The organism is Kiritimatiellales bacterium (genome assembly GCA_041656295.1).
Taxonomy (GTDB): Bacteria; Verrucomicrobiota; Kiritimatiellia; order Kiritimatiellales; family Tichowtungiaceae; genus Tichowtungia.
In genome coordinates this window covers 56,331-164,253 of record JBBADV010000006.1, presented here as the reverse complement: position 1 = coordinate 164,253, position 107,923 = coordinate 56,331, and the positions used below count along the sequence as shown (strand labels likewise).

At 51.4% G+C, this 107,923-nt stretch carries 94 protein-coding genes and 1 tRNA gene (1 of these 95 running past the window's edge); 42 read left to right on the top strand and 53 right to left on the bottom strand.

Annotation, left to right across the window (positions count from 1 at the left end; all coding sequences use genetic code 11):
• The 7 genes from WC959_05985 to WC959_05955 all read left to right on the top strand — a co-directional run.
• A partial coding sequence (locus WC959_05985) for a PEP-CTERM sorting domain-containing protein (GenBank protein ID MFA5688678.1) occupies positions 1-183 on the top strand: 183 nt, incomplete at its 5' end.
• Positions 184-288: 105 nt separating this feature from the next.
• Positions 289-2,154: a sulfatase gene (locus tag WC959_05980; protein ID MFA5688677.1), complete on the top strand. Its 1,866-nt coding sequence runs from the start codon at positions 289-291 to the stop codon at positions 2,152-2,154.
• Positions 2,155-2,171: 17 nt separating this feature from the next.
• Positions 2,172-4,979 carry an FAD-dependent oxidoreductase gene (locus WC959_05975; protein ID MFA5688676.1) on the top strand — a complete coding sequence of 936 codons (2,808 nt, stop codon included), beginning with the start codon at positions 2,172-2,174 and terminating at the stop codon, positions 4,977-4,979.
• On the top strand, positions 4,976-6,739 hold the full coding sequence (locus tag WC959_05970; protein ID MFA5688675.1) for a hypothetical protein: 1,764 nt from the start codon (positions 4,976-4,978) through the stop codon (positions 6,737-6,739). The genes WC959_05975 and WC959_05970 overlap by 4 nt, the downstream gene beginning before the upstream one ends.
• 66 nt (positions 6,740-6,805) lie before the next feature.
• Positions 6,806-8,266 carry an MFS transporter gene (locus WC959_05965; protein MFA5688674.1) on the top strand — a complete coding sequence of 487 codons (1,461 nt, stop codon included), beginning with the start codon at positions 6,806-6,808 and terminating at the stop codon, positions 8,264-8,266.
• Between the two features lie 125 nt (positions 8,267-8,391).
• Positions 8,392-10,260 carry a DUF3604 domain-containing protein gene (locus tag WC959_05960; GenBank protein MFA5688673.1) on the top strand — a complete coding sequence of 623 codons (1,869 nt, stop codon included), beginning with the start codon at positions 8,392-8,394 and terminating at the stop codon, positions 10,258-10,260.
• 50 nt (positions 10,261-10,310) lie between these two features.
• Positions 10,311-12,527, top strand: a complete 2,217-nt coding sequence (locus WC959_05955) for a hypothetical protein (GenBank protein ID MFA5688672.1) — start codon at positions 10,311-10,313, stop codon at positions 12,525-12,527.
• A gap of 142 nt (positions 12,528-12,669) precedes the next feature.
• Here WC959_05955 and WC959_05950 read toward each other — a convergent pair whose 3' ends face one another.
• A complete protein-coding gene (locus WC959_05950; protein MFA5688671.1) occupies positions 12,670-13,695 on the bottom strand; it encodes a LacI family DNA-binding transcriptional regulator in 1,026 nt (341 codons plus the stop codon).
• 542 nt (positions 13,696-14,237) lie between these two features.
• Between WC959_05950 and WC959_05945 the strand changes: the two genes are divergently transcribed.
• The 4 genes from WC959_05945 to WC959_05930 all read left to right on the top strand — a co-directional run bounded on the left by WC959_05945 (position 14,238) and on the right by WC959_05930 (position 17,600).
• A complete protein-coding gene (locus WC959_05945) occupies positions 14,238-15,722 on the top strand; it encodes a sulfatase-like hydrolase/transferase (protein MFA5688670.1) in 1,485 nt (494 codons plus the stop codon).
• 351 nt (positions 15,723-16,073) lie between these two features.
• Complete coding sequence (locus WC959_05940; GenBank protein MFA5688669.1) at positions 16,074-16,256, top strand: hypothetical protein; 183 nt, start codon at positions 16,074-16,076, stop codon at positions 16,254-16,256.
• 147 nt (positions 16,257-16,403) lie between these two features.
• The gene (locus tag WC959_05935; protein ID MFA5688668.1) at positions 16,404-16,916 is read left to right on the top strand and encodes a shikimate kinase; all 513 of its coding nucleotides are present in this window, start codon (positions 16,404-16,406) and stop codon (positions 16,914-16,916) included.
• 48 nt (positions 16,917-16,964) lie between these two features.
• A complete protein-coding gene (locus WC959_05930) occupies positions 16,965-17,600 on the top strand; it encodes a tetratricopeptide repeat protein (GenBank protein ID MFA5688667.1) in 636 nt (211 codons plus the stop codon).
• Between the two features lie 8 nt (positions 17,601-17,608).
• On the opposite strand, the gene WC959_05925 is transcribed toward WC959_05930, so the two are convergent.
• From WC959_05925 to WC959_05885, 9 genes are all read right to left on the bottom strand, one after another.
• The gene (locus tag WC959_05925) at positions 17,609-18,853 is read right to left on the bottom strand and encodes an FGGY family carbohydrate kinase (protein MFA5688666.1); all 1,245 of its coding nucleotides are present in this window, start codon (positions 18,851-18,853) and stop codon (positions 17,609-17,611) included.
• Positions 18,850-20,163 carry a neutral/alkaline non-lysosomal ceramidase N-terminal domain-containing protein gene (locus tag WC959_05920; GenBank protein ID MFA5688665.1) on the bottom strand — a complete coding sequence of 438 codons (1,314 nt, stop codon included), beginning with the start codon at positions 20,161-20,163 and terminating at the stop codon, positions 18,850-18,852. The genes WC959_05925 and WC959_05920 overlap by 4 nt, the downstream gene beginning before the upstream one ends.
• Position 20,164: 1 nt before the next feature.
• Entirely contained in the window at positions 20,165-21,112 is a 948-nt protein-coding gene (locus WC959_05915) for a hypothetical protein (GenBank protein MFA5688664.1), read from the bottom strand.
• Positions 21,109-22,134, bottom strand: coding sequence for an amidohydrolase family protein (locus WC959_05910; GenBank protein ID MFA5688663.1), 1,026 nt, complete (start codon positions 22,132-22,134; stop codon positions 21,109-21,111). The genes WC959_05915 and WC959_05910 overlap by 4 nt, the downstream gene beginning before the upstream one ends.
• Positions 22,135-22,194: 60 nt before the next feature.
• Complete coding sequence (locus WC959_05905; GenBank protein MFA5688662.1) at positions 22,195-22,695, bottom strand: secondary thiamine-phosphate synthase enzyme YjbQ; 501 nt, start codon at positions 22,693-22,695, stop codon at positions 22,195-22,197.
• A 12-nt stretch (positions 22,696-22,707) separates the two neighbouring features.
• Positions 22,708-23,418 (bottom strand): triose-phosphate isomerase, encoded by a 711-nt coding sequence (locus WC959_05900; protein ID MFA5688661.1) that lies wholly within the window; start codon positions 23,416-23,418, stop codon positions 22,708-22,710.
• A gap of 16 nt (positions 23,419-23,434) precedes the next feature.
• Positions 23,435-24,028: an SIS domain-containing protein gene (locus WC959_05895; protein MFA5688660.1), complete on the bottom strand. Its 594-nt coding sequence runs from the start codon at positions 24,026-24,028 to the stop codon at positions 23,435-23,437.
• A gap of 18 nt (positions 24,029-24,046) precedes the next feature.
• Positions 24,047-24,799: a DeoR/GlpR family DNA-binding transcription regulator gene (locus tag WC959_05890; GenBank protein ID MFA5688659.1), complete on the bottom strand. Its 753-nt coding sequence runs from the start codon at positions 24,797-24,799 to the stop codon at positions 24,047-24,049.
• Positions 24,800-24,974: 175 nt separating this feature from the next.
• Positions 24,975-25,050, bottom strand: a tRNA-Gly gene (locus WC959_05885).
• 198 nt (positions 25,051-25,248) lie between these two features.
• Here WC959_05885 and WC959_05880 point away from each other — a divergent pair.
• Entirely contained in the window at positions 25,249-26,580 is a 1,332-nt protein-coding gene (locus tag WC959_05880; protein MFA5688658.1) for a hypothetical protein, read from the top strand.
• Between the two features lie 45 nt (positions 26,581-26,625).
• Entirely contained in the window at positions 26,626-27,648 is a 1,023-nt protein-coding gene (locus WC959_05875) for a hypothetical protein (GenBank protein MFA5688657.1), read from the top strand.
• An 88-nt stretch (positions 27,649-27,736) separates the two neighbouring features.
• On the opposite strand, the gene WC959_05870 is transcribed toward WC959_05875, so the two are convergent.
• The 7 genes from WC959_05870 to WC959_05840 form a co-directional block, all read right to left on the bottom strand.
• Positions 27,737-27,967, bottom strand: coding sequence for an exodeoxyribonuclease VII small subunit (locus WC959_05870; GenBank protein ID MFA5688656.1), 231 nt, complete (start codon positions 27,965-27,967; stop codon positions 27,737-27,739).
• Between the two features lie 2 nt (positions 27,968-27,969).
• A complete protein-coding gene (gene xseA, locus WC959_05865) occupies positions 27,970-29,235 on the bottom strand; it encodes an exodeoxyribonuclease VII large subunit (GenBank protein ID MFA5688655.1) in 1,266 nt (421 codons plus the stop codon).
• 46 nt (positions 29,236-29,281) lie between these two features.
• Positions 29,282-30,052, bottom strand: a complete 771-nt coding sequence (locus tag WC959_05860) for a TIGR00282 family metallophosphoesterase (GenBank protein MFA5688654.1) — start codon at positions 30,050-30,052, stop codon at positions 29,282-29,284.
• 145 nt (positions 30,053-30,197) lie between these two features.
• The gene (locus WC959_05855; protein MFA5688653.1) at positions 30,198-31,439 is read right to left on the bottom strand and encodes a hemolysin family protein; all 1,242 of its coding nucleotides are present in this window, start codon (positions 31,437-31,439) and stop codon (positions 30,198-30,200) included.
• Between the two features lie 119 nt (positions 31,440-31,558).
• The gene (ybeY, locus tag WC959_05850) at positions 31,559-32,023 is read right to left on the bottom strand and encodes an rRNA maturation RNase YbeY (protein ID MFA5688652.1); all 465 of its coding nucleotides are present in this window, start codon (positions 32,021-32,023) and stop codon (positions 31,559-31,561) included.
• A complete protein-coding gene (locus WC959_05845; GenBank protein MFA5688651.1) occupies positions 31,950-34,262 on the bottom strand; it encodes an HDIG domain-containing metalloprotein in 2,313 nt (770 codons plus the stop codon). Before WC959_05845 ends, ybeY begins: the two co-directional genes overlap by 74 nt.
• A 20-nt stretch (positions 34,263-34,282) precedes the next feature.
• Positions 34,283-35,224 (bottom strand): PhoH family protein, encoded by a 942-nt coding sequence (locus tag WC959_05840; GenBank protein ID MFA5688650.1) that lies wholly within the window; start codon positions 35,222-35,224, stop codon positions 34,283-34,285.
• Positions 35,225-35,425: 201 nt separating this feature from the next.
• On the opposite strand from WC959_05840, the gene WC959_05835 reads away from it, so the two are divergent.
• Positions 35,426-35,623: a hypothetical protein gene (locus WC959_05835; protein MFA5688649.1), complete on the top strand. Its 198-nt coding sequence runs from the start codon at positions 35,426-35,428 to the stop codon at positions 35,621-35,623.
• Between the two features lie 310 nt (positions 35,624-35,933).
• Here WC959_05835 and gatA read toward each other — a convergent pair whose 3' ends face one another.
• The 11 genes from gatA to WC959_05780 all read right to left on the bottom strand — a co-directional run bounded on the left by gatA (position 35,934) and on the right by WC959_05780 (position 51,567).
• Positions 35,934-37,388: an Asp-tRNA(Asn)/Glu-tRNA(Gln) amidotransferase subunit GatA gene (gene gatA / locus WC959_05830; protein ID MFA5688648.1), complete on the bottom strand. Its 1,455-nt coding sequence runs from the start codon at positions 37,386-37,388 to the stop codon at positions 35,934-35,936.
• 107 nt (positions 37,389-37,495) lie between these two features.
• Positions 37,496-37,792 carry an Asp-tRNA(Asn)/Glu-tRNA(Gln) amidotransferase subunit GatC gene (gene gatC, locus WC959_05825; GenBank protein ID MFA5688647.1) on the bottom strand — a complete coding sequence of 99 codons (297 nt, stop codon included), beginning with the start codon at positions 37,790-37,792 and terminating at the stop codon, positions 37,496-37,498.
• A 362-nt stretch (positions 37,793-38,154) separates the two neighbouring features.
• On the bottom strand, positions 38,155-41,088 hold the full coding sequence (locus WC959_05820; GenBank protein ID MFA5688646.1) for a glycosyl hydrolase: 2,934 nt from the start codon (positions 41,086-41,088) through the stop codon (positions 38,155-38,157).
• On the bottom strand, positions 41,075-41,866 hold the full coding sequence (locus tag WC959_05815) for a hypothetical protein (protein ID MFA5688645.1): 792 nt from the start codon (positions 41,864-41,866) through the stop codon (positions 41,075-41,077). Before WC959_05815 ends, WC959_05820 begins: the two co-directional genes overlap by 14 nt.
• Positions 41,867-42,021: 155 nt before the next feature.
• Entirely contained in the window at positions 42,022-43,092 is a 1,071-nt protein-coding gene (locus WC959_05810; GenBank protein MFA5688644.1) for a uroporphyrinogen decarboxylase family protein, read from the bottom strand.
• On the bottom strand, positions 43,089-43,910 hold the full coding sequence (locus tag WC959_05805) for a hypothetical protein (protein MFA5688643.1): 822 nt from the start codon (positions 43,908-43,910) through the stop codon (positions 43,089-43,091). Before WC959_05805 ends, WC959_05810 begins: the two co-directional genes overlap by 4 nt.
• A gap of 37 nt (positions 43,911-43,947) precedes the next feature.
• Positions 43,948-45,921: a sulfatase gene (locus WC959_05800; GenBank protein MFA5688642.1), complete on the bottom strand. Its 1,974-nt coding sequence runs from the start codon at positions 45,919-45,921 to the stop codon at positions 43,948-43,950.
• Positions 45,922-46,047: 126 nt separating this feature from the next.
• Positions 46,048-48,030, bottom strand: a complete 1,983-nt coding sequence (locus WC959_05795) for a sulfatase-like hydrolase/transferase (protein ID MFA5688641.1) — start codon at positions 48,028-48,030, stop codon at positions 46,048-46,050.
• 2 nt (positions 48,031-48,032) lie between these two features.
• Entirely contained in the window at positions 48,033-48,740 is a 708-nt protein-coding gene (locus tag WC959_05790; protein MFA5688640.1) for a hypothetical protein, read from the bottom strand.
• Positions 48,741-48,817: 77 nt separating this feature from the next.
• The gene (locus tag WC959_05785) at positions 48,818-49,555 is read right to left on the bottom strand and encodes a hypothetical protein (GenBank protein MFA5688639.1); all 738 of its coding nucleotides are present in this window, start codon (positions 49,553-49,555) and stop codon (positions 48,818-48,820) included.
• Between the two features lie 59 nt (positions 49,556-49,614).
• Entirely contained in the window at positions 49,615-51,567 is a 1,953-nt protein-coding gene (locus tag WC959_05780; GenBank protein ID MFA5688638.1) for a PEP-CTERM sorting domain-containing protein, read from the bottom strand.
• Between the two features lie 213 nt (positions 51,568-51,780).
• Here WC959_05780 and WC959_05775 point away from each other — a divergent pair, with 213 nt between their 5' ends.
• Positions 51,781-53,667, top strand: coding sequence for a sulfatase-like hydrolase/transferase (locus WC959_05775; GenBank protein ID MFA5688637.1), 1,887 nt, complete (start codon positions 51,781-51,783; stop codon positions 53,665-53,667).
• Positions 53,668-53,790: 123 nt separating this feature from the next.
• Here WC959_05775 and WC959_05770 read toward each other — a convergent pair whose 3' ends face one another.
• Genes WC959_05770 through WC959_05730 form a run of 9 tightly spaced genes read right to left on the bottom strand, consistent with a single transcriptional unit; the run spans position 53,791 to position 68,922 of the window.
• The gene (locus tag WC959_05770) at positions 53,791-55,641 is read right to left on the bottom strand and encodes a sulfatase (GenBank protein ID MFA5688636.1); all 1,851 of its coding nucleotides are present in this window, start codon (positions 55,639-55,641) and stop codon (positions 53,791-53,793) included.
• A gap of 30 nt (positions 55,642-55,671) precedes the next feature.
• Positions 55,672-57,231, bottom strand: a complete 1,560-nt coding sequence (locus tag WC959_05765) for a sulfatase (GenBank protein MFA5688635.1) — start codon at positions 57,229-57,231, stop codon at positions 55,672-55,674.
• Between the two features lie 40 nt (positions 57,232-57,271).
• The gene (locus WC959_05760; GenBank protein ID MFA5688634.1) at positions 57,272-59,176 is read right to left on the bottom strand and encodes a sulfatase-like hydrolase/transferase; all 1,905 of its coding nucleotides are present in this window, start codon (positions 59,174-59,176) and stop codon (positions 57,272-57,274) included.
• Entirely contained in the window at positions 59,173-61,347 is a 2,175-nt protein-coding gene (locus WC959_05755) for a glycosyl hydrolase family 65 protein (protein ID MFA5688633.1), read from the bottom strand. The genes WC959_05760 and WC959_05755 overlap by 4 nt, the downstream gene beginning before the upstream one ends.
• A complete protein-coding gene (locus WC959_05750) occupies positions 61,344-62,309 on the bottom strand; it encodes a uroporphyrinogen decarboxylase family protein (GenBank protein MFA5688632.1) in 966 nt (321 codons plus the stop codon). The genes WC959_05755 and WC959_05750 overlap by 4 nt, the downstream gene beginning before the upstream one ends.
• Positions 62,309-63,772, bottom strand: coding sequence for a sulfatase-like hydrolase/transferase (locus WC959_05745; protein ID MFA5688631.1), 1,464 nt, complete (start codon positions 63,770-63,772; stop codon positions 62,309-62,311). The genes WC959_05750 and WC959_05745 overlap by 1 nt, the downstream gene beginning before the upstream one ends.
• 23 nt (positions 63,773-63,795) lie before the next feature.
• A complete protein-coding gene (locus tag WC959_05740; GenBank protein MFA5688630.1) occupies positions 63,796-65,316 on the bottom strand; it encodes a sulfatase in 1,521 nt (506 codons plus the stop codon).
• Entirely contained in the window at positions 65,282-66,721 is a 1,440-nt protein-coding gene (locus WC959_05735) for an MFS transporter (GenBank protein MFA5688629.1), read from the bottom strand. Before WC959_05735 ends, WC959_05740 begins: the two co-directional genes overlap by 35 nt.
• Positions 66,718-68,922, bottom strand: a complete 2,205-nt coding sequence (locus tag WC959_05730; GenBank protein MFA5688628.1) for a family 78 glycoside hydrolase catalytic domain — start codon at positions 68,920-68,922, stop codon at positions 66,718-66,720. Before WC959_05730 ends, WC959_05735 begins: the two co-directional genes overlap by 4 nt.
• A gap of 149 nt (positions 68,923-69,071) precedes the next feature.
• On the opposite strand from WC959_05730, the gene WC959_05725 reads away from it, so the two are divergent.
• From WC959_05725 to trmB, 3 genes are all read left to right on the top strand, one after another.
• Positions 69,072-70,157, top strand: coding sequence for a LacI family DNA-binding transcriptional regulator (locus WC959_05725; GenBank protein ID MFA5688627.1), 1,086 nt, complete (start codon positions 69,072-69,074; stop codon positions 70,155-70,157).
• A 52-nt stretch (positions 70,158-70,209) separates the two neighbouring features.
• Entirely contained in the window at positions 70,210-71,280 is a 1,071-nt protein-coding gene (locus tag WC959_05720) for a M42 family metallopeptidase (protein ID MFA5688626.1), read from the top strand.
• A 127-nt stretch (positions 71,281-71,407) separates the two neighbouring features.
• Complete coding sequence (gene trmB, locus WC959_05715; protein ID MFA5688625.1) at positions 71,408-72,007, top strand: tRNA (guanosine(46)-N7)-methyltransferase TrmB; 600 nt, start codon at positions 71,408-71,410, stop codon at positions 72,005-72,007.
• 281 nt (positions 72,008-72,288) lie between these two features.
• Here the strand turns inward: trmB and WC959_05710 are convergent, their stop codons facing one another.
• The gene (locus WC959_05710) at positions 72,289-72,960 is read right to left on the bottom strand and encodes an HAD family phosphatase (protein ID MFA5688624.1); all 672 of its coding nucleotides are present in this window, start codon (positions 72,958-72,960) and stop codon (positions 72,289-72,291) included.
• A 108-nt stretch (positions 72,961-73,068) separates the two neighbouring features.
• Here WC959_05710 and WC959_05705 point away from each other — a divergent pair, with 108 nt between their 5' ends.
• On the top strand, positions 73,069-73,530 hold the full coding sequence (locus tag WC959_05705) for a transposase (protein MFA5688623.1): 462 nt from the start codon (positions 73,069-73,071) through the stop codon (positions 73,528-73,530).
• 54 nt (positions 73,531-73,584) lie between these two features.
• On the opposite strand, the gene WC959_05700 is transcribed toward WC959_05705, so the two are convergent.
• The 4 genes from WC959_05700 to WC959_05685 all read right to left on the bottom strand — a co-directional run bounded on the left by WC959_05700 (position 73,585) and on the right by WC959_05685 (position 77,563).
• A complete protein-coding gene (locus WC959_05700; GenBank protein ID MFA5688622.1) occupies positions 73,585-75,300 on the bottom strand; it encodes a Na/Pi symporter in 1,716 nt (571 codons plus the stop codon).
• A 7-nt stretch (positions 75,301-75,307) separates the two neighbouring features.
• On the bottom strand, positions 75,308-75,490 hold the full coding sequence (locus tag WC959_05695) for a hypothetical protein (protein ID MFA5688621.1): 183 nt from the start codon (positions 75,488-75,490) through the stop codon (positions 75,308-75,310).
• Positions 75,491-75,664: 174 nt separating this feature from the next.
• Positions 75,665-76,441, bottom strand: coding sequence for an HAD-IIA family hydrolase (locus WC959_05690; GenBank protein MFA5688620.1), 777 nt, complete (start codon positions 76,439-76,441; stop codon positions 75,665-75,667).
• Positions 76,442-76,501: 60 nt separating this feature from the next.
• A complete protein-coding gene (locus WC959_05685) occupies positions 76,502-77,563 on the bottom strand; it encodes an FAD:protein FMN transferase (GenBank protein ID MFA5688619.1) in 1,062 nt (353 codons plus the stop codon).
• 189 nt (positions 77,564-77,752) lie between these two features.
• On the opposite strand from WC959_05685, the gene hrpB reads away from it, so the two are divergent.
• Entirely contained in the window at positions 77,753-80,464 is a 2,712-nt protein-coding gene (hrpB, locus tag WC959_05680) for an ATP-dependent helicase HrpB (GenBank protein ID MFA5688618.1), read from the top strand.
• A 74-nt stretch (positions 80,465-80,538) separates the two neighbouring features.
• On the opposite strand, the gene WC959_05675 is transcribed toward hrpB, so the two are convergent.
• Positions 80,539-81,108: a DNA-3-methyladenine glycosylase I gene (locus WC959_05675; GenBank protein MFA5688617.1), complete on the bottom strand. Its 570-nt coding sequence runs from the start codon at positions 81,106-81,108 to the stop codon at positions 80,539-80,541.
• Positions 81,109-81,132: 24 nt separating this feature from the next.
• Complete coding sequence (locus WC959_05670) at positions 81,133-82,425, bottom strand: hypothetical protein (GenBank protein ID MFA5688616.1); 1,293 nt, start codon at positions 82,423-82,425, stop codon at positions 81,133-81,135.
• Positions 82,426-82,585: 160 nt separating this feature from the next.
• On the opposite strand from WC959_05670, the gene WC959_05665 reads away from it, so the two are divergent.
• Positions 82,586-83,413, top strand: coding sequence for an AraC family transcriptional regulator (locus WC959_05665; protein MFA5688615.1), 828 nt, complete (start codon positions 82,586-82,588; stop codon positions 83,411-83,413).
• 114 nt (positions 83,414-83,527) lie between these two features.
• The gene (locus WC959_05660) at positions 83,528-84,400 is read left to right on the top strand and encodes a radical SAM protein (GenBank protein MFA5688614.1); all 873 of its coding nucleotides are present in this window, start codon (positions 83,528-83,530) and stop codon (positions 84,398-84,400) included.
• 147 nt (positions 84,401-84,547) lie between these two features.
• Here the strand turns inward: WC959_05660 and ruvB are convergent, their stop codons facing one another.
• From ruvB to WC959_05615, 9 genes are all read right to left on the bottom strand, one after another.
• Entirely contained in the window at positions 84,548-85,567 is a 1,020-nt protein-coding gene (ruvB, locus tag WC959_05655; protein MFA5688613.1) for a Holliday junction branch migration DNA helicase RuvB, read from the bottom strand.
• A gap of 32 nt (positions 85,568-85,599) precedes the next feature.
• Positions 85,600-85,962 carry a four helix bundle protein gene (locus WC959_05650; protein ID MFA5688612.1) on the bottom strand — a complete coding sequence of 121 codons (363 nt, stop codon included), beginning with the start codon at positions 85,960-85,962 and terminating at the stop codon, positions 85,600-85,602.
• Positions 85,963-86,000: 38 nt separating this feature from the next.
• Complete coding sequence (ruvA, locus tag WC959_05645) at positions 86,001-86,588, bottom strand: Holliday junction branch migration protein RuvA (protein MFA5688611.1); 588 nt, start codon at positions 86,586-86,588, stop codon at positions 86,001-86,003.
• 149 nt (positions 86,589-86,737) lie between these two features.
• The gene (ahcY, locus tag WC959_05640) at positions 86,738-88,147 is read right to left on the bottom strand and encodes an adenosylhomocysteinase (GenBank protein MFA5688610.1); all 1,410 of its coding nucleotides are present in this window, start codon (positions 88,145-88,147) and stop codon (positions 86,738-86,740) included.
• Positions 88,147-89,100, bottom strand: a complete 954-nt coding sequence (locus WC959_05635) for a metalloregulator ArsR/SmtB family transcription factor (protein MFA5688609.1) — start codon at positions 89,098-89,100, stop codon at positions 88,147-88,149. Before WC959_05635 ends, ahcY begins: the two co-directional genes overlap by 1 nt.
• Positions 89,101-89,253: 153 nt before the next feature.
• Entirely contained in the window at positions 89,254-89,589 is a 336-nt protein-coding gene (locus WC959_05630) for a hypothetical protein (GenBank protein MFA5688608.1), read from the bottom strand.
• Between the two features lie 97 nt (positions 89,590-89,686).
• Entirely contained in the window at positions 89,687-90,943 is a 1,257-nt protein-coding gene (locus tag WC959_05625; GenBank protein ID MFA5688607.1) for a glutamate-5-semialdehyde dehydrogenase, read from the bottom strand.
• Positions 90,944-90,978: 35 nt separating this feature from the next.
• A complete protein-coding gene (proB, locus tag WC959_05620) occupies positions 90,979-91,800 on the bottom strand; it encodes a glutamate 5-kinase (GenBank protein MFA5688606.1) in 822 nt (273 codons plus the stop codon).
• Between the two features lie 567 nt (positions 91,801-92,367).
• Positions 92,368-92,949, bottom strand: a complete 582-nt coding sequence (locus tag WC959_05615) for a hypothetical protein (protein MFA5688605.1) — start codon at positions 92,947-92,949, stop codon at positions 92,368-92,370.
• Positions 92,950-93,018: 69 nt separating this feature from the next.
• On the opposite strand from WC959_05615, the gene WC959_05610 reads away from it, so the two are divergent.
• From WC959_05610 to WC959_05515, 20 genes are all read left to right on the top strand, one after another.
• Positions 93,019-93,222 carry a hypothetical protein gene (locus tag WC959_05610; GenBank protein ID MFA5688604.1) on the top strand — a complete coding sequence of 68 codons (204 nt, stop codon included), beginning with the start codon at positions 93,019-93,021 and terminating at the stop codon, positions 93,220-93,222.
• Positions 93,223-95,229, top strand: coding sequence for a transposase domain-containing protein (locus WC959_05605; protein ID MFA5688603.1), 2,007 nt, complete (start codon positions 93,223-93,225; stop codon positions 95,227-95,229).
• An 8-nt stretch (positions 95,230-95,237) separates the two neighbouring features.
• Positions 95,238-95,423, top strand: a complete 186-nt coding sequence (locus WC959_05600; protein ID MFA5688602.1) for a hypothetical protein — start codon at positions 95,238-95,240, stop codon at positions 95,421-95,423.
• A 48-nt stretch (positions 95,424-95,471) separates the two neighbouring features.
• Positions 95,472-96,404, top strand: a complete 933-nt coding sequence (locus tag WC959_05595; GenBank protein ID MFA5688601.1) for an AAA family ATPase — start codon at positions 95,472-95,474, stop codon at positions 96,402-96,404.
• Between the two features lie 2 nt (positions 96,405-96,406).
• Complete coding sequence (locus WC959_05590) at positions 96,407-96,793, top strand: hypothetical protein (protein ID MFA5688600.1); 387 nt, start codon at positions 96,407-96,409, stop codon at positions 96,791-96,793.
• 2 nt (positions 96,794-96,795) lie between these two features.
• The gene (locus tag WC959_05585) at positions 96,796-97,308 is read left to right on the top strand and encodes a host-nuclease inhibitor Gam family protein (protein ID MFA5688599.1); all 513 of its coding nucleotides are present in this window, start codon (positions 96,796-96,798) and stop codon (positions 97,306-97,308) included.
• 8 nt (positions 97,309-97,316) lie between these two features.
• Entirely contained in the window at positions 97,317-97,799 is a 483-nt protein-coding gene (locus WC959_05580) for a phage protein GemA/Gp16 family protein (protein MFA5688598.1), read from the top strand.
• A complete protein-coding gene (locus WC959_05575) occupies positions 97,792-98,244 on the top strand; it encodes a Mor transcription activator family protein (GenBank protein ID MFA5688597.1) in 453 nt (150 codons plus the stop codon). The genes WC959_05580 and WC959_05575 overlap by 8 nt, the downstream gene beginning before the upstream one ends.
• Entirely contained in the window at positions 98,244-98,630 is a 387-nt protein-coding gene (locus WC959_05570; protein ID MFA5688596.1) for a hypothetical protein, read from the top strand. The genes WC959_05575 and WC959_05570 overlap by 1 nt, the downstream gene beginning before the upstream one ends.
• A 217-nt stretch (positions 98,631-98,847) precedes the next feature.
• Entirely contained in the window at positions 98,848-99,120 is a 273-nt protein-coding gene (locus WC959_05565) for a hypothetical protein (protein MFA5688595.1), read from the top strand.
• Between the two features lie 113 nt (positions 99,121-99,233).
• Positions 99,234-99,743, top strand: coding sequence for a hypothetical protein (locus WC959_05560; GenBank protein ID MFA5688594.1), 510 nt, complete (start codon positions 99,234-99,236; stop codon positions 99,741-99,743).
• Positions 99,744-100,347: 604 nt separating this feature from the next.
• Complete coding sequence (locus WC959_05555) at positions 100,348-100,737, top strand: hypothetical protein (protein MFA5688593.1); 390 nt, start codon at positions 100,348-100,350, stop codon at positions 100,735-100,737.
• Between the two features lie 58 nt (positions 100,738-100,795).
• Positions 100,796-101,239 carry a 3TM-type holin gene (locus WC959_05550; GenBank protein MFA5688592.1) on the top strand — a complete coding sequence of 148 codons (444 nt, stop codon included), beginning with the start codon at positions 100,796-100,798 and terminating at the stop codon, positions 101,237-101,239.
• Complete coding sequence (locus tag WC959_05545) at positions 101,236-101,727, top strand: hypothetical protein (GenBank protein MFA5688591.1); 492 nt, start codon at positions 101,236-101,238, stop codon at positions 101,725-101,727. Before WC959_05550 ends, WC959_05545 begins: the two co-directional genes overlap by 4 nt.
• Positions 101,728-101,741: 14 nt before the next feature.
• Positions 101,742-102,017, top strand: a complete 276-nt coding sequence (locus WC959_05540; protein MFA5688590.1) for a hypothetical protein — start codon at positions 101,742-101,744, stop codon at positions 102,015-102,017.
• Between the two features lie 12 nt (positions 102,018-102,029).
• Positions 102,030-102,545, top strand: a complete 516-nt coding sequence (locus tag WC959_05535) for a phage protein Gp27 family protein (GenBank protein MFA5688589.1) — start codon at positions 102,030-102,032, stop codon at positions 102,543-102,545.
• 12 nt (positions 102,546-102,557) lie between these two features.
• Complete coding sequence (locus WC959_05530; GenBank protein MFA5688588.1) at positions 102,558-103,982, top strand: terminase family protein; 1,425 nt, start codon at positions 102,558-102,560, stop codon at positions 103,980-103,982.
• A gap of 145 nt (positions 103,983-104,127) precedes the next feature.
• Positions 104,128-105,687, top strand: coding sequence for a DUF935 domain-containing protein (locus tag WC959_05525; GenBank protein MFA5688587.1), 1,560 nt, complete (start codon positions 104,128-104,130; stop codon positions 105,685-105,687).
• The gene (locus tag WC959_05520; protein ID MFA5688586.1) at positions 105,687-106,877 is read left to right on the top strand and encodes a phage minor head protein; all 1,191 of its coding nucleotides are present in this window, start codon (positions 105,687-105,689) and stop codon (positions 106,875-106,877) included. The genes WC959_05525 and WC959_05520 overlap by 1 nt, the downstream gene beginning before the upstream one ends.
• A 202-nt stretch (positions 106,878-107,079) precedes the next feature.
• A protein-coding gene (locus tag WC959_05515; protein MFA5688585.1) for a phage protease crosses the window boundary here: on the top strand, positions 107,080-107,923 show its 5' portion. Its footprint extends 137 nt past the window's final position; the window shows 844 of its 981 coding nt (coding positions 1-844); its start codon is at positions 107,080-107,082; its stop codon lies off the right edge, out of view.

Here is a 107,923-nt window from a genome sequence, read left to right as displayed (position 1 = left end):
AAAAAAACAGAAGAGACCGCAAAAATTCACGGATATTTCCGGCCGGGAGCTAATGATGCCGCCAACGTTGAGAGACGTCCGGAGCTGCTCGTTGACATTACGATTATTCCGGAGCCGGCGACACTGCCTCTGGTGATGATTGCAATGTCCATGCTGTTGGTTATACGCCGTATGACTCGTTAACCGGTCAAAAAAAGGCCCTGTGCAGGTGCGCAGGGTCTTTTCCGTTCAACTTTATTACACGAAATTGCAGTTTAAAAAAGAAGCGGATTCCGGGGAGAAAAAGAGATGAAACAGAGAATAGTAATCGGAGCAAGCAGTTTGATAACGGTTGCGGCAGTCGCGCAGACCGACCGGCCGAATGTGATCTTTTTTTTAGTGGATGACATGGGCTGGATGGACAGTTCCCTGTATGGAAGTAAGTTTTATAAAACCCCTGCCATGGAACGGCTGGCAGAATCCTCAGTCCGCTTTATAAACGCCTATTCAGCCAGCCCGCTGTGTTCGCCGAGCCGGGCATCAATTATCAGCGGACAGTATCCGGCCCGCCACGGTATAACCTCGGCGCATGGGCATCAGCCGCATGATCCGGATCTGCCGCTATATCAGGAGCCGAAACCGTCTAACGCCGTACTGCTTCCAAATTCAAAACGTTCGCTGGATCCGGCACAATACACGCTGGCCGAAGCGTTCCGGGATGCCGGGTATCGCACCGGGTTTGTCGGCAAATGGCATTTGGGACTGGAAGAACGGTTCTGGCCGGAACAGCAGGGATTTGAAGTTACGTTTCACGGCGCTCCGGATGCCGGCCCGAAAAGTTATTTTTCGCCCTATCAATTTCAGGCCGGTACAGTGACAGACGGTCCGGACGGAGAATATCTGACGGATCGGGCAACGGATGAAGCACTGGCATATATTCACAACGGAGATCAACGTCCCTTTTTCCTCTGTTTGTGGCACTGGGCAGTGCATGGCCCGTGGGCAGCCAAACGGGAACTGATTCAGTATTATAACCGGAACCCGGATCCTGCCGGCCTGCAGCAAAGTGCGGTGATGGCGGCCATGATTCAAAGTATGGATGAAAGTCTCGGGCGCCTGCTGGATGACCTTGAAAAAACCGGGCTGGATAAAAATACGATTATTATCTTCACCTCAGACAACGGCGGAGTGGTGAAAAAGGGGCCGAACAATGTTCCGGCAACCAGCAATGCGCCGCTGCGCAACGGAAAGGCATCGCTCTTTGAGGGAGGAACCCGTGTGCCGGCGCTGATCCGCTGGCCGGGAGTTGCCGATGTTGAACGGCTGGAGCAGACTGTAATTACCGGTGTGGATTATTATCCGACCCTGTTGGAAATGTGCGGACTTTCTCCGAATCCTGAACAGATATTGGATGGCGTCAGCCTTGTGCCGCTGCTGAAAGGGCAGGCACTGAATCGTGAGGCGATCTTCTGCTACTTCCCGTGGGCATTCGGCAACTGGTCGCCCGCCGGAGCCTGGGTGCGGCAGGGCGATTGGAAACTGATTGATGTGTTTAATCCCGGCGCATCCTTCCCTGATGCATATGAGCTCTATAATTTAAAAGACGACATTGGCGAAACCCGTAATCTGGCGGAACAGTTACCGGAACGTGTGGTGGCCATGAAAGCGCTGCTGCAGCAGCATTATGAAACAACCGGCGCGTTACCGCTGCTGCCAAACCCCGGCTATCTTGTTGCGCCGCCGGAACCGGATACAAAAACGGCGCTTTCACCGGCGGAAGCCTGGATACGGTCGGGGCCGGGCGCAAGTCCGGTCGTCAGGAACGGGGTGTTACATGTGGATTCGCGAGGCATTACAACCACGTATCTGCCCGAAAATCTCAGTGGAAAGATGACGTTGAAAGTACGGGTGAATGTGCCGCGCGGAGCGCCCAACGGAGCTGTATTCTGGAAAGGGCTGTCCCAACCTGTCTTTGATGCTCAGCACCGTGCCGGGTATCGCCTGGAGAAACCTGATCGTATGGATGAGATCGAGGTGGCCTTCCAGGCGGATGAGGCCGTGACGGAGCTGCGGATTGATTTCGGAGATAAAGAGAAGCGGAAAGGTCCTGCCCGGGTGGAGTGGATTAAGCTGTACCGCAGCGACGGCTCTTTGGCCGCAGAATGGTCATTTTAAAACGGAAAATGATGAAAATGATGAGTCGTAGTCTACTTGTTGTTCTGGGTCTGTTGGTCTGTGTGCAGGCTCAAAATCATCGTGTAATCATAGAAAAAGAACCGCGGACGGTTGTTGTGCAGCAGGATGCGTTGACCATATGGATCGAAGCAGAAGATTTTCAGGACTATGGAGGCTGGCTGCTCGACACCCAGTTTATGCACCTGATGGGATCCTCCTATCTGATTGCCGCCGGGGTCGGGACACCGGTTGCCGACGCAACAACAGAATTCCGGGTCACGGAACCCGGCAGCTACCGCCTGTGGGTTCGCTCCCGCAACTGGATTCGCGAGTTTGCTCCCGGAAAATTTGAAGTAATCATCAATGGCCATTCGGCAGGAAAGATTTTCGGTGCCGCGGAATCGGATGAGTGGGGCTGGGAAAGTGCCGGGCCAGTCGAATTGGATACTGGAATGAACCGGCTGGCTGTGAGGGATCTGACCGGATTTTACGGACGGATTGATGCTTTGGTTTTTTCGCGCAATCCGGATTATGTTCCGTCGACAGCGCTTGAAAAACTGAAGACTGAGCGTGCCGGATTCTCCGGAATTTCACTTGATCCGGTGAATCGGGGTGCCTTTGATGTCGTGATCGTCGGCGGGGGCGCCGCCGGAGGTCCTGCCGCGCTTGCATCTGCGCGATCCGGAGCAAAAACTGTACTGATTCATAATCGTCCGGTATTGGGCGGTAATGCCAGTATAGAGCTGGGGGTTCCTGTGCGCGGTGCGTCACAGCACCATGCCTATTCCAGAGAAAGCGGTATCAGTGAAGAGCTTGAGCGCCTGCGGGTTGCCAGAGAATATCCCCAGCTGAGCCGGCCGTTTGCCGAAGCCGCCGCGGCCGAAACGAATCTGACCGTTTTTCTGAATACGCATGTTTATAACGCAATCATGGATGGCTCGCGAATTGCCGGAGTGAAAGCGGTTGATACGCTGACGGGCGAAGAATCGCTTTTTTACGGGCATACATTTGTTGATACGACCGGTGACGGATGGCTCGGCTATTATGCCGGCGCGGACTATCGCGTCGGTCGGGAGGCACGGAGCGAATACGATGAATCACTTGCTCCGGAAACAGCGGATAATATTACGATGAGCGGCTGTCTGATGGGCGATATGAAGCTGGGTTACGGCTATGAGCAACGAGATACGCCGCAGACTTATACCGCGCCGGAATGGGCGCATAAAATGCCGGCTGATTTTGAAACCGGACGGACAATCAAGCATGCTCGCGGACAGTGGTGGCTGGAGTACCCGAACGATATCGACGATATCTGGAATGCGGAACTGGCGCGCGATGAGTTGTTGCGCATAGTTTTCGGATACTGGGACTATATAAAAAATGACTGGAGCAGAAAGAATATCTCACGGAAGCTGGAGCTCACCTACGTACCGATCACAAATGCTAAGCGTGAAACCCGTCGCCTGATGGGGGATTATGTACTGACGCAGCATGATGCCGTGTCTGCCCGCCGGTTTCCCGATACGATTGGACATGCAGGGTGGTCTCTCGATGTACACCATCCCGCCGGTGTTTTTTCAGGCAAAGAAGGTCCTTTTGATTTTGACGTGCTGGTTCCGCAAAACAACATTCCGTTCCGGGCGCTTTATTCCCGGAATATCGACAACCTTCTGTTTGCCGGCCGCTGCATGAGCGTTACGCATGTTGCGCTCGGAACTGTTCGCGTGGAAGGCACCTGTGCCGTAACAGGGCAGGCCGCCGGAACAGCCGCCGCGATGTGTTCGCAAAGAAACATTGTGCCGCGCGATATCTATGAGCGCTGCATCGGCGAATTGCAGCAGAATCTGTTGAAGGCTGATCAATATGTACCGGGTGTTGTCAACCAGGATGCCGGCGATCTGGCGCGCAACGCCGTGCTTTCGGCATCGAGTTTCTCTGTGGAAGATCTAATGGACGAAGCATTTTGCGAAGTGGACATGACCCGCAGCTCGGCGCTCTCTCTCCCATGGTATTTCTTTTATGAAACCGGAACCAATGGCTATATCGGTACGCTCTATGTATACCTGATTTCGACCCTGCCGCGGGATGTGCACCTGCCGCTGACGATTCGCGGCGCCGACAGCAACGAAGATGAAGCGATCGCATCCCGTCCGGCACTGGCAAAGGTCGGGGTCGCCGTGCCGTCCCTGTACAAAGGCTACATCGCATTTCCCATCAATAAACATATCCCGACACCGTACTTTTCGATAGAGTTCGATACGGTCCGGGGGCGCGGGCTGGCTGCACCGTGGGCAGCTCGCGGACATCTTGGTGCGCGGGTTCTCCGGGTACGTGACAAAGAGGAAATCATTACCGGCCGGCCGCGAATCAATGCCTATTGTGAGCCTCCGCTGGTGTATCCGAGAAACTACACTCCGGCGAATGCCATCAACGGAATCAGCCGGATTGTTGATCTGGAATCCAATATGTGGAAGTCGGATCCGGAGCAGCCGTTGCCGCAACATCTTGAACTCAGCTGGGATCGGCCTCAGACCTTTCGTACCGTTCATCTCACATTCGATACGAACCTCGACAGCTGGCGGCGGGCAGATATTTTTGAGCAGGAAGTGGTGAAGGATTATGAAATTCAGGTTTTTTCCGCCGGCGAATGGAAAATGCTGGTTGCGGAACAGGATAATTTCCAGCGGTTCCGGGTGCATCATTTTGAGCCGGTTACAGCAGATAAGCTTCGGGTCGTTGTCAAGGGAACCGGCGGCGATCCGTCTGCACGGATATATGAAATCAGGATTTATAACGATCCGGTAAATATAAAGGAACTTTCGTGAATCAGATAATAGCCATGATTTGTGGAATCGTAATGACAGGCATTATAGGCGGATGTGTAATCGAACGGACGACCCGGGAGACTGTATTGAAGATGACAGCGTTCGGTGCTGTTGGCGATGGAATTTATGATGATTCGCCGGCAGTCCAGCGCGCACTGGCTGCCGTTCGGGAAACGGATGGTCCTGTACGTTTGCTGTTTGATGTGCAGATCTGCTATCTTGGTCCTCAGACCGAACGGGATGCCCAGTTTGACTTGACCGGGCTTGAGAATATCACCATCGACGGACAAGGAGCCACGTTGATTCTGCATCCGCTGAACGGGCTTGTCCGTCTTGCAGATTGTCGCAATGTAACCTTTAAGAATTTTGTTATTCAGCACCGTCCGCTGCCGTTTATGCAGGGTGATATTGAGGCGGTAGAGGATGGGAGTTTTTTGTGGCGCATTCACGATGGATTCCCGCTGCCGAAGCCGGCTGACTGGATGCGGCATCACGGCCACTTTTTTGATAATCCGGCAGCGCACCTGCCGGAACGGACGGAGTGGGAGCAGCGTGAACAGTTTAACGGTCCATGGTTGTGGGGATCCGTATTGAGTGCTGATTCCGCAGCGCTGAAGCCGAACTTTACGAATCATCTTTTTGTTGATGAGGTTACACCGGTTGATGAGAAAAAACGACTATTCCGTGTCATGATTTCAGAAGGCTATCGGGAGTTTCTTTCCGGCCTTATTCCCGGAGAGCGTTTTGTGCTGCCGCGTATGACTCGTACCACAGAGCAGTTTTTCCAGCTGCGTGACAGGGGGTGGATGTTTGAACAGAATGTACAGGTTCGCAATTCGTCCGGTATACTGCTTGAAAACCTCACCTTCTATTCCGCCCGCCCGGGAATGGTGTTTGGTGTACGGCATAATACAGGTGATGTGACGATTCGCGGTTGTACGGTTACCTGGCTTCCGGGCACCGATGCGTTAATGGCTTCATGGCGTGATGGAGTGCATTGCAAAAACAATCGCATCGGTCCGGTAATTGAAAATTGCCGGTTTGAAGGGCTGTTTGATGACAGCGTGAATCTTAGTGCCGATGCGGTAATGGCGGAAGAGATACTTGCTGCCGACCGGTTGCGCCTGACATCCGCCGGGTTTAGCCCCGGCGATGAAATCGGCGTGTTTTCCCCCGATAGCGGAATGTGGCAGACGGGGCTGACCGTAACTGCTGTGACAGATCGGGATGTGACGTTCAGCCGACCGGTTGAGCATGTGATCTGCGGGCACATGATTCCGCATGATGATGTCCGCGCTACCCAGTTTTTCAATCTGAGTTGTGCCAATCGCGGATTTGTGGTGCGCAATAATTTCTTTGGACTGCAACGGCGACATGCAGTGCTGGCTCGCAGCGCAGGGTTGGTTGAAAATAATATTATTCAGGGAGTGTCCGGCCATGCGTTTGAATTCAGTAATACGTCCGGCAGTTTTTATGAAGGACCGTTTCCGCGCGGGGTGCAGGTGCGGGGAAACCGGATTTTTGATACAGCACGAACTCCGGTATTTATTGGGACAAAAGGAGCTGCAGTTCCCGTGACCGGAGATATTCTCCTTGAAGACAACGAAATCATCTGCGCACCCAATGTACCGGTACGGCTCGAATGCGTGGAGTCGGTGAGCTTCCGTAATAATCGGTTCAGTCGCGATGGCGTACAACCGATTCCCCAGCGCGCGGGGGTAAAAGTGGACAGCCGTTCTGTCAATATTACATTTTTTTAATTGGCACGATGCAATATCTTCCTGACAATAACTTTAATATCCGGTTTTAACGTAAGAGGGGGATCAATGGAAAAAAAAACTGAACCTCGTGTTTCTCCGTTCCGCCTGATCGGTTATGCCTTCGGCGAGGGCGCAGTGTCGATTACCATGAACGGTATTTCCAACTTTGCCATGTTGTTTTATACACAGGTACTCGGTTTGACTGCCGCCCATGCGGGGATCGCACTGAGCATTGCCATGCTTTGGGATGCGATAACTGATCCGGTAATGGGGCATATTACCGATAATACCCGTACACGATGGGGGCGTCGGCATCCGTATATTATGTGGGGCGGTGTAATGCTGGCGATATCTTTCTTTTTGCTGTGGACGGTTCCGGCATACTTTACTTCTCCCGCCGGCATTTTTACCTGCATCCTGCTTCTCAACCTGTTGGTGCGCACTGCGGTGACCGTGTTTGTGGTGCCTTATACTGCACTCGGATTTGAAATGTGCCCGGAATATGTGGATCGCTCCCGTCTGCAGGGGGTGCGCTATTTTTTCAATATGCTGATCAACCTGATATTCGGGGCGTGTGCATGGTCCATCTTCTTTAAAGACCAGACCGGCAGTTCCGGCGAACGGATTGATGGAACAACGATCTTGAACAATTATATCTCAATGAGTGTTATGCTGTCTGTTGCCACGCTGGTGTTAATTATTCTCTGCCTGCTGAATACCCGTAGATATGCCGCAGACAGCCGGCAAATGGCCGTACACGGAAAAAACGTAAAAGCGATGTTTCAATCTCTGTCCGATATCTTCAAGGATCGCATGGCATGGTATGTATTCGGTTTTTTCGGTGTGGCACAGCTCGCCATGTTGCTGACGTCTCAGAGTCAAATGTTTACCTATGTACATTACATGCGCTTTTCTTCGATAGAAAAAACCTTTGTCCACGGAGCCGGCATGGTGGCTTTTGCTCTCGGATCGCTCAGTTTAACCCGCCTGGTGGGCCGACTGGATAAAAAGCCGACCGGCTACATTGGAATGATCAGTTGTACGATCGGCGGACTGGGTCTGCTGGCGGTTTTTATCGGTGGAGTGGTGGCACCGGGACAGACGGTGACGATCGCGCTTGTCGAGTTGCCGCTGGCCACACTTATTTTTGGCCTATTCCAGAGTTGTTGGTGGGGCGGATGCGGGATTCTGGTTCCGCTTGCGCTTTCGATGATTGCAGATATTTCTGAAATCAATCAGAAAAAAACCGGTGAACTTAAAGAAGGCAGTTATTCGGCCGTGTTCAGCTTTTTTCTCAAAGCGGCCACTTCGGGCGGACTGCTTATTACAGGGTGGCTGGTTACAGGCGCAGGCATTGTATCCGGTGCCGAAATGCAGACCGCCGCGGCGACACGTAATATGGCAATCATGACGTTTATTTCCGGTCCGATCCTTGTGTTTGTTTCCTATTTGATTCTTCGGAAATACCCGGTTACGCGGGCATTTATGGAGAAAATAAAAACCGGACAATTGGAGAATGCTGTATGACACATGTAAACAGAAGGCTGTTTTTGTTCCAAAGCGGTTTGATGGGTGCCGGGATGTTAGCCGGGTGCCGGTATTCGCAAAAAAACGCAAACAGATCCGAATCGGATCAGAAGAAAGCCGCTGCCATGCAATTTGCGGCAAACGGACATCCGGAAGCATACATCCGGCACACGCTGGGTATGGGTAAAGGATCCTGTTCGATTCGCTGTTCCGTCCCTGAACTGTACCCGTCGCAACAGGTGGACTGGGTGGAAATTACTTACATGGCTTCTGAAGAAGGCATTGTTCCCGGCGGACGGGTTGTGCTGGCTGTTCCTCCCGGTCCGCCGGAGGCCGCAGTGCAGATTGATGCACCGGATCGTCCCGCGTATATGGAGGTACAAGCAACGTCTCCTGTGCGGGTTCAGCTCGCCTATCCCCCGTTTGAGATACAGGAAAACTGTCTGGTCACAAAATCGCGGGTTGAAGTTTTTTTCCCGGAGGGATTATCTGCAAAAGAAACGGTTACGTTCCGCTGGAACGATGTACTGCTGGATGTCTACGCCCGGCGATGGGATGGCGACAGCTGGCGCTTCCACCTGCTGTGCGATCATGACGGCGATGGGTTGAGCGAAGAACTTCCTGAAATTGCCGCGGTTCCAAAAACGTCTGGTCCGGCGGTGTATCTGCTGGCACGCAGTAACTCAATGGCACTACCCGGCGAGCCGGTGCGTATCAACGTGGCGGCCTTCGACCGTTATAATAATCCGGCAACAGGGTATACCGGAGAAGTGAATTTTGAAATAGAACGTGATGCCGGTGCAAATGTACCGGCTCCATATCATTTTTCCGGCGATGATCGCGGTGCGCATGTGTTTGATGTTATCTTTGACAAGCCCGGCGTGTACTGGCTGGTTGTGAAGGACGGGCAGGGACTGCAATGTCGCACCAACCCGATCGAGATTCTGGCTGAAGAGCCGGCGGCACGGCTCTATTGGGGAGACCTGCACGTGCATACTGAGATGTCGGCCGATGCCCGGGTCTGGGCGCACACGACATCGACCTATGCCGGATCATACCGTATCGGCCGCTATCGCTATGGTCTTGATTTTCAGGCAAACGCCGATCATCACGGGTTGCTCCAGGGCAATTATACGCGCGACGAGTGGGAAGCCATGAAACATATTACCAATGCCGCCAATGTGCCGGGGCACTTTGTTACGTTGATCTGTAACGAATACTCTCATCCGCTTGGCGACGCCAATGCTTATTTCCGACAGGACGACATTCCCTATCTGGATCACGAACCCTATTCGCGTTCCGGCGATCCGCAGACGCTTTACGCCCGGCTGCGCCGGTTCGGATGCCCGTTGATTCCCCACCACGTTTCGCAAAACATGCGGCCGTTCCACTGGGAAAATTATGATGCCCGGCTCATGATCGACTGTGAGATTTTTTCGAACCATGGCCGCGCAGAGTTTTTGGGTAACAAGCCCCACTACAGCAAAAAGAAAGTCCCGACCATGGAAGGAACGACCTGGGTGGAGCAACTGCAGAAAGGCTATCAAATGGGTTGTGTGGCATCCAGCGATGATCACTGGGCTCGCCCGGGAACGTGCGGTCTGACGGGCATTTGGAGTCGCAAAGGGCTGACGCGCGACGGTCTGGTGGATGCACTGTTACAACGTGCCTGCTACGCGACAACCGGCGACCGTACGATTCTCTATTTTCATGTGACCCAAGGCGAAAATACTGTCGTTGATCTGCGGGCCTATGCCGGATCAATCATCGAGAAGACGGAAATTATAAAAAACGGGGAAACGGTTGTTGCAGAAGAACCGCAATCACTGATGGTAAAAACACAGTGGATGGATCCGGCCCCTCCCGGAAATGACTGGTACTACGTCCGCCTCACCTTGAGAGAACAGGAGGTATGTGAAGAATATATGCGTAATAAGAAACAGTTTATCTGGAGTTCTCCCGTCTGGATTGGATGCAGCGAGGAAGAACAATAATGGTTCCGATGCCTGAAAGAAGATGTGCTCATCGGGATTCCGGACGTCCAGTGTTTGGGAAACCGGCAATCTGGCTGCTGGTTCTTGCCGCCTTCACCGCAGATGCGAATCAGGGATATCCCAGGTTGATGAGTTTCCGAACTCTGAATTCGCGGGCGCTCGAAGAAGGGTACTATGATCAGATGGGAATGGTGGTAACCGATCTTCATACTTATTTGCGGAAAAACGCCGCGCTTAAATTTAAACGCCGTTTCCCTGACCGGCTGGCGTTGATCCAAATCAATATGGAGCGACTCGGGCTTTGGGGGAGTTGGGAATCAATTCCTCCGCAACGACTTGAGGATCTTGGATGGATGGATCCGTCTATTTTGACTCGTCAGCCGCAGATGGAAATATTACACGACGGTCGTTATCCCCTGCCGGGTTTTCTGGGCTGGTGGGCCTATAATGCCGGTGATGATATTTTGAATGGAATTCCGGCCGGCGAAGCATCGGTTACTGTGAAGGTGACGCACCCTGAACGCTTTCGCCCGAGCGATCACATCCTGACGGTACGTACATTCGGCTCTCCGGTTCATCGCGAAGTGGTGTTCTGCCCGCGGGATGCCGAAGGAAATCTCGACTGGCTTAGTGCAGAGGCCGGAGTGGTGACCGCCCTTGATGAAGCGGAAGGAACCATTACTGTTCGCCGGTGGAAGACATCCGTTCCCTGGAAGGAGCATGCTGCCGGAACGTATGTGGCGCCACATGCAGTTGATGTTTATATTTCCAATGCATTTAAAGTGTTTTCCAGCGATCCGGCGGATGAGGTACTCCAGCCGTGGCTGCCTAATCTGACCCGGCACTGTCCGCGCGATCCGCGCAACGGGCAGACCGCCTGTGAATGGCTGGCTGACTGGTATGCACAGTTTAAGAAAACGCATTATAGTCAGCTTGACGGAATGGTGTTTGATGTTTCTGCGGGGACCTTCTACCCATCCGACCGCGTGTCGGTGAATGCAGACTGCAATCTTGATGGCGATCCGGATGCATTCTTTCTCGATGGCGTCAACTGGTGGCCGCTTGGCATGTATGACTTTTTTTATACACTTCGGCAGAAGTTGAAAAACCTCAACAAGCCGTGCGTGCTGGTGAGCGATTCCAACCATAACGAAGATCAACGTTTCTTCGACTTGCTCAACGGTGCGGAGTATGAGTATTCAATGAATCCGGTCTGGTATATGCCTGAAACTTTTTCCAGCATGCTGGATCGCTTGCTTTTATGGGAAAGCCGATCGGTCAAACCGGCGGTTTCTTTTCTCAGCAATAAATACCCCGATCATATCTATCACGGCGGCAACGCGAAATCACTGACGGGCGTGATGACTCTTTCTCACTGGCGAATGGATCTGGCGGTTGCTTGCATTGCATCAGCCTATGCAGGAAAAGATATTACGCGTACGGCGGGGAGAAATTCGGAACAGTTTATGGCGTATGCCGGTCGCAAAGAGCAGATGGAAAAGTATCGTTATCCTCTCCCGCCGGTTTATGATGAGTACCATGCCGGCGGAGACAACAGGTATAACTGGCTCGGCGCGCCGGACGGGCCTGCTCAACGGGTTGTCAGTCACCTTGGGCCGGAGCTTTTTTCAAAACGTCAGGCGGTTGTGCTGCGCGCCGACTCGACGGCATTATGGCGGACAGAACACGACTCATGGCAACGGTACGAAACAATCGCATTGCCAGGTGTCAAATTCGAAAAAGACGCAGAGTATGCGTTAAGCTTTTCAATCAGCGGTTCCAATCCCTGGAAACATTTGGATAACCGTTATGCAGGTATTCCGAAAAACAGCCGGTTTCGTTTTTGTATGAATGGTGTTACGGATGTTGACTTTGGAAATTTCAAAAGCTTCTATGCGCAGGAGGCACTGGTATTTGAAGAACCGCGCGCATGTGTATTGACTCTGAAAGCACCGGCCGCCGGACGCGGTGAGTTGCAGGTTGATTTATCGGAAAATACCGGTGACGTGACGATTTCAAATTTAACACTTCGCAAAGGTTGTGCAGACGTATTGTTGCGAAAGTTTGAAAATGGATTGGTTATAATGAATGGATCATACGACGATCCAGTGACATTGAAGATATCCCGGCTCTTCCCCGGTGAATCGTATTCAAGAATTCTCGGACGTCAGGTTCCGGAATTCAATGATGGACAACCGGTTGGCGAGGCTCTGACAATTCAGCCGCATGATGGGATTTTTTTAAAGCGAAATCGAAGACAAAAGTGATAATACCATCTGCGTTATGGCGTTTTTGATTTTGTTTGGCGTAAAAATGGCCGGGCGCTCACGCGGGCAAGCATTCTTCCCTGCTCTTTCTCATGGTTAAATGAGTAGACTGGAATACCTGCTCCAAGCGGTGAAGCGCGCTCTAATACGAAGCGCCCGGATCAACCAGTCGGCCATCAAAAAGAAGCTGGGAAATCGCACGGCTAGGTTCATTGATCCTCCGAAAGAGCAGTTCAATGCCAGCGGCGGCTATATCCTCAATAGGCCAGTCAATCGTCGGTAACGGGCAAAGTCCTGCGGGTACATCCAGCGCATCAAAACCGGCCACCACCACATCTCGTGGAACCGATAGCCCGCATGACTGTAAAAATTCAACCAGTTCATACCCGTAGCCGTCGTGCTCGCAGATCCATGCCCGAACCCCCGATGTCACAGCACGCAGAACATCTTCAAAAGGCTGCGCACTTTCCATATATAAATTCACAACAAGCGCAGAATCACAAATCTCTCCCGTTCGGGCCAACGCTTCTATGTATCCGGCAAACCGGGCATAGGCATAAGACTGGACTGGTCTTTTACACAGGAACCCGATTTTTTCATGTCCCTGTTTTTTTAAAAAACCAACCAGCTGTCCAACCGCTGTCCGGTTATTTTGACCCACCATGTCTATAGGTAGTCCGGGATGGTGTATCATCATTTGTACACAGGGCTTCTGCGCAGTTGCCGCCTGTGCGAACGCCGGAGGGAAAAGCCCCGCCAGCATAATTCCTGAGACTGCTCCGCGTCGCAAAGACACCGGGAGATCATGCCGCGATCGGATCTTTTGCGCTTCGGAAACGGAAATATATTCCACATGCAACAGAATATTTTTCAGGCGGGTAGCATCCGTTGCTCCATGGAGAATCCGTAGGGGCATCCGATCGCTGCGCGGAGGAACATCCGGCATACAGAGAAACAGTCCGATCGCCTGATTCTTACGACGGCTGAATGCCTTTCGATTTACAGCCTGTTCTGTAGCGGGAAGACGATACCCAACCTCTCTGGCCATCTCAATAATCCGAGCCGCAGTACGCGATTTTTGCCCGGAAATATTACGTAATACCCGGCTCACAGTTGCGCGCGACACGCCGAGCCGATGGGCAATTTCTGCTTGTGTAGGTTTTTTCATCGCAGCTTTCTAAAAAAATCACAAATCCATAATTTCATAAGACATTATTTAATCAAAATAAAAGGGGAAACACAATCTCTTCAAACACTGAACCGGTTGAAAATGGGCGGATTGTAACGCGAGTACCGGTTAGAGCATATAATACTGTACACAGGCGGTGCTGCACAACGCGGTCGAATGATGTATCGTACCGGTCGGTTTTTTGGCTGGAGCGCGATATGATACTGAGTCAGTCAGATGCTTTATACCGGGATGTCGGTAACGTCCGATGCTGCTGGCACGTGATCCGCAGCTGATGGGAGTTTTATATGAGCGATAAGTGTGAAGCGGATCTCGCCGGCAGAGCCGGCATTTTGTATGAGTCAAAGCCGGTGTCTTGAACCATCTTGTAGTAAATCAAAACGAGGACCAATACTCGTCCGCGAGCGCTGTTAAATTTTTTAACATCTGAAAAACGGCACGATCAGGAAATGATCGAATGACAGAAAATTCACCAACCGGATACTTGCTTTTACGACACATTTTTTTTACAATTTTTTGCAATGTCGACACAACCAAATATTCTAATTCTGTTTCCGGATCAGCTTCGTGCTGACTTTCTGGGTTGTTACGGGGCTGAATTCGCAAAGACTCCGAATATTGACCGGCTCTGCTCTGAAAGTATTCAGTATATCCATGCAGTTTCTCCATCACCCGTTTCTGTACCGGCCCGGGCTTCCATGCTGACTGGATTTAATGCAATAAAAACCGGGGTATTCCATAACGATCATTGGTTGCGTCCAGATCATGCTGCATGTGGCATGCCCACATGGGCAGAACTCCTTCGGGAAAACGGCTATTGTACTGCTTCTATCGGGAAAATGCATTTTTATCCATGGGACATTGCGGAAGGTTTCGACTTCCGCCTCATTGCCGAGGACAAGCGTCATTATGATATTCTAGATGATTATGCAGATTATCTGAATATTCATGGATTTAGAAAATATCATGCAAACAAAAATCCCGGCTACCAGGAACACAAAGGAGCTGCTTGCAGTCGTATTCCGATGGAGCACCAGGTCGACATCTGGACTGCTAACCAAACGGTCAAATTTATCACGCAGCATAATACTAAAAAACCTTTTGCTTGCATGGTCGGTTTTCCCGGCCCTCACTGCCCGTATGATCCACCGGATAAAATTGCTGCATTATTCGATCCCCGCCAGATGCCAGAAAGTATTCCACCCAATGATGTCTCCCGTCACTTCCATAATGATTTTGTGAAAGGCTCCCTTCTCTATTGGAACGGAGTGGATTATACTACATTTACGGAAGAACAGAAAAAACGAGTCAAAGCCTACTATAGCGCATTAATTCACCAGATTGATATCGGTGTCGGATGGATTACAGACTGTTTGCAGAAAACAGGGCAGCTAAACAATACCATCATCATATTCGCCTCGGATCACGGTGAATACGCCGGCGACTTTGATATGGTTGGCAAAGGACATTTTAGCGGGCCAAGTATTCACATTCCATTATTGATACGTGTTCCCGGTCAGTTGCCGCAAACCATAAACACTCCGGTTTCACTGACGGACCTATTCAGTTCCATTTTGCAGCTGGCCGGTGTCGACTGCGAGGAGAACAACGATTCCCGTATTTTGCCCGGACTGCCGAATGCCGGGCAGCCGCGCGATCATCTTTTTGCAGCCTCAGCCTTGGGGTATATGGTACTGACAAGCCAATGGAAATACAGCCGTTATCTTTCCGGACTCAAGGTGCTCTACAACCTGAATGACGATCCTCAAGAACAGCGTAACCGTATCAATGATCCGGCCTGTGCACCTATTATCCAGAAGCTTGATGCGATCTTAACTCGGGAAATCGACGAATCTATCGAGTTCGCCAATCGAGAAAAATGCGTTGAACGCGGCGGCTTATGCGGAGAAGGTCCTTTCGGGAAGCGCGGCTGGCAGCGCACCTATCCAGCGAATTCTAATAAGTTTATCCCGCACCATTTACTCGGCATTGACAGAGACGTGTGACGGATTAAAAAAATACCTGCAGGGCATGTTAATACAAGTGCAAAAATTCTACAATGAACGCAAATGCAATGGAACCAAGAAGCATGATATCCAGTTTGGTACAACCTCCACTTTCAGCTTTTTATTTTTTTTACCGGTGATATTTTTGACGGCTTCGACAATAAATTGGAGCTGGGACTTGGTTTTGACCCTGATAGGGATAACATTTCTTCTGTCTGCCTGTCAGATCAGATCGTGACTAATACAATCTACCCCCGCGGTTCAACGATGAATTTTGCCGACTTTTAGATTGATTCACCGGTGGCGGATGTGTAGGTTACAAACCTCTTTTGAACAATTTGGAGAAGGATTATGAGAATTCGCAGAGCCATGCGCAAAAAACCGCTTCGCCGGCCGATTAAAAAGGCCGGTCCGAAACGTTATCGCGTTATCCAGCAGAAAAAACGGCTGGCGGCCGCCGGAGTTACAGAAGACGCTCTTCGCAAAATGAACAATAAAGATATCCGTGACGCGCTCAAAGCATACGGTGCGTAAGCGCAACCGCAGTTGTCCCTTTCTGATACGCTCCGGTTCGGGACGTTGGTTTCTTACTGTCTATGAATCATACCCATACGCACGAATGGAGTATGAATTTGCACTTTATTCGTGAAGATTCGTCAAATTCGCGGGAAAAATAGTCACATGAAAAAGCGGAATATCATTCTGGTCGGTTTTATGGGCACCGGAAAAACAGCGACCGGAAAAATTCTGGCGGCAAAAACCGGCATGCCGCTGGTTGATATGGATTCCGCAATTGAAAAACAGCAGAATCGCACGATTTCTGAAATTTTTGCCACTGACGGTGAAGCGGCGTTCCGGCAGATGGAGCGCGAACTGGTAAAGGAACTGGCGGCGCGCAACGGTCTGATTATTTCCACCGGCGGCGGAATCGTCTTGAACTCCGATAATATTGTCGACTTTGAGAAAAGCGGACTGACGGTGTGCCTCACCGCATCGGCGAAAACAATTTTCCGCCGCGTTTCAAGTAATACGACCCGTCCGTTACTTTCCGGCGATAAAAAGGTTCAGATTGCAGAGCTGCTGGAAAAGCGGCGCCCATTATACGATGCCATCCGCTATCAAATTGACGCCGACCGGTTAAATGCCGAGGAACGCGCCGATGCGATTCTGCACCTGTACACGCTTGAAAAGTGATGCCGGAGCGGTACACTGCTGGCTTTTAGAACACCCGGAGTAAAAATTATGGAACATGATCCGCAACAGCAGGAACGGCATAAGGAGCTGGAGCAGCACGAAGTTAAAGAGGCGCTCAAATTTTTGAAACGTTACGGAACACTGATCGGCGCCGGCATTACTGCCGCCGCTGTGATTGTGCTCATCACCCACAGCTGTTCAATGCGGAGCGTGGCGCGGCAGCTTCAGGCCGAACAAATGCTTCAAGCTGCACAAACGCCGGAACAGATGGCTGAAGTTGCAGAAAAATATAAATCGCTGCCGATCGGTGAAACCGCCCTGCTCGATCTCGCCAAAACACTGTACAACAACGGTGACTATGCCGGTGCCCGCGCGCGGTATAATAAATTTCTGAACCGCTACAAAAAAAGTGAACAGCATGCGGTGGCGGAACTCGGACTCGTCTATTGTACAGAAGCGGACGGTGATTTCGCAGCAGCGGCCGAAGAGTTCAATGCATTCGCCGTGAAATATGCAAACCATAATCTTTATCCGGTGGCGGTGCTGAGCATTGCGCGCAATTATGAACAGGCCGGTAATATCGATGAAGCGCGCATCGTGCTGGAAGATTTTCTCACCGACAACCCGCGCTCCGTCTGGATCCGTTCCGCAGAAGATGCATTAACGATACTGAATAAAAAATAATCAGCGCATCATTTTACCGCAATCATCCGCGCCGCACCGGCACCGGGATCAGCGGTTTGAACGGTTAAATAACGATTGAGGTTTTGTTCAAGGCGGTTTTTCCAGATCTGATTTTTTGCGCCGCCGCCGGCAATATAAAGTGTGCCGGCGGGTTTCATCCGCTCAACATATCCGGTCATGCGGTTCGTTAGAAATTCAATAATTCCGGCGCAGAACTGTTCTGCCGGAAGTTTACCGGCATATTCAAATATTGTTTTTCCATCGGAATCAAATTCCGGCAGAAACCCGCCGCCGGAAAAGCCTTTTTCCGCCAGTTCAAAAAATCCGGCAAAGCCGGAAAGTTGAAGGCGCTGAACAGCTTGCAAAATAAGATTCCCGCCAAACGGATCGGCGATCATCCGGTAATATCCGCCGTGCGGATAGATGCCGCGAATCATTTTCGCCGCCGGCGCCGAAAGCTCTGCCGTCCATTGATAAACCACCTGCGCCGAACCCAGTGTAATTAACGTTCCGCCGTTGCGTTCAAGCCCGGCGGCATACGCACCGGCGGTTTGATCATTGCCGGCGCAGAACACCGGAATTCCAGCGGGCAGTCCAAGAACGTTATCTGATTCCGTCTTCCCCGCCGGCGCCGGCAGCGGCCCGATCGACGGCACTTGATCTGCTGTGATGTTAAGATAGTCGAGAACGCCGGCGTTCCATGTTTTTTCTTTCAACGACCACAAGCCACTCATTCCGGCAAGGTTTTCATCAAGCACCGGCGTGCCGGTCAGCTGTTCGATGATGAACGACGGCAACGGCAGTACGTTTGCGCTGCCAAACGCCGGATGTTCATTCAACACGGCTTTTAAAAGGCATACCATCTGCGCGCCGCACGGCTCATAGAAACTGGAATGAAATTTATAATCGGCAAAATGCGGATCCGTTTTAACGGCGGCGGAAATTGCGGCACCGCGCTGATCCTGCCAGCTGATGAACGGCGTTAAAAACCTGTTATTCTGCCGCAATGCAAATGTTTGCGCCTGACTGGTAATTGCCACAGCAGAAATTTCTGTCGGGAAATTTTTGCCGGCGCGAAGTGTTTCCTTCACTGCCGAATACGCCGCCGAAATAATTTCAACCGGATCAAGTTCCGTGCGCGCGCCGGTGCAAAGATAATTCAAATAGGCTGATCCACCGGCGCGCCGGTTCAACGCGCTGTCGAACAGCGCCGCTTTAAAACTGGTCGAGCCGAGATCGATGCAAAGAATCATGTTCTGCTTTCCTGAATCAGCCGGAGTGTTTCGGTCAACATGCGCCGGGCGGTTTCCGGGGCAAAGAGTGCATTAGAGGCTTCGTAACCGCCCTCTTCCGCCGCTTCGTCCGTTACAAGATATCCCTGCATCTCGCCGTTGGCCATGCTGATGAGATATGCGTTTTTCTGTGCCGCACCCAGCTTAATTCCATACTCAACAAACACTTCCCCCGACCAGCCGGCAAACCAGAACGGCCCGGTTCGCATCACTTGAACTTCAGCGGGCGCACAGGAGGCACGATATGTCTCAAGTTCACCGCTTGCTTCGAGTTTTGCCAGCGTGAGTGTTTCATGCGCGCCGAACAGATCCACTTCGGCGCCGCGCGCCGCCTGCGGCGTGCCGGTTTGTTTTAACTCTTCATAACGCGCCTGCGCCTGTTCAAGGCGGCGCTGTGCGTCGTCCACAGACGGAAACGAGCGCGGAACAGGAGTGATACTGCTGCCGCATGATGCCAGCAAAACACCGGCAGAATACGATGCGCCGGACAGCGCGCGTTCGACCGCGGCGCCAAGAATACCGCCAATCCGTTCCGCTTCTGCAAATGTGTTGGATTTTGTGACGTGGCGCGGACTCTGGTTGCCGCTCGGGCCGGTGTGATGAATCACCGGACACTCACCGAAAACGGTTTGCAGATGCCGGCGCGCAAAGCCGGGGAAATCCGCCGATGCCAGCAATGAATCTTCGTGAAGCACGGTTGGATGCATATTGCAGACCAGCATGATTCCGAGAAGCGCTGAATCATCACGCCGGCGCACCGCAACCACCGGAACATTGTGCAGCGCCGGTCCGGACGGATCGCGGCGGTTAGTGCCGATGCCGGTTGCATCGGCGGTTACAAACGCCGCTTCGGCATCGGTCGCGGACTGAAACGCATTCACACCGGCGGCAACGATTCCGTCTTCGAGCCGGCAAAGATATTCCGAATCGACGCCGGGAACCGTGTCATCATCGACATTGCTGGCATACGTGACTGTAATCGGCGCGGAGTGCGTATGCGTCGCGCTGATGAGAATATTTTCCGGCGCGACACCTGTTTTTTCAGCAATCCGCCGGCGTGTCACGCGGACGCTGTTCTTCGAAACAAAGATGACGTCGTTCGCGATGTAAAGCTGCTCCGCCCGGCCGTTCGACAGATAGAGCGCCGAGCTGAACAGCGGATCGTTCACGCCGGTGCTGTAGCGTTTCACAAACGGATAGCCGAACAGAAACTGCGAATTGACCGGCGAAATATCCGTCTGCGCGGCACCGGCTTTGAATATATGGTTCATCTTAATATCCTTTATCCCAGTCGACTGTGATCGGCGCTGCAATTTCTTCTGAAACGTAAGCATCCGACGGTTTTAACTGAATGATCGAATCCGGAACCTGCGGCGAAACCGGACCAAACAGGCAAAGGCGCGCCGTTAGTTTCTGCCACGATGTTGTTGTTCCGTGAACGCCGATAGAATACATTCCAAAACGGTGTTTCGCTTCCAGCACTTGTGCCGGCCCGATCGTGGCGGCTTTCGGCGGAATTGCGGCAATATCGCCGGCGGCGCCGAACGAACCGTGCAGCGAATTCTGCGCCAGTGTAAACGGACTGAGCGTTACGATGGACGGACCCATTTTTAAAAACTCTTCTTTATCCTGCGGGACTTCCGGCGCATCAGGATCGACAAACGCAACGTGTCCTGTCCAGCCGGGGCCCATATAACAGACGTCGGCGCCGCCGAGATCGGTTAAGCGTTTTCCGTAATCGGCAAAGGTTTCTTTTGTGATGCCGATCATCTGGTTTTCCGGCGGACGCAGGGCGGGATCGATTTTGGAATAGAAATGTTTTTTCAGCGAGTGCGTAAAGCCCCATTGCCAGCTTTCCGGCGCGATATTGCCGTCCTGATCGGCATATTCATCCATATTAAAGGTGTACAGGTTCCGGCAGTCGATGCGGCAGCGGTTAATCATACCGGCGACTTTTTCATAGAGCGGCCACGGCTGCGGAATAATCATCACCAGTTTTCTGCCCGCTTCGGATGCTTCTTTGATGCGGAAAAACATATCCATCATGAAGGTGAACCAGAGATCAAAACTTTTTACAACGTGCACGGTAAGTGTGCCGTCGGAGCGTTTTACAAAATCTTCACGGCCGATCTCGCGCATTTTTTCAAGCAGCGCTTTATCGCGGAACGGGACGTGCATTGACGGGTCATATTTGAACTCTGCAGTTTCAAATGTCTTCATGATTTATCCTTTCTATTCTCTCCTAACAGCCAACGCTGTGAATTATATATTCCGATCTGCCGCCGCATGGTTTCCGGCAGTTTGTTAAATTCGTTAATTTCGGTATCTGTCGCGCAGCTCAACTGCACGATAATTTCTTCGCCGCTTTCATTAATAAAGCGGCTCATAAAACAATAATAGGGTGAATCGGTACCCCAGATCATTGTCTCCGGATAGGCCTCGGCGATGGTTTTCATGGCGACCGCATGGTTGCTGTAGTCCGCTGAAAATCGTTTTTCCGGCACTGCTACCGCCGGATGATTGTCAATCGCCAGTTGACAATGGATATTGAATGCCGAAAAATCGACAAAGCAGTTGGGCAGTTCCGCCGCTTCATCCAGCGCCCGGCGATCAAACCGGCAGGTATGCGCGAGGCAGAAACGAACATCCGGACGCGCTTTGACTACATCCAGAATTTTATGCACATTCGCCCATGGATCGTCCGGATGCACTGCCGTATGAATCATCACCGGCCAGTTCTGTTCAACCGCAAAATCCAGCAATACGCTGCCGGCACTGAGCAGTTCAGTGATCTGCGCATGCAGGTAGCTGGAGGCGGTTTTCAGTCCAAATACCGGATATTTTTCCGACAGCCGGCGTAAGACAGCAACCTGCTCCTTCTGGGCGCGCGCCGGATCAAAAAACATAAACGGCAGCAGCCGTCCGGCGCACTGCGGATAAGCTTCATAGATTTCACGGCAGAGCAGTTCATTTTCCGGCGCGTACGGAGCATCAAACGCCGCGGCGGCGCGCGTCATGCGTCCTTGCAGAAAATCTGCGAAATCGAACCACCGGCTGTAAAGGAACGGAAACGTTACCGCAACATCCACGCCCCACCGGTCGAGACGCACCAGCAGATCTTCCGCCGATTGCGCATACGGAAAATCACCGCGGTAAAAATTCACCGCATCCATGCCGGTATGCGTATGCACATCAATTAATTTTGCGGTGCTAATGTGCTGAATGATCTGCTGTCTGTTCATCGCCGCATTTCCTGATTTTATGACCGGCGCCGGAAGAGAATTCCGGCGCCGCTGCAAAACTTATTCGCCGATAATCTGGACTTCGCAAACGCGTTTGCGTTCACGAACCTGATCCCAGTCGATGAAATAGATGAACCCGAAATCGCCGAGCGACACTTCACCGTCGTGCAATACGATGGTTTCCGAACGGCCGAAAAAACAGGAGCGCAAATGTGCATCCGTATTCAAACTGCCTTTCGGTTCTTCGTCCGGAAAACTCAATGCAAATTTGATGTGTTCCGGACCGGGGTGATGATACTGCCCCTCGGTGCGGCAGGTCGGAATCATTTTTTCCATGATCTCCATCAAATCAACCTGCAGAAACTCGCGGCCGAAATAGTTGAGGTCATGTGAGCATTCCTGTGTGATCACAGAACAGGTTGTATGATGTGAATACACCACGCAAATGCCGTTTTTAATTCCGGATTCAGCCACAATGGCTTTCACGCCGTCTGTTACATTATGAAAACAGGGCATGTGGTCTTTGGACTGCAATTCAATCGTCTTTCTGAAGACAGCCATAACTATTCCTTTCTATTTATTTTTCTGATTACGCTCATCCCACGCTGTCCGCAGCGCGCAGATCATCTCTTCCACCATCGCCGGCGGATTCGCCGCTTTAATAATTCCGCTGGTACAGCCTGTCGCCATCGCACCGGCGGCAATTACATTATATACATCCTGTCCGGTGGAAATTCCGGCACCTTGCAGAACCATGATGTCCGGATTGACGGCTTGCACTGCATCAATCGTTGCGCGCACATATTCCGGACCACTCGGCGTACCGGTACCGATCAACGACGTCGGCTCAGCCACCATCAGGTTCGGCCCCATCGCCGCAATCGCTTTAATTTCTTCCACTGTGTCGGCGCAAACAATCGTTGCCAGACCGACTTCATCGGCGCGCCGGATTGTTTTTTCAATCTCCTCCAGCGTCAGTTTTTTCTCCGCATGGTTCAGCATTACACCGACTGCACCGGCAGCTTTCACCGCTTCCGGAAGAACGGAGCCGAGCCCGCGTCCAACCGGCAGAGAATCCATGTGCGGGGCATACACATGAATCCGGCGTGTGTTATCGGCAAGCAGTTTGATGTCGGTGTATTGCGGCGTGACGATAATATCGACGTCATACTTTTCCGCGACGCGGTCAATGTCCAAAGCCAGCGCCAGCATTCCTTCACCGTATAAATACGCTTTCGGCCCGATTTCAAAAAACGGTGCTCTGATCTTATAATTCCGGTACATATTTCTCCTTTAAAATTTATTTGTTAAGCATTTCACCGACTGCGCCGCCGGGATGAATTAAGCCGAACTGCTCGCGTGTATATCCGGTTTCGACAATCAACGCACTTAACAGCGCATCAAACAGCGCCACAGTCGCAATAAAGCTTGCTGTCGCCATCACGCTTAACGAATCGCTCTCCCGTTCGATCTGCAATTGCAGCACAATGTCCGCAGCGCGAGCAAGCGGTGAATCCAGATTTTCTGTAACGGCAATCAGCGTGGCGCCTTTTTTATTGCACACATCAATGATCGGCAGCAGTTCAACAGTTTTTCCGCCGCGCGACACCATCACCAGAACATCTTCAGGTTTCAGTCCGCCGAGTCCGCCGTGCACCGCTTCCGCCGGCGGCATAAACATTGCCCCGCGTTCGATGCAGCACAGCGAGTGTGCAAATTTTTTAGCCGCGATACCCGACGATCCGCTGGCGCAGGTCATAATACGCGGACAGCTCGCCAGCGCATCCACCGCCTTTCCGAATGCAGCCTGATCCAGATAATCAATCATTGCATGAACCGCATCCGTTTCAATTTTCAGTGAATTTAACCCGGCATCTAATGACTCTTTTTTCATTTTCGTTTCCTTATAATATTACGGCATCTCCGCCAAAATGAACTGCGTACCGGAATTTTTCAGCGCTTTCCGGTGAGCGGAAGAAATTCCGGCATCGGTAATCAGCGCTTTCGTATCCTGCAGCGACCCATGTGCGATTAACGCCGTCTTTCCAATCTTACTGCTGTTCGCCAAAACATATGTGCGTTCCGCCTGCGCGCGAATCCGGCGGTCAACTTCCGCGACGCGCGGATCGCCGGTGTAAAGTGTCCCGTCAAGCCCGATGCCATCCGCGCCCTGAAATGCAATATCTACCGCGAACATGCTGAGAATTTTTTCGGTGACGATGCCGGTCAGTTCCGGTTTGCCGCGCCGTAACACTCCGCCGAGCAGGACAACTTCGATGCCTTCTGAGAATTGCAACGCCGCCGCAACGGCAAGACTCGGAGTAACCACCGTCAAATCACGGTAATCGCGCAGCAGCATTGCCAGCTCAAGCGTTGTCGTTCCGTTGTCCAGAATCAACCGGTCGCCGGGTGAAATCAGTTTCAGCGCTTCCATTGCAATCGCCTGTTTTTCGGCGCGGTTGTCGGACCGGCGGACAGAAAAATCAAATTCAAACAGCATCCGTTCCGTCGGCAGAGCCCCGCCGTGCGTGCGCTGCACTGTGCCGGATTCTTCCAGCTTGCGCAGATCGCGCCGGATTGTCATTTCGCTGACGCCATAGGCCTGCGCCAACCGTGAAATCGAAACACCCTGCTCTTTCGATAATGCATCTTTAATTGCATTCATCCGCGCAGCTGCAGTATTTGGCTTATCTTTCACTATGTTAATTTTTGTTGTTTATTTTTATAAACTAACAAAATTTAACATTTCGTCAACTGCGTTTTTACGGTTTGGAGCAAATCTTTACAGCAGACATGACAAACTCCTTAAGAAAATCAATATTTTCCAGGAATATGAGAAGTGGAGCGGGTGAACGGATTCGAACCGTCGACAATCACGTTGGCAACGTGATGCTCTACCAACTGAGCTACACCCGCGATAGAAAGTGCGTTAGTATGCGAATTGCGCATTTCATTGCAAGCTGTATTTTTTTTAAAAATCCATTTCTACAATCTGCCCTCTTTTACAATCTATCGTTTTGGTTCGAAAAAAGTTATGGTCTAAATTCAGCTTTATGCCGGAATTTCATCTGCTACGCTCAAACACTATTTCTGAAAATGAAACACATACATCCAGTGTCCGGTCCGTTACCGGGTTATACGCCGGGGCGCGCGGCGAAATTTTATATTCCGCTGGTCATTCAGGCGGCGTCACAAAGCCTGACCTATCCGCTGGTCGCATCCATTGTTTCGCACGGCGCAAACGGTGCGATTGATCTGGCGGCGTTTGCGCAGGGTCAGCAAATGATGTTTCTGCTCGGTGCAATCGGCAGCGGACTGCTGACCACCGGTATGGTTTTCGGTCACGATGCCTCTGGATTCCGCGTGTTTAAACAGTTGAATCTGTATATGTGTCTTACTCTGGTTATTCTGCAGCTGCTGCTGAGCGGAATTCCGGCGGCGGGAAAATTTATCTTTCACGGCATTCTCGGGCTTGACCATCTGATGACGGAAACCGCCCGCAACGTGATGTTCTGGAGCACGCCGGCTCAGATCTGTTTCTTTTTCCGCAATGCCGGATTAGTGCCGCTCTACAATGCGCGCGCCAGCGCACCGGCCAATAATGCGACACTCTGCCGGATCGGTTTAACTGCCTGTCTTTCACCGCTGTTTGTGCACGCCGGCTGGACAGGACCGTTCATGGGCATTGTCGCGATGACCGGTCCGGTGCTGCTTGAACTGCTGCTGACGCTCTGGTTCGCGCGCCCGTATGTAAAACAGCTTGCAGCCTCCGGCGAACCGCACGCCGGATTACGCACCCAGTTTATGTTCACCATGCCGCTTTCATTCGGCGGCATATTGCTGTCATCCGCCGGGATTATGGTTGGCGCGTTCATTGCGCGTGCAGCCGCACCGGCGCAAATGCTGCCGATTCATTATGTTGCGATGGGGATTGTAAATCCGGTTGGACTCGCAGCCCTGCGCATGCAGGCCGTGACGCTGGCATTTCCGCCAAAAATAAAACAGGATTCATCCGTTTTCAAGTTTGCACTGGCATCCGGCGTTGTGCTGGCGCTCTTCCCGCTGGTCGGACAAATCCCATGTGCGGCGCAGTGGTATTTTGGAAAAATTCAAAATCTGCCGGCGGCGGATATTCCGCTGGCATCACAGGCCATGCTGTTGATCTCCATTCTGCCGGTGATTCAGTCGCTGCGCGGCCATGCAGAAGGACTGGCCGCCTGGCGGCGGCGTCCGAATGCCATTCTTGCCGGACAGGCGATCAATCTGGCGGCGCTGGTTTGCACTCTGTTCATCCTGCTTAATTTCGGATTGCCGGGATATTTGATCGGCGTGATTGCTATCCTCGTTGCGACAACGATGACGTTGATCACCATCCGTCTCGGTCTTTTCTGGGCAGAGATGGAAGAAAAGTTCGGGCGCACTCCCGCGCCGCGCGAACAGAATTGATAAATTTAACTTTCAGGCGTTTGGCAGACTCTGTACATTTCGCGCATGCTTTTAAACCGCACCATACGGCTTTTTCTGGACGGCATCGGCCGGCGCGAGGAATATGAGTTTTATCTCAGAAAATTCCAGTCTGCCGGCGGCGGTTTTTTTGCACTGCTTGTGCCGGACACGGAAAGTCTGGAACAGGCCGCTGACGCGGTGGTATTTGATCTGAATTTTCTGCAAACACTCGGGCTGCGTCCGGCGCTCATTTTGTGCGGCACCGATGCCGAAGAAAAATGGGACCGGCTGAAACACGATCCCCTGTTCGAGCGCGTTGCATTTCCGTCGACCGGCAATGATACAACCCGGATTCCGGTATATGTTGAGAGCGGTGTTTCTGCGACGGAAAGTTTACGGCAGAAAATCCCGGCGCTCGGCAAACGCGTGCATTTTATTCGTGCTGCCGGCGGTCTGAGCATGGAATATTATTATCTGCAGAATCCACCGGCAGATCTGCCGGCGAATGATGCCGCATTTGCCGCTGATGCCATAGAACTGCTTAATGCAAAACCGGGCACGCATATTTCGGTGACATCGCCGATGAAGCTGCTGCAGGAAATTTTTACAGTGAAAGGCGCCGGCACTGTTTTCCGGCGCGGCAGTATCATTTGCACCGGTGCGCCGTATGATACCGGAAAAATTATGGCGCTGCTGGAAGAAAGTTTCGGATGCAAACCGAAACCCGGTGTGCTTGAGGCCGTAACAAAAATTTATTTTGAAGAACATTATCGCGGTGCCGCCCTGCTTGAACAGCATCCGCAAGGACTTTATCTTTCAAAATTCGCTGTCGGTCCCGAAGCGCGCGGCGAAGGTTTAGCACATGAATTATGGGACGAAATATGCAAACACCATCCCTCTTTATTCTGGCGGTCACGCCGGAATAATCCGGTCAATCAATGGTACGACCGGAAGGCAGACGGCCGGTGCAATGCCGGCGACTGGATGATTTTCTGGCGCGGCATGCCGACAGAATCTATTCCCGATCTGATTAAATTCTGTACTGCGCGGGTACCGGATTTTATTTGAACATTTGGAGTATAGTGACAAAAACAGCATTCGCTGTATCGCTGTATTACATACAACCTTCGTAACCAATACAGCTCAATGGACGGGTTTATTCTTCCGGTGTGAACGGCTCGGTGGACAACTCGTTATCTTTTTTAACAAGCTTTTCGATTCTCTTTTCAACTTCATTCAGTTTTGCCGAACAGAGAGTGACCAGCGTTGATCCCTCTTCGAAATGTTTAATCATCTGTTCGAGTGAAAGATCACCGCTTTCCATTTCGTCAATAATCGTTTCGAGCCGCCGCAGCGATTTTTCAAAATCAATCGTTTTATCAGCCATGATTACACCTCTTTCTCTTTGACTTCTGAAATAATGATTCCTTTGGCAACACGGGTTTTCAGCACGCTGCCGGTTTTAACTGCTCCTGCATCGCGCACCACAGTACCGTCGACGGTTTGCGTTAAACTGTAACCGCGCTCCAGAACTGCCAGCGGACTGAGTGCACGCAACTGCACTCTAATGCGTTCAAGTTTCAGGCGCTTTTCGATCACAGCGTTTTCAAGGCAATGAAGTATCATTTGCTGCAAACGCGGCAGATGCTGGCGCTGTTCAGTGACGGCGGTTTGCAAACGGTGCGACAGTGACAGCGCCGCTTCGTCGATACGCTGCTGTGTTTGCCGGAGATCATTCCGCAGCGCGTGAATCATATTTTGTTTCTGTGCCGGAATCCGTTCTTTTAAAATCAGTACTTTATTTTGCAGTGCACCGGAAATCCGCGCCGCCGTTTTTTTCAGTTCCGCTTCGAGCTCCGCTTTGACCGGCACAGCCAGTTCAGCGGCGGCGGACGGTGTCGGTGCACGCACGTCAGCAACAAAATCGCTGATGGTAAAATCAATTTCGTGTCCGACCGCTGAGATAACCGGAATCTCCGATACCGCGATGGCGCGCGCTACAATCTCTTCGTTGAATGCCCATAAATCTTCGATACTTCCGCCGCCGCGCCCGACGATAAGAACGTCGATATCTCTGCGCGTGTTTAAATATTCAATCGCACCGGCGATGCTTTTTGCGGCGCCGGCGCCCTGTACGGTGACCGGTGCGAGCAGAATTTGTATGTTGGGAAAACGCCGCGTGAGGACGTTGATGATGTCGCGAACGGCTGCGCCGGTGGGCGAGGTAACGATGCCGATTTTCTGCGGCACCGGCGGCAGCGGTTTTTTGCGAGTCGCAGCAAAAAGCCCCTCTTCTGCAAGTCTGGCTTTGAGTTTTTCAAACTGTTCCTGCAGCGAACCTTTGCCGGCATTTTCCATTTTGCGGACGATCAGCTGATAGCTGCCGCGCGCTTCGTACAAACTCGCTTGCGCCAGCACACGAACTTTTATGCCGTCTGCCGCTGCAAATAAGACTCCGGCGGTATGCTGTTTAAACATGGCGCATGCAACGGCGGCGGCGGAATCTTTGAGCGTGAAATACCAGTGCCCGCTGGAGTGGCGCGTGAGCCGCGATACTTCACCTTCAACCCATACTTCGCCGAGTGCATTTTCGAGCGTGAATCGCGCCGCGCGGTTCAGTTCGGCAACACTGTAAATTTTTCGTTCGGAGTTCACGGATTCCAGCATCAATTATAAAAAAACCCGGTATGAATAATTTCGGCTACATTCTTTCTTTTATTCGCTCGATAGTGCGCGTTTTGCCCGTGTTCATGTCAACGTCGAGGATAATACCTTCGAGTATCGGATCTTTTTTTGATACATCGAATTTTTGCGGCATACCGGTGAGAAAGCGCTGCACGACAGGCTCAACATCGCGACCGATGACGGAATCGTGCGGACCGGTCATACCGGCGTCAGTAATATACGCGGTGCCGTTCGGCAAAATGGTCTCATCGGCAGTTTGCACATGCGTATGGGTGCCAAGCAGCGCGGTCACGCGTCCGTCGAGGTAACGCCCCAGTGCGATTTTTTCAGAGGTGGCTTCAGCGTGAAAATCGATAATAATAGTTTTTGCATTCGCAAGCCGAATCAGCTTGTCGGCGGTGCGGAACGGACAGTCGTTCGGGTCCATGAAGACGCGGCCAATGAGTGCGATCAGGCAGAGCGGACCTTCCGGCGTTTCGAGCACCGTCATTCCGCGTCCGGCGGCGGACGGCGGAAAATTCGCCGGACGGACAATGCGCGATTCGGTTTCGAGCAGCGGAATAATGGTTTTATCATCCCATGCGTGATCGCCGAGCGTGATGGCATCGGCGCCGGAATTTAAAATTGCCTCGGCGATTTCAGCGGACGGTCCGCGTCCGCCGGCGGAATTTTCGGCGTTTGCAATTACAAAATCAACACGGCCGGCAGCGCGCAGTCCGGCGGTGACACGCTGAAAAATCTGCCGGCCGGTGCTGCCGGCCATATCGCCTGTAAAAAGAATCTTCATAGTGTGAGAATACCGGTTTCCGGCGCAAGAATGGAATCAAAGTTTCAGTTTTGTTCCCCCTCTGCGTTTTCCCTCGTTGAATGCCGCACTGCTGCCGGCGGCAAGAATCCGAAGAGACGGCGACTTGATGGTTACTATGCGAATGTCATTCGTTCGGCACAAGTAAGAGCGTATCAATCCGGCGCAATGTGGCGGTTTGAACGGTAATGACAACACCGGGCGCCGTAATTTTTGTCCCGGCAGGCGGTATGATGCCCAGTTCGTTGAGCACGTAGCCGCCGATAGAATCGTATTCATCGCTCTCCGGAATCTCCAGATTCAGTTCCTCATTTAAATCGGCGACAGGATAACTGGCTTTGACAAGAATGGAACCGTCGGAGCGTTTTTGAAGCTCTTTTTCGGCGAGATCATATTCGTCGTGAATTTCACCGATGAGCTCTTCGATAATATCTTCCATGCTGATGATGCCGGCGGTACCGCCGTATTCGTCAACGACGAGTGCCATTTGAAAGTTGCGTTCCTGCATTTCGTGCAGCAGGTCGTTAATCGGCATCGTTTCCGGCACGACGTGCATTTTTTTGGCAATCGTTGAAACCGGTGCTGAAGTTTCACCGCGCGCGAGCGGGCGGAAGAGATCTTTGACGTGGACGATGCCGCTGACGTTATCAATTGTTTCAGCGTACACTGGAAAACGCGAATGACGTGAGCCGATAATTTTATCAACACATTCCTGCACGGTGGCTTCGGCACGCAGACCCTCGATGCTGACGCGCGGCGTCATAATCTCGCGCACAACCGTTTCATTGAGCTCAAATACTCCGCGAATAATATCGCGCTCGTCCTCTTCGAGCTCCTGATCATCCGCCTCATCAACGAGCGACATAATTTCTTCTTCCGGCGACGGCCGGTCGGTTTCTTTCGCCGTCGAAAGCGCATGCTTTAATAACCGGCGTTCGAATGCATAAAAGGGCCAAACCACCGGCGTTAAAATCCGCGCGCAGAATGTGACGAGCGGCAGAAAAAAAAGTGACAGGCGGTCCGCATAACTTTCGGCGAGCACATACGGAATAACGCGAATGAACAGGATATAGAGCAGCGTCAGGCCAACAATCAGCAATGCCCATTCCCAGGAGTGTTCAAACCGCAGTGCTCGCACCGCAAAATAAACCGCCGCAATTTCAAACAGCGTCAGACAGAACAGCAGTGTGATGCGCAGCAGATTCCAGCGTTCCGCCCACCGTTCAAATACGGCCTTCGCATGCGGTTTTTTTTCGACCAGCCGCAGAATTCCGGCGTTACCTGTTTCGCGGAATGCCGAAAAAAGAATAGCCCAGAAACCGGCGATGAGCAGCGCAACAATACTGTACGTTAATTGTGGTGTATTCATTGTTTACCGTGAATGAACACGAATCAGGGAATTTCTTCAATCGCGAATTATCGCGAATAACAAAATCTGCTTAACAGGAAATGCATCAGGGCGGTGCATCTGTTTCCCGGAAATGGAAATCAAGCATCCGGAAACAGCGTTTTAATGTCCGTTTTAATTCCGGCAAGGCGGCGGAGTTCGGTGCGGCGCATGGCGGCGCGGCGCGCCGGCGTGTTATCATCGGCGCCGGAAAGATGGTTGAAACCGTGTGCGATGTAGAGTGCGAGTTCAGCAGATACACCGGAATGTTGCGGACCCTCTTCAACAGCGCGGTCGACGTTGACAATCAGGTCGCCGGTGCAGCCGGCTTCGCCGGGGATCGGATCGTACCGGAAACTGATGACATCAGTGGGACGGTCTTTACCGAAAAATTCACGGTTGGTTTGCGTAATGCCGGCATTGTCGGCAAGTAGCAGCGTAACCTCTTCCCATTCAACCGCCGGCGTGCCGGCGCGCAGATGAACAGCGAGCTCAGCCGTCAGTTTTCTGATGGCCGGCAGGTTGAGCCGGTGTTTCTTCTGCTGGTTCCTTACGGTTATTTTCATCTTTCGGGTAGGCGATGCGCCCGTGGTTCATGTTCGTGAGTGAAAAAATAATCGAGTCTTTAATTTTATACAGTTCGGCGAGTGTCAGCGGGCAATGATCGAGCTGACCGTCGCGCAGGCGCGCATTGAAAATGTCGTTAACGAGTCCGGCGATGCGCACCGGCGACGGTTTGTCGAGCGAACGCGATGCGGCCTCGCAACTGTCGGCCAGCATAAGAATACCCATTTCACGCGTTTGCGGCAGCGGGCCTTCATAACGGAAATCTTCATCGTTCACCCTGCTGCTGCCCTCTTTCTCGCTCTGTATTTTAGCCCGGTGATAAAAGACAGAAACGAGCGCGGTGCCCTGATGCTGTTGAATGCCGTCGATGACGACCTGCGGCAGTTTATATTTTTTTGCCAGCGTGATGCCTTCTTTGACGTGCGAAACGATAACGAGTGTACTCATGGTCGGCGTAAGTTCGTCGTGCGGGTTTTCTGCATACTGAATGTTTTCAGTGAAAAAGCCGGGTTTTACGAGTTTGCCGATGTCGTGATAGTAGGCGCAGACGCGCACGAGCAGTCCATTGGCGCCGATGGCCTCGGCGGCATTCTGCGCTACACTCGCCATCATGAGCGAGTGATGATAAGTCCCCGGCGCCTGAATCGCGAGGCTTTGCAGCAGCGGGTGGCTGAGATCAGACAACTCAAGCAGCGTGATGTCCGTTGTGATTTTAAAAAGTTGTTCAAACACCGGAATTAACAGCATGACCAGCAGCGCCGAAATAATTCCGCTGGCAAGCGCGCTGCCAAGCTGCGGCAGCAGCAGTTTCCACGCGGGATGTATCAGTGCGGCGAGAATGACGGCAAGCGCCGCTTTAACCATCCCCGCCCAGAAGCCGGCACGGAACAGCGTTGCGCGGCGTTTGACGTCCTGCGCAATAAAAACCACCGTGATAGTGACGAGCATGCCGGAAATGAAAACGTAAAAATTGTCGCTCATCAGACTGGCCATCGCATAGCTGCTCCAGAAGCCGGTGATCAGCCCCGGCACGCCGCCGAGCAGTACGGTGGCAAGCAGCGGTGCGAGCGCCAGCGGCATCATAAAATGCACCAGCAGCGCCGGCACCATAAACGGTCCGGTGGAGAGATAGAGCAGCAGTTTCGCGATCAGAATTGGAATCAGCGCAACAACGAACAGCATAAGTGTATGTTTGCGCGAGCTGATTAAATCCGGACGGACAATGCCTGCCATTCCAATGGAGAGAATAATCCCGAGCAGCAGCAGAAATCCGCTGCCGATCATTCGCTGAATCCGTTCCGCCGGAGTTTCAAGCTGACTGAGCCGGCGTTCGTGTGCCGCCAGCCATTTAAGGGTCTGTTCTGTAACTGTATCGCCGGAGCGCACCAGAATGGTTCCGGCATCTACTGTATCAAGCACCGGTTCAACCTGATCACGCGCCACTGCGCGCCGCGCAGCGGTTTCGGCGGAATCGAACACCACATTCGGCACCATCCACGGCATAATGAAACGCCGGACGACCTCTTCATTCTGATTTTCCCGCGACAGTTGTTTCAGAATTGCCGCAGCCGCATGTTTGACGGCGTTCGGCTGAGTAACGAAATCGGACAGATTACAAATGACTTCTGCCTGCGGTTCGCGTATCGTAATCTTTCCGGCGGTCGCCAATCCGGTGAAACGGGTTGTCAGATCGTTTTCAGTAACAATGCCGCTGCGCGAATTATCTTCAACCGCATTTAAAACGATTTCCTGAAAATCGAGATCGTCGTTCGGAAAAATTTTCAACAGATCATCCATTGCAAGCGGGATGGCAAGCAGATCCAGCAGATCATTAATTGATGATTTTAACAGTGTCGACTGCTCCGGGGCCGAGACCGACTGGAACGATTTAAATCGCGGAACTAACTTGGTTAACGCCTGCCGCGCCTGAGTGATGCCGCGATGATCAATCCGGAATACCGGCAGCACATCGTCCGCTGCTGCCCGCCGGTGCAGTTCAGTAGCAGCGATCGTTTCCGCCAGAAAATCCACTGAGGCAATAATTGTTTCCGGTGCGTGCTGTCCGGGCACCAGCGGCTGCGGACGAACCAGCCGGCCGCTGTAAAACAGCGCGGTGAGCCCCAGCCAGACAACTGCCGCGGTGAGAATATTAAACATCGGCATTTTACAGCGCTGACGGCGCACAACGATATCTTTGGCAACGCGATCAACAATTTGTTTAGAAAGTTTACGTTTCATAACATTCCCTTTTGGAGAATTTATTTCCGGCGCCGGTAGGCGCGAATAATTTTCTGCACGAGCGGATGGCGCACCACATCCTTTTCCGTCAGTTCAATGAAGGCGATGCCGTCAATTTTTTGAAGAATGCTGTGTGCATCAATCAGCCCGGATTTCTTTTTTTCCGGCAGATCAATCTGCGTCGGGTCGCCGGTGATTACGGCGCGCGATTCAAAACCGAGTCGCGTCAGCAGCATCAGCATTTGCTGCGGGGTTGTGTTCTGTGCTTCATCCAGGATCACGAATGCGTGGTTCAGCGTGCGGCCGCGCATGTAGGCGAGCGGTGCAACTTCAATGACCCCGCGCTCCATCAGCCGTTGAATTTCTTCCGCCGGCAGCATGTCATGCAACGCGTCATACAGCGGACGCAAATACGGATCCACTTTCTGCTGCAGGTCGCCGGGCAGAAAGCCGAGCGCTTCCCCCGCTTCAATCGCCGGGCGTGTTAAAATAATCCGGCTCACCTCATCATTCAGCAGCGCCGATACTGCCGCTGCCATTGCAAGATACGTTTTCCCGGTGCCGGCAGGACCGAAGCCGAAGGTAACCGGATGATGTGCAATCGCATCAAGATACATCTGCTGACCAACCGTGCGCGGAAATACCGGCGCTTTGCGCGGACTCACCGTAATGCGCATCGCCGCAAATTTTTCCAGTACATCTTCACGGCCCTCTGCAAATGCCGTCAGTGCATAATCAATCACCGGCGCGCTCAGCGGCATACCGCGCGACCGCGCGGCACGCAGTCCCTCAAAAAACTGCGCCGCCGTTTCTGCCCCGTCGCCGGAAATTTTCAACCGGGTATCGCGCGCCGTCAGCGTCACACCGAAACAGCGTTCCGCATTCTCGATCAGATTCGCGGAAAGAGAAGTCAGGTCCGAAGCCTCACAGGCGTTATCGAAATGTAGAGTGATTTCACTCATATATAGTGGTCGGGAATTTACCGCGTTTCGCGCCGGACGGTCAAGGGCGATAAATCGAGCCGTTAAACGGCGAGCTTCGAACCGGGAATCGCAAACACTGCTTCATCATTCGGATTTTTTGTTGGAGATTCCGATAAAACCAGCGCCGCAAATGTGAAAAATTTACTGTTCTGAAAAATTCCAGCGGCTATTATCGCACATATGACAAAAACCGCATTCAGTGAACAGCTTTACGAACAGCTTTTCTGGGATGTTCACCGCGCCGATATTGATCCGGACCGGCATGCGCGTTTTTCGCCTGCCGGTTTAATCTGCCGCGCACAGCATTTCGCGCTTATAAAAACCACACCGGAACACGGGAATTATAATTTTAACAAACCGCAGATATCACGGATATAAACAGATGAATAGTATTGCTGATTTTTATCCGCGTAGATCCTGTTCCTCCTGTCAAAAACTCCTCTAATTCTTCTGCTTAAAATCCGTTTATATCCGTGATATCTGCGGTCAGAATGCAGTCTGTTTTTCGCAATAATCTGCGAAACAAAATATTCCGGAAACAGCATTTGGAACGTCGAAAAATCGTTTTGTTATTTCGATAACGCCGAAACCGATTCTGACCCCCGTGACCTGTGTGGACAAACATGGGAACAAGTAAAACAAATCATCATCACAGACTGCCGGCTTTGAATTGCTTAGCTGTAAAAAATTATTCCGGGCGGCGTTTGTGCCAGTCAGTGGTTTGTTCGTAAGCATGACCGACTTTAAAAATGCTGGCTTCCTTAAACGAGTCGCCGATAATCTGCAGCCCGACCGGCAGGCCGCCGGAAGAAAATCCGCACGGCACACTCATCGCGCAGTTGCCGGAAAGATTCACCGGCACGGTGAGAATGTCGTCGAGATACATCTTTAACGGATCATCAGTTTTTTCACCGAGCTTATATGCCGGCGTCGGTGTGACCGGTGCAAGAATCGCATCGCACTGTGTAAATGCTTTGTTGAAATCGTCGCGAATGAGTGTGCGGACTTTCTGCGCGCGCAGATAATACGCATCATAATAACCGCTTGAAAGAACGTAGGTCCCCAGAATAATCCGGCGCTTCACTTCCGGGCCAAGGCCGGCAGAACGGGTGCGCTCATAAAGCTCCATTGGATCAGCGCCATCGATGCGCATGCCGTAGCGGATTCCGTCAAACCGCGCCAGATTCGCCGAGGCTTCGGCGGTGGCCACGATGTAATAAACCGCAATGGCATATTTTGAATTGGGCAGACTGACATCCACAATTTCAGCACCAAGATCCCGGCAGTGTTCTACCGCAGCGCGCACCGCTTTTTCAACATCAGGATCCATGCCGTCGATAAAATATTCTGCCGGCAGGCCAAGCTTCATTCCTTTCAGACTATGATCGTCGGTTAACCGCTGCGCAAATTCCGGCGCCGGAATTTGAATTGAGGTCGAATCCAGCTCATCCTTGCCCGCCATCGCGTCGAGCAGAATGGCGGCGTCTTTCACTGTTTTGGCAACCGGGCCGACCTGATCGAGCGACGACGCAAAGGCCGTGACACCATAACGCGAAATTATGCCATAAGTCGGCTTCATGCCGATACAGCCGCAAAACGCCGCCGGCTGCCGGATTGATCCGCCGGTATCTGTGCCGAGCGCCGCAATCGCTTCATCAGCGACAACACCGGCCGTTGAACCGCCGGATGAACCGCCGGGAACGCAATCCGGATTCCACGGATTATGTGTTTTTTTAAACACCGAACTTTCAGTGCTCGAACCCATTGCAAACTCGTCCATATTTGTACGACCAAGAAATACCGCACCGGCGACGCGCAGTTTCGCAATCACTGTCGCATCAAACGGCGAAATATAACCTTCAAGCATGTTCGAGGCACAGGTACACGGCTGATCTTTTACATTGATTAAATCTTTAACTGCCAGCGGGATTCCCAGCAGTGCGCCGGTTTTTCCGCCGGCGCGTGCGGCGTCAGCCTCCTCCGCCTGCTGCAGTGCACCGGTGCGGTCGATTGAAATATACGCACCGATTTTTCTATCGCGTGCGTCAATCGCCGCGAGAACATCCTTTACAATATCCACTGAAGTGCATTTGCCCTGTGACTGCAGTTCCGCAAGTTCCAGAATTGTTTTTGTGTTTAACATATTTTTAACCACTGATTTTCACGACGAATAATTTTAGACCGGATAACAGGATTTTCAGTTTCCATCCTCTGTGCCTTTGTGCCTCTGCCTCTTCCATCATGCCGTCCCTAAAACTGTTCATTAATCTTTGGCACAAGAATCTGACCGTTACGCGATGCCGGTGCATTGTTCATTACGGTATCGCGCTCAAGCGACGGACGCGGAACATCGTCGCGCAGCACATTCACCAGCGGCATCGCGTGTGCCGTCGGCTTTACATTCGAAACATCCGGTTCATTCAACTGCTCGACATACTGCAGGACCTGCCCGAGCTGTTCCTGAAACAGTTCCGTTTCTTCCGGCGACAGTTGAATCCGCGCCAGATTCGCCACATAAGACACATCAATTTGATTTGCATCTGCCATAAAACTAAACTCCGCAATGAAACAAATACTATATATCTGTATCTGCTTATAAATCAAACGCGGATTTCTCAACTGAGAATAATAACCGGAGAGATTTTTAACCGCGAATGGACGCGAATGAACGGGCATATTTTCAGACAGGATAAACAGGATTTTTATTTTTGTGCTTTTCTTGTTTTTGCGGCAGACAATAGACAAAAGTTGAACATGATCCGGCTGCAAAACTACAGAATAAAACCGGTGCCGGGCCGCCGGTGAATCAGCAGAATTCCGGCACAAAATGGTTGTATGAGCACACCAGCTTTACAACAGGCGTGTGTGATTTCTCGCCGGGTACCGTACGATCATATAGTTTGTGAAATTTAAATTATTTCCGGCGAACGTAATAATCCCGCAGGAAGAAGAATTGGCACAGGGCTGAAATCGTTGCCTTCTGTAATCCAGTGATCCGGCCCATTATGTTCCCGGTTTTTCACGGCGTCATGTAACGGTCCGAAAGTGTTGCGTCGGGTTAAAATAATTTCAACATCCACCGCGCCGGTGTAATCCGACACATCCGCTTCAAACGGGTCCCAGCCGAGGATCTGTCCGTTGACTTTCGCGCAGGCGCCGGCGATCGCCGGCAGACGCAACCGCCGTGCATTTTCGGGCAGCGGAACGCGGTAAATTACACCGCCGGAATAAAACGGGAAGCCTTGCAGACAGATGTCGCCGGCATTCAGTTTTTCCGGTGCCGGAATAATTCGGCGCACCGCACCGGCAAGTTCTACGCCGAAATTTCCGAGCAGATAAATGGCTTCCAGATTGCTGTTTTCGGTATATTGTGTTTTCAAAGTGATTTCGTTAGTGCCGGTTTTTAAACACGGTGCCGGAATCCGGATGCGGTGAAACGCAATATCAATCCACCGCTGCGCGCCGGCAAAATCAAGCGCTGTACCGTTGATTTCCACAGCGAAGTTTTCCGGCTCTTCTATGACCAGATCAATCCATTCCGGTATTGTTTTAATTTCAAAGGTGAAACGCAGTTCAACCGGACACAACTCTTTGATCGGATGCTGTGCGGTAAACCACGGCTGCAGCATTTCACCGCCGCGCCGCATTACGCCGTAACGGTCGCGCACCTGCTGATCAATTTTCAGCACGTCCATTTCCGGCTGCAGATATTCATTGTTCAACCGGAACTGCGCGGAATCCAGCACGCAAATGTTCGGTTCGGACAGAGCATAGTCAAACGGACCGTTAATCGTAGACGCGGAACCCGCGCCGCGTTCTGCCGGTTCAGAGAAACGCGACGAAGGTGTCGCGTCTACACTGGCAATCCAAAGTTTTTGTCCACCGGCTGGAAAATCAACAGCAAAGGTCTGCCAGCCGTTTTCGTTGACGGTTTCAACGGCGCAGATTGCGCCGGTTTCACAGTTCCATTCAAATACCGGCAGTTCTGTTTTAATGCGCACGGTGGCGTTTTCACGCCGGTGGTCACGATCCACATTCAGCGCCGCAAAAATCAGTCCGGTTTCGGTGCGGCGCAATTGACCGAAAATATCGGCGGCATCAACCGTTGCTGCCGGTGCCGGCACAGCGGACAAAACTGCATTCTTTAAAAATTCAACTTTCTTAAAATCTGGAATGTTTGCTTTGAGGGCATTTACATAGCCCGGTGTGTCGCCGGCGATAATGACGTTTCCGCCGGTTGCTTCAAATTTTTTCAGCAGTTCAACAGTCGTTGAACGGATGGTTTCCATGCCGGAAATTAATACGGTCTTATATTTCGCACTGCCGACATTTAATATGTCGCCGTCAATTGACGCCAGACGCGAGAGCATCTCTTCATCACCGTAATCAAAGTCGACCTGACTTTCCAGCAGCCAGGTAAAAAGCATTTGATAGCTTTGCTCCAGTGTTTTCAGATGATCATCCTGCAGTACAAGGTTTTTTGACCAGCCCGGATAAATCTGCGCCCAAAAACTTTCTACTGGATTTACTATTAGCAAATCGCAAACCGGCTCGCCCTGCGCCATCATGAGGCTGAAACGGGCAAAATAATCTTCCACATGTTTGTATTCTTTATACCACGGTGACTGATGCAGAATGCTCGCCGGAAAATCGCGTTTGGCTTCGCCGCGCATGGTGTACCATGCAAGGTGATGACAGCGCAGATTAATGCCGAGCAGCGCCTGCCAGTCACCGACGGCTTTATGCCCGGCAGACGGCATCTGCCAGCCGGTGCAGCCGTACAGTTCTGAGAGCAGATGCGTTTTGCCGGTCTGCCGCGCGGCGGAGGTCAGCTGCTTAACGATCCAGTAATTACGATTGCCCTCAGTCAGCACATCCACGCCGGGATAATCCATGTGCTCATAATAGCGCATGATCGATCCGCACATTGCCGTTTGCGCTGTAAGATTGTCTTCATGTAAAACGTGTCCGGTTAATATGAGATGATGTTTCCGGCACCACTCCTGACACGGTTTTGCAAAGTTTTCGATAAAAAGCTGCTGAAGCAGTTCAATATAATGCCATTTGACTTGCGAAACACGTTCGCCGTTAACGTGAAAAAACAGCTCCGGCAGTTTTTCCTGCAGATCATAACCGAACCGTTTTTTAAACTCAGTAAACAACTCCGGCGTATACGGCGTTGTGTATTCCCCGTTTTCCACATACATTGAAAAACCGTCCATCACGGCGCCGCGATGCGGTTCGTCGGTGAAAATACCTTTGATGGATTTGCCCAATCGTCCACCGCATTTCTGCGCATATTTTTCATGCGTGCATTTTAAAAAGGCTTCGGTTGCGGCGCGGTTCATCGTATCGACATAGGTAAAGCCGTTATAAAAGCCGCTGTGCCCCTGCTCTATAATTGAAAAACGAATCCGGTTTTTTCCAGCGCCGAGATTGGTACAGATCACGCCGTCCAGATCGCCGGTGGTTTCATAAATAACATTGTCGCGCGATTCCGCCGGGTCAATCTCCAGCAGAATCGCTTTCTGCCGGAATTCCGGATGCTGAGTGACCATGCCGCCGGCGAGGCCTGACGGCCAGCGGTCTTCATCGTACAGCCATGCTTCCAGTCCGGTTTTTTCTGCTTCATCGGCACAGGCATTAATCAGTTCAAACCATTCGTCACCGAGATATTCTGTTTCGAGTCCGGTGCGCGAGTGCATGAAAAATCCGCCGAAGCCCATCTCTTTCATCACATGGATCTGACGCAGCAGTTCGTCTTTTTCCAGTTTGCCGTTCCATGCCCAGAACGGTTTACCGCGCCATTCAATCGATGGATTTTTAAACTCACTCGGATTCATTTTTTATCCTTTCAACTGTTTGGCGAATTTCATTCAACGTACCAATAGTCAAAAACACGTCGTACTCAACCGTCAGGCCCTTTGTCAGCGCAAAATTCCGAAGCGGGCCGACATACGAACAAGCCGGGACATCGGGGCCGAATTCATTGAATTCTGCCCTGAAACGATAACAAGTAAAGTTGGTCGTGCTGGGCACATAAATTCCAATGCCCCAATCCGTGCCGTCGAGATACGCCAGCCAGCTTTCCGGTGCGATTCCGTTTTCATTCGGCCAGCCGGGAACCCGGCGAACAAGGCCGTTTTCCGCCGTATATACGAGATTGGAAAACGTGGCGTCAACAAAGACTGCGGGCATTTCCTGATAGCGCGGTGGTCCCTGATCTTCTCCGGTATAAATCATTGTAAAATGAATCCGCGCAACAGAACCGGAGAGTGTAACCGTCTCTTCCATGACGGTATCCGGACAAAACCCGCCGCCCGGCCAGTTGCGCGGCTTAACTCTGGCATATAACGAGTTTTTTCCGGCTTTAAATTCCAGTACGCGGGAAGGCTTTCCGATGCCGCTTCCGCCCTGTACGGGATTGTATGTCCATGGCATGTTCATAAAAACCGAACCGTCCGGCGCACCGTAGTAGGACTGCTGAATGAAGCGGCCTTCGTCGTAGTGATTAAGCAGATTTCTTCCGGTGCTGCTTTCCGCAAAATAACCGATGCACGCACCGCGTGACCGGTCTACACCAATCCGCACGGTGCCGTTATCCAGATATTTCCAATCCACCGGAAAACAGGCTCCGGCATACAGAATCAATCCGCAGAACGCACAAAATATCCTGAAACGTTTTTTCACAGAAAGCCCTCTTTACATAAACATGTATACCTGCCGGATTCCATCAGGACTTTCATGGAACACTGCGTCAATACGTTCCTGCGATGTCATGATTTATAGACTCCGTATTCGTTGGCGGTTTTATACATCGCCAGCACATTTTCCACCGGCGAATTGTCCTGAATCATATGCGTCGGCGCAAAACAGTAACCGCCGCCGGGCATCATGACATCCAATGTATTCCTGCAGCACTCAATCACGTCTTCAACGGTTCCGCCGGCCAGCACGCCCGCCGTGGAAATACATCCGTGGAATGCCAGCCGGTTACCAAATGTTTTTTTCAAATATTCCGGCGACATATTGACTGCTTCCGGCTGAAGCGTATCAACCGCCGAAATTCCCAGTTCAATAAAATCGTTAAACGCCCAGCTGCTGGATCCGCAACTGTGAATCATGACCGGAATATTAAACGTCGCGGCCAGATCAGCATATTTTTTGTGATGCGGCTTAATCAGTTCCTGATACATCACCGGACTGATAATCGGTGCAATCTGCGTTCCAAGGTCTTCTCCCATCCAAAACAGGTCAATCTGCCCTTTGGCCTTTGAAAACAGCCGTTCATAGACTGTCAGCTGCTGTTCAACATACCGGTCAACTAACGCAAAGTATGCTTCGTCCTGTAACGCAATATCGCAAAGCACCTGTTCCATCCCGCGCAACCGTCCGGTATGATTGATGATGTCCCCAACACCGGCATGTCCGGTAAGCCGGCACAGATTTTTTTCAGCTTCAAACTGATACACAACTGCGTCATAATCGTAAGTGTCCGGATCCGGAAGTTTATGCAGAGACAGCTCCTCTCCTTCTGCATCCTTCAACGGGAAATCGCAAAAGTCCCAGTATCCGCCGCTGCCGTGCTCAACCCAGCGGGTTCTCACGCCCCACTCATCAACATTCAACCCGTCAACCGGCGGATGAACCGCTGGTCCGATATAAAGCGGAAATGAATGAAAAAAATCGATATTCAATGCTTTTCGCAAACCGGTATGATCGTCCGGTGCAAGGTCGAAATGGTTTTTCAACCGCCGGTCAATTCCAGAGTTTGCCATATAATTAACCGGTACCCGATCCGGCGCTGCATGATGCAACGCCGTTAAAACCCGTTCTCTTGAGTTCATTCTTTTTCTGCGATTTCAGTAAACTGCGTCTGAATTTCCTGCAGTGTTCCGATTGTCAGGAAAACATCATATGTAACATTCAATCCGTTTATCAGTGCGAAGGTTCGTACCGGTGCAGCATATGAACAGGATGCCGCGACCGGCGCCGCCGCACCGGCGGAAAACCGGTAACAGGTAAAATCCGGCGTACCGGGCGCATAAATTCCAATGCCCCAATCGGAATGATCCAGCCATGCAAGCCAGCATTCCGGCGCATTTCCACGTTCATTCAGCCAGCCCGGAACACGGCGGGTCAACACTCTGTCTGTGGTATAAACCAGATTTGACAACACCGCATCCGTAAAAACCGCCGGCATTTCCTGGTGCTTAGCCCTAGTCTGTGTTTCACCGGAATAGTTCATTTCAAAACGGATATGTGCAACCGCGCCGGTCAGGGAAATTGTCATTTCCATCATGGTTTCCGGACACAATTCTCCACCGGCCCAGTTGCAGGGAAGCACTTTCGCATAAATTTTCTCGGCTGTTTTTTCAAAAGCAGTTACTTTGGAGTGTTGCCCCTGCCAGTTCCCGCCTTGAATCGGATTGTAGACCCACGGTTTCCCGTTCCAGTCGGAGCCGTCCGGATCGCCGTAATACGATTGCTGAATAAAGCGTCCTTCATCGTAATGATTCAATAAATTCCGGCGGGTAGAACTTTCACCAAAAAATCCGATGCACGCACCGCGCGCTTTATCCACGCCAATCCGCACGGTGCCGTTATCCAGATAAACCCACTCCGCGCCGATTGCAGCACCGGAGAAAAAAACGGACCACATCATACAAATCCAAACGCCGGAGAATTTATTTTTCATTATTTTATTTTTTTAAAACAAACCACTCTTTCAATATTTTTCCGGAACTGTTTTTCAGCCGGATGTTCCGAAGTAACGACTTTCCGGCAGTGCCGGGAGGATCAATTCTTAATGCAGTAAGAACTCCGCCCGACGGAACGTCCCGAATAATCGTAACCCATTTCCCTGCCGATGACACTTTATAATCAATTCCACTGCCTCTTTCAAACGCCCGCCCATTCCATGCGGCGAAAACCTGGAGAGTACCGGAGGCCGCCGGACAGATTTCCATTTCCAGTACAAACGGCCCCGGTATATTCGGAATATCGACCGTTTTAACCCAGGGATCACCGCCGGTTGAATAAACAGCTAAAGCGCCATCTTCCATGGCAAGCTGCAACGTATCGCCGGGACGGGCTTCCCATCCGTTAATGAATGTCTGGACTTTTTCCGGCGGCATAACCGCTGTTCCTGTCCGCACAATTTTTTTGACCAGTTTCAATCCGCCTTTCTGCACACCGATGTCCTGCGGTCGATATTTCGACGGATCAAAGTCCGGGTTCGGTAGAGGGACCACTGCACCGGCGGCGGCAAGATAATCAGTGATCCGCTTATCCAGTTCGTGAACCTTTTCCGGCATCGCCGTCGCAAGGTTGTTTTTTTCGCCGATATCATCCGCGAGATTGAAAAGAAGATAATCGTGCACACCGTTTTTCCCCTGATGGAAGAGCCGGATCAGCTTCCAGTCGCCGGCATGAACGGCCACCGACGGGGGGAGCCAGTCAGGGACGGCAGGAGTGTGCGGGAAAAACGTAAACATCGGACCGCGGTCAAATGCTTCTCCGCGCAGTGCCGGAGAAAAATCGACACCGTCAACAGAATAATTTTTCGGCAAAGAAATCCCGAGCGCATTGAGAATGAACGGATATAAATCCGTGGATTGAATGCGTGCATCACAGCGGCTGCCGGGTGCTGTCACTCCAGGCCAGACCACCACGCACGGCACACGGATACCGCCTTCAAAGATTGTTGCTTTGCCGCCGCGCAGCGGTGCATTGCTTGTCGGTGTTGCAACAAACGGTTTTCTATCTGAATCCGTTTCTTCGATACCGTTATACATATTTCCGCCGTTGTCCGAATAAAAAATTATGATTGTACGATCAGCAATGCCCAGTCGATCCACTTCATCCAGCAACGAGCCGACAGCATCGTCCAGCGAATGTACCATCGCCGCATACGTCGGCGAATTCTGCGGATTATTCCGGTCGATCTTATGCCGGTATTTTTCAATCAGTTCATCTTTGGCATCGAACGGCGCATGCACTGAAAACTGCCAGTAGTTCATATAAAACGGACGGGATGCGACAGAGCGTATCCATGCCACGGCTTCGGCGGCCATGCGGTCTTCAATATGTTCGCCGGCTTTCTTTTCTTTAAACGCCGGAAATTTCCATGGCGCAATAAAACTGCCGGCAGGCCCCGGGCCGGGCCAGTGTGGAATATCGACATCAAACCCGTGCTGCAAAGGACTGTACGGTTCTGCGCCAAGATGCCATTTTCCGAAATGTGCGGTACGATATCCTTTTGCTTTAATTAATTTTCCCAGCGTTGGAAATGCTGTATCAAGCCGTGTAACCGTTACACATTGTCTTGCTTTATCACCGGCCGGCCCTTTCACTGCGACTTCCGGTTCCAACCGGATTTCCGGCAGATGATGATTCGGCGCGGTGGACCCGTTACGCGCCGGTGTCTGTCCAGTCAAAATGCTGGCGCGCGTCGGCGAACAGAGCGGACTGGCGGAATATGCGTGTGTGAACGTCATGCCGCGCGCGGCCAGCCGTTCGATGTTCGGTGTTTCAAAAAAATCCGTGGTTCCATAAAGTGTTGTATCACTCCAGCCGAAGTCATCGGCGAGAATCACGATGATATTCAACGGTTTGCTCTGACTCACAGCAGCCGCCAGCGCCGGAATTGCCGCAAGTGAAATTGATTGTTTCATTCTTCTTCTTTCTGTGTTTACGGATGAACGCCGGAAAGCGGCTGCTCTGCCACCGCTTTCCCTACAAATTCCTGCGGCATCCGGCAGCTTTTGACTCTCCGCTATCGCGATTATTTTTACAGGGGCTCATTGTTCTTTTGCGCCGACCCGGAAAAGGAATCCGGACGGATGACTCTGCGCGCGAATCCAGTCGATTTCAAAATCCGCTTCTTTATTCACCGGATTCAGCCGCAGCCGGGTAACTGTTTTCCCGTCCCACTCAGAATGTCCCTGCAATGGAATCCGTACCGTCTGCCATTCCCCGGAAGAATAAGAAATCGACAACGTCCGGGACTGATGAAAAGTATCGTCACCGGTATGTCCCCAGCGGAATGTTAAAGCGGAACCGGCGGGGGATTTAATACGAACATCCACCGCGAAAAAACGATCTGCGCTGAATCTAACCTGCCGCAGTTCCAGCTTTCCCTGATTGGATTTCATTCTGCCGGAGAGTATGCCGCCGCTCACTTCCGCGTGATCAAGAAAACCGTCATTCACAGGAATCCAGCCTTCAAAATCTCCAGCGGAATCAAACTCGAACCGGACGGACGGTTCCGGCGGTTTTTCATCCGGCGGCGCGTCCGGTGAGAGCAGCGGCGCCGGATAAGCCGCCGGCGCAGCATTTGTATACGGAATCAGAAACCGTTCATCCGGCGGCGTACCGTCCGGCGCGCCGGTTACATACAGATTGTCGCCCTTTTCAATCAGCGGCGAGCGCCCCGCCGGCGGTAACGCATTATACCACGCCATCAGATCTGCTTCCATTTCCTGAAATTTTTCCGGATGCTGATATTTTAAATCGTAAAGCTCCAGCGGATCCTCCGCCAGATTAAAGAGACTTTTGCGTGCGCCGATACGGTGGATTTTCCAGTCGTCTTTGCGCATAGCGATCTCCTGTCCCCAGTCCCAGAACAGCGGTGTGGCGCGCTGGATGGAATCCGCCGCACCGGTCAGATGCGGTAGAATATCTGCGCCGTCAAACTCCGGCGGAATTCCGGTTCCGGCCAGATTGATGACGGTCGCCGCAAAATCGAGTGTACTGACCGGCTCTTCAATCACCTGTCCTGCCGGAATCCGGTTTTTCCAATATGCAAACATTGGAACCTTGATACCGCCTTCCCACAGTGACCCTTTTTCGCCGCGCAGCGGCACATTTTCCGAGCCGGTCCAGCTTTCCAATGTCACAGCACCGCCGACGGCGTTCCAGAATTTCGGCGGTGCGCCGTTGTCTCCGGAGAACAGGATCAACGTGTTTTCCTCCAGACCGAGATCGCGCAGTTTCAGCATTACACCACCGACGGCATCGTCGATTGCATGAACCAGTGCGAGTCCGAACCGGCGAATATCATCCATCTCTGGACTGTAGTTCGGATAATCCAGCACCGGAAAATTTTGGTAATAGGGATCGTCCGCTGAAATACGCGGCCAGTGCGGGCCATACAGTGCGAGATACAGGAAAAACGGCTCGGCATGATTCCGCTGAATAAACGCCTGCGCCGCTTCCCCCTGAACGACTACGCGATTGCGCCCGTCAGTGATCGTTTGCGGCGGATGAACTGTGTTTCCGTTCAGATCAAAATTTGCCTGATATTTTGTGTTTGCACCGTTCCAGTATTCATCAAACCCCCGTTGTGCCGGTTGGTAGGAAACAGCAGGAATCCCTGCTTCAGGCAGCGGATTTAAATGCCATTTCCCGACCATACCGGTGCGGTAACCGAGGGTCTTAAGGCGTTCCGCCAGTGTCGGCACATCCAGCGGGACAGCGCCGGCGCGAGAAATGATTCCATTATCGCGAGTTCCAAAAGTATTCTGAATGCGCCCGGACATCAGCCCCGCTCGCGACGGCACACACTGCGGCGCAGTACAATATCCGTTCCGCATCAGCGCGCCGCCGTTCGCCAGAGAATCCAGTACCGGCGTTCTGACATTCGGATCCACTCCATGCACGCCCAGATCGGTAAAGCCGTGATCATCCGTAAAAATAATAATGATGTTCGGCTGCTCTGCCGCCGACCATGCGATACTCCCGCCGGCGACGGCAACGGGAATTGATTTCAGAAAAAAATTCATTTTTACGGCACCGTAATCATTAAATTATCAAGACAGAATTGCATTGATGTACCGAATGTCTGCATCTGAATAATCCGTTCTTTTGTTCCCGGGAAACGATAGAAAAATGTATCGATACTCTTATTATCGATAAAAAACTCCATCTGGCACAGTCCATTGTCACCGGCGGTTGAAACAAGTTTCAGCGTGTGGCTTTTATTTGCACCATATGCCGGATATTTCGCCTGAAGGTCTGCCGGCTGATATGTCTGAGACGTTTGCGTCCTGTCACCGGAATAAACGGCAATCATTCCATTATTGAACCGGTGAAATCCGAAAACACTGGCATTGCGCTTGGCCTCCGCACTGCTGGTCATGAAAACAGATCCCCAACCGTTTTCTGCAGAAATCCGCTGTGTTTCAACCGACAGTGTAAAATTACCGCTGGAAATCCAGCTGATAAGATTTGTATTCAGCCGGGTCGCCCCGTTTCCAATGATAAGTCTTCCATCATCCGAAAGCTCATGCCCGGGACTTCCGGGAATATAGGTTGCGGTAATCTGTCCTTCACGCTGCCGTTCAGTATAGTTTTGATTCAGATTCTTTGTTGAAGTAAATTTCAGCCCGGACTCAAAGGTATCTTTGAAAATAATTTGTTCTCCGGCAAAGCCTGCAACTGTAAACAGAATGCAGCCTGCCAGCATAAATTTCATTTTATCTGTTTTTTTCATAAGCAGCTTTTCCAGTTGTTTCTGATTCTTCCGTACTGTATTCAGCCGTTCTGCCGAAGCTGATTTCAACATGAAGTTCATTGGTGAATGATATAAAGCCCCAGCGTTCTCAGATCCGGCACGCTCACGGTCAAATCATCGAGATAGAACCTTATCGTTCCGGCGGAAGTGTGCATTTGAATAATCCGTTCTGTAGTTCCCGGAAAACGATAGGAGAATGTACCGATACTCTCAGTATCAATAAAAAACTCCGTCTGGCACAGTCCATCGTTACCGGCGGTTGAAACAAGCTTCAGCGTATGACTTTTATTTGCGCCATACGCCGGATATTTCGCCTGAAGATCTGCCGGCTGATATGTCTGAGCCGTTTGCGTCCTGTCACCGGAATAAACGGCGATCGTTCCATTATTAAACCGGTGAAATCCGAAAACACTGGATCCGCGGTTTGCTTCCACACCGCTGGTTATAAAAACGGACCCCCAGCCGTTATCTGTCGAATGCCGCTGAACATCCACCGACAGTGTAAAATTGCCGCCGGAGATATAACTGATGAGATTTGTATTCAGCCGGGTCGCGTTATTGCCGATAAGCATTCTTTCGTCATCCGTCAGTCCGTGGTTCGCACTCCCGGCGGTGTATGTTGAGACTACTGCACCTTCGCTTTGCCGAACTGCGCAGTTATAATTCAGATCGTTTGTCGCATAGCTAAGGCCGCTATTGAACGTGTCTTTAAAAATTATTTTTTCGCCGGAAAAAATATTTACACCTGACAGCATCACACTGAAAAAAACCAACAGTCCTGGTAGATTTTTCATAGAACCCTCAATCAATCGCCGTCTCCCGCTGTACAGCGGGAGACGCTCTGTTAATGTTCTTACCTTGGATCTCTGTTCTGCCGGACAAAAAATGCCATCAGCAGGCCGGCGAGCAGCATGCCGAGTGTGGCCGGTTCAGGAATCATAACGGTGATCTTTCCGTCCGAGAACAATGTACTGCTGTCGACGTCAAGGCCGGTCAGGCCGCGCACCTGAATGTCAACCCCGTTATTAACCAGCGCGTTCCAGTTTTTGAAAAATTCAAATTCATCATTTTCATTAACGGTGGCGCCGGTAAAATCAAACACGAGCGTTGAGCCGTTTTCAAATGTCAGGCTGTCCGTATTATTTCCGGAAAGAAGATCTCCGATTTCCAGCGTGGTAACGGACGGTCCCGCCAGCGTCAATGCACCATCAAACGTCAGTTCGCCGGGACTTGTTCCGGGATTGAGCTGGCCGCTCAGTGTGATCCCGCCAACAACCAGCCCGTCGCCGGAAAGTATTCCGCCGTATGTATAGGATCCGCCGGTACGGGTGCTGACATCAAAAACTCCATCCGCCGCCAATGAAATTTCTGCAGTGTGATCAATTGAGCCATCGTCAACCAGCTGCAGCCGGCCGAACGCAATATCGGTTTTCCCGCTATATGTGTTAGCGGCATGAAATTTTACTATGGAATTCGAATAATAATTGACTGTCCAGTGATTGTCTATAGCGACAGACCCGGTTTTTCCGGACGCTTCAGCTTCACGGATAACGCCATAAATATTCAACACATTCGCAGCAGACGTATTATCTGCGTTTCCGCCGGCTTCCAGCGTTAATGCAGCATCTGCGTTAAACACGATATCATCGTGTAATGAAAATGTGGAGTTTCCTGCAAGACCGCTTGTAGCGGTTACCGCGAGGCGGGAATTACCGGTAACTGAAAAGCGGTTTAATACCGCAATTTCCGAATCAGACGTCATTAAAAATGCCCGGAAGTTGGCAGCGTTATTTAATGTAATTCCGACGGTTCCGAGATTACCGCCGCGATATTGCGTCGTACCGCGGCTGACAATTGTGCCCGTAAACCCGCTGGCATCGAAGTTTTCATTTAAAATCGTCAAGGCCTGAACAGATGTCTGAAATGTCCCGTCTCCGGTGAGTGCACCGTTAACTGAGGTGTTTCCACCGCCCCCCGAATTCAGGATATCCAGCTGTGAACCGGAATTCATCTGTATTGCGCCGTTCCAGCCGGCCTGGCCGGATCCGGATGTCTGATTAAGAGTCAGCGTTCCATCGACAACAATATCTCCTGTCCTGTTCTGACTAATCGTTTTCACTTCTGTATCGCTTCCGGCGGCAGCGATAATTTTATTATTCATTGCCCGGTTCTGCAAATCCAGCACTGTGCCGTTCGTGAGCGTAACCGTCCCTGCGCCGATCGCATTTCCGGCGGTCACCGACGCTGAAACATTATCCAGCACCGTTCCGCCGGTATATGTTGAAGCCCCGGCAAATTCCACATTATTAAGTGCCGATCCTTTGTACACTAACGAGACGCCGGCCGTTGACCAGTTGTTGCTTATTTTTAATAAGCCATCTCCGTTATGTGTAAAAATAACCGGATTACTGCCTTCTGTGCGCCAGGTTGTTCCATCAAGAAATACCGTATTGGTAAGGCCGGCCGCGAGATCAAAACCAGACTGCACAGATATACCGTTATTGCCGGATCTAAACGCGACATCGAGAACTGTTCCGCCCGTATTAAATCCGTTTGCAGCGGCGGTGATCCATATTTTATCAGCATACAATGTTGCTCCATTATTAACTAAAGGACCGGAAGTATTAACCGTCACCCCGCCGATCAACCAGTCATCAATATTTGAGCTGTCGGTCGGAGCCGTGCCACTGCTCCAAGCTGCGGGAGTCTGTATTGTCCTGTTGGGCCCGATGAATATATTCGTGGTTGATGCCGCCATCGCAATTCCGGCGTTTAGCAGCGCTGCAATGATACATGCCTTCTTCATGCTTTCTCCTTTTGAGTATTTTTGAACTGCAGTGGACACACTTCCTGACGTGCGTCCCTTCTTTAATATATGTATACTGTAAACGTTATCTTTTATGCAACTGTTTTTTTAATTAAAATTTATTCATTAATTTTCATAATTTGTGCGCTAGACAGAATGATTTTATTTTTATAGATATTTAACGAACAGTAAACATAATCAATAAAGAGAAGTATGAAGAATATGTTTTATAATCAACAGATTACAAAAACCGTTAAGAGTATATCCGGCGCGCTGTTTTTAAGCAGCGGAATTTCCGGTGCGGCGGCAGTGCTGGAAAAACCGAATGTCATCATTATTTATACCGATGACCACGGCTGGGCGGATATCGGCATTCAATCCAGTCAAACCGATGTAAAAACGCCGTTCGCTGACCAACTGGCGAAGGACGGGGTTCTCTTTCAACAAGGATATACCACTGCTCCGCAATGCGTTCCGTCGCGCGCCGGAATCATCACCGGACGTTATCAAACACGGTTCGATATGGAAACCAACCACGACGGCCCGCTGCCGCTCTCCGAAAAAACTGTGGCTGACCGGATGAAAGCCGCCGGTTACGTCACCGGTATGGTCGGCAAATGGCATTTGGAACCGACCCGCGAAAGCAGAAAAGATCGCGATGGTGTCCAGCCCGCCGGCGCATATAATCCACGCAATCGCGGTTTTGATGAATACTGGTACGGCGCGATGCGTAGTTATGAGGCCAACATCGATCTCGCCGGAAAACTTCTGTCCGATGCGCCGAAAAAAATCGAAGATCCCCGCTACCGGATTGATGTGCAAACGGATGCCGCCATCTCTTTTATGTCCCGCCGGGTTTCCGATAAAAAACCGTTCTTTCTCTACCTCGCCTATTTCGCGCCGCACGTTCCGCTCGAACGTCCTGAAAAATATATGGCCCGGTTCCAGGATGTTCCGGATGAAACCCGCCGAATGGGACTTGCCTCCATTGCCGCAGTGGACGACGGTCTTGGGCGCATCCGGCAGTTTCTGGCAGAAAAAAGACTGACCGAAAAAACGGTTATTTTCTATATCGGAGATAACGGCGCGCCAATGCGTCCCGGCGCATGGAACGGATCAATCAACACACCGAATGTTGGTGAAAAAGGCATGCTTACCGATGGCGGCATTCGCACCCCGTTCATCATGGCGTGGCCGGGAACCGTTCCGGCTGGAACTGTATACACAAATCCGGTGATCGCAATGGATGCAACCGCAACAGCCGTTGCACTTTCCGGACAGCCGGTTCCCGCAGAAATGGACGGCGTCAATCTGATTCCGTTTCTGACGGGTGAACGCACCGGCGTTCCGCACGAAACACTCTACTGGCGCTGGCGTTCACAGGCAGCTATTCTGGAAGATGGCTGGAAACTGTGGTTTGTCGCACCGGACTCATGGATGCTTTTCAACAATGTCGGCACTGCACCGGAAACGGAAAACGTTCTGGATCAGCATCCTGAAATCGCGGCCCGGCTGCGGAAAAAACTGGAGGCATTTGCCGGGCAGCAAAATCCTCCGGGACTGCCGAACACCCTTGTAGCAGCAGACAAATACTTTCAAGACACCTATTATGGTGCAACCCCGGCCCCGGCACAGAAAAAACCCGCAGAAAAATCCGGCGATCCGACGACGCCGACCGCTGCGGCAGGAACACAGGGTGACTCCGTCGACGGCTGGATCGCACGCAGCGGTTTGATAAAAAAAATGCCGGAAGGAATCCGGGTTTTTGCAGACGCATCCGGAAAACCGCCGTTTATTACAGCTCAAAAACTGGCGGTTCCGGTTCCGGCGGCAATCGAAATTGAGTTAACCGCAGAAGCCGGTGGTGAAGGAATGGTCAGTTGGCGGGTGCAACGTGACCGCGATTTCATCACGGGGAATAAATCTGATTTTTCATTCAACCCCGGCAAACAAACTCTGACGGTAGCATTACCGGAAAAGAGAAGTCAGATTACCCACCTCCGGCTTATTATGCCGTATAAAGATCAGCAGATCGTCATTCACTCCATCCGGTTAACCGGCGCAAAAACAACTGTAAATGAATGGCGGTTCGATCAATAACATGAACACTTAAATCTATAGGATGTGAGGCAGACACTCTTGTCTGCCTTTTTCATGGGAAATGAGCAGACAGGGTATCTGATCCGCACGGTGCTGCAAATTAAACGGAAAATGCTCTATTATTTAATTTGTAAAAATCCATTTTCTGATTTCTTCACCGCCCGATTGAAGTACAACAGACTTCAGATAGACTGGCGCGGTTGCGTTCGCGCAATTAATCCATAAACTGAACAGTTCACCGGCGGAGGCAGTGATAACAGACTGTGTTTGAACACTGCCGGCGGTTGTATATTGGAACGGCAGAATCTCTCTGGTTTTGGCAGGCCTGCCGGTATCCCATACCGGTTCAACCTGTCCGGCAAAGGACTGGTCAGACTGGAGCTGAAGCGTAATGGTGAACGGTCCCGGCTGATGCGGTACGTCCACCGTAAGAATGCGCGGATCATCTGCCGGAAAAACAATGCCGTCCTGGCCGGTATAAAAATAGACGCTGTGGGAATCCCGCCATGCGGTTTTCGTTGATCCCGGCGAAACATATGCCGGATTCAACTTAGGAATAATCGCACCGGTATCATCCAAAATCTGCTGAAGACGAATTTCTAACATTTCTGCAGTTTCCGGATGTTGCACGTACCGATTATGCTGTTCACCGATATCATCGGCGAGATTATACAGCTCAAACCGGTCGGTATTATCAGAGTTGTCGCAACAATTGCGAATCAGCTTCCAGTTTCCAACCCGGATAGACGAGGATGGAATCCCGCCGGAGAGCGGCGTATCATGCGGATAATGACAGAAAATTTCACGATCCGCCGGCGCGCCGCCATAACAAACGGAAGCAAAACTGACTCCGTCAAACACTACCGGTTCCTCCGGTTTAACGCCGGTGAGTTCCATGAGTGTCGGATAAAAATCAACACTGCAAACCGGCGCGGGACTTTGTTTTCCGGCATCAATGCGTCCCGGCCATTTTATAATTAACGGAACACGGATTCCGCCTTCATAAACCGTCGCTTTTCCGGCACGCAACGGCGCATTACTCGTTGACGGTTTTTGGGTGACGGCATCACTGAAGTGCGCACCACCGTTATCCGAAGTAAAAATGACAATTGTATTTTTCGTTTGCCCGGTTTCATCCAGCACATCCAGCATCCGCCCGATGTTCCGGTCCAGCACCTCAATCATGGCTCCCATGACCGGATGGTTTTGCGCGCTGTCCGGCATCGTCTTCAGTTTTTCCTCGTATTTCATAATCAGACCGGCATCAGACCCCATCGGCCAATGAACAGAAAATGCCCAGTACGCCAAATACCAGGGTTCGTTCCGGTGCTGTTGAATGTACCGAACGGCTTCACTGCCCATGCGGTCTTCAACATTTTCACCGGGCGCGCCGGTGAAGTTTAATTTGCCCGGATATTTCCATGGCGCAATATAACTGCCCGCCGGTCCCGCCCCGTGCCAATGCGGGATATCCACCTCATATCCATGCTCCAGCGGCGAATACGGTTCCGCACCCAAATGCCACTTGCCGAAATGCGCCGTCCGGTAACCGGCATCCCTGAACGCCTCCGCCAGCGTATAATATTTCTCGTGCAGACGATTCACCGTGACGGGGACAAGCACTTTTCTGTTTGCAGGCGCCTGTGCCGGCAGATGGCAGATAAAGTTAGGCTCGCCGATGTGGCAGTTCGGAGCAGTCAAGCCGAGCCGAGCCGGATAAAGACCAGTCAAAATACTGGCGCGCGTCGGTGAACAGAGGGGACTGGCGGTATATGCCTGTGTAAACAGCATTCCCTGTTCTGCCAGCCGGTTGATGTTCGGTGTTTCATAAAACGTACTGCCATATACCGCTGTGTCCATCCAGCCTAAATCATCAGCCAGAATAAATAATACATTCGGCAAAGCCGCCGGTTCTTTCGCTCCCGCTGCAACAAACTGAAGTCCAGCTAAACTAATAAATAATTTATCAAACATCGATTTTTTCCTTTATTGTAAATGTTATCCTTATGAATAGAATCCCGAGCCCGCCGGAATTTTCTCAGGGAAAAGCACATCGCGGCTGATCGGCATTTTCATTTGAGCACGCTCCTGCCAGATCAGGTTTGCAATCTTTACCGGGTCTTCCGGGTCGCCGGCTGCTTTCAAAAGTTCATCCGTTTTCGCATCGAGCTGTTTTACCAGTCCGGCGTATGCCGGAGTATTAATCAGATTTTGTAACTGCTGCGGATCCTTTTCATTATCAAAAAGCATCCACGGCGCGCCGGTATCGGAACGGCGGGCATACGTATACTGTTTTGTGCGAACACCGCGCCACGGGCCGCTGCCGTTGGTAATCCAGTTCGTACTCAACCAGACCATTCGCATAATCAGAACCGCATCCTGCAGCTCCTCCTCGCGTCCCTGCATGGCTCTGCTGATATCTTTTCCATCGACCGGCGGACAGTCAAGTCCGGCCAGTGAAAGCAGCGTCGGCATCATATCCACCGGTGCCAGCAGTGCATCCGTCCGGGTTGCCGGTTTTATTTTTTCAGGATAACGCACGATAAACGGAATACGGATGGACTCTTCATACGGCAGTGTTTTCCCGTATTGCCGGTGCGAACCGAGGATGTCTCCGTGGTCCGATGTGAACACAATAATTGTATCATCCAGCAGGCCGGTCTGCTGCAGTGTATCCAGCAGACGTCCCATACAATCATCAAGCACTTCAATCGACGCATAATAGCCCTGATACCATGTTTTGATCGCTGCGTTTGACTTGTCGCGAAGATTTGTCATAAATGCGTTCCGCGTTGCCTGATAGCTTTCCGGTAGCAATGTATCGCTTTCACTCCACATTTTTTCAGCAGCATTAAAATCATCCACATTCTTACGCAGCTGGATCCGTTCACGGGGAAAGCGTTTTATATATTCCGGAGGAGCAATATACGGGTCATGCGGCGGCCCCCACGCAAGAAACAGGCAGAACGGATCCGCACCGGCATTCTGCTGAATAAATTCGCAGGCGCAATCGGTCTGCGAAACTGCATCATATCCTTCCCATTTCCGCATGGTTGTCTCATCCTGAAAGTAATAGTTCGAATTGAAATAGTCATGGGTACATTCCAGCGTACGCCAAAAATCAAACCCGCGCCGCCGTTCCGGCGGAATATGCGCCTGCCGGCCGCGACCGTCGATATGCCACTTGCCGATATAACCGGTCTGATAACCGTTCGCCCGGCACACTTCGGCGAAATACGGCGACGGATTTCTCATAAAATGATCATTCATGACCATACCGTTTTTCATTGGAAAATTTCCGGTCATCAGCATTCCGCGAAACGGCGAACAGACCGGATAAGTGCTGATCGCGTGCGAAAAGCGGACACCTTCTTTTGCCAACCGGTCGATATTCGGTGTACGCACCTGTTTCCCGCCATAACACCCGAGTTCCATCGAGCGGAGCTGATCGGCAAAAACAAACAGAATATTCGGCCGGCGGACGGCTTTCCTCCCGGCAGAACGCGACAAAATCGGCAGTGCTGCTGCCGCGCCGGCAGTTCCGATAAAATCTCTTCGTTTCATTATTATTCCTCCTGTTTTCATGTTTATTCGCGATAAAAAATTATTTTACCGGAAACGCCAGCTTCCCTTCAAATCGCAATGCTGCCAGCGGGAACACCAGCGGCACATCTTCGCCCTGCGCAATAAACCCGAGAACCACATCGTTCCGCCCCGGTCGCAACGGCGGAGAGTATTCAAAAAACCACGGCAGTCCGCTGTGTTCATAGTTGAACGGCTGCGCGCCGATTCTGTTTACATAAATTACCCGTCCGTTCCACAGGCCGGCGGAAGGAATCTTATTATCATTCATTGCAAGACGCAGAAATCCTGTTGAATGCTGGAGATTTTCAACGGGAAATGCGATGTAACCGCGCGCGCCTTTTCTGTTTTCAAAATGTCCGGTGAGATTCACCACATTTGATTTGTTAATATATTTCCAATTATACGTCCGGCCATTAACATTTATTGGATCATCGTAATTAATCGCAGAAGAGGAAAAAATACTCTTTCGCACAGAAGCGTCATCCGCAGTCATCACCGGACCGAGGACATAAACACCGGCAGGCAATGCTGATGAAACAGACTGTCCCCACTCGGCTTCTTTAATTTTCTGTTCGAGCGCCTGTTTCATTTCAGCAAAAATGCCGGCGTATGCCGCATTCCGCGCAAGATTGTTCATTTCGTCCACATCATTTTTTGTATCGAACAGCTCATAATGATCAAGTGTCGGAAACCAGATCAGTTTATATCGATCATTCTCAACACAAAGGTTTGTACGGAACAGTTCTTCTGTTACGGCCGTATTCAGTGCACTGTAGATATATTCATGAACTCCGCCGGCGCCGTTATTCTGCACTACCGGCAGCCAGCTTTTTCCATTCATATCCGCAGGAACGGAAACTCCGCACAGTTCCAGCACAGTTGGTGCAATATCCATTCCCATCACCAGCGCGTCTGATTTTATCCCGCCGCGAATCAGCGCCGGATATTGCATCACCATGGGAATCCGCAGTGAATGCCGGTATGTATAATGTTTTTCAGTCAGCGCGTGCTCTCCGATGTGATAGCCATGATCTGAAGAATAAATAATAATTGTATTCTCCTCTATTCCGGCGGCACGGACAGCGGCGAGAACATTGCCGACAGAACCATCAATAGACAGCGCTGCACGATAGTAACTTTTTGAATAATTATCCCAGCTGCCAAATTTCGGGATCGCGCCGACAAATGTTTCAACACCGATTCCTGTGCCGATGAGACCGCGCTTTCCGGTAACCTCATAATCTTCGCCGTAGCTTGCCGGCTTTGGAATTTCAATGCCGTCAAATGCGCCGCTGAGCCGTTCCGGAAAAGCAAAGGGCAGATGCGGCGCTTTCAATCCAAGATAAAGGAAAAAGGGCTGATTGTTGCCGGCGTTTTCCCGCACAAAATCAGCGGCTTTCCGTGACGTCCAGTCATCGGTAAAACCGTTAATTTTCACCGGCACGCCGTTTGCAAAAACAGTAAAATCAAAATCTCCGCCGACCCAGTTCCAGCTGACCCAGTAATCAAATCCCTTCTTCGGTTTCTTACCTTCGCCCAGATGCCACTTGCCAATGAATCCGGTTTTATAACCGGCGGCATGCAGATATTCCGGAAACGTTTTTTCCAGCTCCAGAAATCCGGAAGCACACTCTACAATGCGCGGCGCGCCGGTGCGTTCGCAATATTTACCGGAAAAGAACGATGCCCGCGACGGTGTGCAGAGCGGAGAGTTTGCAAATGCATTCGGAAAATAAATTCCTTTGGCTGCCATGGAATTCAGATGCGGCGTTTTGATCAGCGGATGCCCGGCAAATTCCATGAGATCAGCGCGGTGATCATCAGAAAGAATAAAGATGACATTCGGACGCTGCACCGGCGCCGCTGACGCCAGCAACACCGGCGCCGCCGCACTCAGAGTCATAATCAGTTTAGTTTTTATCACTTCAACTCCCTTTCGAACAGATATCTGCCGGCATCACGGATTGTAATAATCTCTCCGCCGGAAAACCGGATTTTCAACTCCGCCGGTGGAGCGGATTTCACCTGGATTTCTGCACGCTGTGCGGAAACGGTAACATCGAGCGGCGTACCGTGATAACGCAGATTACGCACGGTCATTTCCGGACAGGCTTTCGGCAGGTTCGGCATTATGTTCAGCACATTTCCATCCGGATTTAAGCCCATGAAACCAAACGGAATAACGGCAGAAATCATGCTGCTTTCGGTGAACTCAAAATCAATTCCGATTCCGCCGGCGGTGCCGCCGCCCTGAAGTGTTGTCCCGCCTTTACCATCGCCATAATATTTCCGGTAGCCGCCGTATTTTTGAACCTCATCGTCCCAGTTATAAATTTCCATCAGCCGTTTCCATGCATTATCCGCACCAAGAATTTTGATACGGCTCATCACATCGTAGAATGAAAAACCAAGTACTGCACCGCCGTCCTGCACCTGTCCGCCAAAGGGAAGCGTTTCCGGGCCTGTCCATGAATGCCCGTACCATCCGACATTACGTTTTGTCGTCGCACGCGGCGCAAGCCGGAAGATATAAATATCTTTCCCGCGCGACGTATCGTTACGGACGATCCGTTCGCCGTTAATCCATTTGAAAATTTCCCGTGCATGCCCGCCACTGGCAATGCCGTAATACACCGCTTCAAGATTAACGAACGTAAAACCATAATCCCGCACAACACCATCGGCATCAATACAACCGGTGAAACGCCTGTCTTTATCATTCCAGAATTTTTTATTCGTGTTTTCTTTTACTTTTGCTGCATGTTCGCGAAGAAAAGCCGGATCAAATTTTGCAACTCCTGCCGGCACATCCCAGCCCGGATTCTCCGCCGCCAGTTCTTCAAGCTGTGCCATGACCAGCAGCGACGCGTAATAATGCGTCGTTGTATACATATCATCCCAGCCCATCGGCAGAAGATCCCAGTAATTTCCGCCTTTGCCGTGACCGATACGAAAGGTCTTTTTACCGTTCGCATCCACATCATATCCCGGACGTCCGTCGTGTCCCGGCCAGGTGCAGCGAATGTTATCTAATTCCAATGCATGTCCCTCATCCATCATATACCGGAGCGCTGTCCGCAGACGCGGCATGATCTGCCGGAGAAAACCGTAATCGCCGGTCCAGCGGAAATATTCATTCGCCGCTTTAATATAGATGGCATTATTCACCAGATGACGGGTGTCCCAATGCGAAAAAATGGAATGAATAAAAAATGTTCGTGCCGTTCCGTCCGTCGGAAACGTAAACCGGATACGTTCAATTCTTCCGGTCCATTCAGGATGCCGGTAAAGCGGCAGACTGGAATGGAACAGTCCGCCGGTGGATTCGCTGAGCGGTGTTTTTTCGGGATAGAAATACATCCGGCGCGTTTCGCTCCAGTTCGATTCGCCCCCGCCAAGCCATTCCATGTACGGCGTATATTCGCCATCAATTGCACCGGAACTGCTCCAGCGGATTTGAATATACGGGCAGTTATATGCATCCAGCGTTGTGCCTGCCGGAGACGTGAGCGATGGATGTGTCCCGGCAGCGTCAAGTTTCCAGACTCGCCGGGCGGGAATCAGCCCGCCATCGGTCATCTGATCCAGCGTCCACGCCTTTGCGGCAGCAGCGCCCATAACATCCGGATACATCTTCGGATGATTGCGGACATTTTTGATAACCAGTTCCCACGGCCACGGCTCATCATAAAAATGCCAGCCGGCAGAAATTCCTTTGTGCCCGCCCGGCACCTGCGGCCAGACAGGAAAAGGCCAGCCGATGTCCAGTGAATTGGCCGGATGCTGCTGCGCAGAGATAAACCCTTCGCTGTTTATCGGCGTGTTCAGCAGACGGTTTCGGGTGGAAAGCTGAACCGGTTGCCGGTCCCAGAAAGCACCGCTCAGCCATACATCCGCAATGGCTTTATATTCCATCGAATATGTTGCATTTTCCGTCACGCGCCCGGTGAAAAATCTGGACAGATAATCGTTGTACCAGCGGGACACCGCCGGCTGTGCAGAGAAGGAAAACGAGGTCAGGTTTGTATCGACCGTTCCTTTGGCGCCGGCAATTCCGGCGCAGATTAATACTGCGGTAAAAACTGTTTTTTTCATTCGTATCTGCACTCCTTAATTGCGTCAACCAGCACAGTCAACTGCTCTTCGGTTGTGGATATATCCAGGTCATGCGACGAAACAATCAGCCCGCCGCCCTGCCCGGCTTTCTCAAACAAATCAAACACATGATCGCGAATTTCGACCGGCGACATCATGTGAATCCGTCCGGTATAAAGTCCGCCGTAAATCCCGGTGCGTCCTTTATATGTTCTGGAAAAACTGCCGACATCCTGCAAATCCGGTTGAACCGGATTCAGCATTCTGATGTTCAACTCATCGGCGAATAAATCATATAATTCCGTTATTTTTCCATCTGTGTGAAAAAAAACGGGCTTATTGTATGTGTGTGCAACGTCAATCACTTTTTTCCAATGCGGCAGAATATACTCGCGGAGTTGTGCCGGCGATATCAGCAGGCCGCTGTTCGCCGCGACATCGTCCATCACATAGAGCGCTGTAATATCAAGTTTGCATAACCGTTCTGCCACTGCCGCCATCACATCGGACATGCGATGAAAGAATGCAGAAATCAACTCCGGTTCATCCATCAGGTCCATATAAAAATCCGCCTGCGACATCATCATTTCTACATGCGTCAAAACATTCGGCAGATCAGCAATCACCGCTTTATCCGGATATTTTTTTAATACAGCTTCCGCCGGTGCGGTCAGCTTCGTATCCTCAGGATCCGGCAGCCTGATCTGCAGTGTTTCATTCCAGTCACGGAACAGCGGTTCAACCATCCAGGCCGATCCCGCCTTTTCTTCAAACCGTCCGGTCGGAAACGGGATCATGCACATTGCCTCAACAACATCTGCGTCGAAACGGGTAACCCGGAAATCTTCGCCGTATTTGGAATTCAGCTCATTCATTCTCCGGCGATCCATCCAGAAATTGAACGGCAGCCGGTCCGGTGTTTCAAACCGGATTGCCCGCTCAATGCGTTCGCGTGAAGTCATTACTGAACATCCTTTTTGAGATTTAAATAATGGTTGTACCAGAGAACTTCCTGATCGTTCATTTTTCCAGCAGGAAATCCGGCGGGCCGCATTCCCTGCGCCCAGTTCAGCCATGCAGCGCGAAGCTGTCCCGCTTTTTCAGGATATTGCGAAACCAGGTTTTCTTTTTCGTGAACATCGTTGTCCATATCATAAAGAAATTCGCGCCCGTCCGTCAGCCGGAGATATTTCCATTTTCCTCGCCGGATGGCACTCTGCTGCCAGAACCGCCAGCATAGATCACGTTCCGGCACCGCACCGGCGCGCAGATGCGGAATCAGATCAATTCCATCGAACTCTTCCACCGGCGGTAATCCGGCAGCGGCAACAGCTGTTGCTGCCATATCCAGGGAAATCACCGGGTCGCTGATTACTGTGCCGACAGGAATTTTTTCCGGCCAGGTGACAATATACGGCACACGGATTCCGCCCTCCATCAGCATTCCTTTTTCGCCGACCCACGGAACATTCATTGAACCGTCCCAGGCACCGTGCGGCACAGACACCGGCAGATCTTCCATATCAATTTTTAACGGCGCGCCGTTATCCGCGATGTAAAAGATCAGCGTGTTCCGGTCGATCCTGTAATCGGTCAGTTTTTTGCGGATTTCGCCGACGCCGTCATCCACCGCCGACATCATGGCCAATGCATAACGCCGGCGTTCCGGCATTTCGCCGGGAAACCGGTCCAGATATTTCTTGGATGCTTCCAGCGGAACGTGCGGCGCAAAGTACGCGAGATAAAGAAAAAACGGTTTTGATTTATTCCGGTCAATAAAAGACAGCGCCGCTTTTGTCTGCGTGTCTATGCGGAATTCCGGAATGGTAATCCACTCTCCGTTGCGCGCCCGGTTTTTTCCGTCCAGTCCGTAATTAATCCAGTAGCGCTGAATCTCGCCTTTAAAATATTCATCAAAGCCCTGATGCTCCGGAAAATACTTCATCACCAGCTCACCCGGTGGAATAACTTTGTTGCCGTCTACTTTATCCGGGCAGACTTCACGCCCCCAGGTTACACAGGTGTGATTCGGTTCCAGGTGCCATTTGCCAACCATGCCGGTTGTATACCCGGCATCGTTCAAACGTTCAGCCACGGTGATTTCCTCCAGCCGCAACGGTCCATCAGGAATATGATCAAAACCGAACCGCTGCTGATATTTTCCGGTCATGAGGCCGGCGCGCGACGGGGCACATTGCGGCGCCGTTACATATCCGCTGGTGCAAAGCGCGCCATCGCGCGCCAGCTGATCCAGATGCGGCGTCCGGATATCATCCACCGCACCATGAATGCCGAGATCAGCCCAGCCCTGATCATCCGTAAAAATTACAATGATATTCGGTTTTTTCTCCTGCGCGGAAACCGCACCGCCGGCCATAGAAAAAATTCCGGCAGCAAATAATCCTTCGATGACATGTCTTTTCATTTTTTTCTCCTTATTTTTGACCGTTATGAGCGGCGAGGATGTTTCCGCGGATCGCCATCATCGCCGGTACGGTGCATCCAGTCGCTTAGAGCATTGCGCATTCGCCGAAGCGTTTCGCGATGTTCAGGATTCCCTGCTAAATTATGCATTTCATACGGATCGTTTTCGAGGTCGTACAATTCCTCTTCCGGTCGAAAAAACGTCGAGTTCAGTAATTCATGAAGTTCAGGATACTGTTTTTTGTGTTTGATAATCTCACCAAAAGCGCGGTTTCCCCACGGTTCACCGGGAACACAATCCCAGGGCAGCCACGGAATCATTTTAGGAATTTTTTTAAACTCTTCATCCATTTCAAACCGGTCAATCGGATAATCAGGAACTATTTCATGACGCAGGTTGCGAATGTAGCGGAAACGGCCGTCGGTAATTGTCCTGATCGGGTAATACTCACTGGGTGCCGGTCCATGCGCATTATGCTCGGATGCCACATAGTTACGCGCAAGTTCTGTCGAAGCGCCGGAAAGAATCCCGCGCAGAGAAAGCCCCTGTACTGTTTTCGGAGTGCGAATTCCGGCAAAATCCAGCATCGTCGGTACAATATCAATATGACTGACCGGTACAGTGTTCTGCACACCGGAGACAATGCCGGGGCCGGTGAATGAAAGCGGGACATGAATCCCCCAGTCGTACATGGTTGCTTTTGCGCGGTGATAACCGAACCCCTGATCGCTGCTGTAAATGATCACAGTATGCCCTGCTTTGCCCGTTTTTTCCAGCGACTGAAGAATCGCGCCGATAATGGCATCGCAATGCTCAACTGTGCTCAGATATTCCGCATAATCCTCACGCATAATTTCTGTATCCGGCCAGTTCGGCGGAATAACAACATCGGCCGGTGAAACTTCGGGAAGTCCGGAATGTTTTATGTGCAGCCGGTACGGACGGTGCGTGTTGCGGATGTTGGCCATCAGAAAGAACGGGCGGTCATCCAGTTTATTAATAAATTCCATTGCCACGCGCGCGTGCTCTTGCGGGCTGAATCCGACCGGAAAACGATATGTAAACGGATACTTCCACGGCGGACTCAAATGAAATTTATCCGTAATGCCGGTAATATATCCGTTTTGATCCAGAAGTTCGATCAGCGTCGGAAGATCTTCATGAACACCGACCTGATCGAAAATTTTTGAAGCACGCGAAAACTCGACGTCAGCATCTGCAAGTTCCGGCGCAACAGCATTCCGCCAGTGTCCGTTTGAATGCGGATACATTCCGGTGAGGATCGCGCCGCGACACGGCGAACAGGACGCTGCGGCAGAATAAGCCTTTGTAAAAAACACACCGTGATTTACCAGTGCATCAATATTCGGTGTCTGAATCCCCGGTGTGCCGAGCATGCCGAGATGGCACGATTGATCGTCCGTCAGTATGAGTACGAAGTTCGGGCGCGTCTGCGCTGCAGCTGTCGCGCCGGAAATGGATGCCATTCCGGCGGCAATTAACATTCCTTTATTCGGACAGATATTCATTCTGTTTCCTTTCATCAAGAATCCGGCGCGTTTTTTCGGCGCGCTGGCGTGAAATCGGGTAAAAAATAAAAATGATAATTGCGATCAGCAGTGAAACCGCCTGAAACCCGACAATCAGGTTTTTCATCATGAGCGCAGTATCAATGGAAATACCGCCGGAATTTGCGCCGTCCGGATCAAATCCGGAACAGGCCAGCAGCCAGCCGCCAATTAACGACGTTAACGCCAGCGCCGCTTTTAAAACAAAGCCGTTCACTGCGCCGAACATTCCTTCCCGCCGCAATCCTGTTTTCAGCTCATCTTCATCGCAAATATCGGCGACCATTGAACTGACCATCAGCCAGCAGCCCTGTAGCCCGAGCATTGAAATTACGGTGGTGATTAATTGCGCATACGGCCAGCGTGGATCAAGCACCCACCACGATCCGATCACGCCGGCAAGTGCCAAGATCAGTCCGAGAATCATCCCGCTTTTCTTGCTGAACCGCACCGACACCGCCGTGACAACGAACATGCTTAGATAAGAAACAACCGCACCGACAGTTCCGGTGATTCCACCGAGTTTTCCGGCAAATACTTTATCGCCGGAACACACATAATAAATGTTGATGAAAAATCCGAGATTTCCAGCAGAAAACAATCCGATAATTACAATCAGGTATGCAATCAGCAGAATCAGGAACGGCCGGTTTGTCAGCGTATATTTCAGCGCGGTGACAATGTTTAGTGTCTCCTGCTTTTTCACATCATCCCGTTCTTTGCACGCAAGAACCGGCAGAAGTCCGGTGATAATAACGATCACACCGACGCCGACACTGACCCAGCGCGCGCCGATAATTTCATTCGAAAAAACATCCAGCTTGCAAAGCCGGTACAGCCATGGAACCGTCATGCTCGCGGCAAGCCCGATATACATGCGCCACGCCAGCACACGTGTGCGTTCGTCATAATCGTTCGTCAACTCATAACCAAGTGCTGTATACGGAACAACATAAAATGTATAGGTCAGTGCATAAATACATCCGATTACCGTCAGCCAGAAAAACGGACCGTTCAAATACCACACATTTCCGGCACTGCCGGAAAACGGCGGCATCCAGATGAATGGCAGAATAAGCGCCGACAGAATTGCACCGAATACCATATACGGCCGCCGGCGTCCCCACCGGCTGCGGGTGTTATCAGAAATATTTCCAACAACCGGATCCGTCAACGCATCGAACAGCCGCGGAATAAACATCGCCACTCCGGCGAGTACCGGATTCATTTTAAAAAAATCAACATAGAGCAATAAACCCAGCGAATTAAGTGAGTTAATAATATAATTGTCCGCCACACCGCCGAATCCCCAGCCGATCCTGATTTTAAAAGGGACATGATCTTCCGGCAACGGGTTATGAACTTGATGTTTTTTCATCATGACTTCTCTTTAACTTCCCAGCTCCATTCCCCGGCGCCAACACGTTCCTGTCCGCCGGGAAGTTTCACGTCCGCCTCCGCCGGAGTCACAAGTTTAAGCATAAAACCGCCGGCGGTTTTCTCCCATTCAACAGAAATTTTTCCGGCGACAGAATTATAGGATGCACGCACAAAATCCAACCGGTCTGTAAATCCGGGTGCAATTGTAATCCTCTTAAATCCCGGAGCTGCCGGACGGATCCCGGCGAGCGATTCAAACATCCATTCGCAAACGGCACCAAATGCATAATGGTTGAATGAGTTCATTCCAACATCCCCGAATCCGTTTTCTTTTGTCCAGCTGTTCCACCGTTCCCAAATGGTTGTCGCTCCGTTATTCACTTCATACAGCCATGACGGATATCCTTCGTTCAGCAGCAGTTGAACGGCTAAATCATGCCGACCAGATTTTGTGAGCGCCGGACAGAGATATGCCGTACCGACAAATCCGGTGGTTAAATATCCATCATGATCTTCGAGCAACCGAATCAAACATTCTTTCGTTTTTTCTAAATCTTCACCGTCCAGCAAATCCATTGCAATCGCCAACGAACAGGCAGTCTGTGTTTTAACGGCAATTTCATTGCCGGCAAAAAAGCAGTTGCGGAATAACAACCGGCTTTGTTCTGCTTCGCCGTAAAAAATTTCAGCATCATCTTTTGCGCCAAGCGCTCCGGCCATTTCTTGCATCAACTGTGCATCGTATGCGCGATAAGCCAGACCGATCAACCGCACCGGCGTTTCTGAATTAAAGTGCAGCCAGTCGCCGTAAGAAACCGCATCGGTCCCGTTATGCGAATTATTTTCGGAACAGATCAGCTGCATGAATTTTTTCATCTGCGGCCACCACGGACGAATAAATTCTAAATCGCCATACGCCTGCCATAAAACATATGGACAGATAATTCCGGCGTCGCTCCACGCGGCACTCGCATAATTCATTCGTCCCATAAACGGCGCCATATCCGGATAACCGCCGGTTTCATGTTGTGCATCATGCAGATCAATCAGCCATTTTTTAAAAAATGGACGGATATCCGCCAGATATGAAGCAGAGCGGATAAACATCTGTGCATCCCCGGTCCAGCCAAGCCGTTCGTCGCGCTGCGGGCAATCCGTTGGAACTTCCAGATAGTTACCGCGAAAGCCCCATTGAATATTGCGGAACAGTTGATTTACCTTTTCGTTCGAACATTCAAACGTCGCCGTTTCTTTTAGCGCCGACATCCAAACGAGCCCGGTTACCGTTTTTAGCGCCGGTTTTTCGGAAAGTCCGTGAATTTCAACATACCGGAAACCGTGGAAAGTAAATCGCGGCTGCCAGGTTTCTTTACCGCCGCCTTTGGCAGTATACCGGTCAACCGCTTTCGCGAAACGAAGATTTGCCGTATACGCTGTTCCATCGGCATTCAACATTTCGCCGTATTTAATTATAAGTTCTGTTCCGGCGCATACGTTCACGTTGATTCGCACAACGCCGACCATGTTCTGCCCGAGATCAAATACAAAAACTCCGGCGTGCGGTTCGCTCACATTTACCGTCGAAAGTTCGGCAATCGTTTTTACCGGCGCACCGGGAAATTTTTCAATCCGTTCCGGAAGCCGTTCTTCGCCGCACCGCAAAATTCTCACCGGAATCCATTTGCGGTCATCAAAGTCCGGCTGATCCCATTCCGGCAGCTCACAGCGCGCATCATAATGTTCCCCCATCAGAAGATCTGCTGACCGAATCGGGCTGTCTGCGCCTTTCCACGTTTCACCTGTACGAATCAGTTCTGTTGAACCGTCGGTATAATTCAATTCCAGTTCGGCAGAAAACCAGGCGTCGTGCCCGTAATATCCTTTGTCGTTAAACGGGCCGAAAAATCCGGCAAACCAGCCGGGTGCGAGAATAGCGCCGAACACATTTTTTCCGGCAGTAATTTGCCCGGTTACATCAAATTCATGATAATAAAGCCGCTTGCGATAATCCGTCCAGCCCGGCAGCAGGTGTGTGTCGCCGACTTTTTCACCGTTTAATCGCAATTCACAAACACCCAGCGCCGTTCCGCGCAAAACCGCTTTGACCACCGGAGCATCGACGAAAAATATGCACCGTAACAGCGGAACCTGATTCCCCCAGCCGATCCGTATCCATTCTGCCTGCCAATTTGAATAAGTCATAACGTTTTAAATATTGCAATACTGTAATCGTCGTCATTGATAGATCATATTTTTTATTTTGTCATGTTTTTATTTGAAAATTTTTCATTATCCATTCATATTATCTAGACAACTGTAAAACTTACTGTAATCAAAATAGAAAGTGTTTTATGAAAATAAAGAAATCCAGGAAACGCAATAACGACCGGATAACACTCGGGGACATCGCCCGTTACTGTAACGTCAGCAAAGCGACTGTTTCGCGCGTCCTGAATGATAAATTACATGAATTTCCCGTTTCGGATAAGATGATTCTAAAAGTGAAAAATGCGGCACAGCAACTGGGATACCGCCCGAACCGGCTGGCAAAAGCTGTGCGCAGCCAGCGGACAAACCTGGTCGGGCTGTCGTTTATTCACATCAACCATCATGCCCTGTCATCTGACCAGATCGCCTATGAAAATCAGGTGATGGGACAATTCACCAACATCATTTTATCCCATCCAAAATTTGAAAACTACGATCTGGTCATTCATGACCGGCGCGAAGATTCTCCGGTGCCACTGAAATCGAACGACTTTAAACCCGATCTGCTGGACGGCATGATTTATCTGACACCGTCAGAAAATCATACAGAATTTTTAAATATCGCAGCTCCGGAGTTCCCGATTGTCCTGCTGGGACACACCGCAGAAGCTGAAAAAAAAGTTCCGTGTATTGACATTAATAATCACAAAGCCGCACAGCAGGCCATTGACCATTTGGTTGGCATCAAACGGAAAAAAATCATGATGCTGATTCCGGAAAAACTTCGGCATATCCAGTGCATTATCGACCGTATAAACGGGTATAAAACAGCGATTGAAAACCACCGGCTGCCGGTATCGCCAGAATTTATCCGGACTGTGCGCTGCCTGCCGGAAGCGGTGCGGAATTTTATGCAGGAGCTTCGGTGCATCGACGAAATTGATGCCGTCTTCTGCCCATCCGATGAACTCGCCGCACTTTGCATTCGCGCACTGCAAGAAATAGGGAAACGTGTTCCCGAAGATATCGCCGTAATCGGATTCGATAATTCCAGTTTGGCTCAACACACCATCCCTCCGTTAACTTCGGTTAACCGCCCGGTTAGTAGACAGGCGTACGAAGCCATTGATCTGTTATTGAAAATTCTCGCTAAAGAAATCCCATACGAACCGGGATTTAAAGAAATTGAAACCGAAATTATCATCAGGGAATCCACTGTAAAAAATTAATCGCTTTTATTTCCTGTTCTCAGATAATACATCATTTATTCAGAGGAAAAATATGAACAGAACATCAAAGGAATTTCTCGCCGGCATGATTAATGCCATCAGCCCGTCCGGCTACGAAAACTGCGCCGCGGCTGTCTGGAAAAAATATGCGAAACCGTTCGCCGACAAAGTCGAAACGGATGTACACGGCAATTCGCATGCGGTAGTGAATAAAGGCGGTAAAGTGAAAGTGATGCTTTCCGGCCATTATGATGAAATCGGGTTTCTGATTTCAAATATTGACGATAAAGGGTTTCTCTGGATTGCGCCGGTCGGCGGGTGGGACCCGCAGATTGCGCAGGGCCAGCGTGTTCATATTATCGGCAACGGTGGAAAAACAATCAGCGGCGTCGTCGGAAAAATCGCGATTCACCTGCAGGAGCCGGAACAGCGGAAAAAAGTTTCTGAAATTAAAGACCTGTGGGTGGACATCGGCGTAAAAAATAAAAAAGAAGCTGAAAAACTCGTCAGCATCGGTGATCCGCTGGTTGTGCAGTACGGCTTTGAAGAACTGATCAATAACCGTGTGGTCGGCCGTGCACTCGATGACCGCGCCGGCGCATTCGCGGTACTCGAAACCGCGCGGCTGCTCGCAAAGAAAAAAACACAATGCGAAGTTCACGCGGTTGCCACTGTACAGGAAGAGATTGGACTGCGCGGCGCACGCACGGCGGCATTCGGCATTGCGCCGGATGTGGGAATTGCGGTGGACGTCACCTTTGCCACCGATCATCCGAATCTCGGCAGCACTGTGAATCAGGAGGGCAAAGTGGAAATCGGCGGCGGACCGGTCGTTACGCGCGGACCGAACATTAATCCCAAACTGTTTGAGCTGATTATTAAAACGGCGAAAGAAGAAAAAATTCCGGTACAGATTGTCGCTGAAGCGCGCGGCACCGGCACGGATGCCAACGCGATTCAACTCAACCGCGCCGGCGTTGCCACCGCGCTCATCAGTATCCCGCTGCGCTACATGCACAGCCCGTGCGAACTGCTCAGCCTTGACGACCTCGCGGCCGTTTCAAAACTTATCGCCGCAGTCATTGAACGGATCACCCCGAAAACAAATTTCATTCCGTTTTAGGAAAAATTCGAAATTCTAAATGCGAAGCACGAAATAAATTAAAATATCAAAAATTCTAATTTTTAATTTCTGATTGTGAATTTATTTCGGATTTCGGGTTTCGTGCTTCGAATTTAATTTTCTGCACATGAAAGAATTTACAAAAGAAACCTTGCGCGTGTTTCCCGAAGAATGGTTAACGCCGTTTAATTTTGCGGCGGAGTTTGAATATCCCGAACGGAAATTTGAAGTGGACCTCGGCTGCGGCATGGGGCGGTTCCTGCTGGCGCGCGCGGCAAAATTTCCGGAAATCAATTTTCTGGGAATTGACCGGCTGCTGAACCGTATTCAACGGATCGACCGGAAAGCACTGCGCGCACACCGGTACAACATCCGGCTCTTTCGCGTTGACGGCTATTACGCCACGACATTTTTAATTCCGCCGCAAAGCGTCGATACATATTATATTTTTTTCCCCGATCCGTGGCCGAAAGAAAAACATCATCATAACCGGATTTTCAATGAACCGTTTATGAACGCGCTGGCACGTACGCTGAAGCCCGGCGGAAAAATTCATGCCGCGACAGATCATTTACCCTACTTCGAAGAAATTTTTGCCTTGTTGAAAAACGATGTACGCTTTACCGAAACCGATACATTTTTTCCGGCGGCGGACGAAGTCACTGATTTTGAACTGATTTTCGCCCACAAAACTCCGGGGCGCTGTTCATTCGTTCTCAATGCATAGATACCCCCGAGTAAACTCGGGGTTCTTTTTTCATCACAGCTCCTCTCGGAGCTGACCTGAACGCCGCGAAACTTTGCGTTCGCGGCAATCAGGAGACTCATTCATCCACGGCTAAAGCCGTGGTGTTCTGTCTTCGACCGCATAAATGCAAGACAGGCATCCGGCCTGTCCACGCCGGCGCGGCAAATGTGGCGCAGACATTCCTGTCTGTGCAAAACGGGCAGACAGGAATGTCTGCCCCACAACTCTGCAAATATGGACAGAGAAGATGCTTGTCCTGCCTACGCTATTACGCGGTTCAATTCTTCGAGCGTAAGTCCTTCGAGCGAGTTAGTGACAGCATCGGCAAACGTCACAAGCAGTTCCGGCGGATAGCTGTTCGTCACGGCGAGTGTACGGAGTCCGGCACCCTGAGCAGATTGTATTCCGGCGGGCGTATCTTCAATTGCAACGGCTTGCGCCGGAGTTGTCAGAGCCGGAAATTTCCGGCTGAGAATTTCCCAGGCTTTGCGGTACGGCGCCGGATCGGGCTTACTGACGTGTGTGTCTTCTGACGTAACGATCACATCAAATGCATCGGCGATACCGAGTTTTCTCAGCACCGGTTCAATATCGGTTTTCCGCGCGCCGGAACAGATGGCAACCGGCAGTCTGCCGGAAAGGTGGTTTATAAGTTCGACGGAGCCCGGCAAAGGATCGGCGCCGGAATGTTGCACCAGCGTCTGAAACAGCCCGGCCTTTTCAGCGATCAGCTGATCCAGTTCACTGGCGGAAATGCCGGGGAATGTCCGGCGGAATGCATCGCGGTCGTCGAAGCCGATATACACATTCACATAATCATCCCACGAAATTTCTTTTCCGCGGGGTTTCATGACCATGTTGAATGCCTGCCAGTGAAGCCGTTCGGAATCAACGATCACGCCGTCAAAATCAAAAATTACTGCTGAAATCATGCGGAGACTATAAGGATGAAACTTAAAACTTGAAGCCTGAAATTTTTTACCCGTCTTCTTTTAAAGAAAACGGTGGAGCGCGACCTCCGGGCGCGCTATTCTTTATGTGTGAAAAAGAATTATCCGTCGCGGTTGTTTCATACTGTGCCATGCTGGATTCCTCCCGGTGAAGTTTTTCACATCCGGATTCGATGTCATAAAAAGAATCAGAAAATTTTGACGGATCCGGATGTTGCGCCGCAATTGCTGGATTCCGTTTTGATTTATCAAAAACAGAAAAAATGGTTTGTACACCTTTTCATGATTATGCCGGATCATATTCATGCATTAGTAACATTCCCTCCGCATGAAAAAATGGCGCTGATTACAGGAAACTGGAAACGATATCATGCGGTCAATTCTGGCATTCTATGGCAGGACAATTTTTTCGATCATCGCATCCGCAACGATAAGGAATATCTGGAGAAAGCAGGGTATATTCGCAGGAATCCGGCGGCCGCAAATTTATGTCAGTATGCCGATGACTGGCTGTGGGTTTATCCAAAAATAATTCATGGTGAGGCGGATTGATTAAATAAAAACGCGCCCGGAGGTCGCGTTCCACCGCTCTCTTATTCCGCCAGCTTACGGCCTTGAATCCAGATATTCATCCGAATCGAGTTTTTCGAATATTTGTTTTTCGGAATATTCGCCGGAGAGCCGGTCGAGCCGGTTTGTTTTGAGCCAGAAAAACGGTTTTTTCTGCGCACCGGCAATCGTTTTGCTGTGCTTCGCAATTTTATCACACGCTGTAATCATCGAGGTGAGATAAATGCCGAGCATCGGCGGAAAATTTTTCTTTCCGGCGCGCTCAGTAATGTTGTCTTTGATCGCCACACTTTTCTCAACATATTCATCGCGCGCCGTCAAAATCCGCTCGGCAAACTGTTCGTAGTTTTCGTGATCCGGGTCAAGCGAAACACTGAGGTTGTTTAAAATGATGCCGATCTGCCCGTAGAGCAGTTGAATTTCTTCCCAGCACGGTGCGCAGACGTTTCGTTTAATGTACGGGCGGACATCCTCCGTCAGATCGCAAAGCTCCGCCAGATGGTCGCCGATGCGTTCAACCTCGTCGTTGCACCGGTCGAGATGCTGCAGCAGAATGGTCTGCCGACGCGACAAAACCCGCGAAGTAATGCGCTGAATATAATCCAGTATCGCAAGTTTGACGGCATTAATATTTTTTTCGTTTTGATGAATCGCCCGGATCAGTTTATTCGCCGGTATTCTCAGCAGCTGTTGATCAAGTGCCAGTGAATCGCGGCAGAGATTTACCGTACGCTGCAGTTCGCGCATCACCGCATGAATCGCCTGTTCCGGCGTTGGAAAAAGAGTTTCATCGAGGAAGCTGACCGGCGCCGGCGCCTGTTTCGACGGCACCAGCTTACGGAGCAGCGCAGTGAACGCGGGCATAAACATCAGCGCCGGCACTGCCGTGACGATCATTTTAATCGTATTTGCATTAGCCGCCTGATGAATCAGGTCGCCGTGCGTCAGCGGAATCCATTTGTAAAAAAGCGGCGCGGTGAGCGCGGCAGCGGCGCCGCTGAAAACATTAAACACCAGATGTGAAGCCGCGCTGCGGCGCGCATCAGCGCTCGACCCGAACGTCGTAAACAAAACGGTCACGCACGTTCCGATGTTGGCGCCGATCAGCACCGGAAAAACACCGGGCAGACCGGTAATCACACCGGCCTCAATCAATGCAAAGCTGATTCCGATCATTGCGCTGCTGCTCTGAATGATAATGGTCACCGCCGTCGACAGCAGGATGCCGTTTGTCATCCCGTATACCGTTGCGCCGTCGATATGCTCAAACAGCGGAGCAAACGTATCACGGTACGGCGTAATGGCGCCGGTTATAATGGACATACCGAGGAACAGCAGTCCGAAGCCGAGCAGTGCGTTGCCGATGCTTTTAATGCGCTCTTTTACGCCCGCCATCATAATGAACAGCCCGAGCGTAATCCCGGCAAAACAATAATCCGCCAGCCGGAACGAGATCAGTTGTGCTGCAAATGTTGTGCCGATGTTTGCGCCGAGCATCACCGGAATCGACGCCGGCAGCGTAATTAAACCGGCGTTCACAAACCCGCCGAGCATCACGGTGGCGGCAGTGCTTTGGACTAATAAACCCAGCAGTGTGCCAAAGCCGAGTCCGCTCACCTTATTGCGCGTTGCGCGCGCCAGAATACGGCGCAACTGGCTGCCGGCGCATGTTTTCAGCCCGTCGGTCATGGTGTGCATACCGAAGATAAACAGCGCCAGTCCGCCGCACACCGTAAACACTAAAAACATCATTTCAGGGTTAATCGGCAGCCTCCGCGGTTTGTTCCGCCGGTTGAGTTTTCAGATAAAAATACCGCGCCGTTAAGCCGGTCAGACAGATCACCAGAATCATGAGCAGCCATTTTTTCTCCTCATGCGTCAGCGTAAACCGTCCGCGCAGCCAGATGCCGATCTCTTCTAAAATCACCGGTGTTCTTTTCATCTAAAGAATTTTAGCAGAAGGCGGCTGCGAGGCAAAAGAAAACAGGGAGATCATGTCAAGGCGCAGAGTGTTCATCGACTTCACCCCGAAAGGCAGCGCCGCCTTCTATCGCCTGCAGGGCGGTACCGAGTAAAAAAACGGAGTGCGCAGGCATGCCTGCGCACTCCGCAGCGTTTACGGAACGATATCGCCGACGCCGTTGAGCGTGTATTGCGGGCGGTAGGCGAAGCGCGCCAGGTCGGCCGGCCGGGTGACGCCGCTCAGCACCAGCACGGTGGAGATCTCAGCTTCAATTCCGGCGATGATATCAGTATCCATCCGGTCGCCGACGATCACCGTTTCTTCGCGCCGGATGCCGAGGTGTTTCAGTGCGTGGCGCATCATCAGCGGATTCGGCTTGCCGACATAATAGGCTTTGCAGTTGGTGGCGAGCTCAATCGGCGCGAGCAGCGCGCCGGTCGCCGGAACAAGCACACCGCCTTCCGTCGGCCCGGTCAGGTCGGGATTGGTGCCGATTAATTTAGCGCCTTCATTCACCAGCCGCGTGGCTTGGGATATCCGGGCGTAATCATAATTTGCGCTTTCACTGACGACAACATAATCGGGGTTGGTGTCGTTGATTGAGTAGCCGACGTCATACAGCGCGTGAATCATTCCGGCGTCGCCGATCACATACGCCGAGCCGTTCGGCTTCTGGCTGGCAAGAAACGCCGCTGTTGCGAGCGCACTGGTATAAAAATGACTTTCGTCAACATCCAGCCCCATGCGCGCCAGTTTTTGGTCCAGCTCACGCGGAGTGCGCGCGCTGGCATTCGTCAGAAACAGAAATTTTTTATTTTCGTTCTGCATCCACTGCACAAATTCCAGCACGCCGGGCAGCAGCCTGCTGCCGTGATAAATCACGCCGTCCATATCGCAGATGAATGCATTTTTGCTTCTCAGTTCGTCCATATATCTTCCTTGCTTTTGATGCCGCTGAAAATGTGTACAGAATATGTTTATACCGGAATACTACTCCATTTCCGGAAAATTCAGCGTTTGTTTTGTTGTAAAAGTTGCACCGCCGGCATGCAGAATAAAATGCGCGGCAAATTCCGGATGCGATTCCAGCCACTGCAGCGCCGCGTCCGGACCCATCACCAGCAGCGCGGTGGCCGCTGCATCGGCGTCCATGCAGCGTTCCGCAATCACGGTCACCGATACAATACCGGATTGCGCCGGCGCGCCGGTGCGCGGGTCGATAATATGTGAATACGGCGTGCCGGCAGCATCCGTGCGAAACTGCCGGTAGCTGCCGGACGTCGCCAGCGCCGCACCGGAAATCCTGAGTGTCCGGTGGATTTCGGCGCCGAACGGCTTCCCCGGCACCGGCGTTTCAATGCCGACAGCCCACAACTTCCCGGCGCGGTTTTTTCCTGTCGCACGGATTTCGCCGCCGATCTCCACCAGAAAATTTTTAATTCCGGCAGCTGAAATAATCTCCGCCACACAGTCCACACCGTAACCTTTTGCAATCGCGCCGAGATCAAGCTGAACACCTGGATGGAGCTTTCTTAACGTAGACGCGACGCCCCCGTCGCGTTCTTTTCGTGCGCCGGACGCGACGGGGGCGTCGCGTCTACTTTCTATATTCTGCCATCCCACCGTTTCCAGAATCTCATCCACCGGCGTTTTATTTTCCGCTGCGCCGAACCCCCAGAAATCAACCAGCGGTTTCACGGTCGGATCAAATGCGCCGCCGGTTTCCGCGGCAAAAAAAAGCGCGCGTTCAACCACACCGGCAAATTCCGGCGACACCGTAAACGGCTGTGTAGATCGCTGCCGGTTGAACCGCGAAAGTTCTGAATCCGGATCCCATGCCGACATCTGCCGGTTTACATCATCCAGCGCCGCATCAATTTTTTCCTGCAGTATTGAAAGCTCCCGTTTTGACATTTTTCCGGCGATGGTGATGTGACACTGCGTCCCCATGGCCGGCTGCTCCCACGACGGATTTCTGAGCGGACGCACTGCCGCAAAAATTACAATTCCGGTGAGTACTGCGAGGAGCAACCAACTGACTTTTTTTGCCATTACACTGAATATCGCATGAATAAGCGGTTTTGTCCGGTAAAAAACCGCAGCGTTAAACCCTTTTTCTCACGAAGGAGAGAACCGGCGGCGTATTGCCGGGTTTTTCGAGCGCATGGCGGGATTACACTCCCGTTAAGCTTGCAGATAATTTTCCGTGCCTTCAGTATAGCCCGTGATAAAAATAATTTTGTGAATCGAAACGAACTTCCAATTTATGAGCTGCATGCCGAAATTATTGCGGCAGTGCGCGAAACGAACCGGCTGATTATTGAAGCGCCGACCGGTTCCGGTAAATCGACGCAGGTGCCGCAAATGCTGCTGGATTCCGGATTATTCGGCGGGGCAGATCTCTCTTCCGGTGAGGCGGACTTTCCAGTCTGCCCTTCTTCAGGTGGGGCAGACATTCTTGTCTGCCCTTCTCCCGCGTCTTCCAGCGGAGCAGACATTCCAGTCTGCCCTTCCACGAAATCCGAAATAAAAAACTGCCCAGACAGAAGTGTCTGTGCCACCAATGCGCCACAGATTGTGGTGCTTCAGCCGCGCCGGCTGGCGGCGCGCATGCTCGCGCGCCGCGTCGCGCAGGAGCGCAGCGGAACAACCGGCGCTGAGGTCGGCTATCAGGTTCGCTTTGAAAACTGCGTTTCTGAAAAAACGCGCATCACGTATGTCACTGAGGGCATCCTGCTGCGCAAGTTATTGAGCGATCCGGAACTGCGCGATGTGGGCGCCATCTGTTTCGACGAATTTCACGAGCGCCATTTGTACGGCGACATCACGCTTGCCCGCGCATTGCATTTGCAGCAGATACGGCCGGATTTGAAAATCATTGTGATGTCGGCGACACTCGACGCCGCGCCGCTGCGCGACTATCTCGCGCCGTGCCGCGCACTGAAATCCGAAGGCCGCATGTTTCCGGTGGAAATTCAGTACGCTGCCAGGCGGATTGATTTTAATCATCAGCCTGTCTGGGACGCCGCCGCCGATGCGTTTGAAACCGCAGTCTGTTCCGGTGCCGCCGGTGACGTGCTGATTTTTATGCCCGGCGCGTATGAAATTTCGCGCACGGTGGAAGCGGTGCGCGCAAAACCGTGCGCCAAAGATTTTGCCGTAATGCCGCTGCACGGCGAACTGTCGCCGCAGGATCAGGACGCCGCCACGGGAAACTGCGACCGCCGGAAAGTTGTGGTTGCCACTAACATCGCCGAAACGTCGATTACAATTGGGGGCATCCGGATTGTGATCGACAGCGGACTTGCACGCATCGCGCGCTACGATCCGAATCGCGGCATCGATACATTAATGATCGAACGCATCAGCCGCGCGTCCGCCGCTCAGCGCACCGGCCGCGCCGGGCGCACTGCGCCGGGAATTTGTATGCGCCTCTGGACGCTGCAGGAACAGGCGACGCGCCGCGCGCAGGAACTGCCGGAAATTCTGCGGCATGATCTTTCCGAAGTCGTGCTCGCTTTAAAAGCCGGCGGTATTGACGATATTGAAAATTTCGGCTGGCTTGAAAAACCCGATCCGGCGGCGCTGGCGCGAACCATTACGCTGCTCACCGATCTCGGTGCGATTGACCGCGCCGGAGCAATTACAAAAACCGGAATGCGGATGATTCAGTTTCCGATGCATCCGCGCTACGCGCGTATGCTGCTCGCCGCCGATGACTATCACTGCGTCCGGCAGGCGTGCTTAATTGCGGCGCTCACTCAGGGACGCGGAATTCTGCAGCGCAACGCCGGCAGGGAGACGCGCAGCGAACGCGATGAACTTTTCGGCGACAACGATGTTTCGGATTTTAAGCGGCTGATGCGCGCGTGGAGCTTTGCCGATAAAAACCGGTATGATGTTCAGGCATGCCGGCGGCTCGGTATCCACGCCGGCGCCGCGCGGCAGGTGACGCCGCTCTATGAACGCTTCATGCAGATCGCCGAACAGCAGGGATTAAAAATCAACCGCGCCGCACCGGAAGAAGAATCGTTGCAGAGATGTATTCTGATGGCATTTTCCGATCAGCTTGCGCGCCGGTGCGATCGCGGTACGCTGCGCTGTGAACTGGTTCACGGACGCACCGGCGAACTCGCGCGCGAAAGTGCGGTGCGCGCCGCACAGCTGTTTGTCGCCGCCGAAATTACGGAAATCGGACAGACGCGCGGACAAACCGGCGTACTGCTCAACCTGGCCACTGCGGTAAACCCCGAATGGCTTGAAGAACTTTTTCCGGAGGATTTCACGGCTGAGCGCATTGCAAAATATGATCCGGTATTAAAGCGTGTGGTCGTTGAACACCGCGAAAAATTCCGCGATCTGATTCTTGAATCGTCTATCACACAGAATCCGACGAAAGAGGAAGCCGCCACCGTACTCGCCGCCGAAGTGTTAAAAGGCGGTATTGAAATTCCAGGCTGGACTGAAGAGATTGAACACTGGATTCTGCGCGTTAACCTGCTCGCCGGATGGTGTCCTGATCTCGGTATTCCGGCGATTGACGACGCGGCGCGGCAAACTATGCTGGAGGAGATCTGTTACGGCGCCGTAAGCCGGAAAGATTTGCGCGAAACCAATGTGAAAGAGATCGTGCGCAGCTGGCTGCCATACGAACAGCGACGCTGGATTGATGAACAGATGCCGGAGCGGTTTACACTGCCGACCGGACACCGCGCGCGCATCCGCTACGAAGCCGGACACAAGCCGGTGCTGTCCGCCATGATTCAGGATTTTTTCGGTGTCACTAAAACGCCGGCGATTGCTTTCGGGCGCGTGCCGCTCGTTGTTGAACTGCTGGCACCGAACCGGCGGCCGGTGCAGAAAACCGAAGATCTTGCATCGTTCTGGCGCACGGCGTATCCCGAACTGAAACCGGCGCTTTCCCGCCGCTATCCGAAGTGGAAATGGATTTAGGGCATTGCCGATTAAAGTAGACGCGACGCCCCCGCCGCGTCACGCACGCAGAGAACGCGACGAGGGCGTCGCGTCTACTTTCTACAAAAACATCCAACAATGTGATCGTTGACGTAACCGACGGCTTGCAGGTATGCGTAGCAGATGGTGCTGCCGAAAAATTTGAAGCCGCGCTTTTTCATGTCTTTGCTGATCGCGTCAGAAATTGCACTGGTCGCCGGAATCTCTTTTTCCGTTTTCCAGTGATTGATGACCGGCCTGCCGGCCGGCAGAAATGTCCGCAGATAATTACAGAAACTGCCGAATTCTTTTTGCAGTTCCAAAAACAATTTTGCATTGGAAACGGCTGAGACAATTTTTCTCCGGTTGCGAATAATGCCGGTGTTATTCATCAACCGCTCAACATCGGCGTCCGTAAATTGCGCGACCTGCTCCGGATCAAAACTGGCAAATGCTTTCCGATAATTTTCGCGCCGGTGCAGAATCGTCAGCCAGCTCAAGCCGGCCTGCGCGCCTTCAAGCACAAGAAATTCAAACATTCTGCCGTCATCTGTAACTTCACGGCCCCACTCTTCATCATGATACTTCACATACAACGGATCATCGCCGCACCAGTTACACCGCTGCAATCTTTTTGTTTTCATAAATTATTCCGGATTAAATTTTATTCAGCCGGAGACCTCTTCCATTGCTATTTGAGCCCATTCCCAAAGACGCTGCGGGTGATAGCGTACCGTAGAAATATCTTTCATAATCAATTCGATATGGCAGCGCCTTTCTGCCGCATTTAAAAATGTTCTGATGTCTTTTCTGGCCCGTTCCGGATGCCACATGCCTTCTGCCAGAATCGCCGGATTCGGTTTCCGGCTAAGCACATATTTTTCTCCCAGATTTTCAATCGCGCGTTCTGTATTACACCACGGACTGACAGAGACTTTTCGAAGATTAGGAATTTTTGCCAGAACGCCTGCCTTATTATCCAGCTGTTCGCAACACCCATAATAATTTAATCCCCATCGTTCCATCCAGCGCAAATCGTGGGCAACGGCAAATTCCCAGTGAAATTCCGGGGAAATCTCCGAGAAAATCTGTGCGTTAGAACAGCCCCACATATTATGCGGTAAAATTTTGTCAGGATGATAATCATTGCCGGGAAGATCAGATACATATCCGTAACCGCCGGAACCGATGCGGGTGTTATTGCAATCTAAAGAAAGTAAATTCTGTTCGACCAATTGATCCAGTTTATTCATCCAGGCGTCAACTACACGGTCAACCATGGCATGAACAAGCTCCGGGTTTTCGTACATCATGAGCATGGCGGTTTCCGCGCCGATTACACGAATGAGAAAATCCCAGGGCGTAAACCAGATATGCTTTTGTCCTTCTTTTTTGACCGGAAGAATTTCGGAAAATAATTCAGACATCATTTCATAGTGCAACTCTGTGGCGGTTCCATCGTAACGAATTTCCGGAATTTTTATTTTTTCCAGATCTGCAAATGATTCAATTTGTGTTTCATAATGGTGTGACACGATGGAGTTTTGGTCATCTGTCTTTAAAATAACCGCTTGCTCAGTTATTCCGAACTCCGTGCTGCAAATAATTTTCTGACAATATATCCACGGGTCAATGATCATATCGCACGGGAAATGCTTCCACTGATATAATTCTTTACGAAGAATTAATTCCTGGTTGCGTGCCCATGCCCCTTCACATTGAAGAGTCAATTCATCATTTATATTCATTTCATGCCAGCAGACTTCATTGATCCAGACCATTGGACGGACAGACTGTTTATCATTCAGTTTCTGCCACAGTATTTTTTTCTCCTGATGAATTGGAAGTGCAGCAATCTCAGCCTTTTGGAACGCCAGCGTTTTTAAAATCTTACGGTCGTGAGATGAAACGGGCATGATTGCACCTGTTGCCGGTATTTCATTTTGTTTTATTGCATTCATCGAATATCTCCGGTTTTAAACTGCTTGCAATCAGTATGTATAAGACCGGATAAATTAACATGGACAGACGTTTGAATTTAATGGACATTTGTTTGCTTAACCTGCTTTTTAATAAAGTATATGAATTCATAAATAGATTTTTTATGTAAAAAGGCGAATTATGCTGTATTCTGCACAATCGAATCCATTAATCGGGGCGCAATTTCATGTTACCCGCTATGGAGTGCATAATCCGGATATTAGCTGGTATGCAGACCCTTATCTGGAGACAGATAATAAACTTTATTTTATAAAATCAGGGGAGGGACGATATAATATTGACGGTGTATCCGTAAAGCTGACTCCGGGATATATCTATCTCTTCCCGGGAGATTCGTATCATTCCTTTTCGACCGGAACAACTGTCGAAATTCACTGGGTGCATTTTCAATGTTTGACTGCAGACGGCATCAATTTATGCCGTCAATTTAAAATACAAAAGAGACGCCCTGTTTCCCAAATACCGGATATTGAGGATAAGCTGCAACGGATTCATAAAGCATACGATGGATTTTTATCCCGCGATAACGCCGGTAAATTCATGGAGTCCATCGGAACACTGATGACTATTCTTTCCGTTTTTATATGCCCAGGCAGTACACTTCTGGATAAAAAAGAAATCACAAACCTGAACAAAGCGATCCGGTTTATTAATGATCAAATTCCCGGTCCAATCCGGATTGATGATCTCGCCCGGATTTCAGGATTAGAGCGGACGTATTTTTCAACCCTTTTTAAAAGAACTATCGGATGTTCCCCTAAAGAATTTTTAAACCGCCGTAGAATACAGCACGTTCTGCCTTTATTGAAAGACCCGTACATTCAAATCGGGGAAATCGCGGAACATGCCGGATTTGATGATCCGTATTATTTTTCACGATTTTTTAAAAATAACACCGGTATGTCACCAACAATGTATCGACAGCATTTATGTAGCACTGCTCCGTAACGATTGAATAAATCCATGTCTGCGATGCCAGGGGGGGGTCATGCCTGAATTATAATTTTTTACAGCACATAAAACGCACCTTTTTTGACTTATAAAATCTGATATCGTCCATTCATGTTTTTCGAAAAAAGCCATACACTGTTTCGCCCGCCGGCGGAAGCGGAAAGTCTGATCCTGCGTGTCGCGGACGGATGCCCGTGGAACAGCTGTACATTTTGCGGCATGTATAAAGGTGTGCGCTATCAGTTTCACGGACTCGACGCAGCGGAAAAGGAATTTACGCGCGCCGCACAAGGGCGGCAGGACGCGCGCCGGATTTTTCTGGCAGACGGCGATGTGATGGGTCTGGATTTTACGGCACTGGAAACAATGCTGATTTTGTTGAACGAAAAATTCCCGGCGCTCACGCGTGTCGGCATTTACGCTAACGGTTCATCAATTCTCAAAAAAACGGATGCTGAGCTCCGGCGGCTGCAAGAGTTAAAACTGCACACGCTTTATATGGGGCTGGAAAGCGGCGATGATGAAATCCTGTTCGCAGTGAATAAACGTGAAAATTCCGGTGCAATGATTGCGGCGGCACAGCGCGCGCAAAATGCAGGACTGCGAATGTCGGTGATGATTCTCATTGGTCTCGCCGGCGAACTGCATTCGATGCAGCATGCTTTTTTAACGGCACAGGCACTGAATAAAATGCAGCCGAAACTTTTGTCGGCGCTGCGGCTGGTCACCACGCCGAATACGCCGCTGTATAAGAGCGGATTCAAGATGATTCCGGAATATGCCGCTGTAGCGGAACTGCGCGAACTGATTCAGCATCTTGAGCTCGAACAGACCGTTTTCCGCGCCGATCATTCATCGAATATTATTCCGCTCGCCGGACGCTTTCCAAAAGATAAAGAACGTCTGCTCACGCAGCTTGATTGCATGCTTGCATCCGGGCGGCTCGATAAAAAATCTCCCGGAACTCTGCCGTGGAGTCTCTAGAAAATTTGAATGCGAAAACCTGAGACCTGAAATTTTAACCGCCAAGACGCCGGGAAATTTCTTGCTCAAGCGAACTTTCATTCATCCTGTTATCCTGTCTGAAAAAATTTATATTCACACGTGAACGCGACGAGGACGTCGCGTCTACTATAAAAACCGCTGCTGTGCCGCGTCGCCAGTCGGGGTTACTCCGCAGGTTTTAAATCCGCGCGGAAGCACAACGCGACCCTGCGGCGTGCGTTTGATGAAGCCTTCCTGAATCAGATAGGGCTCGTACACCTCTTCAATGGTGCCGGCTTCTTCGCCGACAGATACAGAGAGAGAGCTGATGCCGACCGGTCCGCCGCCGAATTTTTCAATCATCGTCAGTAAAATCCGTTTATCCATCTCGTCGAGCCCGTTCTGGTCAATTTCAAGCATTTCGAGTGCTTTATCGGCGACATCGGCGGTGATAATATTGTCGGCTCTTATTTGCGCATAATCGCGCACGCGCCGCAAAAGATTATTAGCAATGCGCGGCGTGCCGCGCGACCGGCGTGCAATTTCGAGCGCGCCGGTGGATTCAATATCTACATTCAGAATCCGCGCCGAACGTTCAATAATTTTCTGCAATGTCGCGGCATCATAATAATCCAGACGATTGACTAAACCGAACCGCGAGCGCATCGGTGCCGAGAGCAGTCCGCTGCGTGTCGTTGCGCCGATCAGCGTGAACGGCTGAATGTTCAGGCGGATCGATCGCGCGCTCGGGCCCTGATCGATCACGATATCAATGACAAAATCTTCCATCGCGGAATAGAGATATTCTTCGACGGTTTTTTGCATGCGGTGAATCTCGTCGATAAACAGAACATCGCCGCGCTCAAGACCGGTCAGTAGTCCGGCGAGATCCGCCGGCTTATCAATCACCGGTCCGGATGTGCATTTAATGGTTGCGCCCATCGCTTCGGCAATAATATATGCGAGTGTGGTTTTGCCCAGTCCCGGCGGACCGGACAGCAGCGCATGATCCAGTACATCGCCGCGCGCGCGCGCCGCCTGAACAAACAGCTCAAGCCGTTCCTTCACTTTTTCCTGGCCGGTGAAATCGGCGAACCGCAACGGACGGAGTTTGATGTCAAAGTCCTGATCGGGGCGGTTCAGAGTTGTGATTGTGTGGTCCATCATAGTTGCAGGTATTAGGGATTAGGCACTAGGCATTAGTTGTTTTTCAATTTTGTAATCAATCCGTTTAACATGCGTGAAATTTCATCGCTTTGTTCGTTTAATTTTTCTGATCGTGCGGCAGAAAGATAATTCAGATTCAAAGCAATTTCCAGTTGAGTTTCCACTTCATATATTGAACCACGTGCAATTTGCAGAAAACGGAGATAATCAGCGGTGGAATTGCGCCCATAGCCTTCGGCGATATTACTTGGAACGGAAATCGCCGCGCGTCGGATTTGCGGAATCAGGCCGAACTGTTCCGTTTTCGGGAAACATTCCGTATCGCGATAGATATCGGTTACAAAGCGCATAGCTTTCTGCCAGACTATTAAATCGCGATAACTCTTAACTTCCATTCTTTATTCCCTAGTGCCTAATCCCTAGTGCCGCGTGCCTATTTCGAAAGCACCATCCTCACGATCTCTTCCACCGAAGCGCTCGGCTCAATCTTCAGCGCTTTCACCGCTTTACGCGCGTCATCCTGTTTGTAGCCAAGCGAAATCAGTGCCAGCGCGGCATCGCGCAGACGTGTGTCACCGGACGGTTCTTCAGCGCCGGAAAGTGTTTCAATGGCTTCGCCGGCAGTGAATTTATCGCGCAGTTCAACGATAATGCGTTCAGCGGTTTTTTTGCCGATACCGGAAATCGACGAAATCCGTTTGACATCACTGTCGATCAGCGCCGCTTTCAGTTCGCGTACCGAAAGTCCGGAGAGCGCCGCCAGTGCAGTTTTCGGTCCGACACCGCTGACGCCGAGCAGCATCGTAAAAACCCGGCGCTCTTCGTCCGTCGCAAAACCGAATAAAAGTTGTGCTGCTTCGGTAATGTGATGATAGATCAGCGCACGAACGCGATCGCCCTCCGGCGGCAGGCGGTCAAAACTGCTGAGCGGCACGAGCACTTCATAACCCACGCCGCCAACGTTGATCACTACACGCGCCGGCGACTTTTCTTCCAGGATCCCTTCCAGAAACGTAATCATTGCGCGAGCTTAACCCAGTTTGCCGGGAAGTTAAAGAGTCGAAAGTTAGAAAGTCAAAAGTCTTAAAGCCGAAGGTCGAGGTCTGAAAATCAGGAAAATTTTCCAATCGACAGCCCCTCAACTTTCGACTTTAAGATTTGCGACGTTTTTTAATACCTGTAATGTGCCGGCTTAAACGGACCGTTTGCCGGAATTCCGAGATATTTCGCTTGCGCACGTGTCAGTTTGTCAAGCTGTACACCGAGTTTTCCAAGATGCAGCTGCGCGACTTCTTCATCGAGTTTCTTTGGCAGGGTGTAAACGCCGATTGGATATTTTCCGGCGTTGCAGTAAAGCTCCATTTGCGCCAGCACCTGATTCGTGAAGCTGTTGGACATCACAAAACTCGGATGGCCGGTTGCGCAACCGAGATTCACCAGCCGGCCTTCGGCGAGCAGCAGAATGCTTTTTTTATTCGGCAGCGTGATTTTATCCACCTGCGGCTTAATGTTTGTCCATTGATATTTCCGCATGTTTTCAACCTGAATTTCGCTGTCGAAATGACCGATGTTGCAGACGATCGCCATATCTTTCATTTTGCGCATGTGTTTTTCGGTGATCACATCGCAGCAGCCGGTGGTTGTCACAAATACATCGCCTTCAAGACACGCTTCATCCATCGTTTTCACTTCGTAGCCTTCCATTGCCGCCTGCAATGCACAGATCGGATCAATTTCAGTGACAATAACGCGCGCCCCTTGTCCTTTAAGCGACTGACAGCAGCCTTTGCCAACGTCGCCGTAACCTGCGACCACTGCGACTTTGCCGGACAGCATCACGTCGGTTGCGCGCATAATTCCATCGACCAGCGAATGCCGGCAGCCGTACAGGTTATCAAATTTTGATTTTGTCACCGAATCGTTTACGTTGAACGCCGGAAACAGCAGTTCACCGCGCTCCATTATCTGATATAAACGGTGCACGCCGGTCGTTGTTTCTTCGCTGACACCGATGATCTCTTTTGCCATTTTTACGAACCGCTGCGGATTTTTTTTCAGTGCTTTTTTTATCTGTGCGAGCAGAATTTTTTCTTCCGTACTGCCGGGTTTACGGTTCAGCACCGCCGGATCGTTTGTAGCCTGATGGCCGAGATGTACAAACAGCGTTGCGTCGCCGCCGTCGTCGAGGATCATATTCGGGCCGCGCCCGCTGCCCCAGTCGAGAATGCGGTCGGTATACTCCCAGTATTCTTCCAGCGTTTCGCCTTTTACTGCAAACACCGGCGTTCCCTTTGCGGCAATTGCGGCGGCAGCGTGATCCTGCGTGGAGTAAATATTACAGCTTGCCCAGCGGATTTTTGCACCGAGGATCTGGAGCGTTTCAATCAGCATCGCCGTTTGAATCGTCATGTGCAGTGAACCGGCAATGCGCGCGCCTTTCAGCGGCCGGCTCTGAGCGTACTTTTCGCGCAGCGCCATCAACCCCGGCATCTCTTTTTCCGCCAGTTCCATTTCTTTACGGCCGAACGCCGCCAGAGAAATATCTTTAACCGCATAATCCTTTGCTGATCTCTTCGCCATTATTTGCTCCGTTTCTTTTCTTCCCTGATCGCCACCGCCAGAATCACTGCGACCTGTCCGGGATTTTTCAGCGTTTCAAAAAATTCAATCTTCAACCCGGCAGATTTCAACCACTCGCGCAGTTCGCGTTCATCAAAACCAAGCCACCGGTCGGCCCACTGCTTCTGCATCCATTCCTGTTCGTGCCGCGCCAGATCCAGCAGAATCAATCTGCCGCCGGCTTTTAAAACCCGTGCCGCCTCTTTGAGCGCCGCCGCCGGACGCGCCGCATGATGCAGCACCTGACTCACAAATGCTGCATCCATACTTCCGTTCGCCAGCGGCAGTTTTTCCAGATCGCCTTTCTCCACCGAAATCCGGTGCGCCACTCCCGCTTCCGCTGCACGCTCCTGAACGACCCGCAGCATTTGAACCGACATATCCACCGCCACCGTCCGCTTTGCAAACCGCGCCAGCAGCAGCGTCAAATCGCCTTCACCGCAACCGATATCCGCGACCGTCGTGCCGGAAAAACCGGCCGCCAGTCCCGCCGCCAGCGCCGGCCAGCCGCCGCCCGGCTGCGTCAGCGAACCGTAACGGCCGGCAATTTCATCAAAAAACTCAATGCTCTCTTTCCGGCGCTGCTCAAGAATTTTATCTATCGCCGCACGGTCGCGGCTCGCACCGCGCAACTCCGCGAGTTTTGCGCTCATTAATCCGGCAAACTGTACATCCTGAAACACCGGCCCGCGCCGGTAATAAACAGACGTGCCCTCGCGGCGCGGCTCCAGCAGTCCGCTGTCGCGCAGCGGTTTTAAATGCCGGCTCACTGAGGATTGCGGCATTTTCAGCGCCTGTACAAGTTCGGCAACCGAAAGTTCGGCGATTTCAACCGCGCGCAAAATCCGCAGCCGGGCTTCATCGCCCAGAGCGCGAAACACCTCAAGAATATTTGCATTGCTCATCGCGTTCATCCGTTTTTCCGGATGAAAGGATATTTATGCTATCAAAGCAAGAAAAACAAACCGGCGCAGAAAGTTCTGCGCCGGTTTGTCAAGGGCTGTAGATCTTACATCAAAAGTTTCTGGCTTGCGATGATGGACGTTGAGATGTCTGTCTCTTTCTGCTTATCCCCATTTTCCTTTTTTCATGTGCGCCAGCTGTTCGGTCATCGCCAGCTTCATCATCGTCCATGCCATCGTCCGGCATTTGTTAAATACATCGACGCAGCCCGGATCAAGCTCATCCTTGATACCGTCATTGCATACCGTTTCGATTTTACGCGCCAGGCTGATCACATCGGAGTGGAGGCAGTTGGAGTGACGTGAACGCTCAACCAGTTTTACCGCATTGTCATCCAGTGCCGTAAACTGATCCTTCGGTGCACCGCATTTCGGGCATTGATCCGGCGCGTCATCACCGTCATAAATAAAACTGCAAACTCCGCATTTCCATTTTTTCATTGCTCATCCTCCATTGGGTTTTGATCAAAAAATAACTATCGGTTGCTTTGTGATGTTCGTCAAGCGCAGCCTTTACAGAACAAACAGTGAGGCCCGGCTATTCCCGGATTTGTCCGTTTCCGGTAATAATATATTTATAGGTGGTAAGTTCTTCGAGTCCCATGGGGCCGCGCGCATGAAGTTTATCGGTACTGATACCGATTTCCGCACCCATGCCGAATTCCGCGCCGTCGGTGAAACGCGTGGATGCATTGACATAAACTGTAGCAGAATCAACCTGCGCAAGAAATGCTTTTTCATTCGCGGCGTCGGCGGTGACGATCGCGTCCGAATGATGCGAGCCGTATTGATTGATATGGTTGATTGCTTCCTGCACATTGTTCACAATTTTTACAGCGAGAACCATATCGAGATATTCAGCATGCCAGTCTTCTTCAGTGGCTTTCTGCATGCCGGCATCAAATTTTCGCGCCGCTGCATCGCCGCGCAGTTCAACACCGCATGTTTTGAAAAGTTCGACGGCGCGGGGCATGAATTCCGGCGCGATGTCTTTATGCACCAGCAGTGTCTCCATTGCATTGCAAACGCCGGGGCGCTGACACTTGGAGTTTTCACTGATGTGCAGCGCCATTTCGACATCAGCGGCGGCATCCACAAAAACATGGCAAACGCCTCTATAATGTTTGATGACGGGCACCCACGCCATCTCGGAAACAGCGCGGATTAACCCTTCGCCGCCGCGCGGAATAATCAGATCCACTTTGCCGACCATTTGCGCGAGTTCGCGTACTGCATCGCGGTTGGTGGTTTCAACCAGTTGAATGGCATTTTCCGGCATACCTTTTTTGGCACCGCCGGCGCATAGCGCTTTAGCAATGGCAGCGTTCGAATGCAGCGCTTCCTTGCCGCCGCGCAGGATAACGGCGTTCGATGTTTTGAAACAGAGTGATGCCGCATCCGCTGTTACATTGGGGCGTGATTCATAAACAATGGCAATCACGCCGATCGGCACGCGAATTTTATTAATCTGCAAACCGTTCGGTCGATTCCAGTGGCTGATCTGTGCGCCGACGGGATCTTTCAGCACGGCAACCTCGAGCAAACCTTTAATCATCGCGTCAATGCGGGCGTCCGTGAGTGTAAGCCGGTCAAGCAGCGCAGCGGAAAGTCCGGCTTCGCGTCCGGCGGAAAGATCGATGGCATTCGCCGCCTGGATTGTTTCGCGCCGGGCGTCGATTTCCTCCGCCATCGCCTCAAGAATCAGATTCTTCTTTTTGGTAGAAAGCTGCGCGAGCTCGCGCGCCGCTTGAACTGCGTTATCTCCGATTCGGTGAATTTCTTCGTGTAAGGACATAAAAACCTCTTCTTAAATGAAAAATTAGCCAATGATTACTTCATAGCTTTTACATACTCTTTTACTTGAGGGTATGGTTCACGGTGAACAATCAGTGTTCCGGTATCGCCGCCGGAAAGTATTGTTTGAATAATTCCCGGGATCCGGCCGTCGGCGATAATCACCGGGATATTCGCCGCCGCCGCTTTCCCGGCGGACATCAGTTTTGATTTCATTCCGCCCGCCGACAGATTCTCGCTCTTACCCTTATCCAGCGCCAGAATATCATCCGAAATCTGTTCAATAACCGGTACACGATTTCCGGCATCGTCACGCAATCCGTCGGTAATTGAAAGTAAAATCAGTACGTCGGCCTTCACCAGTGTGGCGACGAGCGATGCAAGGATATCATTATCGCCAAAGGTGATTTCTGCCGTCGACACCGCATCGTTTTCATTAATAACAGGAACGATGCGGTGTGCGAGCAGATTATGCAGTGTATTTTTTGCATTCTCACTGCCGGCGGCAGCCCGGAAAATTGCATCCGTCAGCAGGACCTGTCCCACCGTAATATTTTTTTCCGCAAAAAAACCGGTGTAGAGATTCATCAGACGAACCTGTCCAACCGCCGCTGCCATTTGTAAATCCGGTAATGCTGCAGGACGCACCTTCATGCCGAGAGCTTCAACGCCGGCAGCAATCGCGCCGGATGAAACGAGAATCATTTCACGGTGCTCAGCGTGTCCTGCGGCCAGACCGTCAACTAACACACGAATGCGTTCCGGATCCGGCCGTCCGGTGGAATCCACCAGCACCCGGGTGCCGACTTTTACCACAACGCGTTTCGCGCTGCTGATTTTTTCTCTCGTCTGTTTCATAAGCGGCACAGAATGGTATTTCTCTGTTTGCCGCACAAGCGCAAAAACCGGCGTAAAACCGTTTGTGCCTGTTCTTTCACCGCGGATGACACGGATAAAACGAATTTTTCTTTGCCGCACAAATACAAAAGTTACAACGCGTAAATAATTGCAGATCCAGCTCCGAAGCTGTGCGCGGACAGGTGAATCTTTAGTGCGGGATGAAGCGTCATTGAATCGGGATGACGCGGGATGAGCCTTTATTTTCGCATGTTTTGTGGCGATCGCGTGTCGGTCGCTTTTTTTGTCCCAAAATTTAAGTGACGCCGGTTTTTTGTCTTTTTCGCGGTTCCGACGTCCGTCACAAACCGAACCCGAAGCAACTGTTTAAAACTCGTTTAAATGGGCATTTATCGCCGTTTATCCTACCTTTTACGATGCATTTCGATGCATCAAACGACATCCTGATTAACGACAAATGATTAACGACACGCATATTTGTCGTTAATTACATAACTCTCTATAAATTAAAGCATTAACTAAAAACAGAGATAATGCCGATTTTTTTAATTAACGACAAAAAACGTGTCATTTTTTGTCTAAAAGCTCAGATTCTCGTTCTTTCAGCAATAACTCCAATGGATCATATTCTAAACGCAAAATCATTCCGACGGCAACGCGAGTTTTAGCGATCTTCTCTGTAAGAATCTTCAGTTGAGCTTCTACTTCTGAGATACTATCCAGTGCGTCTTGCACCTGATCTGACGTTGACCACATTTGACGGGTTTCTTTTTCAAGAACAGTGATGACTGAACGTGGTGGAAGTGCATCTTTTTTTAGAAGCCGCCGACATTCCTTAGAGGACATTCCAATTATTTCAGACACAGCATCCCATGAAGATAGTTTTACGTGCAGATTCTCAAGTCGTGATTCTAACATACGTGAAATTATGAAATCATAAGAAGAGGATTCGAACCCATATTCTTGCTCCAGCAATGACAGCTTTTCGAGATGGTTTGGTGTCACCTCTTGCTTCCCTGAAAGCAATCGATGAAGTGTTGATCGAGAAATTCCGAGTTCGTTAAGACGATCTTCTAAATCTTTCTTTTTATCAAAAACCGTTAATAAACGGTCGATTCGTCCCGAAAATGAAACTTTTTCTTTTTTCACTTGCAAACCTCTCATAAATGGGACATCTTATTCCCAATGTTAACAATCGTTCCAAAAATGAAACAGAGAATGTCTATCATGAAGGCAAAGCACACACAAGAAGAGTTTCGGATCATGGCGCGCTGTGCGCTGATCGAAAAACGAATGACGGATGAATCTCTCGCAAAACTTATTGGACGCTCCCGCACGACAGTAAACCTCGCCATCAATAAACCTGGTCGAAATCCGACAAAATGGATGATTGATCGGGCATTAAATTTGGGGTGCTTTTAAATGAAAAAAATCCCCGCATTAATATCCGCGCGCGAGCTTTCAGTGATTATTAATAAGCATTCGGAAAGAACACTGCAGCGTTATGCGAAAAGCGGGAAATATCCCGTTGAAATCCAGCAAGGTGCGCGCAGTCGCGGCGGAAAAGAATATCGGTTTTTAATCAGCGGCCTGCCGAAAGAGTGGCAGATCGCGATTGCAAAAAAGAATCTCCAAACACCCACTCCGGCAAGCATAGCTGCCCTGCCGGAATCCAAGCAAACAGAACGCGCGGTTGCCTGTCCGCCCGTCAGCACAAAACAGGAACTTTTTGATGTCGCTGCGATCGCTAGAGAATGGAATCTAAAAACTGATAGACAAAAGCTGAAGGGACAGCGTCGGGCAAAGGCACTGTTTGCTGTTGAAAGGCTGCAAGCGGACGGTTTGAAAAAGAGCGATGCGGTGAAAGCCGTCGCCTCTGCTGAAGCGGTCACGGAAGTTTCAATCTGGGGATGGTTTAAACAGGTTCGCGGCTGTCCGCGCGATGCGTGGCACATGATTCTGACGGACAATTATTCCGGCTGTCAAAAGAGCGTCGAAATAGACGAATCTGCATGGGAATATGTTCTCGCCGATTACCTGCGGCCAGAAGCTCCGACGCTCGCCGCCGTTTACGATCGCGCGCTCAAAAATTTTGAACTGCCGTCAATTAAAACGGTACAGCGCCGGATTAATGAACTGCCGATTACGGTTCGCGTGCTGGCGCGTGAAGGCGTTGAAGCGCTCGGTCGGATGTATCCGCACCAAGAGCGCGATCCTAGCTGGTACGGTGCGTTGGAAGCCGTTAATGCGGACGGCCATAAATTTGACGTTTTTGTCGCGTGGCCGGACGGCGAGATCAGCCGTCCTGTCATGGCGGCATGGCAGGATGTTTACAGCCGGAAGATTCTTTCCTACGAGGTCACGAAAACCGAAAACACCGACACGATCAGCAATGCGTTCGGGAAGCTCGCGCAGGAATTCGGTATTCCGGATCACGCCTATCTCGACAACGGACGCGGCTTCGCCAGCAAGTGGCTCACCGGCGGCACAGCAACACGGTACCGCTTTAAAGTAAAAGACGATGAGCCGCTCGGAATTCTCACGCTGATGGGCGTTAAAATCCATTGGTGTACGCCGTATCACGGCCAGGCAAAGCCGATTGAGCGTGCCTTTAAAGATTTTTGTGCAGAACGTATTTCAAAACATCCGGCGCTCGCCGGTGCATACACCGGAAACAACCCGATGGCGAAGCCGGAGAACTACGGAAGCCGCGCTGTTCCGCTGGCGCTTTTCATGTCGGTACTGGATGAGCAGGTGAAACAGCACAATGCGCGCGACGGCCGCCGGACAAAGGTGTGCGACGGCCGCTCATTCGATGAGACATTTGCGGAAAGCTATGAGGCGCGCAAAGCAGACATCCGGCATCCGTCGGAAGAAACAATCAGCGCAATGCTGATGAAAGCGGACACCGCGAAAATTTACAAAAACGGCTCGCATATTTTCTACAACAAAAACCGCTACTACAACGAAGCGCTTATTCCGCATCGCGGCGAGAAAGTGACGATCCGTTTTGATTCCGATCGGATGCACAGCGGCCTGATGGTTTACGCGATGGACGGCCGCTTTATTTGTCGCGCCGGATGTGTTGCCGCCACCGGCTTCGGTGACACTGAATCTGCACGCGAACACGCCCGCGCTAAAAACCAATTTAAACGCGCAACGAAAGAGCAGCTTAAAGCGGTCAAGAAAATGTCCGCGCTGGAATGCACGATTCCAAACATCACGGTTGAAGATGAAGGCGCGGCGGTTCTGCGGATTGATGGCCAGCGCGTTATTTCGCCAAAAGGGAAAGAACCAGAACCGGCAGAAATACTTTCTGAGGTTGACGATGATTTTGACGCGATGATTGCGCGCGGAGTGCAACTAATGCGCGACAAGGATCACACATTCACACGCGAAAAAACACCGGCAGAACTTCTTTTTAATTAGGAGGCACCATGAACAAAACCGACATCAATCGTTACCTTAAAAACCATGCAAAAACCCGACAGTTGCGCATGTCAAAAAAGGATACGCAAATTCTGCAACTGCAGTGCCGTAGCCGCAACCTGCTGATGCTCGCTCTGGCAGAAGCATTCTTACTTTTCTGCTTCGGAGTCGGACAATTTTTCTTCGGCGGATGAGCCGCCGGAGTTTGCACGGAAAACATCAACCCTAAGGAGGCACCAACCGTGGGATCGAACGCAAACCTGAAGAAAAGCATCAACGACATCCTCGCCAACAAAGCGGCGGGATTAAGTCAAAACAAACTGGCGGCGCTGATTGGAATCAGTTCCGCTGCGTTGAGCCAGTGGCTCAAGGATAAATACCCTGGAAACGTGAAAGAGATCGAGGCGCAGATCGCCCTCTGGCTTGAGAGCTACACGTCCGGACAAGGTTATTCTGATGATCTGCTGCCCGAACCGGAGTGGATCGGAACGCCGAGCGCAAAGCGCGTGTGGGATACGATTGAAATGGCACACCGTTTAAAAAGCCTCACCATCGCTTACGGCGCAGCAGGCGCAGGAAAAACGGTCACAGCGCGGCATTATGCCGAGACTCACCCGAATGTATGGATCGCAACGCCAACGAAGGCGACGGCCAGCGTGCGCGGCATTTTAGACCTGCTCTGCGAAGTAATGTCGATCCGTCCGTCGGAGCCAGGAAGCTATGAAAAGCAGAAAGCGGTTGTCCGGAAATTGATCGCCAGCGGCGGCGTATTGATTATTGACGACGCGCAGGTACTGGCCGCCGGAACGCTGGACTTTCTCCGGCAGATTCATGACCTGAGCAAAACCGGCATGGTGTGGGTTGGAAACGAACCGCTTTACACACAACTGACCGGCGGCGTTCGCAGTCAGAAATTCGCGCAGATATTCAGTCGGATCGCACAGCGCACACACCTCGAATCGTCGAAGCCTGAAGACGCAAAGGCGCTCGTTTCCGCGATGGGAATTAAGGACAGCCAGTCGGTTGAATATCTCGTAAGCATCGGCACGTTACCAGGCGGCCTGCGCGGAATTATTAAAACCGTTCAACTCGCGCAGATCGCGTCGAAAGGCGCGAACAAGAATCTCGATCGCAGCACGCTCGCACGCGCATTCCAAAAACTCGCGAAAGGATAATCATGAATTTACAAAAAAAACAGCTATCGCCAGGCGAAAAGGTTCAGGAAATATTCGAAGAATTTCAGCCGTACTTTAAACAGGGTCTCCATAATTTATTGTGGCAGATTCTAGTAAACAAACGTCTGGAAGGTCGCGGCCGCTGCACACTGTATCCGTTAATCGATGCGGGATGCTGGGCTGTTGTGATCGTTGAGGAAAACGTCGCCAAATATCTTCCGACGACATGCGTCATCGACCAAGTATCGGCGTTTCCTTTTGAAATATGTGAGCGGCTTTCTGTCGCGGTCTTCGGGATCAGCGCAGAAGAATCGAGAAAGATAGCTCATAGCTCAGTGGTTGCCGCCGTCTCTCAACACAAAAAACCAATCATCAAAAAAAGGAGTTAATTATGGCGCGCGTAAAAAGTTCAGGATTTGAAACCCGCGAAGAGTTTGAACAGGCGCTGAATGACGTCGCCGCAATGAGCGTCGAACAGCGCCGCCTGGAAGCCGAGCGTGACGCAAAGCTGCAGGAGATACAGGAAGCGTTTAACGACGACATAAACGACGTTAAAACGAAGATTAAAGGGCTTCTCGCGCAGGCCGAGAAATATGCGCTGTCGCATCGTGCCGAAATCTTCCAGTCCGGAAAGAAAAGCGGCGAAACATCGCTGGCGCTGTTCGGCTTCCGATCCAGCACTCCGGCGCTGGCGCTGCTGAACCGGAAGTGGACGTGGGACGAAGTGGTCAACGCGCTGATCAGCGCCGGACGGCCGGAGTTTATCGTGACAAAAAGCACTCCGGACAAGGACGCAATGAAGGCGCGTCTGAATGATACCGAACTGGCGGCTGTCGGTTGCCGTGTGAAGCAGGATGAAAGTTTCTGGATCGAGCCGAAACTTGAGGGAAATACAACGCTGTGAGGTTCCGTATGAATATCGGAAATGACGAACGCAAAAAAATATTCGTAAAGGTGAAGGAAGCCTGGACTGCCGCCGGCAGACCGAAGGAGATCAATCTGTGGCGCTATGAGCAGATGGAGATTTGCGGCATTCCAAGTCTGGGCGAATGCTCTATTGAGGACGCTCGTCGTTTCTGGATTCACCTGGTCTGGATTATTAAACAGGCGAAAAACGATCCGCGCGCGAAACGGAAACAAGGCCCTGCCGGTGGACGTCCGAAAGGGATCATCGATTGGAGCGAGAACAAAGAGCAACTTGAAAAAGTTGGCGCGCTTCTCGCCGATCAGGGGCTGGCATGGGATTACGCGGACGGCATTGCCAAGCGTATGTTCGGTGCGAGCGTCCTGCGCGTCGACACGCTCGACCGGAAACAACTGCGCGCCGTGATCGCGGCGCTAACGAAGCGGCAACAGAAACACGGCGGACGCAGAAAGGCGGTGGCGCATGTCTGAGTTTTCTTTCATGAACGGAGTCCCTGCTTTAACGATAACGGACGAGCCGGTGGACACTTCCGAGTTTACGGCACTACTTCAGGAAGTTGCGCGCGTGATCGGATTTGAAAGCGCACTTGATCTTGTCGACAAGCTGGGCGGCCTAGACATCGTTATTCCAAAAGAGCCGGACGAAAAACATAATCTGACAAAGGCCGTCGGCCTGGAGACTGCGCAAAAACTGGCGGCGGTGTTTGGCGGCGAGCGCATTACTGTTCCGCGAGAGCATCATTATTTCACCGTGATCCGCCAGGCTGAAGTCCGGCGGCGATACAATTCCGGCGAAAGCATGAAAGTGTTGGCTCGCGAATACAACTGCTCTGAGCGCGCAATCTCTAAAATGATCTGGCGGGAAAACCGCCGCAGAACAACACGTCGCTACAATAAAATAATGGGGAGAAGCTAATGAACTGTGCAACCGGAGACCTGCTGGCGTGGGGGCATTCCAATGCTGTTAAAAAAGTTCAGCGTTCGAAAACCAAGGCTCAAGAAAAAGATTTACTGACGCAACGCGTGAATACGATGAAGATCGCGTTGACGGAAATTCGTGTAATTCACACCGATCGGTTCAAGGAAATGTTCGGCTGGAGTGAGCGCACCTGCCGCGCGATCGTCGCGGCCAGCGACGGTGAGGTAATCGCAACCACTTCCGGTTATATTTTGAACCGGCGCGCGACGGTGGCTGAGTTCCACGAGGCGAACGGCCGGATTTATTCACAGGCGCGAAACATGCTGCAACGCGCGATCCGCGAACGAGCCGTCCGTCACCAACTGGTTAATCGTCATGCTTGACAATTTTTCAAATTTAGATTTTCCTCGCGTTGTTCTCCACCACAGAACAGACAACTTGGAAAATCCAAGCACTAGTCATTATGGCTCGTGCCCGCTTTGTCCTTCGGGGCAGACAATCCTTCCGGTTGTCTCTGTGGTGGAGAGCGGGTGCGAGCCTCTTTTTGTACTGAAGCCACCACTTCGGGGAGCGGTTCGCGATACAACGGAAGGACGTATCATGACGGTTAATGACTGCAAATGCGGCGCGCTGCAATGCACGCTGTTCTATAGCGAACTCTGCCTGCTGGTTCAGGCGCTAAATGAGTTCACGCATAACAATCCGGATGTGGAGCAACGCATCCGCAATATGACGCTGGCAGACGGATTGTCCAGCACAATGGAAATCGCCGCACTGTTCTGCGCGCTGGTGAACGATTCGCCGGTGAATCAGGACGCGATCGACCGAATCTATCATTCAACACTGAAAGATATGGGTTTTAAAAGGGATTAATTAAAATCGGCGATGCGAGGCGCTGCGTTGCTTGGCATGGCTCGGACTGGCACGACAAGGCAAGGTTTTTAAACGTGCCGGAAAATAGAAAGGACGAAAAAATGGTACGGACAATGAATATAAAAATACGCGGCATCAGTCCGCTTTTAATGAACCGCTTTCTGCTGGAGCCGGTTCCTGGATTGCAAAAAATGACGGCAGAGGAACAGGCGGAAATTGCAGCCTACCGGACGGAAGGCGGCGAGCTTTTCATCCCTGGAATTAATATGCAGCGCGCGCTGATTTCCGGCGCAAAATACAGCAAGGGCAAAGGACGCGCTTCATTGCAATCTGTCGCGGCGGCGTGTCTGCTGATCACAGCGGAGCAGCTTCCGCTTGGCTGCCGGAAATTTACAGTGGATTCCCGTTCGGTTGTTGTGCCGGCAACGAAAGGTCGCATTGTGCGGCACCGTCCACGTCTCAATGAGTGGACGTTGAATTTTGAACTGGAGTACGATCCTGAACTGCTCAGCCGCGAGCAGGTTGAAACGATTGTACGTGATACCGGACGGCGCGTTGGGTTGGGCGATTTCCGTCCGGAAAACAAAGGCATGTTCGGACGGTTTGATGTGATTGAGATTTAAATTTCGGTGCTAGGCATGGCCTGGCAATGCGATGCCGCGCGCGCAACGGCAAGGAAAAGCACGGAAGCTCCGGAGGAAACTCCGGAGCTTATTTTTTACACTCTCGTTGATATTGTGCTTCGGAAATATTCTGCATCCAGCACTGGCAATCTGGATGTTTGCGAAATTCGGAATACATTGCCGGATGTCCGTGCGGCAGGAATTTATCAAAATACTCTGCGTGAACCGGACAGAGTTTTTCATCACAACCGGAGTTAATTTTTATGTATGGAAGAAGACGTGGATCGACCGCGCGTTTTTTTGCGAAATTTTCCTGCACCATCTCTGGTGTTACGCGCTTGATTAATTGCGGCTTGGATTTGCTTTTTTTCGGCGTACGTCTGGCCTTAAATTCAGCACCTAATTTTTGAAATTCCGTTTTTAATTGACGGAAACCGTCCCGCGACCGCTCGACTCTTTCACTCCACTTTAACATGGTTTTATTGTACGGCTGGACGCTAGCGACGCAAACAGAAAAATCAACACAAAGACGGAACTTGTTCATGTCTAAACCGAACGCCGTTCCCACCATGATTGCGACTGTAACTTAACCAAAGGAGCAGTCATGGAAACTGAAGAAAAAGTCGGTATCGATTCGATTCTCGAAGCGATGGACTTCACGCTGGAGCTTGGCGGTGATCTCGACAAAAAACTGGACGACGGAAAACTAAGCGCTGTTGAAGCGATGCAGTTGACCGCGCATCTGCCGGCCGCACTGCGCGTGGTTAAATCTGCGAAAAACATACCGGCGGAACTGCAAGACCTCGACGACGATGAGCGCAAACAGATTGTCGCCCACTTCGCGAAGAAATTCGAGCTGTCCGACAAGGACGCTGAAGTGCTGGCAGAGCGGCTGTTCGAGAACATGCTCAATCTGGCGAAAGATGTCACGGAGTCGATCAGTATCGGCAAGGACTTTGCCGCCTGGCGGAAAAACAAGAAGTCTGCGGAATAACCGCCGCCGTTAATCAAATGCGGCCGGTGCATTCCGGCCGTATTTTCCGGAGAACATAATGGCGTCAACATTTTCACTTAACTTTGATTTCGGCACCATCGTCAGCAGCATCACGAGTTTTTTTGATAAACGAAAATTCACGGAGCAGGAGCGCGCGGAACTCGATCTTCTTTTAAAGCAGGCGGAACTATCCTTGCGTGAAAAAGAGCTGGCGGTGGCGGCGGAGTTTGCGAAGCGCGACGCGACGATCGCTGAAGCGCAGAGTAAAGTTGTCCAGGCGGAGGCCGGCGCGCGCTGGTGGCTGCAGGGGAACTGGCGGCCGCTCACGATGATCGCGTTCGTGATTATGCTTGTCGCGCGCTGGTTCGGATTTACGCCGGTGCATCTCAGTGAAACAGAAGCTTCGCAAATTCTCGACATCGTGATGGTTGGCCTCGGCGTTTATACCGGCGGACGTTCTCTGGAAAAAATCATCTCCGCGAAAGGAACGAAACCGAAATGATGCTGCTCGCTTTCTTTGGAAACAGTTTTAAACCCGCCGCTGATGCAATTACTTACGGCGTTAACGAAACCGTCCCGCTGATTCAGCAAGGCACATTCTGGCTGATTCTCTGCAGCGGTTTTTTCATTGTTATGCAGGCAGCGATCGGGATTCTGCAAATCAAAAGGCTCACGAAGCGCGAGCCGTCAATCACGAGCGAGATCGATGAAAAAATAAAGGCTTATGACAAGTCGATCGACAAACGCTTCGAGGGCATGAGCAAGAAAATTGACCGCATTGATGCGGAGATTAAAGACCGCGAAAAATCCAGCCGCGAGACCCGCGCAAAACTTTACGACGCTGTAAACAAACTCCGCGAGGAAGTGAATTCCAGCTTGTGTGCCGTTCGTGAAACGAATGCCGCGCAAAACAAACAGATCGAAATGATGAATCAGACTCAAGTGCGGATGGATACCAAGCTGGATGCGCTGATCAGCAGAACCAAATAACAGGGGGCACCACAATGACAGAGGAACAGAAAGAAATGTTCAGAGACGCGATTCTTCAAATTTTATTTGGCACCCGCCATATTGGAATGCGCGTTCCATATATCCGGAAAAATCTTATCCGGTTCGGGTTTCCCGATGTCGATGAAACCGAGCTTCGTAAACATCTCCGATATCTGATTGCAAACAAGATGGTTGAAGTTGCGGAAAAAGAACTTTCGCTATCAGTTGAAATTTTCCTGATCACGGAAGCCGGTGTCGCGTATCTGGATGAATCCGGACTGGCTAATTAACAGGAGTCAATCATGCCGGCTCTAAGCACAATCGACCGATTGAACCCAGAAGATCGCGCCTGGCTGGAAAAGCAGCTTGTGGGACGAAAATTCGCAGACTACGACGGACTGCTGCAGGTGCTGAATGAACGCGGCCTGGAAATTTCGCGCAGCGCACTCGGTCGTTTCGGTAAAGAGTACAAAGAGTATGTGCAGAACATCCGCCGATCGACTGACATGGCGATTATGCTGAGCCGTGAAATCGGCGACGACGCGAACGCCGTCGGCGATGCAACGATCCGCATGGTGCAGGTACAGCTTTTTGAAGCAATCCAGAATTACGATTTCAGCAAACTCGAAGACGCGAAGCCGCATCAACTCATTTCTGCGCTCGCGGATTTGAACCGCGCAACGGTCGGCCAGAAGAAATGGATGGCCGAGGCGCGGCGCGCAATGGATGCCAGTAAAAAAGCACTGCAGGGAATTATTCAGTCCGGCCCGACCGAGGAGAACCTGCGGAAAGCTGAAGAGGCGTTAAAGCTGCTTTAAACGGATTTTAAAATGTCAAAGACCGGCGATAAATTTTTTCTACCGTATCAGGCCAGATGGATTCAGGACATGAGCCGTCTGAAGCTGATGGAGAAAAGCCGCCAGATCGGTTTAAGCTGGAGTACGGCCTACGGCCTCGTCCGCCGAAAAAGTCTAAAAACCGCCAAGCTCGATGCGTGGATTTCCAGCCGTGACGATCTGCAGGCGCGGCTGTTTAAAGACGACTGTAATAATTTCGCACACATCCTGCAGACAGTTATTCAAGACCTCGGTGATCAGATCATCGACGAAGAAAAGAAAATTTCCGCTTACGTTCTGCAGCTTGCGAACGGCTGCCGGATTCACAGCATGAGCAGTAATCCGGACGCACAGGCCGGTAAGCGCGGAGACCGCGTGCTGGATGAATTTGCATTGCATCCGAATCCGCGCAAACTTTATTCGATCGCGTTTCCTGGTATCACCTGGGGCGGACAGCTTGAGATTATTTCAACACATCGTGGATCGCAGAATTTCTTCAATGAGCTGGTCGAGGAAATAAAACACAAAGGAAACCCGAAAGGTTTCTCGCTGCACACCGTTACGCTGCAGGACGCACTTGACCAGGGATTTTTGAATAAGCTGAAAGCGAAACTGCCGGAAGATGATCCGCGCCAGTTTATGGACGCCGCCGCTTATTATGATTTTATCCGCGCCGGCTGTCCCGATGAAGAAACATTCAATCAGGAATACATGTGCGTTCCGTCGGATGACGCAACGGCGTTTCTCTCTTACGAAATGATCACGTCCTGCGCGTACCGGTTCGGCGATGAATGGGAACTGCCGTTGACCGGCGCGCTGTACGTCGGTGTCGATATCGGCCGCGTGCGTGACTTTACCGCGATCTGGATTCTGGAAAAACTCGGCGATGTATTCTACACGCGCCGGCTGATCGTTCTGGACAACGTGCCATTCTCTGAACAGGAAGCGGTTCTGTATCAGATTCTTGAGCTGCCGTCCGTACGGCGCTGCTGCATTGATAACACCGGAATCGGCCGTCAGTTCGCCGAGCGCGCGAAACAGCGCTTTGGCGAATACCGGATTGAGGAAGTGACGTTCACTGCTGCTGTGAAAGAGGAACTTGCCTATCCGCTACGCGCGGCATTCGAGGATCGCACTGTCCGGATTCCGGACGATCGCGATGTCTGCGCAGATTTGCGCGCTGTTAAGAAAATGCAAACAGCCAGCGGCAATGTCCGCTTCGCCGCCGATCGCGGCACTAACGGCCACGCAGACCGCTTCTGGGCACTCGCACTGGCATTGCATGCGGCGAAATGTGCGCCGGAGGTTTACGCCTACGAACCGGCCGTCAGCAAACCGGCCGGTGAGCAACGGTTCAGAGACACGCCGGACTTTTTCGATGAAGACAATCCACAACCAGCGAGCTTCGGACTGATGTAATGAAACGATTTTTTAAATACCCACAAAATGACATGCGGCTGTCGGAAGGCGGAACCGTGGCGAACGCCGGAATAAAAACGAGGATCACGGCAGAAGGAAAACTGCCCAGCCGCGCCACACCTCTTTTAACGAAACGGAACAACGCATGAAAAATCCAACGCTTTATGATCATCTGGGACGCCCGATCGAATTTGACGATCTGGATAAAGACATTGCTACGCCGATCAGCGGTGTGCGTGACATCTGGGTTGACAGCACAACAACCAATCTCACTCCTGACCGGCTGCACGGAATTTTCACTGCGTTACGAACCGGTGAAATTTCTGAATTCATCACGCTGGCCGATGATATGGAGGAATCTAATCCGCACTATCAGTCGGTTCTCGGCACCAGGAGAAATGCGCTTGCCGGCATCGAACCGACTGTTGAATCCGCTGATGATTCCGCCGCCGCGAAGGAACAGGCAGACGCGGTGTGGGATTTGCTGCGCCGGCCGGAGTTTACCGATCTAGTGGAAGATCTGCTGGACGGACTCGGAAAAGGTTTCGCGGTCAGTCAAATGATCTGGAATACCGATGCGGCGGTATGGTATCCGCGCGAATACAAACGAGTGGATCAGCGCTGGTTTCAGTTTACGAAAGAAACAGCGGAATTGCGCCTGCGCGATCGCGACAATAAAGACGGCCTGCCGCTCGCGCCGTTTAAATACATCATTCACTATCCGAAACTGAAGCCGTCCGGCTTTGTTGCGGCGGGCGGCCTCGCACGCGTCGCGGCGGTTGCACACATGTGTGTTAATTACACCGTCAAGGATTGGATGCGTTTCATTGAACTGTACGGCATTCCGATGCGTATCGGCAAGTACGGCCCAAGCTCAACGAACGTCGATCGGAATATTTTGAAGCGCGCCGTGATGAATATCGGCGCAGATGCGGCCGCGATTATTCCGGAGTCCATGCAGATTGAATTTATTGAAACGGCCGCCGCCGCCGGCGGTCACGTTCTGTTTAAAACAACCGCTGATTACATGAACGATCAGATATCAAAGGTTGTTCTTGGGCAGACGGCCAGCGTCAGCGGCACGCCAGGAAAACTCGGCAACGACACCGAGCAAGGTGAAGTTCGCAAAGACATTCTGAAAAAGGATGCGCGGAAAATGGCCGCCACGCTGAACATGTATCTTGTTCGGGCGTTCATTGATTTGAACTTCGGCCCGCAGGAAAATTATCCGGCGATTAAATGGGTGTTTAAAGATTCTGCCGATCTCAACCAACTTGGCGGGTTCCTGGCACAGACGGTTCCGCTTGGATTGAAAGTCGGACAATCAACAATTCGTGATATGGCCGGACTGCCCGATCCGGAGAAAAATGAAGAGGTATTGGTGCCTCCCTCGTTTTCTCCGGATGCGGGTGGAACGGCCTTTAATAGAAAGAATCCAGTGAAGCGGAAAGCCGCAACGGCTCTGAATAACGCCGAGCAGGACGTCGTGGATGAACTCGAAGAGGAAGCAACCGACGGCTGGAAAAAACAAATGACGCCGATCAAGGACGTGATCGAAGCGCTGGCCGAGGAATGCGAAACCGCTGAGGAATTTAAAGCGCGCCTGCCTGATGCGCTGAATAAAGCCGATCTGAGCGAACTGGAAACGGGACTGGCGCTCGCCACGTTTATCGCTCGCGGTGAGGGAGACGCGGAGACCGTCTAATGGCGAAGAACGGAACAGCGCCGAAAGAAGCAATCGACTTTTTCCGATCCAAAGGATGGAAGGTTGGATTCGATTATCGTGACGTGTGGAATGAGGAACACGCGCATGCGTTCACCGTTGCCAAAGCAACAACGCTGGACGTTCTCGAATCCGTGCGCGGCGCTGTTGACGATTCCCTGGCAAACGGAAAAACATTTCAGGAGTTCAAAAAGAATCTGCAGCCGGAACTTGAACGGCTCGGCTGGTGGGGAAAGAAAGAAGCAGTCGATCCGAAAGACGGCGTCGCAAAAAAAGTTCAGCTTGGCTCTCCGCATCGCCTGAAAACAATTTATCAAACCAATATGAGGACGGCGCGCGCCGCCGGCAAATGGGAAAAGATCGAGCGGACAAAAGCGCTGCTGCCATATCTGCGTTATTCACTCGGCCCGTCTGAAAAACACCGTCCGGAGCATGCGGCACTGGAAGGAACTATTCTGCCGGCAGACGATCCGTGGTGGAACAGCTACATGCCGCCGAACGGCTGGGGATGCAAGTGCTGGGTGCAGCAGTTGAGCGAAGCGCAGGCCGAGCGCGCCGGTGGTGTTTCCGCGCGACCGAACCTCGGCGAGGTCGAATGGTTTAATGAACGTACCGGCGAACGCGAGAGAGTTCCGCGCGGTGTCACGCCTGGATTTAATTCCAACCCTGGCCGCGCCAGAGAGCAGGAAGAACTGCAGCGCTTTAAAGGCAAGTTAAACACCGTTTCGCCGGATGCGGCCACGGCCGTTCATCGCGCCTGGATGCAACCCGACACCGTTGGCCGGTGGCGGGAAAATCCGAAAGGGAACTTCCCTGTGGCCGTGATGGATAAGAAGACTCAGGGAATCATGGGTGCCAAGCAGCACACGGTTTACCTCTCCGGCGACACAATGAAAAAGCAGGACGGGAACACATCACGAAGCGCCGGACATTCCGAGTTGAGCAATGAGGATTACTGCCGGCTTCCCGATCTGATTGCGCGCGGTACTGCATTCCGCGAAGACGGCCAGAACTCTGTTTATTACCGGCATGACGGGAAACTGTTTCGTGCCGTTGTGAAAACCACCAAAGACAAAAAGGAGAATTATGTTCAGTCGTTCCACCGCGCAGAGGAACGGCATTTAAAACAGGCACGGAAGAAATTCGAGGTGTTGCGTGAAGGAGAGGAATAACCCTGAGGTGCGGCAAGGCCTGTCCTGAACCTTGCAAAGCGATCCGCTCTTGCGAGCGTCCTACGGCCGACAGAATTTCACCGTGTCACGCACCTCAGTGTTAGCGGGAATATGCACCTGCTGAGTGAGTCTGTCAAGGACGGAACCTGTTCCGGCTCACTCAGGCAGCAGAAAAATATAGAACAATCGCACTGGAGAAAAAATGGGAAAAAAGAAAGTACAGAAGGTTGAAACAGCGCATCTTGTTACTGCGCTGAACACAGCCGGTGACGGCGACACGATTAATATCAATTTAATTCCGCGCTCGCCGGACGGAACTGTCCAGGGACGCGACGGCCGTTACTGGAAGATGGGCGATCCGGCAGCGGTTGCAATGGCATCGAATGCGTACAAAGAAGCGCATGGCGCATCGCTGGATGAAAACCACGGCATGTATCTGGGCGAAACAAACTCGCCGGCGTTCGGCTGGTTTTCTCAGTTCGAAGTCAATTCCGCCGCGGGCATCGACGGCAAGTGCGAATTGAATGACCTCGGACAGAACGCCATCAAGAACAAACACTATCGCTACGCGTCGGTTGTTTTTGAGTTCGATCCTGAAACGCTCGAAATCACTTTCATTAAAGGTGCCGGTTTAACAAACAAGCAGAACCTGCAGGTGCAGGCACTGAACACAGCCGCCACCGTAAACAGGAAACTACAGGAGGAAGGGATGCTAAAGGCATTACTTATTGCACTGGGTCTGAAAGAAGACGCCACAGAGACCGACGCACAGAATGCAATTCAGACGCTGAAGTCTGCACAAACCGCGCTGAATGCTCAGGGCGACGTTGTTCCGAAAGCGGAACACGATAAAACCGTAACTGCGCTGAACACCGCGAAAGACGAACTGAAAACGCTGAAAGATGCAGCGTTTAAGCAGACGCTTGAAACGGCGCTCAACACGGCCATGACGGAGAAGAAAATCACTCCGGCACAGCGCAAGCACTACGAAGAAACCATCAAGGACGAAGCCGCGCTGAACACGTTCCAGGAACTGATGAAGGTCA

Bases quoted from the DNA above. Each gene is read 5' to 3' on its own strand.
- WC959_05980 (MFA5688677.1), top strand. From the start codon at position 289: ATGAAACAGAGAATAGTAATCGGAGCAAGCAGTTTGATAACGGTTGCG.
- WC959_05975 (MFA5688676.1), top strand. From the start codon at position 2,172: ATGATGAGTCGTAGTCTACTTGTTGTTCTGGGTCTGTTGGTCTGTGTG.
- WC959_05965 (MFA5688674.1), top strand. From the start codon at position 6,806: ATGGAAAAAAAAACTGAACCTCGTGTTTCTCCGTTCCGCCTGATCGGT.
- WC959_05960 (MFA5688673.1), top strand. From the start codon at position 8,392: ATGCAATTTGCGGCAAACGGACATCCGGAAGCATACATCCGGCACACG.
- WC959_05950 (MFA5688671.1), bottom strand. From the start codon at position 13,695: ATGAAAAAACCTACACAAGCAGAAATTGCCCATCGGCTCGGCGTGTCG.
- WC959_05945 (MFA5688670.1), top strand. From the start codon at position 14,238: ATGTCGACACAACCAAATATTCTAATTCTGTTTCCGGATCAGCTTCGT.
- WC959_05940 (MFA5688669.1), top strand. From the start codon at position 16,074: ATGAGAATTCGCAGAGCCATGCGCAAAAAACCGCTTCGCCGGCCGATT.
- WC959_05935 (MFA5688668.1), top strand. From the start codon at position 16,404: ATGAAAAAGCGGAATATCATTCTGGTCGGTTTTATGGGCACCGGAAAA.
- WC959_05930 (MFA5688667.1), top strand. From the start codon at position 16,965: ATGGAACATGATCCGCAACAGCAGGAACGGCATAAGGAGCTGGAGCAG.
- WC959_05925 (MFA5688666.1), bottom strand. From the start codon at position 18,853: ATGATTCTTTGCATCGATCTCGGCTCGACCAGTTTTAAAGCGGCGCTG.
- WC959_05920 (MFA5688665.1), bottom strand. From the start codon at position 20,163: ATGAACCATATATTCAAAGCCGGTGCCGCGCAGACGGATATTTCGCCG.
- WC959_05915 (MFA5688664.1), bottom strand. From the start codon at position 21,112: ATGAAGACATTTGAAACTGCAGAGTTCAAATATGACCCGTCAATGCAC.
- WC959_05910 (MFA5688663.1), bottom strand. From the start codon at position 22,134: ATGAACAGACAGCAGATCATTCAGCACATTAGCACCGCAAAATTAATT.
- WC959_05905 (MFA5688662.1), bottom strand. From the start codon at position 22,695: ATGGCTGTCTTCAGAAAGACGATTGAATTGCAGTCCAAAGACCACATG.
- WC959_05900 (MFA5688661.1), bottom strand. From the start codon at position 23,418: ATGTACCGGAATTATAAGATCAGAGCACCGTTTTTTGAAATCGGGCCG.
- WC959_05895 (MFA5688660.1), bottom strand. From the start codon at position 24,028: ATGAAAAAAGAGTCATTAGATGCCGGGTTAAATTCACTGAAAATTGAA.
- WC959_05890 (MFA5688659.1), bottom strand. From the start codon at position 24,799: ATGAATGCAATTAAAGATGCATTATCGAAAGAGCAGGGTGTTTCGATT.
- WC959_05875 (MFA5688657.1), top strand. From the start codon at position 26,626: ATGCTTTTAAACCGCACCATACGGCTTTTTCTGGACGGCATCGGCCGG.
- WC959_05870 (MFA5688656.1), bottom strand. From the start codon at position 27,967: ATGGCTGATAAAACGATTGATTTTGAAAAATCGCTGCGGCGGCTCGAA.
- WC959_05860 (MFA5688654.1), bottom strand. From the start codon at position 30,052: ATGAAGATTCTTTTTACAGGCGATATGGCCGGCAGCACCGGCCGGCAG.
- WC959_05855 (MFA5688653.1), bottom strand. From the start codon at position 31,439: ATGAATACACCACAATTAACGTACAGTATTGTTGCGCTGCTCATCGCC.
- ybeY (MFA5688652.1), bottom strand. From the start codon at position 32,023: ATGAAAATAACCGTAAGGAACCAGCAGAAGAAACACCGGCTCAACCTG.
- WC959_05845 (MFA5688651.1), bottom strand. From the start codon at position 34,262: ATGAAACGTAAACTTTCTAAACAAATTGTTGATCGCGTTGCCAAAGAT.
- WC959_05840 (MFA5688650.1), bottom strand. From the start codon at position 35,224: ATGAGTGAAATCACTCTACATTTCGATAACGCCTGTGAGGCTTCGGAC.
- WC959_05835 (MFA5688649.1), top strand. From the start codon at position 35,426: ATGACAAAAACCGCATTCAGTGAACAGCTTTACGAACAGCTTTTCTGG.
- gatA (MFA5688648.1), bottom strand. From the start codon at position 37,388: ATGTTAAACACAAAAACAATTCTGGAACTTGCGGAACTGCAGTCACAG.
- gatC (MFA5688647.1), bottom strand. From the start codon at position 37,792: ATGGCAGATGCAAATCAAATTGATGTGTCTTATGTGGCGAATCTGGCG.
- WC959_05820 (MFA5688646.1), bottom strand. From the start codon at position 41,088: ATGAATCCGAGTGAGTTTAAAAATCCATCGATTGAATGGCGCGGTAAA.
- WC959_05810 (MFA5688644.1), bottom strand. From the start codon at position 43,092: ATGAACTCAAGAGAACGGGTTTTAACGGCGTTGCATCATGCAGCGCCG.
- WC959_05805 (MFA5688643.1), bottom strand. From the start codon at position 43,910: ATGATGTGGTCCGTTTTTTTCTCCGGTGCTGCAATCGGCGCGGAGTGG.
- WC959_05800 (MFA5688642.1), bottom strand. From the start codon at position 45,921: ATGAAACAATCAATTTCACTTGCGGCAATTCCGGCGCTGGCGGCTGCT.
- WC959_05795 (MFA5688641.1), bottom strand. From the start codon at position 48,030: ATGAATTTTTTTCTGAAATCAATTCCCGTTGCCGTCGCCGGCGGGAGT.
- WC959_05790 (MFA5688640.1), bottom strand. From the start codon at position 48,740: ATGAAAAAAACAGATAAAATGAAATTTATGCTGGCAGGCTGCATTCTG.
- WC959_05785 (MFA5688639.1), bottom strand. From the start codon at position 49,555: ATGAAAAATCTACCAGGACTGTTGGTTTTTTTCAGTGTGATGCTGTCA.
- WC959_05780 (MFA5688638.1), bottom strand. From the start codon at position 51,567: ATGAAGAAGGCATGTATCATTGCAGCGCTGCTAAACGCCGGAATTGCG.
- WC959_05775 (MFA5688637.1), top strand. From the start codon at position 51,781: ATGAAGAATATGTTTTATAATCAACAGATTACAAAAACCGTTAAGAGT.
- WC959_05770 (MFA5688636.1), bottom strand. From the start codon at position 55,641: ATGTTTGATAAATTATTTATTAGTTTAGCTGGACTTCAGTTTGTTGCA.
- WC959_05765 (MFA5688635.1), bottom strand. From the start codon at position 57,231: ATGAAACGAAGAGATTTTATCGGAACTGCCGGCGCGGCAGCAGCACTG.
- WC959_05755 (MFA5688633.1), bottom strand. From the start codon at position 61,347: ATGAAAAAAACAGTTTTTACCGCAGTATTAATCTGCGCCGGAATTGCC.
- WC959_05750 (MFA5688632.1), bottom strand. From the start codon at position 62,309: ATGACTTCACGCGAACGCATTGAGCGGGCAATCCGGTTTGAAACACCG.
- WC959_05745 (MFA5688631.1), bottom strand. From the start codon at position 63,772: ATGAAAAGACATGTCATCGAAGGATTATTTGCTGCCGGAATTTTTTCT.
- WC959_05740 (MFA5688630.1), bottom strand. From the start codon at position 65,316: ATGAAAGGAAACAGAATGAATATCTGTCCGAATAAAGGAATGTTAATT.
- WC959_05735 (MFA5688629.1), bottom strand. From the start codon at position 66,721: ATGATGAAAAAACATCAAGTTCATAACCCGTTGCCGGAAGATCATGTC.
- WC959_05730 (MFA5688628.1), bottom strand. From the start codon at position 68,922: ATGACTTATTCAAATTGGCAGGCAGAATGGATACGGATCGGCTGGGGG.
- WC959_05725 (MFA5688627.1), top strand. From the start codon at position 69,072: ATGAAAATAAAGAAATCCAGGAAACGCAATAACGACCGGATAACACTC.
- WC959_05720 (MFA5688626.1), top strand. From the start codon at position 70,210: ATGAACAGAACATCAAAGGAATTTCTCGCCGGCATGATTAATGCCATC.
- trmB (MFA5688625.1), top strand. From the start codon at position 71,408: ATGAAAGAATTTACAAAAGAAACCTTGCGCGTGTTTCCCGAAGAATGG.
- WC959_05710 (MFA5688624.1), bottom strand. From the start codon at position 72,960: ATGATTTCAGCAGTAATTTTTGATTTTGACGGCGTGATCGTTGATTCC.
- WC959_05700 (MFA5688622.1), bottom strand. From the start codon at position 75,300: ATGATGTTTTTAGTGTTTACGGTGTGCGGCGGACTGGCGCTGTTTATC.
- WC959_05695 (MFA5688621.1), bottom strand. From the start codon at position 75,490: ATGAAAAGAACACCGGTGATTTTAGAAGAGATCGGCATCTGGCTGCGC.
- WC959_05690 (MFA5688620.1), bottom strand. From the start codon at position 76,441: ATGGACGAACTGAGAAGCAAAAATGCATTCATCTGCGATATGGACGGC.
- WC959_05685 (MFA5688619.1), bottom strand. From the start codon at position 77,563: ATGGCAAAAAAAGTCAGTTGGTTGCTCCTCGCAGTACTCACCGGAATT.
- WC959_05675 (MFA5688617.1), bottom strand. From the start codon at position 81,108: ATGAAAACAAAAAGATTGCAGCGGTGTAACTGGTGCGGCGATGATCCG.
- WC959_05670 (MFA5688616.1), bottom strand. From the start codon at position 82,425: ATGAATGCAATAAAACAAAATGAAATACCGGCAACAGGTGCAATCATG.
- WC959_05665 (MFA5688615.1), top strand. From the start codon at position 82,586: ATGCTGTATTCTGCACAATCGAATCCATTAATCGGGGCGCAATTTCAT.
- WC959_05660 (MFA5688614.1), top strand. From the start codon at position 83,528: ATGTTTTTCGAAAAAAGCCATACACTGTTTCGCCCGCCGGCGGAAGCG.
- ruvB (MFA5688613.1), bottom strand. From the start codon at position 85,567: ATGATGGACCACACAATCACAACTCTGAACCGCCCCGATCAGGACTTT.
- WC959_05650 (MFA5688612.1), bottom strand. From the start codon at position 85,962: ATGGAAGTTAAGAGTTATCGCGATTTAATAGTCTGGCAGAAAGCTATG.
- ruvA (MFA5688611.1), bottom strand. From the start codon at position 86,588: ATGATTACGTTTCTGGAAGGGATCCTGGAAGAAAAGTCGCCGGCGCGT.
- ahcY (MFA5688610.1), bottom strand. From the start codon at position 88,147: ATGGCGAAGAGATCAGCAAAGGATTATGCGGTTAAAGATATTTCTCTG.
- WC959_05635 (MFA5688609.1), bottom strand. From the start codon at position 89,100: ATGAACGCGATGAGCAATGCAAATATTCTTGAGGTGTTTCGCGCTCTG.
- WC959_05630 (MFA5688608.1), bottom strand. From the start codon at position 89,589: ATGAAAAAATGGAAATGCGGAGTTTGCAGTTTTATTTATGACGGTGAT.
- WC959_05625 (MFA5688607.1), bottom strand. From the start codon at position 90,943: ATGTCCTTACACGAAGAAATTCACCGAATCGGAGATAACGCAGTTCAA.
- proB (MFA5688606.1), bottom strand. From the start codon at position 91,800: ATGAAACAGACGAGAGAAAAAATCAGCAGCGCGAAACGCGTTGTGGTA.
- WC959_05610 (MFA5688604.1), top strand. From the start codon at position 93,019: ATGTCTATCATGAAGGCAAAGCACACACAAGAAGAGTTTCGGATCATG.
- WC959_05605 (MFA5688603.1), top strand. From the start codon at position 93,223: ATGAAAAAAATCCCCGCATTAATATCCGCGCGCGAGCTTTCAGTGATT.
- WC959_05600 (MFA5688602.1), top strand. From the start codon at position 95,238: ATGAACAAAACCGACATCAATCGTTACCTTAAAAACCATGCAAAAACC.
- WC959_05590 (MFA5688600.1), top strand. From the start codon at position 96,407: ATGAATTTACAAAAAAAACAGCTATCGCCAGGCGAAAAGGTTCAGGAA.
- WC959_05585 (MFA5688599.1), top strand. From the start codon at position 96,796: ATGGCGCGCGTAAAAAGTTCAGGATTTGAAACCCGCGAAGAGTTTGAA.
- WC959_05580 (MFA5688598.1), top strand. From the start codon at position 97,317: ATGAATATCGGAAATGACGAACGCAAAAAAATATTCGTAAAGGTGAAG.
- WC959_05575 (MFA5688597.1), top strand. From the start codon at position 97,792: ATGTCTGAGTTTTCTTTCATGAACGGAGTCCCTGCTTTAACGATAACG.
- WC959_05570 (MFA5688596.1), top strand. From the start codon at position 98,244: ATGAACTGTGCAACCGGAGACCTGCTGGCGTGGGGGCATTCCAATGCT.
- WC959_05565 (MFA5688595.1), top strand. From the start codon at position 98,848: ATGACGGTTAATGACTGCAAATGCGGCGCGCTGCAATGCACGCTGTTC.
- WC959_05560 (MFA5688594.1), top strand. From the start codon at position 99,234: ATGAATATAAAAATACGCGGCATCAGTCCGCTTTTAATGAACCGCTTT.
- WC959_05555 (MFA5688593.1), top strand. From the start codon at position 100,348: ATGGAAACTGAAGAAAAAGTCGGTATCGATTCGATTCTCGAAGCGATG.
- WC959_05550 (MFA5688592.1), top strand. From the start codon at position 100,796: ATGGCGTCAACATTTTCACTTAACTTTGATTTCGGCACCATCGTCAGC.
- WC959_05545 (MFA5688591.1), top strand. From the start codon at position 101,236: ATGATGCTGCTCGCTTTCTTTGGAAACAGTTTTAAACCCGCCGCTGAT.
- WC959_05540 (MFA5688590.1), top strand. From the start codon at position 101,742: ATGACAGAGGAACAGAAAGAAATGTTCAGAGACGCGATTCTTCAAATT.
- WC959_05535 (MFA5688589.1), top strand. From the start codon at position 102,030: ATGCCGGCTCTAAGCACAATCGACCGATTGAACCCAGAAGATCGCGCC.
- WC959_05530 (MFA5688588.1), top strand. From the start codon at position 102,558: ATGTCAAAGACCGGCGATAAATTTTTTCTACCGTATCAGGCCAGATGG.
- WC959_05525 (MFA5688587.1), top strand. From the start codon at position 104,128: ATGAAAAATCCAACGCTTTATGATCATCTGGGACGCCCGATCGAATTT.
- WC959_05520 (MFA5688586.1), top strand. From the start codon at position 105,687: ATGGCGAAGAACGGAACAGCGCCGAAAGAAGCAATCGACTTTTTCCGA.